At 29.8% G+C, this 115,343-nt stretch carries 101 protein-coding genes and 1 tRNA gene (1 of these 102 only partly in view); 79 read left to right on the forward strand and 23 right to left on the reverse strand.

What is annotated here, in order from left to right; all coding sequences use genetic code 11:
- Positions 1–106: 106 nt before the first annotated feature.
- The 11 genes from DAD81_RS17550 (at position 107) to DAD81_RS17600 (ending at position 12,912) form a co-directional block, all read left to right on the forward strand.
- Positions 107–1,444, forward strand: a complete 1,338-nt coding sequence (locus DAD81_RS17550) for an OsmC family protein (RefSeq protein ID WP_111709616.1) — start codon at positions 107–109, stop codon at positions 1,442–1,444.
- A 285-nt stretch (positions 1,445–1,729) separates the two neighbouring features.
- Positions 1,730–4,087, forward strand: a complete 2,358-nt coding sequence (locus tag DAD81_RS17555; RefSeq protein ID WP_111709617.1) for a TonB-dependent receptor — start codon at positions 1,730–1,732, stop codon at positions 4,085–4,087.
- A gap of 5 nt (positions 4,088–4,092) precedes the next feature.
- Positions 4,093–4,914, forward strand: coding sequence for a DUF4249 domain-containing protein (locus tag DAD81_RS17560; protein ID WP_111709618.1), 822 nt, complete (start codon positions 4,093–4,095; stop codon positions 4,912–4,914).
- A 184-nt stretch (positions 4,915–5,098) separates the two neighbouring features.
- On the forward strand, positions 5,099–5,446 hold the full coding sequence (locus tag DAD81_RS17565) for a DUF4405 domain-containing protein (protein WP_111709619.1): 348 nt from the start codon (positions 5,099–5,101) through the stop codon (positions 5,444–5,446).
- Positions 5,447–5,451: 5 nt separating this feature from the next.
- On the forward strand, positions 5,452–6,840 hold the full coding sequence (locus DAD81_RS17570; protein ID WP_111709620.1) for an alkyl/aryl-sulfatase: 1,389 nt from the start codon (positions 5,452–5,454) through the stop codon (positions 6,838–6,840).
- 248 nt (positions 6,841–7,088) lie between these two features.
- Positions 7,089–8,555 (forward strand): reductive dehalogenase, encoded by a 1,467-nt coding sequence (locus DAD81_RS17575; RefSeq protein ID WP_111709742.1) that lies wholly within the window; start codon positions 7,089–7,091, stop codon positions 8,553–8,555.
- Positions 8,556–8,573: 18 nt separating this feature from the next.
- Complete coding sequence (locus tag DAD81_RS17580; protein ID WP_111709621.1) at positions 8,574–8,885, forward strand: dehalogenase; 312 nt, start codon at positions 8,574–8,576, stop codon at positions 8,883–8,885.
- 43 nt (positions 8,886–8,928) lie between these two features.
- Positions 8,929–10,113, forward strand: coding sequence for an FMN-binding protein (locus tag DAD81_RS17585; protein ID WP_111709622.1), 1,185 nt, complete (start codon positions 8,929–8,931; stop codon positions 10,111–10,113).
- 157 nt (positions 10,114–10,270) lie between these two features.
- Positions 10,271–11,182, forward strand: a complete 912-nt coding sequence (locus DAD81_RS17590) for a SphA family protein (RefSeq protein ID WP_111709623.1) — start codon at positions 10,271–10,273, stop codon at positions 11,180–11,182.
- Between the two features lie 247 nt (positions 11,183–11,429).
- Positions 11,430–11,503, forward strand: a tRNA-Asp gene (locus DAD81_RS17595).
- A gap of 230 nt (positions 11,504–11,733) precedes the next feature.
- The gene (locus DAD81_RS17600) at positions 11,734–12,912 is read left to right on the forward strand and encodes a T9SS type A sorting domain-containing protein (protein ID WP_111709743.1); all 1,179 of its coding nucleotides are present in this window, start codon (positions 11,734–11,736) and stop codon (positions 12,910–12,912) included.
- Between the two features lie 46 nt (positions 12,913–12,958).
- On the opposite strand, the gene DAD81_RS17605 is transcribed toward DAD81_RS17600, so the two are convergent.
- Complete coding sequence (locus DAD81_RS17605; RefSeq protein ID WP_111709624.1) at positions 12,959–13,984, reverse strand: LacI family DNA-binding transcriptional regulator; 1,026 nt, start codon at positions 13,982–13,984, stop codon at positions 12,959–12,961.
- Between the two features lie 170 nt (positions 13,985–14,154).
- Here DAD81_RS17605 and DAD81_RS17610 point away from each other — a divergent pair, with 170 nt between their 5' ends.
- The 5 genes from DAD81_RS17610 to DAD81_RS17630 all read left to right on the forward strand — a co-directional run bounded on the left by DAD81_RS17610 (position 14,155) and on the right by DAD81_RS17630 (position 21,910).
- On the forward strand, positions 14,155–16,743 hold the full coding sequence (locus DAD81_RS17610) for a TonB-dependent receptor (RefSeq protein ID WP_111709625.1): 2,589 nt from the start codon (positions 14,155–14,157) through the stop codon (positions 16,741–16,743).
- 96 nt (positions 16,744–16,839) lie between these two features.
- Positions 16,840–18,150 (forward strand): amylo-alpha-1,6-glucosidase, encoded by a 1,311-nt coding sequence (locus tag DAD81_RS17615; RefSeq protein ID WP_111709626.1) that lies wholly within the window; start codon positions 16,840–16,842, stop codon positions 18,148–18,150.
- Between the two features lie 23 nt (positions 18,151–18,173).
- Entirely contained in the window at positions 18,174–19,793 is a 1,620-nt protein-coding gene (locus DAD81_RS17620; protein WP_111709627.1) for a sodium:solute symporter family transporter, read from the forward strand.
- 15 nt (positions 19,794–19,808) lie between these two features.
- Positions 19,809–20,933: a glycerate kinase gene (locus DAD81_RS17625; RefSeq protein ID WP_111709628.1), complete on the forward strand. Its 1,125-nt coding sequence runs from the start codon at positions 19,809–19,811 to the stop codon at positions 20,931–20,933.
- Between the two features lie 2 nt (positions 20,934–20,935).
- Positions 20,936–21,910, forward strand: coding sequence for a type I phosphomannose isomerase catalytic subunit (locus DAD81_RS17630; protein ID WP_111709629.1), 975 nt, complete (start codon positions 20,936–20,938; stop codon positions 21,908–21,910).
- A 111-nt stretch (positions 21,911–22,021) separates the two neighbouring features.
- On the opposite strand, the gene DAD81_RS20760 is transcribed toward DAD81_RS17630, so the two are convergent.
- Positions 22,022–22,171: a hypothetical protein gene (locus DAD81_RS20760; protein WP_157961177.1), complete on the reverse strand. Its 150-nt coding sequence runs from the start codon at positions 22,169–22,171 to the stop codon at positions 22,022–22,024.
- 325 nt (positions 22,172–22,496) lie between these two features.
- Here DAD81_RS20760 and rfbA point away from each other — a divergent pair, with 325 nt between their 5' ends.
- From rfbA to DAD81_RS17805, 35 genes are all read left to right on the forward strand, one after another.
- A complete protein-coding gene (gene rfbA / locus DAD81_RS17635) occupies positions 22,497–23,375 on the forward strand; it encodes a glucose-1-phosphate thymidylyltransferase RfbA (RefSeq protein WP_111709630.1) in 879 nt (292 codons plus the stop codon).
- A 1-nt stretch (position 23,376) separates the two neighbouring features.
- Positions 23,377–23,943, forward strand: coding sequence for a dTDP-4-dehydrorhamnose 3,5-epimerase (rfbC, locus tag DAD81_RS17640; protein WP_111709631.1), 567 nt, complete (start codon positions 23,377–23,379; stop codon positions 23,941–23,943).
- A complete protein-coding gene (gene rfbD / locus DAD81_RS17645) occupies positions 23,943–24,806 on the forward strand; it encodes a dTDP-4-dehydrorhamnose reductase (protein WP_245949345.1) in 864 nt (287 codons plus the stop codon). The genes rfbC and rfbD overlap by 1 nt, the downstream gene beginning before the upstream one ends.
- On the forward strand, positions 24,803–25,813 hold the full coding sequence (gene rfbB, locus DAD81_RS17650; RefSeq protein ID WP_111709633.1) for a dTDP-glucose 4,6-dehydratase: 1,011 nt from the start codon (positions 24,803–24,805) through the stop codon (positions 25,811–25,813). The genes rfbD and rfbB overlap by 4 nt, the downstream gene beginning before the upstream one ends.
- Before the next feature lie 46 nt (positions 25,814–25,859).
- The gene (locus DAD81_RS17655) at positions 25,860–26,846 is read left to right on the forward strand and encodes an SDR family oxidoreductase (RefSeq protein WP_111709634.1); all 987 of its coding nucleotides are present in this window, start codon (positions 25,860–25,862) and stop codon (positions 26,844–26,846) included.
- Between the two features lie 7 nt (positions 26,847–26,853).
- Positions 26,854–28,140, forward strand: coding sequence for a nucleotide sugar dehydrogenase (locus DAD81_RS17660; protein ID WP_111709744.1), 1,287 nt, complete (start codon positions 26,854–26,856; stop codon positions 28,138–28,140).
- A 287-nt stretch (positions 28,141–28,427) separates the two neighbouring features.
- Positions 28,428–29,759, forward strand: a complete 1,332-nt coding sequence (locus DAD81_RS17665; protein ID WP_111709635.1) for a UDP-glucose dehydrogenase family protein — start codon at positions 28,428–28,430, stop codon at positions 29,757–29,759.
- Between the two features lie 1,024 nt (positions 29,760–30,783).
- Positions 30,784–31,752: a Gfo/Idh/MocA family protein gene (locus DAD81_RS17670; RefSeq protein ID WP_111709636.1), complete on the forward strand. Its 969-nt coding sequence runs from the start codon at positions 30,784–30,786 to the stop codon at positions 31,750–31,752.
- A 489-nt stretch (positions 31,753–32,241) separates the two neighbouring features.
- Positions 32,242–32,535, forward strand: a complete 294-nt coding sequence (locus tag DAD81_RS20765; RefSeq protein WP_157961178.1) for a hypothetical protein — start codon at positions 32,242–32,244, stop codon at positions 32,533–32,535.
- A gap of 269 nt (positions 32,536–32,804) precedes the next feature.
- Positions 32,805–34,247, forward strand: a complete 1,443-nt coding sequence (locus tag DAD81_RS17680) for a lipopolysaccharide biosynthesis protein (RefSeq protein ID WP_111709638.1) — start codon at positions 32,805–32,807, stop codon at positions 34,245–34,247.
- Positions 34,244–35,314, forward strand: a complete 1,071-nt coding sequence (locus tag DAD81_RS17685) for a DegT/DnrJ/EryC1/StrS family aminotransferase (protein WP_111709639.1) — start codon at positions 34,244–34,246, stop codon at positions 35,312–35,314. The genes DAD81_RS17680 and DAD81_RS17685 overlap by 4 nt, the downstream gene beginning before the upstream one ends.
- Before the next feature lies 1 nt (position 35,315).
- On the forward strand, positions 35,316–36,026 hold the full coding sequence (locus tag DAD81_RS17690) for a WbqC family protein (RefSeq protein WP_111709640.1): 711 nt from the start codon (positions 35,316–35,318) through the stop codon (positions 36,024–36,026).
- Positions 36,023–36,976 (forward strand): hypothetical protein, encoded by a 954-nt coding sequence (locus tag DAD81_RS17695; RefSeq protein WP_111709641.1) that lies wholly within the window; start codon positions 36,023–36,025, stop codon positions 36,974–36,976. The genes DAD81_RS17690 and DAD81_RS17695 overlap by 4 nt, the downstream gene beginning before the upstream one ends.
- The gene (locus tag DAD81_RS17700; protein WP_111709642.1) at positions 36,966–37,526 is read left to right on the forward strand and encodes a GNAT family N-acetyltransferase; all 561 of its coding nucleotides are present in this window, start codon (positions 36,966–36,968) and stop codon (positions 37,524–37,526) included. The genes DAD81_RS17695 and DAD81_RS17700 overlap by 11 nt, the downstream gene beginning before the upstream one ends.
- A gap of 9 nt (positions 37,527–37,535) precedes the next feature.
- Complete coding sequence (locus DAD81_RS17705; RefSeq protein WP_111709643.1) at positions 37,536–38,405, forward strand: glycosyltransferase family 2 protein; 870 nt, start codon at positions 37,536–37,538, stop codon at positions 38,403–38,405.
- A gap of 13 nt (positions 38,406–38,418) precedes the next feature.
- Positions 38,419–39,408: a glycosyltransferase family 2 protein gene (locus DAD81_RS17710; protein ID WP_111709644.1), complete on the forward strand. Its 990-nt coding sequence runs from the start codon at positions 38,419–38,421 to the stop codon at positions 39,406–39,408.
- Positions 39,398–40,234, forward strand: a complete 837-nt coding sequence (locus DAD81_RS17715; protein ID WP_111709645.1) for a polysaccharide pyruvyl transferase family protein — start codon at positions 39,398–39,400, stop codon at positions 40,232–40,234. Before DAD81_RS17710 ends, DAD81_RS17715 begins: the two co-directional genes overlap by 11 nt.
- Positions 40,235–40,241: 7 nt before the next feature.
- Complete coding sequence (locus DAD81_RS17720) at positions 40,242–41,345, forward strand: polysaccharide pyruvyl transferase family protein (protein WP_111709646.1); 1,104 nt, start codon at positions 40,242–40,244, stop codon at positions 41,343–41,345.
- A 3-nt stretch (positions 41,346–41,348) separates the two neighbouring features.
- Complete coding sequence (locus DAD81_RS17725; RefSeq protein ID WP_111709647.1) at positions 41,349–42,500, forward strand: glycosyltransferase; 1,152 nt, start codon at positions 41,349–41,351, stop codon at positions 42,498–42,500.
- A gap of 6 nt (positions 42,501–42,506) precedes the next feature.
- Positions 42,507–43,613, forward strand: a complete 1,107-nt coding sequence (locus tag DAD81_RS17730) for a glycosyltransferase family 4 protein (RefSeq protein WP_111709648.1) — start codon at positions 42,507–42,509, stop codon at positions 43,611–43,613.
- 1 nt (position 43,614) lies between these two features.
- On the forward strand, positions 43,615–44,721 hold the full coding sequence (locus DAD81_RS17735; protein ID WP_111709649.1) for a glycosyltransferase family 4 protein: 1,107 nt from the start codon (positions 43,615–43,617) through the stop codon (positions 44,719–44,721).
- 5 nt (positions 44,722–44,726) lie between these two features.
- The gene (locus tag DAD81_RS17740) at positions 44,727–45,812 is read left to right on the forward strand and encodes an EpsG family protein (protein WP_111709650.1); all 1,086 of its coding nucleotides are present in this window, start codon (positions 44,727–44,729) and stop codon (positions 45,810–45,812) included.
- Between the two features lie 4 nt (positions 45,813–45,816).
- Positions 45,817–46,692: a glycosyltransferase family 2 protein gene (locus DAD81_RS17745; RefSeq protein ID WP_111709651.1), complete on the forward strand. Its 876-nt coding sequence runs from the start codon at positions 45,817–45,819 to the stop codon at positions 46,690–46,692.
- 17 nt (positions 46,693–46,709) lie between these two features.
- Positions 46,710–48,653, forward strand: a complete 1,944-nt coding sequence (gene asnB / locus DAD81_RS17750; RefSeq protein WP_111709652.1) for an asparagine synthase (glutamine-hydrolyzing) — start codon at positions 46,710–46,712, stop codon at positions 48,651–48,653.
- A 16-nt stretch (positions 48,654–48,669) separates the two neighbouring features.
- Positions 48,670–49,764, forward strand: a complete 1,095-nt coding sequence (locus DAD81_RS17755) for a glycosyltransferase (protein ID WP_111709653.1) — start codon at positions 48,670–48,672, stop codon at positions 49,762–49,764.
- Positions 49,765–49,801: 37 nt separating this feature from the next.
- Complete coding sequence (locus tag DAD81_RS17760) at positions 49,802–51,046, forward strand: oligosaccharide flippase family protein (protein ID WP_157961179.1); 1,245 nt, start codon at positions 49,802–49,804, stop codon at positions 51,044–51,046.
- Positions 51,043–52,200: a hypothetical protein gene (locus DAD81_RS17765; protein WP_111709655.1), complete on the forward strand. Its 1,158-nt coding sequence runs from the start codon at positions 51,043–51,045 to the stop codon at positions 52,198–52,200. The genes DAD81_RS17760 and DAD81_RS17765 overlap by 4 nt, the downstream gene beginning before the upstream one ends.
- Positions 52,181–53,344, forward strand: a complete 1,164-nt coding sequence (locus tag DAD81_RS17770; protein ID WP_111709656.1) for a glycosyltransferase family 4 protein — start codon at positions 52,181–52,183, stop codon at positions 53,342–53,344. Before DAD81_RS17765 ends, DAD81_RS17770 begins: the two co-directional genes overlap by 20 nt.
- A 717-nt stretch (positions 53,345–54,061) precedes the next feature.
- Entirely contained in the window at positions 54,062–54,361 is a 300-nt protein-coding gene (locus DAD81_RS17775; protein WP_111709657.1) for a GIY-YIG nuclease family protein, read from the forward strand.
- A gap of 1,848 nt (positions 54,362–56,209) precedes the next feature.
- On the forward strand, positions 56,210–56,815 hold the full coding sequence (locus tag DAD81_RS17780) for a sugar transferase (RefSeq protein ID WP_111709658.1): 606 nt from the start codon (positions 56,210–56,212) through the stop codon (positions 56,813–56,815).
- A 2-nt stretch (positions 56,816–56,817) separates the two neighbouring features.
- On the forward strand, positions 56,818–57,414 hold the full coding sequence (locus DAD81_RS17785) for an acetyltransferase (RefSeq protein ID WP_111709659.1): 597 nt from the start codon (positions 56,818–56,820) through the stop codon (positions 57,412–57,414).
- 375 nt (positions 57,415–57,789) lie between these two features.
- Positions 57,790–58,902: a DegT/DnrJ/EryC1/StrS family aminotransferase gene (locus DAD81_RS17790; RefSeq protein ID WP_111709660.1), complete on the forward strand. Its 1,113-nt coding sequence runs from the start codon at positions 57,790–57,792 to the stop codon at positions 58,900–58,902.
- A gap of 2 nt (positions 58,903–58,904) precedes the next feature.
- On the forward strand, positions 58,905–60,791 hold the full coding sequence (locus DAD81_RS17795; RefSeq protein WP_111709661.1) for a polysaccharide biosynthesis protein: 1,887 nt from the start codon (positions 58,905–58,907) through the stop codon (positions 60,789–60,791).
- Positions 60,792–60,828: 37 nt separating this feature from the next.
- Positions 60,829–61,584, forward strand: a complete 756-nt coding sequence (locus tag DAD81_RS17800; RefSeq protein ID WP_111709662.1) for a polysaccharide biosynthesis/export family protein — start codon at positions 60,829–60,831, stop codon at positions 61,582–61,584.
- Positions 61,585–61,587: 3 nt separating this feature from the next.
- The gene (locus tag DAD81_RS17805) at positions 61,588–63,933 is read left to right on the forward strand and encodes a GumC family protein (RefSeq protein WP_111709663.1); all 2,346 of its coding nucleotides are present in this window, start codon (positions 61,588–61,590) and stop codon (positions 63,931–63,933) included.
- A gap of 247 nt (positions 63,934–64,180) precedes the next feature.
- Here the strand turns inward: DAD81_RS17805 and DAD81_RS17810 are convergent, their stop codons facing one another.
- Both DAD81_RS17810 and DAD81_RS17815 read right to left on the reverse strand, forming a co-directional pair.
- Positions 64,181–64,921 (reverse strand): tyrosine-protein phosphatase, encoded by a 741-nt coding sequence (locus DAD81_RS17810; RefSeq protein ID WP_111709664.1) that lies wholly within the window; start codon positions 64,919–64,921, stop codon positions 64,181–64,183.
- Between the two features lie 4 nt (positions 64,922–64,925).
- Complete coding sequence (locus DAD81_RS17815; protein ID WP_111709665.1) at positions 64,926–66,293, reverse strand: capsule assembly Wzi family protein; 1,368 nt, start codon at positions 66,291–66,293, stop codon at positions 64,926–64,928.
- 391 nt (positions 66,294–66,684) lie between these two features.
- On the opposite strand from DAD81_RS17815, the gene DAD81_RS17820 reads away from it, so the two are divergent.
- The 5 genes from DAD81_RS17820 to DAD81_RS17840 all read left to right on the forward strand — a co-directional run bounded on the left by DAD81_RS17820 (position 66,685) and on the right by DAD81_RS17840 (position 71,731).
- Positions 66,685–67,503: a prephenate dehydratase gene (locus DAD81_RS17820; protein ID WP_111709666.1), complete on the forward strand. Its 819-nt coding sequence runs from the start codon at positions 66,685–66,687 to the stop codon at positions 67,501–67,503.
- Positions 67,503–68,657: a pyridoxal phosphate-dependent aminotransferase gene (locus DAD81_RS17825; protein ID WP_111709667.1), complete on the forward strand. Its 1,155-nt coding sequence runs from the start codon at positions 67,503–67,505 to the stop codon at positions 68,655–68,657. Before DAD81_RS17820 ends, DAD81_RS17825 begins: the two co-directional genes overlap by 1 nt.
- Positions 68,658–68,661: 4 nt before the next feature.
- A complete protein-coding gene (locus DAD81_RS17830) occupies positions 68,662–69,519 on the forward strand; it encodes a prephenate dehydrogenase (RefSeq protein WP_111709668.1) in 858 nt (285 codons plus the stop codon).
- Between the two features lie 17 nt (positions 69,520–69,536).
- Positions 69,537–70,613 (forward strand): bifunctional 3-deoxy-7-phosphoheptulonate synthase/chorismate mutase type II, encoded by a 1,077-nt coding sequence (locus tag DAD81_RS17835; RefSeq protein WP_111709669.1) that lies wholly within the window; start codon positions 69,537–69,539, stop codon positions 70,611–70,613.
- 140 nt (positions 70,614–70,753) lie between these two features.
- The gene (locus DAD81_RS17840) at positions 70,754–71,731 is read left to right on the forward strand and encodes a polyprenyl synthetase family protein (protein WP_111709670.1); all 978 of its coding nucleotides are present in this window, start codon (positions 70,754–70,756) and stop codon (positions 71,729–71,731) included.
- Between the two features lie 4 nt (positions 71,732–71,735).
- Here DAD81_RS17840 and DAD81_RS17845 read toward each other — a convergent pair whose 3' ends face one another.
- On the reverse strand, positions 71,736–72,926 hold the full coding sequence (locus DAD81_RS17845; RefSeq protein ID WP_111709671.1) for a carboxypeptidase-like regulatory domain-containing protein: 1,191 nt from the start codon (positions 72,924–72,926) through the stop codon (positions 71,736–71,738).
- 58 nt (positions 72,927–72,984) lie between these two features.
- The gene (locus DAD81_RS17850; RefSeq protein WP_111709672.1) at positions 72,985–74,499 is read right to left on the reverse strand and encodes a GH3 auxin-responsive promoter family protein; all 1,515 of its coding nucleotides are present in this window, start codon (positions 74,497–74,499) and stop codon (positions 72,985–72,987) included.
- Between the two features lie 45 nt (positions 74,500–74,544).
- Here DAD81_RS17850 and DAD81_RS17855 point away from each other — a divergent pair, with 45 nt between their 5' ends.
- Entirely contained in the window at positions 74,545–75,342 is a 798-nt protein-coding gene (locus DAD81_RS17855) for a DUF2797 domain-containing protein (protein WP_111709673.1), read from the forward strand.
- Between the two features lie 8 nt (positions 75,343–75,350).
- Here DAD81_RS17855 and DAD81_RS17860 read toward each other — a convergent pair whose 3' ends face one another.
- From DAD81_RS17860 to DAD81_RS17870, 3 genes are all read right to left on the reverse strand, one after another.
- The gene (locus DAD81_RS17860) at positions 75,351–75,707 is read right to left on the reverse strand and encodes a DUF6970 domain-containing protein (protein ID WP_111709674.1); all 357 of its coding nucleotides are present in this window, start codon (positions 75,705–75,707) and stop codon (positions 75,351–75,353) included.
- A gap of 153 nt (positions 75,708–75,860) precedes the next feature.
- Positions 75,861–78,446, reverse strand: coding sequence for an AsmA-like C-terminal region-containing protein (locus tag DAD81_RS17865; RefSeq protein WP_111709675.1), 2,586 nt, complete (start codon positions 78,444–78,446; stop codon positions 75,861–75,863).
- Positions 78,447–78,522: 76 nt separating this feature from the next.
- Positions 78,523–79,212 (reverse strand): queuosine precursor transporter, encoded by a 690-nt coding sequence (locus DAD81_RS17870; RefSeq protein ID WP_111709676.1) that lies wholly within the window; start codon positions 79,210–79,212, stop codon positions 78,523–78,525.
- Positions 79,213–79,287: 75 nt separating this feature from the next.
- Here DAD81_RS17870 and fabD point away from each other — a divergent pair, with 75 nt between their 5' ends.
- Complete coding sequence (fabD, locus tag DAD81_RS17875; protein ID WP_111709677.1) at positions 79,288–80,172, forward strand: ACP S-malonyltransferase; 885 nt, start codon at positions 79,288–79,290, stop codon at positions 80,170–80,172.
- A 46-nt stretch (positions 80,173–80,218) separates the two neighbouring features.
- Here the strand turns inward: fabD and DAD81_RS17880 are convergent, their stop codons facing one another.
- The 7 genes from DAD81_RS17880 to DAD81_RS17910 all read right to left on the reverse strand — a co-directional run bounded on the left by DAD81_RS17880 (position 80,219) and on the right by DAD81_RS17910 (position 87,440).
- Positions 80,219–80,791, reverse strand: coding sequence for a hypothetical protein (locus DAD81_RS17880; protein ID WP_111709678.1), 573 nt, complete (start codon positions 80,789–80,791; stop codon positions 80,219–80,221).
- 154 nt (positions 80,792–80,945) lie between these two features.
- Positions 80,946–81,953 (reverse strand): UDP-glucose 4-epimerase GalE, encoded by a 1,008-nt coding sequence (gene galE / locus DAD81_RS17885; protein ID WP_111709679.1) that lies wholly within the window; start codon positions 81,951–81,953, stop codon positions 80,946–80,948.
- Positions 81,954–81,955: 2 nt separating this feature from the next.
- A complete protein-coding gene (locus DAD81_RS17890; RefSeq protein WP_111709680.1) occupies positions 81,956–83,086 on the reverse strand; it encodes a DegT/DnrJ/EryC1/StrS family aminotransferase in 1,131 nt (376 codons plus the stop codon).
- Between the two features lie 86 nt (positions 83,087–83,172).
- The gene (gene cysM / locus DAD81_RS17895; RefSeq protein WP_111709681.1) at positions 83,173–84,060 is read right to left on the reverse strand and encodes a cysteine synthase CysM; all 888 of its coding nucleotides are present in this window, start codon (positions 84,058–84,060) and stop codon (positions 83,173–83,175) included.
- Positions 84,050–84,844, reverse strand: a complete 795-nt coding sequence (locus tag DAD81_RS17900) for a serine O-acetyltransferase (protein ID WP_111709682.1) — start codon at positions 84,842–84,844, stop codon at positions 84,050–84,052. Before DAD81_RS17900 ends, cysM begins: the two co-directional genes overlap by 11 nt.
- A gap of 109 nt (positions 84,845–84,953) precedes the next feature.
- Entirely contained in the window at positions 84,954–86,069 is a 1,116-nt protein-coding gene (gene leuB, locus DAD81_RS17905; protein ID WP_111709683.1) for a 3-isopropylmalate dehydrogenase, read from the reverse strand.
- A gap of 195 nt (positions 86,070–86,264) precedes the next feature.
- A complete protein-coding gene (locus tag DAD81_RS17910) occupies positions 86,265–87,440 on the reverse strand; it encodes a 2-isopropylmalate synthase (protein ID WP_111709684.1) in 1,176 nt (391 codons plus the stop codon).
- Positions 87,441–87,590: 150 nt separating this feature from the next.
- On the opposite strand from DAD81_RS17910, the gene DAD81_RS17915 reads away from it, so the two are divergent.
- From DAD81_RS17915 to argH, 17 genes are all read left to right on the forward strand, one after another.
- Positions 87,591–89,135: a hypothetical protein gene (locus DAD81_RS17915; protein ID WP_111709685.1), complete on the forward strand. Its 1,545-nt coding sequence runs from the start codon at positions 87,591–87,593 to the stop codon at positions 89,133–89,135.
- A 530-nt stretch (positions 89,136–89,665) separates the two neighbouring features.
- On the forward strand, positions 89,666–91,348 hold the full coding sequence (gene ilvD, locus DAD81_RS17920) for a dihydroxy-acid dehydratase (protein ID WP_111709686.1): 1,683 nt from the start codon (positions 89,666–89,668) through the stop codon (positions 91,346–91,348).
- Positions 91,349–91,351: 3 nt separating this feature from the next.
- A complete protein-coding gene (gene ilvB, locus DAD81_RS17925) occupies positions 91,352–93,085 on the forward strand; it encodes a biosynthetic-type acetolactate synthase large subunit (protein ID WP_111709687.1) in 1,734 nt (577 codons plus the stop codon).
- A gap of 2 nt (positions 93,086–93,087) precedes the next feature.
- On the forward strand, positions 93,088–93,609 hold the full coding sequence (gene ilvN, locus DAD81_RS17930; RefSeq protein WP_111709688.1) for an acetolactate synthase small subunit: 522 nt from the start codon (positions 93,088–93,090) through the stop codon (positions 93,607–93,609).
- A gap of 21 nt (positions 93,610–93,630) precedes the next feature.
- On the forward strand, positions 93,631–95,103 hold the full coding sequence (gene ilvC / locus DAD81_RS17935) for a ketol-acid reductoisomerase (protein ID WP_111709689.1): 1,473 nt from the start codon (positions 93,631–93,633) through the stop codon (positions 95,101–95,103).
- A gap of 11 nt (positions 95,104–95,114) precedes the next feature.
- The gene (ilvA, locus tag DAD81_RS17940) at positions 95,115–96,377 is read left to right on the forward strand and encodes a threonine ammonia-lyase IlvA (RefSeq protein WP_111709690.1); all 1,263 of its coding nucleotides are present in this window, start codon (positions 95,115–95,117) and stop codon (positions 96,375–96,377) included.
- A 236-nt stretch (positions 96,378–96,613) separates the two neighbouring features.
- The gene (locus DAD81_RS17945; protein WP_111709691.1) at positions 96,614–97,231 is read left to right on the forward strand and encodes a GNAT family N-acetyltransferase; all 618 of its coding nucleotides are present in this window, start codon (positions 96,614–96,616) and stop codon (positions 97,229–97,231) included.
- A gap of 4 nt (positions 97,232–97,235) precedes the next feature.
- Positions 97,236–98,417 (forward strand): argininosuccinate synthase, encoded by a 1,182-nt coding sequence (gene argG / locus DAD81_RS17950; RefSeq protein WP_111709692.1) that lies wholly within the window; start codon positions 97,236–97,238, stop codon positions 98,415–98,417.
- Positions 98,418–98,419: 2 nt separating this feature from the next.
- Positions 98,420–99,397, forward strand: a complete 978-nt coding sequence (gene argC, locus DAD81_RS17955) for an N-acetyl-gamma-glutamyl-phosphate reductase (protein WP_111709693.1) — start codon at positions 98,420–98,422, stop codon at positions 99,395–99,397.
- A 21-nt stretch (positions 99,398–99,418) separates the two neighbouring features.
- Positions 99,419–100,213 carry a pyrroline-5-carboxylate reductase gene (gene proC / locus DAD81_RS17960; protein WP_111709694.1) on the forward strand — a complete coding sequence of 265 codons (795 nt, stop codon included), beginning with the start codon at positions 99,419–99,421 and terminating at the stop codon, positions 100,211–100,213.
- Between the two features lie 9 nt (positions 100,214–100,222).
- Entirely contained in the window at positions 100,223–101,347 is a 1,125-nt protein-coding gene (locus DAD81_RS17965; RefSeq protein WP_111709695.1) for an aspartate aminotransferase family protein, read from the forward strand.
- The gene (locus DAD81_RS17970) at positions 101,347–102,543 is read left to right on the forward strand and encodes a glutamate-5-semialdehyde dehydrogenase (RefSeq protein WP_111709696.1); all 1,197 of its coding nucleotides are present in this window, start codon (positions 101,347–101,349) and stop codon (positions 102,541–102,543) included. Before DAD81_RS17965 ends, DAD81_RS17970 begins: the two co-directional genes overlap by 1 nt.
- A complete protein-coding gene (gene proB / locus DAD81_RS17975; protein WP_111709745.1) occupies positions 102,527–103,306 on the forward strand; it encodes a glutamate 5-kinase in 780 nt (259 codons plus the stop codon). The genes DAD81_RS17970 and proB overlap by 17 nt, the downstream gene beginning before the upstream one ends.
- Position 103,307: 1 nt before the next feature.
- On the forward strand, positions 103,308–104,255 hold the full coding sequence (locus tag DAD81_RS17980; protein WP_111709697.1) for an N-acetylornithine carbamoyltransferase: 948 nt from the start codon (positions 103,308–103,310) through the stop codon (positions 104,253–104,255).
- 118 nt (positions 104,256–104,373) lie between these two features.
- Complete coding sequence (gene argB / locus DAD81_RS17985) at positions 104,374–105,156, forward strand: acetylglutamate kinase (protein ID WP_111709698.1); 783 nt, start codon at positions 104,374–104,376, stop codon at positions 105,154–105,156.
- A gap of 5 nt (positions 105,157–105,161) precedes the next feature.
- A complete protein-coding gene (locus DAD81_RS17990; RefSeq protein ID WP_111709699.1) occupies positions 105,162–106,220 on the forward strand; it encodes a M20 family metallo-hydrolase in 1,059 nt (352 codons plus the stop codon).
- Between the two features lie 90 nt (positions 106,221–106,310).
- Complete coding sequence (argH, locus tag DAD81_RS17995; protein ID WP_111709700.1) at positions 106,311–107,588, forward strand: argininosuccinate lyase; 1,278 nt, start codon at positions 106,311–106,313, stop codon at positions 107,586–107,588.
- Between the two features lie 84 nt (positions 107,589–107,672).
- Here argH and DAD81_RS18000 read toward each other — a convergent pair whose 3' ends face one another.
- The 7 genes from DAD81_RS18000 to DAD81_RS18030 form a co-directional block, all read right to left on the reverse strand.
- Positions 107,673–109,127 carry a DUF3570 domain-containing protein gene (locus tag DAD81_RS18000; RefSeq protein WP_111709701.1) on the reverse strand — a complete coding sequence of 485 codons (1,455 nt, stop codon included), beginning with the start codon at positions 109,125–109,127 and terminating at the stop codon, positions 107,673–107,675.
- Between the two features lie 13 nt (positions 109,128–109,140).
- Entirely contained in the window at positions 109,141–109,353 is a 213-nt protein-coding gene (locus DAD81_RS18005) for a DUF4266 domain-containing protein (protein WP_111709702.1), read from the reverse strand.
- Between the two features lie 2 nt (positions 109,354–109,355).
- Positions 109,356–110,330, reverse strand: coding sequence for an FAD:protein FMN transferase (locus DAD81_RS18010; RefSeq protein ID WP_111709703.1), 975 nt, complete (start codon positions 110,328–110,330; stop codon positions 109,356–109,358).
- A 4-nt stretch (positions 110,331–110,334) separates the two neighbouring features.
- Positions 110,335–110,766 carry a thioredoxin family protein gene (locus tag DAD81_RS18015; RefSeq protein WP_111709704.1) on the reverse strand — a complete coding sequence of 144 codons (432 nt, stop codon included), beginning with the start codon at positions 110,764–110,766 and terminating at the stop codon, positions 110,335–110,337.
- Between the two features lie 98 nt (positions 110,767–110,864).
- The gene (locus tag DAD81_RS18020) at positions 110,865–111,551 is read right to left on the reverse strand and encodes an RluA family pseudouridine synthase (protein ID WP_111709705.1); all 687 of its coding nucleotides are present in this window, start codon (positions 111,549–111,551) and stop codon (positions 110,865–110,867) included.
- Between the two features lies 1 nt (position 111,552).
- Positions 111,553–112,164 (reverse strand): ribosome biogenesis GTP-binding protein YihA/YsxC, encoded by a 612-nt coding sequence (yihA, locus tag DAD81_RS18025; RefSeq protein WP_111709706.1) that lies wholly within the window; start codon positions 112,162–112,164, stop codon positions 111,553–111,555.
- A 3-nt stretch (positions 112,165–112,167) separates the two neighbouring features.
- On the reverse strand, positions 112,168–112,932 hold the full coding sequence (locus DAD81_RS18030) for an alpha/beta fold hydrolase (RefSeq protein WP_111709707.1): 765 nt from the start codon (positions 112,930–112,932) through the stop codon (positions 112,168–112,170).
- A 210-nt stretch (positions 112,933–113,142) separates the two neighbouring features.
- Here DAD81_RS18030 and DAD81_RS18035 point away from each other — a divergent pair, with 210 nt between their 5' ends.
- The 4 genes from DAD81_RS18035 to DAD81_RS18050 all read left to right on the forward strand — a co-directional run.
- Complete coding sequence (locus tag DAD81_RS18035) at positions 113,143–113,619, forward strand: division/cell wall cluster transcriptional repressor MraZ (RefSeq protein ID WP_111709708.1); 477 nt, start codon at positions 113,143–113,145, stop codon at positions 113,617–113,619.
- Positions 113,606–114,502, forward strand: coding sequence for a 16S rRNA (cytosine(1402)-N(4))-methyltransferase RsmH (gene rsmH / locus DAD81_RS18040; protein ID WP_111709709.1), 897 nt, complete (start codon positions 113,606–113,608; stop codon positions 114,500–114,502). The genes DAD81_RS18035 and rsmH overlap by 14 nt, the downstream gene beginning before the upstream one ends.
- Entirely contained in the window at positions 114,502–114,828 is a 327-nt protein-coding gene (locus tag DAD81_RS18045) for an FtsL-like putative cell division protein (RefSeq protein WP_111709710.1), read from the forward strand. Before rsmH ends, DAD81_RS18045 begins: the two co-directional genes overlap by 1 nt.
- A 75-nt stretch (positions 114,829–114,903) precedes the next feature.
- Positions 114,904–115,343 carry the 5' portion of a penicillin-binding protein gene (locus DAD81_RS18050; protein ID WP_394340173.1) on the forward strand. 1,483 nt of this gene lie beyond the right edge of the window, so 440 of the gene's 1,923 nt are visible here — the first part of the coding sequence; the start codon lies at positions 114,904–114,906; the stop codon falls past the right edge of the window.

Consider the following 115,343-nt stretch of genomic DNA (forward strand, 5'->3'; position numbering starts at 1 on the left):
TTTATAGTACAATATTAAACTTTTGAAAAGCAGCATGCTTTCAGTAATTAGTGCCTTATCAGGCATTTATAAAATAAATAATTTTGTGAATTAAATTAATTAAAAAATGAAAACAAAAATAAGTAAGATTATTGCAGCCGTTATTGTTATTATAGCCCTTGTTATTGGTGTATTTTGGTTTTCTATGCCTAGCGAGCAACGAAATATGGTATATTTTATGATGAAAAAAGGAAAAAGTTATGAAAATTATAAAGATTACCAGGTTATTGATCGTAATAATGAAGCCCTAGCTCCAACATCTTTTAAACCTAGTGTTGCCGATACAATTGGGGGACATAATAATAGAAATATTGTGGCAATTACAGAAATGGTGAAAAATGAAAATTCAAAGATGCTAAAAAAAGGAATGGTCCAAGCTACAGGTATAGATAACTATACTGGATGGCATCTAATTGCAGATGAAGGAGCTGATGAGGGAGCAAATCCTTTTGGACCTTCACCACTTAGTTATTATACTTCTGGTTTAGCAGCAAATTTACATACGGAGATTCTTAGGGCGGCTGAACTTAAAGGAGTTAAGCTAGAAAATGTAAAAGTAGAAGTGTTAAATAAATTTCGTTGGAATGAGATGATGTCTCCTGAAGGGGCTGGATTTTTAGATTTAACAACTACAAATATAATTATAGAAAGCAATGTGTCTAAAGAGGTTATTCAAGAAATAAAAGAGTTGGCTCTTAATTCATGGACTGCAGGAGAAGCGTTGAGAAATGAAACAGTAATTGAACCGTCTCTAGTAGTAAATGGAGAAAATTGGGAGAATTACCGAGCTACACCGGGGAGAACCCTTTCTGAAGAATCTATTATTGATAACTTTAAATTAAGCTCTATAACTGATGTGCCAAAAAAACCAGCGTATCTAAAACCAGTTGTTAAAGAGGAAGTTACTCCAAGTTTTGAATCCATGGCAAATTTGGAGTTTGAAATATTTGCTATTTCTGAGTCTGTTGAAAATAGTGATAGACCCTATTTGAATAAAATTACGCTTTCAACTCCTACACCAGAAACTTGGGAAATATATGCAGATGAATTTATGGGAGATAATGATCGTCCTATAGCACCTACTTCTTTGGAATATTTTACCGCTGGAACAGCTTTATGCTTAACTTCACAAACAACATTAGTTAGCGCTATGATGGATTTAGAATTTACTGATTACCGTATTGAGAACCAGATTGATTATAGACAAGAAGCTGTAAATTCTTCTGAAATGCATAGCTATGCAGATATTGTTCATTCATACATTTTAATTGAATCAAATGAAACTCAAGAAAGATTAGAAGCCTTCTATAATAAATCTTTATCATTGTGTTTTGCAGGTGAAGGACTTAAAAATGCAACGGAAATGAAAACCCAATGCTATTTAAATGGAAAGATTATAAAATAATATTTTTAAAAATTAATAAACAATAAATTGATAGTTAAAAGAGTTAAGTCCACTAAAAGAAGGGTACGAAAGTAAAATAGCTATTTGTAATGAGTTAATTACTTATTGTTTAGTATTTAAGAGTTGATGTTTTAATTTCATCAACTCTATTTTTTTCAAAGGAGATTCTAAAAAAAAACTTAAAAAATCAATTAATAGAAAGGATAACACTACTCTTAATTCAATTTCAATAAAAAAACGATAAAAAAAATGATAAGGAAGTACTTAAAAGTATTTAAAGTTAAAATGTTACTATTACTAGTTTTTAGTTCATTCACAATGTTTGGACAACAAAAGCAAACTGTTAGTGGTGTTGTGAAAGACGCTTTAAATGGTGAAACTTTAATTGGAGCAACAGTTTATTTTAAAAACACCAATATTGCTAGTGTTACAAATGAATATGGGTTTTATTCTCTAACTGCAAAAGAAGGAAATTATACGTTAGTTGTAGCGTATCTAGGATTTGTAAATATTGAAAAACAGATTGATTTAAAAGAAAATAAAAAAATAAATTTTGAATTAGAAGAAAGCGCTTCACAACTAGAAGAGGTTGAAATTTCCGCAAGTGAATCTAAAAAGGTGAATTTAAGAACACCTCAAATGAGTGTTTCTAAATTGTCATCTAAAATAATAAAACAAATTCCAGCAGTTATGGGAGAAGTAGATATTATTAAATCAATTCAATTATTACCAGGTGTTACTAATTCAGGCGAAGGTGCTTCAGGGTTTAATGTTCGTGGAGGTGCTGAAGATCAAAATTTAATTTTATTAGATGAGGCCGTTATTTATAATTCATCCCATTTATTTGGTTTTTTCTCAGTATTTAATAATGATGCTGTAAAAGATATAAAATTATATAAGGGAGGAATTCCTTCTCAATTTGGAGGTAGAGTATCGTCAGTATTAGATATTAGACAAAAAGATGGAAACAGTAAAAATTTAAGTTTTACTGGAGGAATTGGCGCTATTTCAAGTAGGTTAACTGTTGAAGGTCCAACCTTTAAAGATAAAGGGTCTTTTATTGTTGCTGGTCGTTCTTCTTATGTGAATTTATTTTTAAAATTAGCAGATAATAACAATAGTGCTGGTTTTTATGATTTAAATTTTAAAACTAATTATAAAATAAATGATAATAATAAGTTGTATTTATCTGGTTATTACGGACAAGATAATTTTAATATAGAGGAGGCTTTTTCAAACTCTTATGGGAATTTAATTACAAATTTAAGATGGAGTCATATTTTTAATGATAAACTGTTTTCAAACCTTTCTCTTATCTATAGCCGATATAATTATAATATGGAATTGGATTTTAGAGGTTTAGAATGGGAGTCTGATATTAATAATTACAATTTAAAATACGATTTCAGTTATTATAAAAGTGAAAACTTAAAATTTAAGTTTGGAACAAGCTTAATATATTATCAATTTAATCCTGGTTTATTAAGTCCTTTAAATGAAGATTCAGGAATAAACAGGCTAAATTTAGATGATAAGTTTGCTTATGAAAGTGGTATTTACGCTAGTTTAGAACATAAAATAAGTGACAAATTAACTACAATGTATGGAGTGCGTTATAGTAACTTTAATAGAGTAGGTAATCAAGTAATTAGCAATTACCTAAATAATGCACCTGTTGTTTATAACTCTAAATTAGGAATATATGAAAGTGCAGAAGCTGTAAGTGAAACTGAATATTCAAGTGGTGAAAGCATTGCCTCATACGGTAATTTTGAACCTAGAGCAGCAATTTCATATAAATTAACGGATGATTCTTCGGTAAAAGCAAGTTACAATCGAATGGCTCAATATTTACATTTAATTTCTAATACAACATCAGCTACACCTCTTGATATTTGGACACCTAGTGGTGAATATATAAAACCTCAATTAGCAGATCAATACGCTGTTGGATACTTTAGAAATTTTAATAATGATAAATATTCTCTTGAAGCTGAAGCCTATTACAAAACTGTTGATAATAGAGTAGATTATATTGATGGAGCAGATTTAATTGCTCAGAATAATATAGAAACTGAAATTTTAATAGGAGAATCTAGATCTTATGGATTAGAGTTATTGCTAAGAAAAAATACAGGAAAGTTTACCGGTTGGTTAGCATATACACTTTCTAAGGCCGAACAAAAAACAGATGGAGGTTCAATTGGTGGTTTAGGTATTAATAATGGAAAATGGTATAATTCAGCATATGATAGAACACACGATATTTCGTTTACAGGAAATTATAAACTAAATAATAAATGGAGTTTTGGTACAAATTTTGTTTTTCAAACTGGTAGACCAGTAACATATCCAAACGGTCAATTTCAATATAATGGATTATCAATTCCAACATATTCTGAAAGAAATGCTGATAGATTGCCAGCTTATCATCGTTTAGATGTATCTGCAACCTTAATTCCTAAAAAAAATAAAAACAGAAAGTGGCAAGGAGAATGGGTATTTAGTATCTATAATGTTTATAACAGAAGTAATGCAGCATCCATTACATTTGGGCAAAATACAGATACAGGAGCTAATGAGGCAACACGTACTTCAATCTTTGGAATTATTCCAGCAGTTACTTACAATTTTAAATTTTAGAAATTATGAAAAACATATATATAAAGCTTGTTATTAGTTGTTTAACATTGTTAATTGTTTCGTGTACCGAAACTGTAGATGTTGATGTGCCAAATGGAGGTGAACGTTTAGTTGTTGAAGCTTCAATTTTATGGGAAAAAGGTACAACCGGACAAAACCAAGAGATTAAATTATCAAAATCTACTGAATATTTTGCAGATGAATTAGATATTCCTGTTGAAGGTGCGTTAGTGAGTATAACTAATAATGATTCTAATGAAATTTTTGAATTTCAATATGAAGGAAATGGAACGTATAGCACAACTAATTTTAATCCAATAATTGGGGATTCATATACTTTAGAAATTAATTATGAAGGAGAGCGCTATTTAGCAACTGACACATTTGCTTCAGGTATAGAAATTTCATCAATAACACAAAGTATAGAAAGTAGGTTTGGTAGTGATGAAATAAATATAAAAGTGAATTATTTAGACCCTCAGTCAACTGAAAATTATTATTTGGCAGAATTTATTCCATCTCATAAACCATTAATTTCTTTAGATTCATCAGATGATGAATTTTATAATGGAAATATTTTCTTTTTAGAATACGAAGATGAAGATTTAGAGCCAGGCGTTAATGTACAAGTTAAACTACACGGAATTTCAGAGGATTATTACAATTATATTGAAATTTTAATAAGTCAGTTAGGTGAAAAAGGTCCTTTTCAAACAACTCCTGTTTCTTTAAAAGGAAACTGTGTAAATGTAAATAATACTGAAGAAGAAGTTTTAGGTTATTTCAGGTTAAATGAGGTTGATGTAAAAGATGTTACCGTTGAATAAAGGGAATACAATTTTTTTATTAATCATTATTTTGGATGTTATTCGTTGAAATATTTACGAGTTGAATCATTGAAAAGTACCATGTTTCCGTTTACTTGTCTCTTACATGCTATAATTAAAACATATAATTTTGATTTATTAATAGTTAAAACTATAAAGTATACGCTGTAATTCAAAAATAATTATGTTTAGAAAAATAGTATCAATATCGCTTCTTGTATCGTTAATGGCATTGGCTTCATCAGGAATAATGATGATAGTCTTAAACAGTCTCGAATTTCAATTGCAAATGCATCCAGTGCATAAAATCTTTGGAATTTTAATGACTATTTCGGGATGTTTTCACGTGTATTTCAACTTTAAACCCATTAAAAAATATTTAAGTCTTCGAAAAGTATTAGTATTTGGAATAGGTATGGTATTAATAATGTCATTTTTATATGTTGTTGGAATAAACAAACCTTTAGATAAGCAAAAAATTCAAGAAATTGAGGTGTTAATGTCTCAACTTGAAGGAGGAAATCAAAAATAAAAATTATGAATACTTTTAATCATCTTATTAAACAAATAAATTTCAGAATAATAGTTGTTTTAATTGTAACAATTTTGGTAACAGCTTGTAATAATAAGCTTAAAAACAAGGTTGAACAAGAACATCCCAACATTACTCAATTAAAAAAGAATTCAGCAGAATTTACTCCTGAGATTATTAAAATGAATGCAAACGTGTATGTTGCTGTTGGATATGATGGCTCAAATGCAGCAATGTTAATTGGAAAAGATGGAGTAATAATTATAGATGCTCTTAGAGCTCTGGGAGCTGCAGAAAAAGTAGCTTCAGAATTTAAAAAAATCTCAAATAAACCTGTAAAAGCACTTATATACACACACGGTCATTTAGATCATACCGGAGGAACTTCAGCATTTGTTGGAACTGAAAAGAATGTAAAAATAATTGCCAGGGAAGGTTTTAAAAAAGAATTACAAGAACATTCTCCAGTCCAAAATATTTTAGAAAAACGTAATGGACGCCAATTTGGAAGAAATTTACCCAAAGAAGATATTATTAACAGAGGTGTTGCTGCTGGTTCAACATCAAAAGACAGAGTGAATAAAGGTTATATAAAGCCCAATACCTTTTTTAAAGATTCATTGTTTGTAAATATTGCTGGTGTTTCTTTAGAAATTTACAAGGCTAATGGAGAAACAAACGATGCACTATTTGTGTGGTGTCCTAAAGAAAAAGTATTGTTTTCAGGTGATAATTATTACAAGGCATTTCCAAATTTATATGCCATAAGAGGTTCTAAATACAGAGATGTGAAATCTTGGGGAGAAGTAATTAAAAAAATGAGTACGTTTCCTGTGGAATATTTAGTGCCAGGACATACACGTCCAATTTCAGGAAGAGCTTTAGTAAACAATAACTTAAAAAATTATTCAGCAGCTATTTTAAGTGTTTATAATCAAACTATTGACTGTATGAATAAGGGGTATTCACTTCAACAAACGGTTGATAATGTAAAGTTATCTAAGGAATTGGCAAGTCAGTCCAATTTACAAGAATTTTACGGTTCAGTTCAGTGGGGAGTTCGTTCTATTTACCTTCATTATGTTGGTTGGTTTGATGGGAATCCAACAAATTTATATCCACTTTCTTCAAAAGAAGAAGCTGATAATATGATTGAGTTAGCTGGTGGTGAGAAAAAGATATTTAAAAATATACTGAAGGCAGAGAAAGAAGGAAACTACCAATTTGGATTGCAGTTAACAGATTATTTATTAAATGTAAACTATAAAAAGGATGAGGTTTCTAAAATGAAAATAAAATTATTAAGAAAGTTAGCTTCACAGCAAATAAATGCTCCGGCAAGAAATTATTATTTGTCTTATGCTTATGAGTTGGAAGAAAATATAAAACAATAAAGATTTTATGAAAGGATTAAAAAGTTTAGGAAAAGGAAGATAAATTTTAATATTTTCATTAAAGAAGAACTGCTTTAAGTTCTATTTAATTATTGTCAAAAAAAACCAAATAGTAAAGCTGTTTGGTTTTTTTTATTTAGCAACTAAAACGTTTTCGTTGAAAAGTACCATAAAATCCGTATTCTGTCTCTTACTGCTTGTTATTTAAGGTTTTAAATTTGTTTAAATGAATTTAAAAAGAGTTTAATATGGGAAAGTCAAATAAAAAATATCATTCAACAGTAGGTCGAAGAGATTTCATGAAAAAGTTAGGTGTAGGAGCTGGAGCTTTTGGATTGGGAGCGGCTGGATTTACAGGGTTTGCAGGAACAGGATTTGGTGCTGATGGATTTAATGATCTTGATGAAATGATGTCATCTCCTTTAGCAGAGCGAAAATTACCCTTCTGGGTTAAAGAGGTTGATGAACCTACCGTAAAAATAGATTGGGATAATATGGAAATATTCCATGGGCCTGAGAATACATTGTTTAATCCTGCTTCTTGGGAAAACCCAAAAGATTATTTTGATATCTACAATAAAAATATTGCATCTACTAAGAAAAATGTTCAAGATAATGTTCCTGGGCTTTCGTTAAAAGATAGAGCTTTAGCAGATGCAAATTGTTGGGGTTGGGGAGGCCGTTCGGGTGCTGATTTAGCACCACCATGGTCAGGTGCTGATGTTAAGGCAAATCCGAAATGGGAACACCCTACTATGTTTTATACTCCTGAAGATTATGGTGTAGAAAAACATCAAGGTACTCCTGAAGAAAATTCCAAAATGTTACGATCAGCTGGAAGGATTATGGGAGCATCAGACATGGGTTTTGTAAAGCTAGATGAAAAAACAAAAAAATTATTGTGGGGTAAAATCACATTTGAAGACGTAGAGAAAGGCTATGCTGAGCCAGAAAATAACAAATTTGTTTTACCAAATAAAGAATTGTGGGCAGTATGTTCTGTAATACCACAGTCGTTATGGATGCAGCAATACTCAGAGCGTATGAGCTGGGCTTCCAGTAATACAATGAGTTATTCTAGAGCTAATATATACGGAAATAGATTGAGTGTGTTTTTAAGAGGTTTAGGATATCAAGCCTATGGAGGAGATACAGAGTCTATAGGGCGTTCGGTAGGTTTTGGAGTGATGGCTGGATTGGGAGAATACGGTAGAGCAGGTATTTTGGTTAGTCCAAAATATGGAACTGATATTAGAACTGTATTAATAACCATTACAGACTTGCCTTTGGCAGTCACAAAACCAATAGACGCAGGAATTACTAAATTTTGTGAAACCTGTAAAAAATGTGGAGAAATGTGTCCTTCTGGCGCAATTAGTATGGAAGAAAAGCCATTTTGGGGTGGTGGAGCCGCATATCAAGCGAAAGGAATAAAAGGATGGTATATGGATGCTAAAAAGTGTTATACCTATATGTTGGGAGGCGAACCAGATTGTAGTCGTTGTCAAACCGTTTGTCCATTTACAAAATTTGATGAAGCTGTAATACATGACCTTATTAAATTATCAATAGGAACTACGCCAATGTTAAATTCAGCAATTAGAAAAATGGATGATGTATTTGGCTATGGTGAACAACCTGATCTAAGTAAAACACCCTGGGATCTTGATCCTATGGATATTCCTTTGTATGGTCTAGATAAATCTCGTTCGTAAATCTTAAATATATATATTATGAAATTAATTAGTTGGGTTTGGTTTTGGTATGTTTTAGTTGGTTTTTTAATGGGTGGTGGAGCTGTAATAATTTGGAACATTTTAAAAAAAGTTAAATTAAAATTAGTTTGGTACGAATGGATTTTAATGATTTTATCCACTGTGGTCTTTTTATTAATGAGCCAAACTTTTATTGCTTCTTTTTATGAATTTGAGCCTAAGGCAGCGTGGTTTTCACTAATTTTTATGGGAATACCTATACTCTTAATGGCTGTTGTATTATTCCGTTCCTTAAAAAAGAGATATATAAAAAATAGCGAAATTAATTAGGTACTGTATAATTTATTAGTAATCAATATTATAAAGCTATAAAATGTTGAAAAACAACATAAATAAAAATAGAATTGAAACTAGGTTGGCTATTATTTCTATTGTTATAATAATAGCCGCTTGGTTTATTGGAAGGCAATTTGAAGATGCTGATATTGTTTCTACTATTAAGGTAAAAATGCCAGAAATTTCCAAATTAGAGGAAATTGAAAAGGCCTCCTATAAAATTTACAATTCAAAAAATGAAGAAACAGGTTATCTTTCTATTGAATCTTCAATGGGGTATGGAGGTCCGTTAAAAATGGCTGTTGCGGTTGACGAAAAAGGAAAAATATTCGATTTAGCTGTAGTCAGTTCAAAAGAAACTCCTTCATATTTAAAAAAAGTTTTAAGCGCAGATTTTCTGGATAATATTATTGGCAAATCTTATAATGAAGAATATTCAATAGGGAATAAAGTGGATGCTATTTCAAGTGCTACTTATTCATCAAGAGCTATTTTAGAAGCTTCAAAAAAAGGAAATAGATTTATTGCTGCAAATGTTTTGGGTTTTAATTTACCAAAAGAAATTGCGCCGTCATTACAATTTGGTGCAGTAGAAATAATACTGATATTACTTTTTGCAGTAGGGTATTTTGCTCATAAAAAAACATTTAAGTATACAAAAATAGCAAGATGGGGAACAATGTTGGTTGGTTTATTTGTAATTGGTTTTTATTATAATCAGCCTTTTACACTTTCTATGTTTAACCAATTACTCTTGGGATATTTTCCTCCAATACATTCCCATTTATATTGGTATTTATTATTGGGAGGCGTTTTTCTTGTTTTTACGGTTGAAAATAAGAATCCATATTGTTCTTGGTTTTGTCCTTTTGGAGGAGCGCAAGAATGTTTGGGCTTAGTTGGAGGAGCAAAACACATACCTATTGGGAAATATAAGAATCTTCTTAAATGGACCTTAAGAATTTTAGTGTTATTGGCCATTGTTGTTGCATTATTATTAAGAAATCCTGGTGTAACTAGTTATGAAATATTTGGAACACTTTTTAAGCTAACAGGAAGCAATTTACAATTTGGAATATTAGGAATAGTATTGGTTTCCTCAATATTTATAAAAAGGCCATGGTGTAATTATTTATGTCCTTTAGGTCCTGTGACAGAACATTTTACTTATGTAAGAAAATTGATAATAAACAAATGGAAAAGCAAAAAAGAAAACGCTTAACAGAAACTATTGTAGTTGCTATTGTAGTTATATGTTTGGGTTTAATCATACTTCAATTAAAAAGTAATATACATAATGAGTTGAATGCTCTTTTAAATGATATTTCAACTAACCAGTTTACATAAAAATAATTAACCAATTAAATAGATAATTTATTATGAAACAGAAATTAAAATTGTCGTTCTTTAGTTTGTTGTTGCTTGTAATTGCCTCAACAAAAATGTATAGTCAGGAAACAGGACATTATACTCCGGGGGTTCAAGGAATAAAAGTTGGAACGCTTCCTCCTCCAGGATTTTATTACATAATGCATAATGTTTACTATTCAGCAGATACTTATTATGATGGAAATGGAAATAAAGCGGATATAAATTTTGATGTAAGTGTTTTTGCAAATGTTCACCGTTTTTTATATGTATGGGAAAATGTAATTTTTGGCGCTAACTATGGTGTTCACGTACTTATACCAACAACTTATACCGATATTAGTATTGGAGCGTTTGGTGTTAATGATAATAAATATGGAATTGGAGATATTGTAATTGAACCATTTTTATTGTCTTGGAATAAGTCAAAATATGATATATCTGTAGCATTGGCTGCTATAGCTCCAGTTGGAAGTTATGATATTAATGAAGCTGCATCTCCAGGAAAAAGTTTTTGGTCTGGAATGCTAACATTTGGAGGGACCTATTATTTTGATGCTAATAAATCTTGGACAGCTTCAATTTTAAATAGATATGAAGTACACGGTGAGAAAAAAGATTTTGACGTAACACCTGGTGATGATTTTACTTTTGAATGGGGAATAGGTAAAACTATTGTTTCTAAACAAATTTGGAATGTTGGGGCTTCTGGATATGCACATTGGCAATTATCTGATGATGAAGGAAGTTATGTTTCGTATGATCCAAGTGTTCACGATGAAATTTTTGCAGTTGGCCCAGAAGTAACTTGTTATTTTCCGAAAGCAAAATTAAATCTTGAATTTAGAACACAGTTCGAGTTTGGTGCTATTGATAGATCTCAAGGAACAAAAATGTGTTTATCTTTATTTAAAAATTTCTAATTAAGATGCTTTTATAAAACTAAATTTATGTGAATAGTTTGTAAAGTATAAAAAAGGTTGGCTCTAAGTATTTCCTTGCTGATTTTACAAGTTCTATTTAAGTTAACACTATAGATGCTTCATCATCTTCAGCAATTAAGGTCTTCAAAATATATGTTTTTTTTTATTTTAAATTTATTTTAAAAAAAAATAGATTTATCGTTTGGTATTTAATTAAAAGTGTATATTTGCATCCGCTAAGAGCAACGGTCTGGTAGTTCAGCTGGTTAGAATACCTGCCTGTCACGCAGGGGGTCGCGGGTTCGAGTCCCGTCCAGACCGCAAAAAGCATCTCATTTGAGATGCTTTTTTTGTTTATATTCTTTATTTTTAGCACTTTAAAAGTGCTATTACTTTTTTAATTGCCAAAAATTAGTATATTTAGACATAAATAAGCACTATGTTAAGAGTGTTTATTCTTAAAATTATTCCCCTCGCAAGCCCCATTTTTTTTTAAAAATTCAAAAAGAATATTAATATATATTGTGTTAAAACATATTTTAGAATTAAAAATGGATATAATCTTAAAATTTTTGTTTAGATATTTAACCTATTGGGTTATTTATAGCTTAGGTATTTTAAATGTATTTAGTCAAATAAATAATGTAACAGAAGAACTTCAATTGCATAGTGATTTAAGTGAATCTTCAGGGCTCATTTATTTTAATAATAAGTTAATTACCCATAATGATTCAGGAGGAGCAATCACATTGTTTGAAATTAATGTAGGGTCAGGTGAAGTAGAACGTACTGTTACTATTACTAATGCAACTAACGTTGACTGGGAAGATATTACTCAAGATGACACTCATATTTATATTGGAGATATTGGAAATAATAGCGGAACAAGAACCGATTTAAAAATATATAAGATACTTAAATCTGATTATCTTAGTTCAGTAGCTGTAACGGCTGAAATTATTGAATTTAGTTATAGTGATCAATTAACTTTTGCTTCTAATTCCCGAGATACAGAATGGGATGCTGAAGCATTAGTGTCTTTAAACGCTACGGACTTAATATTGTTTACTAAAAATTGGGTTGATGGAACAACAAAAGCATATACCATATCAAAAAATGCAGGAACATATGTTGTTTCACCAGAAGTAACTATTTTAAATAGTGGTGGCTTAATTACTGGAGCTACTTTTAATAATTTAACAAATAAACTTTTTTTAATAGGTTATACATGGGTAATTCCTTTTAATGTGTTACAGCCTTTTGTGAGGATCATTAATAATTTTGTTGGGAATGATGTTTTTTCAGGAGATGTAATATCAATATCATTAGTATCTGAATTAGGTGTTGAACAAACTGAAAGTATTGCATTTATTAGCGAAAACGAGTACTACGTAACTTCGGAGTCATTTAGTTTTCCTTTTATAGGTTCAGATTATGGAAAGCTTATTTCTTTTGAAACTGATGATGTGGTTTTAGGGGTTAATGATTATATAACGGATAACCATTTTCGTGTATACCCAAACCCGGTTTCTGGTAAATTATTAGTTGAAAATAATAAAGATGAGAGAGCTATTCATTCTTTAGAATTATTTGATGTAAATTCAAGATTAATCCATAAAAATAGTAATATGGAACATATTGATATGGCTAATTTAATTGAAGGTATTTACTTTTTAAAGATCGTTTTAGAGAATGATAATTTTAGTATCAAAAAAATTATAAAAAACTAGTTTCACTTTTATTGTAATTTGATTAGAATCAATTTTAGAAAAAGAGTTAAATAATTTTAAAAGAAGAATCTCTAACAATTAAATTTGTTTTAACAATTATAGTTTTAGGTTCAAGCTGCGTAGTTGAATTCATTTCTTGAATTAAATATTGTACAGCAACTTCGCCAATTTTATTTCCTGGTTGGTCTACTGTTGTTAATTTAGGTTCAATAATAATAGAACTTCTAGAATTACTAAAACCTACCACTGCAATTTCTTGTGGAATTTTAATTTTATGTTTTTTTAAGGTTTTTATTGCGCCTATTGCAGCACTGTCTGTTATAGCAAAAATTGCATCAGGTTTATTTTGCATACTTAAAAGTTGATTGGTCAATCGTTTTCCATTTTGCATAGAAATATTTTCAGAACTCAAAATAATACTTTCGTCAGTTTCAATATTGTTAGATCTTAATGCTCTTAAATACCCTCGATACCTCATTTGGGAGTTATAAGAATCTTCGGATTCTTTAATAATAGCTATTCTTTTTTTTCCGGTTTGAATTAAATGTTCAACAGCGTAAAAAGCAGCTTCTTCATCATCTATCATTACTTGAGTACAAGGAACTTTTAGGGAAACTTTATCAAATAAAATAAGAGGGATATGGTTTAATGTTTTTAAAATTTCATCTACTTTTAATGTGGTTCGTGCTAAAGAAAGAAGAATTCCATCAACACCAAACTGAATCATTGTTTGGAGCATTTCTCCTTGTTTTTTTTCGTTGTTAACCGATTCAGAAACAATTACTTTGTACCCTTGTAGTTCTGCTTCTCTCATAATTCCTTTTAATAAGGTAGATGTAAAATAATGAGCAATGTCAGGCACAACTACACCTATTATGTTTGATTTATGGGCTCGAAACCCTTTTGCGAAAAGATTAGGTACATAATTTAGGTTTTTAGCCAATGAGGTAACTTTTTCTTTAGTTTTTAAGCTAATATCTGGATGATCATTTAAAGCTCTTGAAACTGTTGATATTGAAAGGTTTAATTCAGATGCGATTTCCTTTAATGTTGTTATATTTTTCTTTGTCATAATGCTATTTTGGTTCAACCTTTTGTAAATTAACACTATTATAGTAAGAGTGCAAACGTTTCCGCAAACGTTTGCATAAGTTTTTTGCTAATATTTTGTTAAAATTACCTTATTTGTGTTCTAAATTCACATCATATTAAAACCAAATATTAAACTAAAATATCAATCTTATGAAGAATTTTCTAACCATTTGTTTATGTCTTATAGGGTCATATGCAATTTCTCAATCAACTATTTCAGGTAAGGTTATAGATGAATTTAACAATCCAATTCCGGGCGTAAATGTTGTAGTAGCAGGAACTGATGTAGGAGCTACAACAGATTTTGATGGGCATTTTGAAATTAATACTCAATTATCGGGTATGCATGAATTAAAAGTGCTATTTATTGGTTTTGCTACACAAACTAAAAAAGTTGATTTATCAAAGAATGTAGCTATAAATTTTACCTTAGTTGAAAGTGTTCAAAGTTTAGATGCAGTTGTTTTAACCGGAACGTCTACAAAACGTTCTCAAAAAGAAACACCATTATCTATTACTTCTTTTGGGGCTAAAGAATTATCCAAAACAAATTCAAGTAGTCAGGCAGATGTATTAAGAAGTGTTCCTGGTATTACTGCTGAAGGTGGTGGAGGGGAAGTAGCTTCTAACATTTTTGTAAGAGGTTTACCTTCTGGAGGACAATATCAATTTAATCCATTGCAAATAGATGGAATGCCTGTATTAAGCACTTTTGGTTTAAACTCCTCGGCGCATGATGTTTATTTTAGAAATGACATTGGTATAAAAAGTTTAGAGTTTGTTCGTGGAGGTTCTTCAATTTTATATGGTGTAGGATCTGTTGCCGGTATTATTAACTATACAAGTGTTACAGGTAGCGATACTCCTAAAAATGTTATAAGAACAGAAATTGCTTCAAATTCAAGATATAAAGCAGATTTCCTTACAAGTGGTCCGTTAGGAGGAGAAGATTCGAATACGTATTATGCGCTTTCTGGTTTTTACAGATATGATGAAGGACCTTTAAAAACTGGATTGGCAACTGAAGGTTTTCAATTAAGAGGTAATATTAAACACGTTACGGATAAAGGTTCTGTTACATTCTCTGGTCAATTTATAGATGACAATGTACAGTTCTTTTTGCCATATCCTTTAGAAGGAGGTACTCGTAATCGCCCTACAGGAAACGATGGAGAAGAAATATTTACATTACAAACTGCAGCGGCTTCAGATATATCATATGCAACTCCAGATGGTATTTATAGTTCTCCAATAGAAGATGGTGTTGTTACAAAAGGTGGTTATTTTTTAACCAACTTTAAACATAACTTTTCCGATGATTTAAAATTAGATGCTAAATTAAGATATTCAAGATATAAGCATCAATTTAATTTATTTTTAGATGGAAGTGGAGTTGGAGGAGCCAAAGTAGTTGAAACACAAGCAGAGTATTTAGCTGCAAGAGGTTTATCTAGTGGGAATTTTACGATGTTAAACGGACAGCCTTTACCTGCAAATGCAAAATTATTTGAAAATAGAATTTTAGATAGAAACAGACCATTAACAGAATTAATGGCAGATTTTAAAATAACAAAAACTGCAGGTGAACATAATATTACGTTAGGTTCTTTTATGTCAAGATCTAAAGCAGGAGATTTTAATGTTATTACAAATTATTTAGGAGAATATAATGATAGACCGGAGTTAGTAAATCTTTCAGGATATACTGTAAATGGCGTTACTAACAGAGGGACTTCATATACAAATAGAAATATTAATAGTAACAAAATAGCTATTTTTATTGCCGATGAAATAAAACTTGACAGATGGAATTTAGACTTTGGTATTCGTTATGAAAGAGCATCTGGAGATATTGAAAATGAAGGTTCAGATACTTATACTGTTGATGATACTGGTATTGCAAATTTAGACAATGTTAAATGGGGAAATGGAACTTGGACACGTGGACACGTTTCTGCTGATGATTTTGCAGTAGCATTGGCTGGTCTTTATAAAGTTAACGATAATTTAAGTGCTTATGGAAACTTTTCAAGAGGGTATTTCTTCCCAGAACTTAGAGGAACTAAATTCGATTCTTTTGGAAATCCAAATAGTTACGATACTGAAAAAATAATTCAAGGAGAGTTAGGTGTTAAGTATGGTAAAGATAAATTTTCAGGTACAGCAGCGCTTTATGCAGTAAGTTTAAAAGATCGTAGATCTGTGAGTTTTGTTAATAGTGGATCTGGTGGAGTTACTGAAGAGGTAGATACACAAGACACTAAAACTATTGGACTTGAAACAACTTGGAAATATAGAATTTCTGATGAATTTAACTTTAATGGATCTTTTACTTTTCAAGACCATGAAATAAGTAAATCGGAAAGTAACCCAGAATTTGAAGGTAATGAATTAAGAAGACAGCCTAACGTTGTATCGTCTTTTGGTTTAGACTATGACAACCAACTATTTGATGGTAGTTTAGTTTATAATTATACTGGTAAAAAATTCTCTAACGATTCTAACTCAATAGAATTGGATGCAATTGGTATCGCAAATTTAAATTTTGGATATACGTTTCCTGTAGGAGAAGGTGATGAAACAGTACGTTTAGGAATGCAAGTATTTAATTTATTTAATGATGAGGGAATAACAGAAGGTTCTCCAAGACTTAACAATAGTCAAACTGAAGAAGACTTTTTTGTAGGAAGACCAGTATTGCCTACAAGAGTATTTTTAAACGCTACATTTAACTTCTAAAAAAATAACCCCCTTTTATTTAAGTAAGAATGCATTAATGTTTATTAATGTTAGTGCATTCTTTATAAAAAAAAATTCCAATAAAACCTTTTGAAAATGAATAAGAACTTAATAAATGATGCGAAAATTGTTTTAAACAATAATTTTCAAGACAAAGGATATTCAATACCATGTAAAGGATTGTATCCATTTCAATGGAAATGGGATTCAGGATTTATAGCTATTGGTTTTGCTCATTATGATATGGATAAAGCCAAAAAAGAAATTGAAACGTTGTTAGATGCACAATGGGAAAATGGATTTATTCCTCATATTGTATTTCACGTAGAAAGTGATACGTATTTTCCAGGGCCAGATTATCATCAATCAGAACTGCATCCGTTGTCTAATAAAAAACACCCTTCAACAGGAATGACACAACCTCCTGTTACTGGTTTTACTATAGAAAAGATATATGAAATAGCAAAGGATAAAACCGATGGTTTGGAATTTGTGAAAAGAAACATAGATAAAGTTTTTGAAAATCACCGTTATTTTTATGAAAACAGAGATCCTCAAAATGAAGGATTGGTGTATATTTATCATAATTGGGAATCAGGAACGGATAATTCTCCAATATGGGATGATATTTGGAAAACTATGAATCCGCCAACATATAATATAAAAAGAAAAGATACGCAATTAGTAGATCCATCTCAACGTCCGTCAAATAGAGAATACGATCATTATTTACATATTATTGAAATTGCGAAAAAACATAATTATTCAGATGAAAAAATAGCTGAATTATCACCGTTTTTAGTTCAAGACCCCTTATTTAATGCAATGTTAATTAAATCTAATAACGCATTAATTAATTTATATAAATTAATAGGAAATAATGAAGCTAAAATTAAACAACTTGAAAAGTGGCAAGAAAAAAGTATAAAATCATTTAATGATAAATTGTATGATGAAGAGTTAGGAGCTTACATTCATTACGATTTAAGAAATGAGAAGCCTTTACGTTTTGTGAGTTCATCTTCTTTTTCTCCTTTGTTTGCTGGGATTCCTAGTAAAGAAAGAGCTAAAAGATTAGTAACTACTATGATGGATAAGTTTGGAGGTGAGGACTTGTATTTATGTGCTTCATTTGATCCAGAAAGTGAACGCTTCAACCCGAAAAAATATTGGAGAGGCCCAGTTTGGATTAATTTAAATTGGATATTGTATTACGGTTTAAAAGATTATGGTTACAATGAAATTGCTGAACGCGTAAAATCTGATAGTATTGAGTTGATTGAAAAATCGGGTTTTTACGAATATTTTGATGCTAGAAAATCAATTTATAAAACAGATAAAGGCGGTTATGGCGGTGGAAATTTCTCATGGAGCGCAGCCTTACTTATTGATTTAATAAATAATTAATTTTAACACTTAAAACTAATAGTATGAATTGGTTAGATTATTTAATAGTTATTGTTTACTCAATTGGATTTTTAGGATTGGGATACTTTTTTAAAGAAAATAAAAATGCTAAAGATTACTTTTTAGGAGGGCAAGATATGGGGTGGTTCCCATTGAGTCTTTCAACAATAGCAACACAGTTATCTGCTATTAGTTTTATTTCTGCACCAGCTTTTGTTGGTTTGGCTCAAAACGGAGGAATGAAATGGTTAACTTTTGAATTTGCCGTTCCTTTAGCAATGATTGGGATTATGTTAATTATTATTCCGCCATTGTATAGAGCAAATATTGTTAGTATTTATGAATATGTTGAAAAACGTTTTTCAACTTCAACAAGAATAATTTTAAGTATTGTTTTTCAAATAAGCAGATCATTAGCAACAGGTGTAATGGTGTATACTATTGCAATGATATTACAAGCGGTTCTGAATATTAGCTTTCATTGGACAATTTTAATAATTAGTGTAATTACCCTAATTTACTCCTATCAAGGAGGGATGAAAGCCGTGGTTTGGGGAGATGCCATACAAATGATTATTTTATTTTTTGGTTTAGTAATTTGTATGGTTTATGGTTGGAATATGTTACAAGATAATCCTGAGTTTACAGGTTTTGCACAAGAAAGACTAACTGTTATAGAATTTGATAATTTTGGATTAGATGGTGGTGAATTTGGATTTTGGCCAATGGTTTTAGGTGGGTTGTTTTTATACCTATCTTACTATGGTACAGATCAAACACAAGCACAACGTTTAATGTCTGCCAAAAATGAAGGAACAATAAAAAAATTATTATTGGCAAATGGATTGTTGCGGTTTCCGGTAGTGTTAGTATATTCTGTAATGGGATTAATAATTGGTGCTTTAGTAACTTTAACTCCAGATTTTTTAAATGATATTACAGAAATGACTAAAACTCATTATCCGGCTCAATACGCAATAGATGGAATTAAGCCAGATTTAATGATCCCTGTATTTATTACTAAATATTTACCTCACGGTTTAATTGGTATTTTAATAGTTGGAATTTTATCAGCGGCAATGTCGTCTTTAAGTTCAACAATAAATTCTTTAGGGGCTGTTACGGTTGAAGACATTTTTAACCGAGGAGCCAAAAAACTTAGTGTAACTAATTATATGAAATATTCAAAAATTTCAGTTATATTTTGGGGTGTTGTTTGTATAACCGCTGCTTATTTATTTGGAGGAAGTAAAGGAACAGTAATAGAATTAATTAATATTATTTCCTCTCAATTTTATGGGCCTATATTAGCAACATTTGTATTAGCTATTCTTGTGAAAAGAGTAAATCATGTGGGTATGAACGCAGGTATTATAGGTGGTGTTTTAATTAATGTGTTAATAAAAATTAATTATGATAATATTTTTTGGATTTGGTTTAACCTAACAGGTTTTATAATTACAACAGTAATTGCATTGGTTGTAAGTGAAATATTTAAAGCAAAAACTAAAGATCGTTTAATTATTGATTTTTCAATTAAAAGAGAAGATGTATTGTCTAAGGAAGTGTTTATTTTAACTGGGTTTTTTATAGTAATATTGGTATTCAGTTATTTCTTGCCTTCGTTACTTCAAAAAGTATAATTTAAATTGTGAAAAATGAAAATAGTAATTGCTCCGGATAAATTTAAAGGTTCCCTATCAGCTTTGGAAGTTTGTAAAGCTATTGAAAATGGTATTAAAACTTTTGATGCTACAATAGAAACAGCAAAACATCCACTTGCAGATGGAGGTGAAGGAACATTAGATATTTTACAAAATTATTTCGAATTAAAACAAGTTACTACTTTAGTAAAAGATCCTTTGTTTAGAGAAATTGAGGCTACTTATATGGTTTCTGGAGAAACAGCTTTTATTGAAATGGCGAATGCTTCTGGACTTCAATTATTAAAAAAAGAAGAGCAAAATTGTTATCATACTTCAACTTACGGAACGGGAGAACTTATTTTAAATGCCATAGGAAAAGGAGCCAAAGAGGTAATTTTATTTATTGGAGGAAGTGCAACTAATGATGCCGGAATAGGTATGGCCGCTGCTTTGGGTTATAAGTTTTTTAATACAGATAATAATCCAATCCATCCAATTGGAAGTGAGCTAATTAATATTTCTACTATTGATGATAGTGATGTGAAAATAGACTTTAAAAAGGTTAAATTTACTGTTGTTTGTGATGTTAAAAATTTGTTGTTTGGACCACAAGGAGCTGCATATATGTATGGAGAACAAAAAGGAGCCTCGTATGAGGAAATTTATAAGTTAGATTTGGGCTTAATGAATTTTAGTGCTAAAGTTCATGAATGTTTAATCAGGTCTATTGAGAGCTTAGAAGGTGGTGGAGCAGCTGGTGGGTTAGGAGCTGGAGCAGTTAGCTTTTTAAATGCAAAAATGCAATCTGGGATTGACTTTGTGTTAGAGAAAACCAATTTTCAAGAGACATTGAACAATGCAGATTTAATTATTACCGGAGAAGGATGTGCGGATAAGCAAACTTTGGAAGGGAAAGTGATAAAAGGAATAAGTGATGTTTCAAAAGAGAGAGGTATTCCATTTGCTATTATAGCCGGTGTTGTAAAAGATAAGGAAATAATAAAAGATTCATTAAATCCGATTTCAATAAATTCAATTATGGAATTAAATGTTACTTTTGAAGAAGCGATGGGTAATGCTTCTTTATATGTTACTGAAATTGCAAATACTATTATAAATCAAATATTAGAACAATAATTATGAAATTATACCCATTAAAGTTTTTACCACAATTTAATTATCGTATTTGGGGAGGTGACAAATTAAAAACTGTACTAAATAAAAAATACACTGAAGATTCTATTGGAGAATCTTGGGAGATTTCAGATGTTAAAGGAAATGAGACACTTGTTGAAAATGGAGCCTTTAAAGGACAAACTTTAAAACAATTAATTAAAACCTATAAAGGTGATTTTTTAGGTAAAACTGTATATGAAAGGTTTGAAAATGATTTTCCTTTATTGATAAAATTTATTGATGCTAAAACTCCTTTATCTATTCAAGTTCACCCCAATAATGAAGTTTCAAAAATCCGTCATAATTCATTTGGTAAAAATGAAATGTGGTATGTAATGGATGCCGATAAAGAAGCTGAATTAATTGTAGGATTTGAGAAAGAAATAACTAAAGACACCTACGAATCACACATAGAAAACAACACCATATTAGAAGTTTTACATCATGAAGAAGTTTCAGAAGGTGATACGTTTTATATACCTACGGGTAGGGTACATGCTATTGGAGCCGGAGTTTTGTTAGCTGAGATACAACAAACATCGGATATTACGTATCGAATGTATGATTACAACAGAGTTGATTCTAAAACAGGAAAAAAGAGAGAGCTTCATGTGGATTTAGCTGCTGATGTAATTGATTTTAGTGTTCAAGATAACTATAAAACTTCATATGCTAAGGAGTTGAATGTTTCAAATACTTTGGTGCATACGCCTTATTTTAAATCTAACTTTATAAGATTTGAAAGTATGTTAACTAAAGATTATTCAAATATTGATTCATTTGTAATTTATGTATGTGTTAAAGGAGCTATTAAAATACAATGTAATGATGAAATTTATTCTTTAAGCAAAGGAGAGTCTATTTTGTTTCCAGCATCAGTTAATTTATTAAAAATAATAGCAGAACTTCAAACAGATGTATTAGAGGTATATATGTAAAATATAAGTGTTGGGCAAGCAAAAAGCATCTCTTAAGGATGCTGTTTTGCAGTCTAACTCAAACAATAAACGTGAATGAAAATTCACTTATATATTTTAATAGTGATGTTTTTAGCTTGTGTAATTTTGTAAAAATTCTTCAAACGACATTGGTGATAATTTTTTTAAACGGTAATGATTTAAATACGTTTGGTAATTGTTGTAAGCTGTTTGATTTACACCCTCTTTGGTGAAGGAGATTACCGGAGATAGTGAATTCATAGAGGAATAATTTATGGGGTTAATAATGCTATTTATTTTTATCAAATCAGATAAAAAATATATTTATGGCTTGAAATTACTAAAAAAAATAAAAACAAACAAATAAAATGCTATTTATGTAGTTAAATACGTGTATTATATTGTTTTACGCACGGTTTATTTGGTTTATTAGTGTTTTTTTGCTCAAATTTGGTAAACAGTTTCTTATTTCATTTTTTAATTAAACCTTCATCTTTTTTGTGATTTTATTAAGTTCATAGTTTATTAGTTGGATGGTTAATCAATATTAAATAACTATTTTTGCTAAAACCTAGAATACGAAGATATGAAAGGAATTATTTTAGCAGGAGGGTCAGGTACACGTTTACACCCTATTACAAAAGGAACTTCTAAGCAATTGTTAGCTATTTATGATAAGCCAATGATTTATTATCCATTATCAATTTTAATGCTGGCTGGAATTAAGGAAATTTTAATAATATCTACACCTCAAGATTTACCAAATTTTGAAAAACTTTTAGGTGATGGAAGATCTTTAGGAATGAAATTTTCTTATAAAGAGCAACCTACACCAGATGGTTTGGCGCAAGCTTTTATTCTAGGAGAAGAATTTATAGGAGATGATGATGTTTGTTTAGTTTTAGGTGATAATATTTTTTATGGCTCTGGAATTGAAAAACGCTTAAATGAAGCTGTAAGAGATGTTAAAGAGGAGAAAAAAGCAGTTGTTTTTGGTTATTACGTTCAGGATCCTGAAAGGTATGGTGTTGCAGAGTTGGATAAAAATAGGAATGTATTAAGTATAGAGGAAAAACCAGAAAATCCAAAAAGTAATTATGCTGTTGTAGGGTTATATTTTTATCCTAATAATGTAATTAAAATTGCTAAAAGTATTAAACCAAGTAAACGTGGAGAATTAGAGGTTACAGCCGTAAATCAAACTTATTTATCTAATAATAATTTAAAAATGGAGTTATTAGGTAGAGGTTTCGCTTGGCTAGATACTGGCACAGAAGATTCTTTGTTGGAAGCATCCAATTTTATACAAACTATTGAAAAAAGACAAGGGTTAAAAATTGCATGTATTGAAGAGGTTGCCTTTGAGATGAAGTTTATAAATAAAAGTCAGTTATTAGAATTGGCAACAGTTTATAAAAATAATAATTATGGTAACTATATATTAAGAATAGCAAATTCAAAATAAATTGAAATTAATTAGAACAGAAATACCGGATGTAATACTTTGTAAACCAAATGTTCATAGTGATGACCGTGGTTATTTTTACGAAGTTTTTAAAAAAGAAGTAATAGAAAGTTTTATCGGAGAAACTATAAATTTTTGTCAGGATAACGAAGCCAAATCTTCAAGTAATGTATTAAGAGGATTGCATTATCAATTGCCTCCTTATGCACAATGTAAATTAGTGAGAGTTATAAAAGGAAAGGTATTGGATGTAGTTGTAGATATTAGAAAAGGTTCGAAAACATTTGGGAAAAAAATAGCAGTAGAACTAAGTGAAGAGAATAAATACCAATTGTTTGTGCCTAAGGGTTTTGCACATGGGTATGTTACTCTAGCTGAAGGAACTATTTTTGGCTATAAAGTAGATAACTATTATAATAAAGATTCTGAAAGAGGCATTTTGTTTAGTGACCCTGAATTAAATATAGATTGGCAATTACCAATTGAAACATTAACAATTTCAGAAAAAGATAAGTTGCAACCTCTATTTAAGGATGCTGATGTTTTTGAGCCAAATTTTATAAAATAATGCATATTTTAATTACAGGTTCTAAAGGTCAATTAGGGTCTTCTATAAAGGAACTATCTAAAGAGTTTAATAATTTTAAGTATTTTTTTACAGATAAAGATCCACTAGATATTTCCAATCTTCAATTAGTGGAAAAATTTGTTAATGATAATAGAATTGATGTAATTATTAACTGTGCAGGGTATACTAATGTAGATGGTGCAGAGAATGCATTTAAGTTGGCCAATAAAATTAATCATAAAGCGGTTAAGAATCTTGGACTAATTTCAAAAAAGAATAAAATTAAACTGATTCATATTTCAACGGATTATGTGTTTAAAGGAAATTCGGAAATACCGTATTTAGAGACGGATGTAACTATGCCTAAGAATAATTATGGAGTCTCTAAATTAAAAGGTGAAAAAGCGCTTCTTGAACTAAACCCAAAAAATTGTGTTATTATAAGAACCTCTTGGATGTATTCTTTATATGGCGAAAATTTCATGAAGACAATGTTGAGCTTGTTTAAAGAAAATGAATCAATAAATGTAGTTTCAGACCAAATAGGATCACCAACAAACGCTTTAGATTTAGGACGCGTTATATTAGGTATAATTCCCAAAATTGATAATAAAGATGTTGAGGTGTATCATTATTCAAATAAAGGAATGTGTAGTTGGTATCAATTTTCAAAAGAAATTTTAAAAAACACCAATGAGACATGTATTATAAATCCAGTATCATCAAAAATGTATAAATCAAAGGCTAAAAGACCAAAATTTAGTATATTAGATACTCGAAAAATAGAAGATACATTTAGTATTCAAATTCCTAAATGGGAAGTATCATTAAGCAAATGTTTAAAAAAAATAAATAGTATATGAATTCAATATTAGTAACTGGTGGAGCTGGTTTTGTAGGCTCAAATTTTGTTAAATATTTAATTGATAAACATCCATCATATAAAATAGTAGTTGTTGATTCTTTAACTTATGCAGGTGATGAAGGTAATTTAGATTCGGTTAAAAATTCTAAGAACTACACTTTTGTAAAAGGAAATATCTGTGACCGTGATTTAATGGAGCGTGTTTTTCAACATTATATAGTGCAAGGTGTAATACATTTAGCTGCCGAATCTCATGTAGATAATTCTATAAGTGGGCCTGATGTTTTTATAGAAACAAATGTAAAAGGTACTTTTACATTGTTAGATGTTGCCTACAAATATTGGATGGAAAAACCTTTTGTGATTAAAAATGGTTTTGAAAAAGCACGATTTTTACATGTTTCAACAGATGAAGTTTATGGAACTTTAGGAGAAACAGGTTTGTTTACAGAAAGTACTCCGTATGCTCCAAATTCACCATACAGCGCTTCAAAAGCAAGTAGTGATTTAATAGTTAGAAGTTATTTTCATACCTATGGATTAAATGTAGTTATCACAAATTGTTCAAATAACTATGGGCCAAATCAACATGATGAGAAGCTAATTCCAACGGTAATTAGAAAAGCACTTTCAGGAGAAGCCATTCCTATTTATGGAGATGGTAAAAACATTAGAGATTGGTTGTATGTTTTAGATCATTGCACCGGAATTGAAGCAGTATACGATAGTGGTAATGCAGGTGAGGTTTATAATATTGGAGGAAGAAATGAACGTGATAATAATTATATAGCAACAAAAATTTGTGAAATTTTAGATGAACTTGTACCTAAAGATACTAGTTATAAAGATCAAATAACATATGTTGAAGATAGAGCAGGTCATGATTATAGATATGCCATTGATGCTAGTAAAATTGAAAAAAAATTAGGTTGGAAAGCCAATGAGAATTTTGAAACAGGAATTTTAAAAACTGTTGAGTTTTATGTAAATAAATATAAAAAGTAATATTATATATAAACTGTTGATGTGTATAATTTGAAAAAGATTTAAAATGGAAAATGGATATATAAAAAACAGCAAAATATTGGTTACTGGTGGAGCCGGTTTTATAGGTTCAAATTTATGTGAAGCTTTATTAGAGTTAGATAATGAGGTTGTTTGTTTAGATAATTTTTCAACAGGAAAAAGAGATAATATTGAGCATTTGTTTAAAAACCCTAATTTTCAACTATTAGAAGGTGATATTAGAAACCTTAATAATTGTAAAAATGCATGCGATGGAGTAGATTTTGTATTTCATGAAGCAGCGTTGGGATCAGTGCCACGGTCTATTAAAGATCCTATTACTACAAATGATGTTAATATTTCTGGTTTTTTAAATATGTTAATTGCAGCAAGAGATGCAAGAGTTAAAAGATTTGTATATGCAGCGAGTTCTTCAACATACGGAGACTCAAAAGAACTTCCAAAAGTAGAAGATACAATAGGAAAACCCTTATCACCATATGCCATTACTAAATATGTAAATGAATTATATGCTGATGTTTTTCACAGAACTTATGGTTTAAATACGGTTGGTTTACGTTATTTTAATGTATTCGGCAGAAAGCAAGATCCAAACGGAGCTTATGCGGCGGTAATTCCAAAATTTGTAAAGCAATTTATGAATCATGAATCGCCTATTATTAATGGTAACGGAGAGTTTTCAAGAGATTTTACATATATAGATAATGTTATTCAAATGAATTTGTTAGCTATTAGTTCAACAAACAAAGAAGCATTAAACCAAGTATATAATGTAGCTTACGGTGAACGAACAACATTAAATGATTTAGTTTTAAATTTAAGAAAAAAATTAACCGATTTTGATGAAAAGATAGCCGATGTTAAAATTGAACATGGTCCAAATAGGGTGGGTGATATACCTCATTCATTGGCGTCTATAGAAAAAGCAAAAAAATTATTAGGTTACAATCCACAATTTTCAATTGAAAAAGGGTTGGGAGAAGCAGTTAAATGGTACTGGGAAAATTTATAGAATTAAAATGCAGGAAGATATAAAAATAGCAATAATTGGTTTAGGATATGTAGGTTTGCCATTAGCGCGTTTATTTGCTACAAAATACAATGTTATTGGGTTTGATATTAATAAAGAAAGAGTTTCTCAACTTAAAAAAGGAAACGATGTAACTCTTGAAGTAGAAAATGAAGTTTTGCAAGCCGTTTTAAAAACGGAAGTGGATACTGATGAAAAAGGTTTGTATTGCACCACTTCAATAGAAGATATAAGAGATTGTAATTATTATATAGTAACCGTTCCAACACCAGTAGATAGCAATAATAAGCCAGATTTAACACCGTTGGTAAAATCTAGTGAAACCGTTGGTGCTGTATTAAATCAGAATGATATTGTGATTTACGAATCAACAGTATACCCTGGTGCTACAGAAGAAGTATGTATTCCTATTTTAGAAAAAATTTCTGAATTAACCTTTAATAAAGATTTTTTTGCAGGATATTCTCCAGAACGTATCAATCCAGGAGATAAAGAACATACGGTTGAAAAAATACTAAAAGTTACTGCTGGTTCAACACCTGAAATTGGAGAGAAAGTAAATAAATTATATGCTTCTGTAATTATTGCAGGAACTCACTTAGCACCTTCAATTAAAGTTGCTGAGGCAGCTAAGGTAATTGAGAATTCTCAAAGAGATATTAATATTGCTTTTGTAAATGAGTTGGCAAAAATATTTAATTTATTAAATATTGATACCAGTGCTGTTTTAGAAGCAGCTGGAACAAAATGGAACTTTTTACCGTTTAAACCTGGTCTTGTTGGTGGCCATTGTATTGGTGTTGATCCTTATTATTTAGCTCAAAAGGCGCAAGAAGTTGGGTACCATCCTGAAATTATTTTGGCAGGAAGAAGAATGAATGACAGCATGGGTAATTATGTAGCTTCTGAAGTTGTAAAACTATTGGTGCAGCAAGATATTCATGTAAAAAATGCACGAATATTGGTTCTTGGAATTACTTTTAAAGAAAACTGCCCTGATGTTAGAAATACCAAAGTAGTAGATGTTATCGAAAATTTGGAACAGTTTGGAACCAAGGTAACTGTATATGATCCTTGGGCTGATATTTCTGAAGTAAAAAAGGAATATAATATTGAAACACTTAAAAACATGCCTCAAAATAAATTTGATGGAATTGTTTTGGCAGTATCTCATAAAGAATTTTTGAATATCGATTTCAATAAGTTTTTAAATCCAAATGGAATTATTTATGATGTTAAAGGCTTTTTGAATTGTAAAGTTCAGGGGAAACTTTAATTTATAGTATGCGTTTTCTCAATTTTTTATGAATCACCTATTTATTTTTTTACCTAGGTTTTTTTAAAAGTTAAGGTTTTATTCACTCATTTTAAGAGAGGTAAAAGTATATTTCGGTAGTTGATAATTTACAGTTACAATAGTTTTAAATAGACCGAAATAACCCTTAAAAAAGACGAAGTTATAGCATTTAATCAAAATTATCTTTATTAATTTTGAGATCAAATTTTTCGCTTATAAAAAATGCAGAATTATAGTGTTAGAATTATTTATTTAGAATTGAAAATATGAGAATAGTAGTTATAGGAACAGGTTATGTAGGATTAGTATCAGGAACTTGTTTTTCTGAAATGGGGAATAAAGTAACTTGTGTTGATATAGTTTCAGAGAAAATAGAGAATTTAAAAAAAGGAAAACTTCCAATTTTTGAACCAGGATTAGAAAGCATGGTGTTAAAAAATATGGAGCGAGGTACTTTACAATTTACAACTAATTTAAAAGAAGCTATTATAACCGCAGAAATCGTTTTTATTGCAGTGGGAACACCTATGGGAGATGATGGTTCTGCAGATTTACAATATGTGTTAGAAGTAGCACGTAATATTGGTTCTTTAATGGAGCACAAGTTAATTATTGTAGACAAATCAACTGTGCCAGTAGGTACTGCAGATAAAGTAAAAGCTACTATTCAGCAAGAACTTGATAAAAGAAAGGTGAAAATAGATTTTGAAATTGTATCGAACCCTGAATTTTTAAAGGAAGGAGTTGCCATTCACGATTTTATGAAACCAGACAGGGTTGTAATAGGAGTTGAAGATGATGAAGCATTGGAAAAAATGAAACAGTTGTATGCGCCGTTTTGTATGTCACATGAGCGATTTATTGCAATGGATGTACGTTCAGCCGAAATGACTAAATATGCAGCAAATGCTATGTTAGCTACTAAAATTTCATTTATGAATGAAATTGCAAATATTTGTGAAAAAGTTGGAGCAGATGCCAATCAGGTGCGTATAGGAATAGGGTCAGATAAAAGAATTGGTTATGGATTTATTTATCCTGGTTGTGGATATGGAGGTTCTTGTTTTCCTAAAGATGTAAAAGCCTTAAAAAAAATTGCAGAAGACCATAATTACAATGCTAAATTAATTAGTTCAGTAGAGCAAGTGAATGATGCTCAAAAGTTGGTAATTGCTGAAAAAGTTGTTCGTAAATTCGGTGAAGATTTGTCAGGTAAAACATTTGCAATTTGGGGACTTTCGTTTAAACCAGGTACTGATGATATGCGTGAAGCGCCTTCAATATATATTATAAATGAATTGGTGAGAAGAGGTGCTAAAATTCAAGCATATGATCCAAAGGCAATGGAAGAAGCGCAATTATTTTATTTAAAAGACACTCCTAATGTTAGTTATGTAAATTCTAAATATGAAACTTTAAAAAATTCGGATGCTTTATTATTATTAACCGAATGGAAAGAGTTTCGCTCGCCAGATTTTGATGAAATTAAGTTGCAATTAAATGCACCAATAATATTTGATGGTCGTAATCAGTATAATATTTTTAATTTAGAAGAAAAAGGATTTGAATATTATCAGATAGGGAAAGCAATGAGTTAGTGTATGTGTTTTGCAAGGAACCAAAGCAACGTCATTACGAGGAGCTCAGCAACAAAGCAATCAGATCTTTAAGTTGAAATTTAATAGCACTACGTCATTGCGAGGAGCTCAGCAACGAAGCAATCAGATCTTTATAAGTTGAAATTTAATAGCACTACGCCATTACGAGGAGCTCAGCAACGAAGCAATCTCATCATTTTAAGTTGAAATTTAATAGCACTACGTCATTGCGAGGAGCTCAGCAACGAAGCAATCTGATCTTTTAAGTTGAAATTTAACATCATAACGTCATTACGAGGAGCTCAGCAACGAAGCAATCTCATCATTTTAAGTTGAAATTTAATAGCACTAAGTCATTGCGAGGAGTTCAGCAACGAAGCAATCTGATCTTTTAAGTTGAAATTTAATAGCACTACGTCATTGCGAGGAGCTTAGCAACGAAGCAATCTCATCATTTTAAGTTGAATTTTAATAGCACTAAGTCATTGCGAGGAGCTTAGCAACGAAGCAATCTCATCATTTTAAGTTGAATTTTAATAGCACTAAGTCATTGCGAGGAGCTTAGCAACGAAGCAATCTGATCTTTTAAGTTGAAATTTAATAGCACTAAGTCATTGCGAGGAGCTTAGCAACGAAGCAATCTGATGATTTTAAGTTGAAATTTAATAGCACTACGTCATTGCGAGGAGCTCAGCAGCGAAGCAATCTCATCATTTTAAGTTGAAATTTAATAGCACTACGTCATTGCGAGGAGCTCAGCAACGAAGCAATCTCATGAACAATACTTTATAAGCAAATCATTGTGTTATTGTTACACTGAACTTATCAAAGGGAGTGTGTTTTTGTTAAAATTGTACTGCAGAACTAAATTCCGCATATTGTTTTTTATTTAAAATTAACGTATTCGTGAATTTTCAAATGTAGCATATCGTCTTTTAAAATAAAATTGTAATTATTTATAAAAGAACGCTACATTATTTATAAATTTGAAATTCAAAAAATTAGTTAAAAGAGTTAATACTATATGAAAAATTTCGCATTAATAGGAGCAAGTGGATATATAGCTCCACGTCATATGAAAGCAATAAAAGAAACCAATAATAATTTGGTAGCTGCTTTAGATAAATTTGATAGTGTTGGAATAATTGATAGTTTTTTTCCAGGTGCTGATTTTTTTACTGAATTTGAACGTTTTGATCGTCATATTTCAAAACTAGTTCATGATAAAAAAACAACTTTAGATTATGTAAGTATTTGTACTCCAAACTATTTACATGATGCTCATATACGTTTTGCGTTAAGACAAGGAGCAGATGCAATTTGCGAAAAACCATTGGTGTTAAATCCTTGGAATATTGATGCTTTAGCAAAGATAGAAAAAGAAACAGGCAATAAAATTCATAATATTTTACAGTTAAGAGTACATCCTAGTATTATAGCATTAAAAGAAAAAATTGCAAACGGACCAAAAGATAAAGTTTATGATGTTGATTTAACATACTTAACATCTCGTGGTCATTGGTATTATACCTCTTGGAAAGGAGATGTATCAAAATCAGGAGGAATTGCAAGTAATATAGGCGTTCATTTTTTTGATATGCTTTCTTGGATTTTTGGAGATTTAAAACAAAACGTAGTACATGTAAATACACACGATAGATCTGCAGGTTATTTAGAATTTGAAAAAGCAAGAGTTCGTTGGTTTTTATCAATAAATTATGATGTACTTCCAGAAGAAATAAAAGCAAAAGGTCAGCGAACGTACAGATCTATTACTATTGAAGGAGAAGAATTAGAATTTAGTGGAGGTTTTACAGACCTGCACACAGTTTCTTATCAAGAAATTTTAAAAGGAAATGGTTATGGAATAGAAGCTCCACGACAAGCAATTGAGATAGTACACAATATTCGTCATGCCGCTCCAATTGGAGCAAAAGGAGAGTATCATCCATTTGTAAAAAAACCATTGGCAAAGCATCCGTTTGAAAAATAAATAATACGTCATTGCGAGCAGCCAATGCTAGGAAGCAATCTACATTTTACAATTCATTTTTTATTTACCGTCATCGCTAGGAAGAGTTTGCAATGCAATAAAAACACATCTGCGGCAATCTCATGAACACACCACGTCATTGCGAGGAAGAGTTTGCAATGAAATAAAAACACATCCGTGGCAATCTCATGAACACACCACGTCATTGCGAGGAAGTGTTTGCAATGCAATGAAAACACATCTGCGGCAATCTCATGAAAAGAAAAGTAAGCTCTTCACTACCTCCCCAACTGTAAACATTTTATACCCTGTCATTGCGAGGAAGTGTTTGCAATGAAATAAAAACACATCCGTGGCAATCTCATGAACACACCACGTCATTGCGAGGAAGAGTTTGCAATGCAATAAAAACACATCCGTGGCAATCTCATGAAAAGAAAATTAAACTCTTCTCAACCTCTTCAACTGTAAACATTTTATAACCCGTCATTGCGAAGAAGTGTTTACAATGCAATAAAAACACATCCGTGGCAATCTCATGAACACACCACGTCATTGCGAGGAAGTGTTTGCAATGAAATAAAAACACATCCGTGGCAATCTCATGAACATACCACGTCATTGCGAGGAAGAGTTTGCAATGAAATGAAAACACATCCGTGGCAATCTCATGAAAAGAAAATTAAACTCTTCTCAACCTCTTCAACTGTAAACATTTTATATCCTGTCATTGCGAGGAAGTGTTTGCAATGCAATGAAAACACACCTGCGGCAATCTCATGAAAAGAAAAGAAAATTACGGTATTTATGAATCTTCAATAGCAATATCTTGCAATTTTAAGTTTATACACTGTTTTTAATGCTTTTTTAAGCAGGAATTACCATAATATAATAGGGTTATTTATTAAAAATACTAATACCGTTTTTAAATACATTATTAAATAGTAATATTGCAATAATTAAACAAATAAACATTAACGCAAGATTAAAATTATATCTTTGTTAATAGTTTTTTAACCCCATAATTTCCAGAGTTAATAAAAGATTAAATCTTGAGCGAATTAAAGAAAAAAGCATTATCTGGAGTATTTTGGACTGCCATACAACAATTTGGTAATAAAGGAATAGGTTTCTTTATTTCAATATTATTAGCACGTTTACTACTTCCAGAAGAGTTTGGACTTATTGCCATGATTGGAATTTTTATGGGCTTGGGTTCAATTTTAATGAATGCAGGGCTTGGCTCTTCACTTATAAGAACCGACAACCCAACACAGGAAGATTATTCTACAGTATTCTTTTTTAATTTAATAGGCAGTATTGTAATGTATGTAATACTATTTGCAACCGCACCTTTTATAGCCGATTTTTATGATCAAGAAATTTTAACCTCAATAACAAGATGGTATGGCGTTATTTTTATAATCAATGCTTTTTCAATGGTTCAAAGTACTCGCTTAACCAAGCTTATGGATTTTAAAACTCAAATGAAAATTTCCATTCCTTCAACAGTTATAGGTGGTTTATCAGGAGTTATTTTTGCTTATTTGGGTTATGGTGTTTGGAGCTTGGTTTATATGGCTATTATACAATCTGCCGTAAGTACATTGCAATTATGGTTTTATACAAAATGGAAACCATCATGGAGTTTTAACAAAGAAAAATTTAACTATCATTTTAACTATGGTTATAAACTCACTTTATCTGGAATATTAGATGTGATTTTTTTAAATGTTTATACTATTATTATTGGTAAATTTTTTGCCCCTGCACAAGTTGGTTTTTATAATAGAGCAGACAGTTTAAAACAATTTCCTGTTACTAATATTTCTACTATTTTAAATAAAGTTACTTTTCCTTTATTTGCTGAAATTAAAAATGATGATGTACGCTTAAAAAGTGTCTATAAAAAAATTATGCAATTGGTAATTTTTCTTGTTGCACCTCTATTATTAATAATGGTGGTATTAGCAGAGCCGTTGTTTCGGTTTTTATTTACTGAAAAATGGTTACCTGCCGTACCTTATTTTCAAATACTGTGTTGGAATGGTATTTTGTTCCCAATCCACGCCTATAATTTAAATGTATTAAAAGTGAAAGGTAGGAGTGACTTGTTTTTAAAATTAGAAATTGTTAAAAAAATAATGATTGTATTAGTGGTTGCTGTTTCCTTTCATTTTGGTATTTATGGCTTGTTGTATGGGGCTGTTTTTACTTCAGTTGTTGGTTTTTTTATCAATACGCATTATTCAGGAAAGTTTATTAACTATACAGCATGGGAACAAACCAAAGATCTAGTACCTATTATTTTTATGGCTTTTATAGCAAGTGTTTTCGTCTATTTTGAAGACCATTTTTTAAAGGACAAAATAAACTATGATGCTCTCCGTTTGGTAATTGGGGGTTTGTTAGGCGCAGGAATATACTTGTTTTTAGCAGTAGTATTTAAAATAAATTCTTTAACAGAATTAAAAAATATAATTAAAAGGAAATGATAAACGTTACCAAAACATTTTTACCGCCTATTGAAGAATACCAACAACAATTGAGCCGTATATGGAAAAATGAATGGATAACAAACCGTGGAGAATTGTTACTTGAATTAGAAGAACAACTAAAACATTACCTAAATGTTTCTTCTGTTGTTTGTATGAATAACGGTACCATACCATTACAAATTGCCTTAAAGCTTTTTGGAAATAATGGAGAAATAATAACCACACCATTTAGTTATGTAGCTTCAACTTCAACAATTGTTTGGGAAAATTGTACTCCAGTTTTTGTAGATATTCATCCAGAGTATTTAACAATTGATGAAACAATGATAGAAGCTGCCATAACTTCAAAAACAACCGCTATTTTAGCTACGCATGTGTTTGGTAATCCTTGTAATGTTGAGGTAATTGAAGCCATAGCTACCAAACACAATTTAAAAGTAATTTACGATGCCGCCCATTGTTTTGGTGTAACTTTTAATGGGAACTCACTTTTTAATTATGGAGATATAAGTACTTGTAGTTTTCACGCAACAAAAGTATTTCATACTGGTGAAGGTGGTGCGTTATTTTGTAATAATAAAAATTATGAATTACAAAGTTTTTACAGTCATAATTTTGGGCATAAATCTGCAACAGAATTTTATGGTGTAGGTGTTAACGGAAAGCTTTCCGAAATGCAAGCAGCCATGGGCTTAACGGTATTACCGTATATGCCTAAAATATTGGAAGGAAGAAAAAATGTGGTAGATTATTATAATAAAAATTTAGATTTTTCTAAATTAAATAAAATGAGCTTAAGAGCTGGTACAGCATGGAATTATAGTTACTATCCTGTTATTTTTAAAAACGAAGCAACCTTATTAAAGGTTCAAAAAGCTTTAAATGCAGTTCAAATATACCCTCGTAGATATTTTTATCCATCGTTAAATACCTTAAATTATGTTGGTAAACAAAAAATGCCAGTTTCTGAAAGTATTGCTGAATGTATTTTGTGTTTGCCATTATATTGCAATTTGAATACGGAGGATATAGAAAATATTATATCAATTATTAATAAATACTAGTATGAAAATTGCTATTATGCAGCCTTATTTGTTTCCTTATATAGGATATTTTCAGCTAATTAATGCTGTTGATAAGTTTATAATCTACGATGATGTAAATTTTATTAAACAAGGTTGGATAAATAGAAATCAAGTTTTGGTGCAAGGTTCTAAACAATTGTTTACGGTACCATTACAAAAACAAAGTTCTTTTTTAAAAATTAATGAAACTTTTATAAATGAGAAGCAGTTTGAGAAATGGAAAATTAAATTTTTAAAAACAGTAGAACAATCCTACAAAAAAGCCACCTTCTATGAGCAAGCAAATCAGTTAATTAATAATATTTTATCAAATGTGAATGACAAAGTTACTATTTCAAAAATAGCAGTAAAAAGTCTTGTAGAGATCAGTAACTTTTTAGAGTTAAAAACAGAGTTTGTTTTAACTTCATCTTTGTATAATAATGTTACCTTAAAAGGTAAAGACAGAATTATAGATATTTGTAAAAAAGAACAAGCTAAAAAGTATATTAATCCAATTGGTGGAGTTGATTTATATAATAAAGAAGATTTTTATAAAGAAAATATTCAATTGAATTTTTTGAAATCAAACAGTATAGAATATAAACAGTTTAATGATGAATTTGTACCATGGTTGTCTATAATTGATGTAATAATGTTTAATTCAAAGGAAGAGGTAAAAGAAATGTTGAATAATTATACTTTAATATGAAAGCTATTGGAGGTTATTTTGAATTGGAACTCAATAAAGGAGAAGAGTATCATAAAAAAGCTATCAGCCTAAATACTGGGCGTAATGCTTTAGAATATATTTTATTGGCTAATGGGTATAAAAAAATTTATTTACCATTTTTTACTTGTGATGTTTTGTTAGAGCCAATACAAAAACTTAAAATTGAAGTAGTATTTTATAATATAAATGAGCTTTTAGAGCCCGTTTTTGATTTTAATAGCATTAAACATAATGAAGCTTTTTTATATACTAATTATTTTGGTTTGAAGGATAGCTACATAAATGTTTTAGCTAAAAGTTGCAAGAATTTAATAATTGATAACGCACAATCTTTTTATTCCAAACCAATAAAAGGTGTGGATACGTTTTATTCACCAAGAAAATTTTTTGGTGTACCTGATGGTGCTTATTTATATAGCAATAAAAATTTAGATATTGATTTAGAGAAAGACGTTTCATACAATAGATTTGAGCATTTATTAAGAAGGATTGATACGAGTGCAGAAGATGGCTATTCCTATTTTAAAGAGAATGATGAAAAGCTATCAAAGCAACCAATTAAAAAAATGGCGAAGCTTACACAACTTATTTTATCCAATATTGATTATAGAAGTTGTGCAAATAAACGACGACAAAATTTTAACTATTTACATGATATTTTAAATAAAACTAATTTGTTAGAAGTAGTTGTACAAGGGGAGAGTGTTCCTATGGTTTACCCATATTGGTGTGAAGATATTGGATTAAGAGAACGGTTAATTAATAATAAAGTATACACAGCAACTTATTGGCCAAATATTTTAGAATGGTGTACTAAGGATGATTTAGAATTTAAACTAGCCAGTGATATAGTATATTTGCCTATAGATCAAAGGCAAACAGAAAAGGAATTGGTTGAAATTATAAAGATTATAAAAAATGAATATTGAAGGTAAATTAGTAACGCTTAAAGCAATTGAACAGGAAGATTTAGCATTATTAAATAAATGGGGTAACGAACCTGAAATACAATATTGGCTAGGAGGTTGGCATTTTCCAACAAGTATGGGTGATATTCAAAAATGGCAATCTAATTTATCTGTAATGTCTTTAAATCAACGGTTTGCGATACATACAGATGAGTTAGGACTAATTGGTACTGCTAATTTAGTAGAAATTGACTGGAAAAATAAAAATGCATTTCATGGAATGCTTTTAGGTGATAAAGAAATAAGAGGTAAGGGTTATGCAGTAGATACTGTAATGGCAATAATGAAATATGCTTTTGAAGAATTAGGTTTACAAAGGTTGAATGGAGATATGATTGAATACAATATTGCTTCTTTAAAAATGTATATTGGTAAGTGTGGCTGGAAAGAAGAAGGGATACAACGTAATTTTTATTTTAGAAAAAATAAATTTTGGGATAAAATTATAGTGGGCATAACTAGAGATGATTATTTTGAATTAATTGGGCAGAATAACTACTGGATTAAGTAGAGTAATAATATGAATGATAAGTTATTAGTTAGTATATGTTGTATTACATATAATCATGAAAAATTCATTAAACAATGTTTAGATGGTTTTTTAATGCAGCAAACTAATTTTGAGTTTGAAATATTAATACATGACGATGCTTCTACAGATGGAACAGTAGCTATTATTAGTGAATATGAAAATAAATACCCAAACATTATAAAACCAATTTACCAAAAAGAAAATCAATTTTCACAAGGTATTAATCCAGATTTTACATATAATTACCCAAGAGCCAAAGGCAAATACATAGCTATTTGCGAAGGTGACGATTATTGGACAGATCCTTTAAAATTACAAAAACAAGTAGATTTTTTGGAGGCTAACACAAGTGTTGTTATTTGTGGTACGCAAGTAAAAAAGCTTACAAAAGATAAAGTTTTAAAAAATAAGAGTTATAAAAATTTTAAAGGGAAAAATAAGCTGTTTTTTTCTAGAAAAGATGTTTTAAAACACAATCCTTTTGATACTTGTTCGGTAGTATTTAAAAATATAAAAATACCTAAAAATTTATTTAAAAATTATAATGCTTCAGATTGGGTATTATACTTGTTTTTATTAAAGAAAGGAAAAGGTTGTATTTTAAATATATGTACAGCTGTTTATAATTACCATGGCAACGGTATTGCTTCTTCTTTAACGCATACTACCTATTTGCAAAAAAGGTTAAAGGATATTTTGATATTTGTAACAGACAATAAAAAGGATAAAAAAATAATAAAAAAAACTGGACTTTTTATTATTTGGAATTATGTGAAACAAGCAATTCGGTTTAAAAAAGAATTTATAATGGCATTGCATTATAATAGAAAATTAATAATTGAGTTTGTATTAAATTAAAATATTATAATCTATGAATACCCCAATGGTAAGTGTTGTTTGTTTTGTATATAATCACGAAAAATATATTAAAGATGCATTGGACGGTTTTATAATGCAAAAAACATCATTTCCTATAGAAGTGATTGTGCATGATGATGCTTCTACAGATAGTTCTGCTTTAATAATTAAGGATTATGAAGAAAAATATCCAGAAATAATAAAACCAATTTATCAAAAAATAAATCAATATTCAATTGAAAAAGGAATTGTATCTGAAATTTGTTTTAACAAAGCTAAAGGCAAATACATTGCTATGTGCGAAGGCGATGACTATTGGACAGACCCGCTAAAATTGCAAAAACAAGTGAATGCATTAGAAGTAAATCCGGATATTGATATATGTTCACATGCTTCCATAATTTTTAATGATGATAAAAAAGAAAATGTAGGTATTGTAGGTAATAATGGGAAAAAAGAAAGAGTGATACCAACTAAAGAAGTAATTTTGAAATTTGGATATGTGTGTCCTATGCAGTCAATTATTATTAGAAACAATAGAATTGACGAGTTTAAAACATTGTCTTTAAGTGCATATGGAGGTCATGGAATTATGCAAGTACTTTGGTCACATCCAAATGGTGTTTTGTATTTACCTGATATAATGGGTGTTTACAGGTCTAATTCAGAGAATTCAGTAACAAAAAATGTATTAACAAATAAGAAGTATTATTTCAAAGTATTAAAAAAACAAATTGAAAAATTAAAAGAATTAGATGCACATTTTAATTTTATTTATGCTAAAGAATTCTTTGTTAAAATAACAGAGGTTAATCAAAAAATATTGAGTTCAAGAATATTAAGTGAATATGATAAATTAAATTTTATTAGAGATAATAAATTAAAGATGAGTCTAATACAAACACTAAATTTATTATTTAAAGGGTGGATTTCAAAAATTAAATATAATCTTTTAAAAATTGGTATTGTAAAAAGTATAAGAAACAGAAATAATGTTTATTAAAAAAGGATATATAAATTTAAGAGGTTATTTAAAAAATTTTAAAATTCTCATTTTAAATTTTTCGGAAAAATCACATAAAGCTTTTTGGTTTGAAGATGCCAATAATTTTGGAGATGTAATTACACCAAAATTATTGAAATGGTTAGGAGCTGAAAGTGTTGTTAAAATAGATACGGCATATTATCCTTTTGAAAATTATTTAACAATAGGGTCAATTTTATCATTATCAAATAAAAAATCTATTGTTTGGGGGTCAGGATTTATAAGCGCAAATAATGTTTTTAAACATGGGAGTCCTAAAAAAATATTAGCAGTAAGAGGTCCTTTAACAAGAAATAGAGTTTTAGAATTAGGAGTTGATTGTCCTGAGGTTTATGGAGATCCAGCTTTGTTATTACCTAGGTTTTATAAATCAAAAGGTATTAAAAAAAGATATAAACTAGGAATTATACCTCATTATAATGATAAAAATAATAAATGGTTGCAAGATAAATTTTTGGATAATGTTTTAATTATTGATGTTCAAAATAAAAATATATTTGAATTTATAGACCAAATTAATAGTTGTGAAAAAATAGCTTCAAGTTCTTTACACGGTATTATAGTTGCGGATGCCTATGGAATTCCATCTTTATGGCTAGAGTTTTCAGAATTAATGGGTAAAAACTTTAAATTTATAGATTATTTCCAGTCTGTAGGTAGGTTAGATAAAATGCCAATAAAAATGGATGAAACTATTTCAATTGAATTTATTTTAAGTCGTTTTTATTCTTACAAAATTAATATAGACTTAGATAAGCTTTTTGAAAGTTGTCCTATAAAATAAAAATATCATGAAAATTAAAACTATTACTTGTCATGAAGTTTATAATTATGGAGCTAGTTTACAAGAGTATGCCTTGCTAAAATACCTTGAAGAATTAGGGCATAAAGCGCAGGCAATACATTATAAACCATTTTATTTAAGTAATCATTTTAATTTACTGTCCGTTTCCCCAAAATACAATTCATTTCCTGTTAAGTACATTTATTTATTAGTAAAATTACCAGGAAGGTTAAAAGCTTTAAAGAGAAAGAAGGCATTCGATAAATTTTCGAAAAAATATATAAAAACTGGAGAGCACTTATATAAAAACAATCAAGAGTTAAAAAATAACTTACCTATTGCAGATGCGTATATTTGTGGAAGTGATCAGATTTGGAATTCTTTTTTCCAAAATGGGAAAGATTCTGCTTTTTATTTAGATTTTGTGCCAGATGATAAACTTAAAATATCTTATGCAGCAAGTTTTGCTATTGATAGTATTGCGGATAAGCTAAAACCATTTGTAAAAGAAAAAGTTAAAAGAATAAACCATATTTCAGTAAGAGAGACGTCTGGTATAACTATTTTAAATGAATTAGGAATTGAAAATGTAGCACAAGTATTAGATCCAGTATTTTTATTGTCAGCTACCTATTGGAAATCTACTTTTGTAAAACCGATAAAAGACAATTATATTTTTGTTTATGATTTTGATAGTAATCATTCTATAAAAAAAATTGCTAAAAAAATAGCTGCGGAAAATAATTTAAGAATAGTAACGGTTAATAAAAACATTAAATACGCTCAAGATAATTATTGGTTAAAAGGACCCGAGTTTTTTTTATCATTAATTGCAAATGCGCAGTTTGTAATTTCAAATTCTTTTCATGCGGTTGCTTTTTCTTTAATTTTTGAAAAACAATTTTTGGTAGTAAATAGAAAAGAAAAAATTAATACTAGAATGAGGGATTTACTAGCTTTAGTAAATTTATCACATCTTATTGTTGATGAAACTGAACTTAATGGAAATAGTTATGGTATTAATACAATAAAATCATATAAAGAGATTAGTAGTAAATTAGAAAATTTAGTTTCTAAATCGAAACTTTTTTTAGAAAAGGCATTAAATTAAAGTATGAAAAAAGTTGTTTTTATAATAGAATCTTTACAATGCGGAGGAGCTGAAAAAAGTTTAATTACCTTATTAAATTTGCTAGATTATTCAGTATTTCAAGTGGATTTAATTTTATTTAATTCTGGTGGTGAATTTGAGAAGTTTGTTCCAAAAGAAGTTACAATTATAAATAAACCACTTTTTAAGAATGTAAATGTTTTTAATAAATTTTATAAAAAAATAGAATTTTGGATTTTAAGAAAATTCACTAAAAATAAGCATACTGCACAAAATTTTTGGAATGCATATCAGCACTTAATAAATACACATGCAGTTTACTACGATGTTGCAATTGCGTATAATCAGGGTTTTGCAACCTATTATTTGGCAACTAAAATGTCAGCATCTAAAAAAATTGCTTGGGTAAATACTGATTATCAAAAAGCGGGTTATAATGCAGCAATTGATTTTCAATTTTACAAAAAGCTAAATACTATTGTTGCAGTATCTGAAGAATGTAAACAATCTTTAAAAGCTGCATTTAATAACTATAATTTAAATGCTACTATTGAGGTAATTCCTGATATTTTAGATACTACTACTATTAAAGAAAAAGCAGGTAGCAAAATTGAAAATTTAAATTTTGATACTAATTTAATAAATATTGTTACTGTTGGAAGGCTGGCAGAGGTAAAAGGGTACCAATTAGCTATCAATGCTTGTAAAATTTTAGTGGAAAGAGGATTTTCAATAAAATGGTATGTTATTGGTGAAGGTTCAGAAAGAGAAAAATTAGAAAAGCATATTAAAAATAGTAATTTAGAAAACGTATTTAATTTAATTGGCTATAAAGAAAATCCATATCCATATATTAATACTTGTGATATTTATGTGCAAACTTCTTTATTTGAAGGTTTAGGTTTAACACTAATTGAAGCAAGTATTTTAAATAAACCAATTGTAAGTACAAATTTTCCAACAGCATTTTCAATTTTAGAGCCTAATAAAACAGGCTTAATTGCAGCAATGGATGCAGTTTCAATTGCAGATGCCATACAAACAATAATTGAAAATGATGATTTAAAAAATAAATTAATAGAGAATTTAAAAAAGCAAAAAAATACTAGAAAAGAAGAGTCCATAAGTTTAGTAAATAAATTATTGTTAAGTTAATTATATATGAAACTTCTCTACATTACAAATGCAATTAATGGTTCTGGAGGTTTGGAACGTGTATTGGCTGTAAAAGCAAGTTATTTAGTGGATAAGTTTGGCTACGAAGTTCATATTTTAACCTTAAATGATGGTGATAAAAAACCATTTTATAATTTTAGCAGTGCATTAAAATTTCATGACATAAAAGTTGGAGGCAACCCAATTAATTATTTTTTAAGCTATAGAAAAGGAATTAAACAGGTTTTAAAAAATATAAAACCAGCTATTATTTCGGTTTGTGATGATGGTTTAAAAGGGCTGTTGTTTCCAATTATTTTTGGAAAGAAAATACCTGTTATTTATGAGCGACATGCTTCTTTAGATTTTAATTTTATTTCAGAAACAAACAAATCAGCAAATCAAAAGTTAAAAAATTATTGTGTACAATTGGTAATGGTTTGGGGAGCAAAAAAGTTTAATGCTTTTGTAATTCTTACCAATGGGAATAAAAAAGATTGGAATAAAGTTAATTGTACAGTAATTCCAAATCCTGCTCCATTTCAAGAATTTGATCAAGATTTTAAAAAACCTAAAAAAAATCTGGTTTTAGCAGTCGGAACCCAAAGTTTTAATAAAGGTTTTGATAGGTTAATTTCCATTTGGGGAATGATTGTAAAAAAACACCCTGATTGGAGGTTGGAAATTTATGGGAAGCAAAATAAAAAACTTAATTTGCAACAAATAATAAAGAAACAGGGTTTAAGTAATAGCTTAATCTTAAATGACCCAATTAAAAATATAGCAGATAAATACGCTGAAGCATCTATATTTGTACTACCATCAAGATCAGAAGGCTTTGGTATGGTTTTAATAGAAGCAATGAGTTTTGGAGTTCCCTGTGTGGCATTTGATTGCCCACATGGACCGGCAGATATAATAAAAAATAATGAGGATGGTTATGTAGTTGATAATGGAAATATAGAAGAATTTGCAGAAAAGTTAGCTGATATCATAGAAAATCAAGAAAAAAGAGAGCAAATGAGTGAGGAGGCAAAAATAAATGTAAAACGTTATGCCCCAGAAAAAATAATCCCAATTTGGGATACCTTATTTAAAAGCTTAATAAAGTAGCATGAAAATAGTTTATAGTACAGATCAAGTATATCTTCATGGAGGTATTGAAAAGGTATTGGCTCAAAAGTTAAACTATTTGGTTCAGATTCCAGATTATGAAGTTCATTTAATTACAACTGAGCAAAAAGGTAAAGCGTTTTGTTATACAATTTCAGATAAAGTAATTCACCATGATTTGGATATTAATTATGTAAGGACAAAAAGTTATTTTAATCCAACTAACCTTAACAAAGTTCCGAAACATCTGAAAAGATTAAAAAACAAGTTAAGTGAAATTAATCCGGATGTGTTAATTGTTTGTAATTATGCTTTTGATTTTTATTTTATTCCTTTTATAAGTGGTAACATAAAAACAATAAAAGAGTTTCATGCTTCTAGGTATTATTATGTAAAGCACTTGCCAAAAGCTAGTTTTTTAAAAAAAATAATGCACACAATTAATACTACTATTGAAAAAAAATACACACATGTAGTTGTATTAAATCCTGATGAGCAAAAATATTATAAATCTAATAATGTAGTGGTAATTCCCAATGCCATTAAATTGGAAGTTAAAGGAAATAATGTAAAACGAAACCATACTATTATTGCAGCAGGTAGAATTGCTGAAGTAAAACAATTTGATCATTTAATAAAAACTTGGGGTTTAATTGTGGACAGGTTTCCAGATTGGGAAGTTTATATTTATGGAGAAGGAAATAAGTTATTATTGGATACATTAAATAATTTAATTAAAGAATTATCCGTTTCAAACATACAATTTAAAGGAGCTACCAGTAAACTAGAAGAAAAAATGCAAGAAGCATCTATTTACGCACTAACCTCTGAAACGGAATGTTTTCCTATGGTGTTGTTGGAATCTTTATCTTGTGGTTTGCCTATTGTTTCGTATGATTGTCCACATGGCCCAAGAAATATTATAACAAATGGGGAGGATGGTATTTTAGTGAAACACAATAAAATAGAAGCTTTTTCGGTTGAGATAGCTACCTTAATTGAAAATCCAGAGAAAAGAAAATTAATGAGGCAAGCTGCATTAAAAAATATAGAGCGTTTTAACGAAAATAAAGTGATGGAAAAATGGTTAAACCTTTTTAAAGAATAAATTCAATGATTTTTAATTCCATTATACCATTACCTTTTTATACACCACTATTTTATAATGCGTTATTAATAATAATAGTAGTAGCATTTATAAAACTACAAACCAATGGTTATGTTATTTATAATAATAAAAAAAAGGAAATAGCCTCATTAATTTTATTAATTGTGGTATTATTTTATATGGGCTTACGTCCCATAAGTTTCGTGTTTGGAGATATGGGGATTTACGCAAAATACTTTAAGGAGTTTGCAAATGGGGCTGAAATAACAAACAATAAAGATTATTTATGGCGCTTATTTATGAAGTTTTGTAGTGGTATTATGTCTGCTCAAATCTTTTTTTTACTATGTGCCATATTGTATATTGTACCATTATACAGTGCTGTTAAAAAATGGTTTGGAGCAGATAGGTATTTTATCTTTTTAATGCTAATAGCTTCTTTTTCTTTTTGGCCTTATGGAACAAACGGAATACGTAATGGGATTGCAACGTCATTTATTATTTATGGGTTAGCTTCCAAAAATAATTTGGTTAAATATGGGCTATTTCTAATAGCTTATTTTATTCATGGGAGTGTAATTATGCCAATTGCAGCCTACATTTTAACGCTTTTTTATAAAAATCCACGCCATTATTTAATCGGTTGGTTATTTGCAATACCATTATCCTTGGTTTTGGGTGGTTTTTGGGAAAATTTATTTGCCTCAGTTGGTTTTGGAGGTGAACGCTTAAAATATTTAGGAGATGCAATAGATAAATCGCAATTTTCAAGAACTGGTTTTAGATGGGATTTCTTATTATATAGTGCAGCTGCTGTTTATGCTGGGTATTATTTTATTATTAAAAGAAATTTTAATGATAAAGTATATATACAGTTATTTAATATTTACCTTACAGCCAATGCTTTTTGGATTTTGGTAATACGTTCAAGTTTTTCAAATAGGTTTGCGTATTTATCTTGGTTTTTAATGGCTGTAATTATTTTTTACCCATTTTTTAAACAACAGTTTTTTATAAAGCAGCAAAAAGTATTGGCATATACCGTATTGTTGTATTATGGATTTACGTATTTTATGTTTATTATACTATAATTAAATGAAAAAAATAACAGTATTTACTCCAACATATAACCGAGCTTTCTGTTTAGGGCAATTATATGATAGTTTATTAAGGCAAGCAACCAGAGATTTTTGTTGGCTTATTATAGATGATGGCTCTACAGACACTACTAAAGAACTTGTAGCGTCTTGGATTGCTCAAAATGAAATTGAAATAACATATATATATCAAAGTAATTTAGGAATGCATGGAGCTTATAATACTGCTTATGCTACTATTAATACAGAATTAAATGTTTGTATAGATTCTGATGATTATTTAACAGATAACGCAATTGAAAAAATTGTAGGATTTTGGGAGTTATATGGAAATGATAAATATGCTGGTATTGTAGGTTTAGATGTTTTAAATGATGGGGCAATACTAGGAAAAAGAATGCCGGTAGGTTTAAAAAATGCTTCACTGGAAGATTTATATTATAAATACCATATAACCGGAGATAAGAAATTGGTATTTAGAACAGAAATTGTAAAAAAATATCCTAAGTATCCTATTTTTGAAGGTGAAAGTTTTGTGCCTTTAGGATCGTTATATTTGCAAATTGATAAAGAGTATACGTTACTTTGTTTAAATGAAGCTTTATGTGTGGTGGAATATTTAGAAGATGGTTCAACTAGAAATATATTTAGGCAATATATGAAGCATCCTAAAGGTTTTAGATATTCAAGGGTTATTGAATTAAAGTATTCTAAGTATTTTAAAGTTAGGTTTAAAGCATTGATTCATTACATCTCAAGTAGTATTATAATTAAAGAATATAATTTTTTTAAGAATAATAATTTTTTATTAACAATGCTCGCACTTCCATTCGGGGTTTTATTAAATTATTATATAAGGTATCGTAACCGATAAAATTAACGAAAAGTTTTATGTGTGGAATAGTAGGTTTTTTAGCAAATGGAACACTTAATTATAAAAGTATACTTAGTTCCATGGTAACTGAAATTAAACATCGTGGTCCTGATAGTAAAGGGATTTGGTTTAATAATAGTTGCAATATTGGATTAGGCCATGCAAGATTATCTATTATAGATTTAACGGAGAATGGAAGCCAGCCAATGCATTCAGATTCTGAAAGGTATACCATTATTTTTAATGGGGAAATTTATAATCATTTAGCAATTAGAAAAGAATTAGAACTTAATACAAGCATTAGCTGGAAAGGAACATCAGACACTGAGACTTTATTAAAAGCAATTGAAATTTGGGGGTTAGATAAAACTATTGAAAATTGTATTGGTATGTTTGCCTTTGCACTTTGGGATGCTACTGAAGAGAATTTAACACTCGTTAGGGATAGAATGGGTGAGAAACCTATATATTATGGCTGGGTAAATGGAAATTTTGTTTTTGCATCGGAACTTAAACCTATTCAATCATTCCCGCTTTTTAATAATGCTATTAATAGAAATGCTTTAGCGCTGTTTTTAAAACATTGTGCAATTCCTGAACCCTATTCAATTTATGAAAATATTTTTAAGCTTGAAGCTGGCTTTACATTAACTATTAATGCAAAAACTAAGAAAATAAATAAAAGCCAATATTGGTCAATTGAAGATTTGGCTAATAGCAACAATCAACCATCATTTAAAGGCTCAAGTAAACAGGCTGTTGAAAACTTAGAAGAGTTGCTTTTAAATGCAATAAGTCTTCAAATGCAAGCAGACGTGCCGTTAGGAGCTTTTTTGTCTGGTGGTGTAGATTCAAGTGTAGTTGTAGCATTAATGCAAAAGCAATCTGATAAAAAAGTAAATACTTTTTCAATTGGTTTTAATCAAAAGGAGTATAATGAAGCTGAACATGCAAAGAAAGTGGCAAACCATATAGGTACAGACCATCATGAAGCTTATATTACAAGTAAAGAAGTATTAGATATTGTACCTTTATTACCTAAAATTTATACAGAACCTTTTTCTGAAGCATCTCAAATCCCTACTTATTTAGTGTCAAAAATGGCTAAAAATAAAGTTACTGTTAGTTTGTCTGGTGATGGTGGAGATGAATTGTTTTGCGGATATAGCAGGTATCAATTAGCAAGTAAATCTTGGAATAGTTCATCTAAAATTCCTTATTTTCTTAGACAGGGTATGTTTAAAGGAATAACAAACTTACCAATAGGTTTTTTAGAGTTATTGGTAAAACCATTAAAAGGTAAAGTTGATAAGAATGCTAAAGAAATAAATTTTGTAGATAAAATTTTAAAAGCTGCGCCTTTATTAAATATCAATAATAGAAACGAGTTTTATCAAAAAGGTTTTATGACTCATAATTTAAATGCAACCGATTGGGTTTTAGGAAGTGAAGCGTCTGAAACTTTATTTCAAAAGAACAATTTAAAATTAGATTCTTTTTTTGCTGAAATGATGGCGGTAGATTTAATGACGTATTTACCTAATAATAATTTAACCAAAGTAGATAGAGCGGGAATGTCAAATTCATTAGAAACAAGGGTGCCTTTGCTAGATCATAGAATTGTAGAATTTGCAATGTCTTTACCAATAGAGTATAAATTACGTAATGGAATAGATAAATGGGTGCTGAGAGAAGTATTATATAAATATGTGCCAAAACAATTAATAGAACGTCCAAAAATGGGGTTTGGAGTACCGTTAGGAGAATGGTTAAGAGGGCCTCTAAAAGAATGGTGTGAAAACTTATTAGATGAAAAACGATTAAAAGAAGAGGGTTTTTTTAACGCCCAAATTATTCGTTCAAAATGGAAGGAACATTTGTCTAGAAAAAGAAATTGGGAGGTACAATTGTGGGATGTAATAGTTTTTCAAGACTGGTTGGATAATCAGAAGGATAATTAATTAAAATTTAATTAAGATGAAGATTTTACGTGTTATAAACTCACTTCATATTGGTGGTGCAGAAAGATCAATTGTAGGGAATGTTCCCTTACATATTAAGAATGGTTATGCTACCGATGTGCTTTTATTAAATGGGGAAGACACGTTTTTTTTAAAAGAATTAAAAGAACAAAATGTACCTGTTATTTCTTTAGGTAAAAGTAATATGTTATTCAATCCCTTTTTTATTTTAAAAATTAGCCGAATAATTAATAATTATGATATTGTACATGCACATTTATTTCCTTCATTTTACATAGTAGCATTTGCTAAAATATTTAGAAATTCTAAAACTAAATTAGTTTTTACAGAACATAGTACAAGCAATAATAGAAGAGGAAAATTCATTTTTAAATGGATTGAAAGGTTTATATATAATCAATATGATAAAATAATAGCAATAACTCCTGAGGCAAATATCAATCTTAAACAGCACTTAAGGGGCAATGAAAATATAACAGTTATATACAATGGTGTAGATTTGGTCAAAATTCGAAATGAAAAGAATCAAAATAGGGAATCTTTTAATTTAAATGTTAAGCTTAAAGATAAAACAATAATTACTCAAATAGCAAGCTTTAGAAGTCAAAAAGACCAAGATACATTAATTAGATCTTTAGCTTTATTACCAGAAAATTTTCATGTTTTATTTGTGGGAGATGGTGCAAGAATGTCAATTTGTAAAGAATTAACTGAAAAATTGGGTGTTGCGGATCAAGTTAGTTTTTTAGGCCTACAAAACAATGTGGGCGCTATTTTAAATAAATCTAGTATTGTTGTAATGTCAAGTAATTATGAAGGGTTTGGGAGAGCTGCTATTGAAGGTATGGCAGCAGGGAAGCCTGTAATAGCATCAAATGTTCCAGGGCTATCTAAAATTGTTGAAGGTGCAGGGTTATTATTTGAGCCAAGAGATGAGAAAATGTTGTCTAATTTGATTTTAAAACTTTCAAATGATAGTAATTTTTATAATCAAACAGTTAAAAAATGTTTAAACAGAGCAGAAGAGTTTGATATTAGTAAAATGGTTAAAGAGTACGAAGATGTTTATGATAATCTATTTAATTCATAAATAAACAGAAACAATTTTAATATATAATTTAAAACCATTGAATAACAAAAAAATATACCATTTCATAGAAAACACCCTTTCATTGTTTTCCGTTAAAGCAATTGATTTGGTAATAGCTATTTTTTTAATACCCTATTTAATATTAAAAGTAGGGATTGAAAACTATGGGGTATATGCTTTTGCTATAGCATTAGTGTTCTTTTTTATGAACATTTCTAATTATGGGTTTAATTTAGTTGCGGTTAGAGAGTTGGCAAAACCTGAAGATAAAAGAAGTTATAATAGTGTTTTTAATGAAGTTTTTTCAGTAAAATTATTCATAATTGTATTTTTATTACTGCTTCTGGTAATACTAAATTTTATAGTACCTAGTTTTAGATCACATAGTTTATTATACGTGTTCGCGTCTTTTTTATTATTAAGTGATTTGTTTTCTTTACGTTGGTTTTTTATTGGTGTTGAAAAAATGAAGTTTTTGCCTATAATAAGTTTGGTAGCTACGCTTATTTATGCACTACTTGTAATTTTATTTATAAATGAACCAAAAGATTATATTTATATTATTTTATTTGAGGCTATAGGATTATTAGTTGCCGGAGGGATAAGTTTTTTTTATGTGATACAAGAGTATGAGTTATCAATTAAAATACTTTCGTTTAAAAAAGTAAGTGCTTATTTATATAATAATTTTAGTTCATTTATTAACTTATTTGTGCCGTCTGTACTTTCTAATTTAGCTGTTTTATTAGTAGGTATGTTTAGTATTCCAATACACGTAAGTTATATGCAATTAGGGGTGAAGTTTTCTAATGCTTTTTCAACAGTGAATTCAATTGTTACAAAAGTTTTTTATCCAATTGTAAATAGAGATTCTAAGGTGCGGAAAATATCTGTTAGAACCTTATTAATAATGGGAGTGTTGTTTTCAGTTGTTATGTTTTTTAGTGCAGATTTGTTGGTGAAACCTTGGTTGAAATTAGACAATGAAGAATCTATTAATCAAGTAACTTTTATTATTAAAATAATGAGTCCCACACCTTTGTTAATGTCAATAATTTCAGCATACGGAGTAAATGGTTTATTAGTGCTTGGTAAGGATAAATTATTTGGGTTTATAACAATAAGTTCGGTATTAGTTGGTTTGTTAATTGGAGCATTAGGGTTTATAAATTACGGTTATTTAGGAGCTGCAATTTTCTTAATAGCAGCAAGATTTGTATATGCATTATTGTCGTTTTGGTTATTTACTAAAAAAACTGCGCATTCAACTTTAAAAAAATGATAGTATTTCTAAATAGCATTCTTGTATTTGTTCTCATTTATTATGTGCAAAAAAACGTACAAGAACTTTGGTGTAATGCAGTTTCAAAAAATGAAAAAGTTTTTTATATAGTTTTTACATTGGTTCATTTTGCAATGTCATTGGCTTTTGTGTTGCTACTAGATACCTTGCCTAATAATGATCCTGAAAAGTACTATAATGCAGCTGTTGCAGCTGATAATTGGTGGGAGCTTTTTTCAGTTGGTGGATTTGTGGTTTCTTTTTTAATATATCCTTTGGTAAAGTTAAAAATAACTATAGAAGTGCTGTTCTTGCTCTTTGCTACTATTAGTTTTAAAGGGTTTTTAGAATATTTTAAATTAATATCTCTTGAAAAGATAGTTAAAAAGAAGCTTTTATTAGGGGTGTTCTTTTTAATTCCGTCCATTCATTTTTGGACAGGGTTTTTAGGTAAGGAGGCATTACTTTTTTTATTGATGGTTTTTATATTGAAAAAAGTAAAGCACCAATTTTTTGATTGGGTTTTAGTTGTTTGTTTTGCGCTTGTTTTTATAATTAGACCGCACGTTTTTTTTATGTTGTTGTTAGGGCTATTAGTGTCTATTCTTTTTGATACAAATTTTTCAAAAAAAATAAAATTAAAAATAGTACTAATCGTTTCGTGTATAACTCTAGTTTTGATTCCAGTAGCTTTTAAATATTTTTTAAAAATAGATACGGTTAATTTAGCAGCAATTCAAGAGTTTTTTTATGGTTTAGCTGAACATGGAGAAGCTAATGGAAATTCTAAAATTGATATATTAGACACTTCCATAATTTCCCGGATATTTTATCTACTTTTTATGCCATTACCATTTTTGTATAGTATAAAAAACAGTTTTCAATTGGTGACTTCAATTGAAAATTTATACTATGTTGTAATTTGCGGACTAATAATAAAAAAACTGATTAAAAATAAATTTAAAATAAGTGTACTTTCGTTTGATCATAAGTTTGCCCTACTATCAAGTATTTTCTTAATTGTGTTGTTTGGATCTTATTTGTACAATTTAGGATTGGGAAATAGAATGAGAATTATGTTTTTTCCTTACATTTTTTATTTTTTAATAACTTATAAAAAAACGAGAGCCTTAAATGAAAAAGAAATTAATTAGAATAACAACAGTACCAATTTCTTTAGAAAAACTATTGGAGGGGCAATTGGGTTTTATGAAATCCTATTTTCAGGTTATTGCAGTTTCTTCAGAGAAGGAACGCTTAAACACCTTTGGGGAAGAACAAAATATACCAGTGTTTCATTTAGAAATGACACGTAAAATAACTCCAATTAAAGATCTAATTTCTTTGTTGAAATTATATAAATATTTAAAAAAGGAAAAACCTTTTATAGTGCATACGCATACTCCAAAAGCAGGAATTGTTGGTATGTTGGCTGCTAAAATGGCAAATGTTCCAAACAGGTTACATACGGTGGCTGGCTTGCCTTTGTTAGAATCAATTGGTATAAAAAGAAAAGTACTTAATTTTGTTGAGAAATTAACCTATTCTTGTGCTACCAAGGTGTATCCCAATTCAATGGGCTTAAAAGAAATTATTATTAAAAATAATTTTGCAAAACCATTAAAATTGAAAGTACTTGCAAATGGAAGTTCAAATGGAATTGATACTGAATTTTTTAATCCGCAATTGTTTTCAGTCGAAAAAAATGAAGCTTTAAAACAAGAATTAGGAATACAAAAAAACGATTTTGTATTTATTTTTGTTGGGCGAATTGTTGGTGATAAAGGTATTAACGAATTAGTGGCAGCGTTTGAGGAATTACAAAACTCTGCACTGCAAACTCAAAAATTTAAACTCTTATTAGTAGGTCCTTTTGAGCAAGACTTAGACCCATTAAAAAAAGAAACTATACATAGTATAAAAAATAACCCAAGTATAATTTCAGTGGGATATCAGCAAGATGTACGTCCATATTTTGCTATTTCAGATGTATTGGTTTTTCCCAGTTACCGAGAAGGTTTTCCTAATGTGGTTATGCAGGCAGGAGCAATGGGATTGCCAAGTATTGTTACCAATATAAATGGCTGTAATGAAATTGTAGTTGAAGGTAAAAATGGCTGGGTTATTCCTGTGAAAAATACAGAAGCAATTTTAAGTGCAATGCGGCATTGTTTAATAAATACTACAGCTTTTATAAAAGCAAAATCAAATGCTAGAATAATGATTGAAACGAGATACGAACAACAATTGGTTTGGGAAGCTATTTTAGAAGAGTATAAGGTTTTGGGGATGAATTAAGTAAACGTCATTGCGAGATTTGAATACGTCATTACGAGGGCGGCACAACCGAAGTAATCTCATGAACATTACATATAAGTTTGTTTTAAGTTTTAATTCAACAGATTGCGACACTCCATTGCATTTCATTCGCAATGACGGTTTCATAGTAACACGTCATTACGAGGGCGGTACAACCGAAGTAATCTCATAAACATTACTTATAATTTTATTTTTAGTTCCAAATCAACAGATTGCTTCACTCCATTACATTCATTCGCAATGACGGTTAAATCGTACAACGTCATTACGAGTGCGGTACAACCGAAGTAATCTCATGAATATTGGTTGTAATTTTGTTTTAGTTCCAAATCAACAGATTGCTTCACTTCATTGCATTCCGTTCGCAAAGACGGTTTCATAGCCTAACGTCATTGCGAAGGAGAGTTTGCAATGCAATGGAAAACACAACTGCGGCAATCTCATGAATAATGGTTACAATTTTGTTTTAGTTCCAAATCAACAGATTGCTTCACTTCATTGCATTCCGTTCGCAAAGACGGTTTCATAGCCTAACGTCATTGCGAAGGAGAGTTTGCAATGCAATGGAAAACACGACTACGGTAATCTCATGAATAATGGTTACAATTTTATTTTTAGTTCCAAATCAACAGATTGCTTCATTCCACTGCGTTGTATTCGCAATGACGGTTTATAAAAAAATAGTACATTTAAAATATGAAAAAAAGCTATGTGTATTTTATGACCAATAAAAACAATACAGTTATTTATACTGGTGTTACAAGTAATTTATTAAAAAGAACTTATCAGCATAAAAATAAAGTATACAAAGGGTTTACATCTAGATTTAATGTTGATAAATTAGTTTATTATGAAGAGTTTGAGGATATAGGACTTGCGATATCCAGAGAGAAACAATTAAAAGCAGGAAATAGAAAGCGAAAAGAACAATTAATTTTAGGAATGAATCCTAATTGGATTGATTTAGCTGAAGGTTGGTTGTTTAATGAGCATTGATACAACGTAATTGCGAAGGAGAGTTTGCAATGCAATGGAAAACACAACTGCGGCAATCTCATGAACATTACTTATAAGTTTATTTTTAGTTTCAAATCAACAGATTGCTTCACTCCATTGCATTTCGTTCGCAATGACGGTTTCATAGTAACACGTCATTACGAGGGCGGTACAACCGAAGTAATCTCATGAACATTACATATAAGTTTATTTTTAGTTTCAATTCAACAGATTGCGTCACTCCATTGCATTTCGTTCGCAATGACGGTTTCATAGTAACACGTCATTACGAGGGCGGTACAACCGAAGTAATCTCATGAACATTACTTATAAGTTTATTTTTAGTTTCAATTCAACAGATTGCTTCACTTCATTGCATTTCGTTCGCAATGACGGTTTCATAGTAACACGTCATTACGAGGGCGGTACAACCGAAGTAATCTCATGAACATTATTTATAAGTTTATTTTTAGTTTCAATTCAACAGATTGCTTCACTTCATTGCATTCCGTTCGCAATGACGGTTTCATAGTAACACGTTATTGCGAGGGTGGTACAACCGAAGTAATCTCATGAATATTACTTGTAAGTTTATTTTTAGTTTCAATTCAACAGATTGCTTCACTTCATTGCATTTCGTTCGCAATGACGGTTAAATCGTACAACGTCATTACGAGGGCGGTACAACCGAAGTAATCTCATAAACATTACTTATAAGTTTGTTTTTAGTTTCAAATCAACAGATTGCATCACTTCATTGCATTCCGTTCGCAATGACGGTTTCATAGTAACACATCATTGCGAGGGTGTGTTTGCAATGCAATGGAAAACACAACTGCGGCAATCTCATGAATGAAATTTACGAGTTTGTTTTAGTTCCAAATCAACAGATTGCTTCACTTCATTGCATTTCGTTCGCAAAGACGGTTTCATAGTAACACGTCATTACGAGGGCGGTACAACCGAAGTAATCTCATGAACATTACATATAAGTTTATTTTTAGTTTCAATTCAACAGATTGCGTCACTCCATTGCATTTCGTTCGCAATGACGGTTTCATAGTAACACGTCATTACGAGGGCGGTACAACCGAAGTAATCTCATGAACATTACTTATAAGTTTATTTTTAGTTTCAATTCAACAGATTGCTTCACTTCATTGCATTTCGTTCGCAATGACGGTTTCATAGTAACACGTCATTACGAGGGCGGTACAACCGAAGTAATCTCATGAACATTATTTATAAGTTTATTTTTAGTTTCAATTCAACAGATTGCTTCACTTCATTGCATTCCGTTCGCAATGACGGTTTCATAGTAACACGTTATTGCGAGGGTGGTACAACCGAAGTAATCTCATGAATATTACTTGTAAGTTTATTTTTAGTTTCAATTCAACAGATTGCTTCACTTCATTGCATTTCGTTCGCAATGACGGTTAAATCGTACAACGTCATTACGAGGGCGGTACAACCGAAGTAATCTCATAAACATTACTTATAAGTTTGTTTTTAGTTTCAAATCAACAGATTGCATCACTTCATTGCATTCCGTTCGCAATGACGGTTTCATAGTAACACATCATTGCGAGGGTGTGTTTGCAATGCAATGGAAAACACAACTGCGGCAATCTCATGAATGAAATTTACGAGTTTGTTTTAGTTCCAAATCAACAGATTGCTTCACTTCATTGCATTTCGTTCGCAAAGACGGTTTCATAGTAACACGTCATTACGAGGGCAGTACAACCGAAGTAATCTCATGTGTAGGATCTTAAGTTAATCTTAAGAATATTATTTTATTTTCTTCATACAATTTAAAACTATTAAATTTACATCAAAAAGAAGATGTACAGTAATTATATTAAAAGATTTTTAGATCTAGTACTTTCCATTATCGGATTGTTTGTACTCTTGCCAATTATGGTGCTTGTTATGTTGTTGTTAGCAATTGTTAATAACGGAAAGCCTTTTTTCTTTCAAGTAAGACCAGGGTTAAATGGAAAATTGTTTAAAATTATTAAGTTTAAAACAATGAATAATAAAAGGGATGCTCAGGGTAATTTATTAGATGACAAAATAAGACTTACTAAAATTGGACAGTTTGTTAGAAAAACCTCGTTAGATGAGATTCCGCAATTAATAAATATATTAAAAGGAGATATGAGTTTAATAGGTCCTAGACCATTACTTCCAGAATACTTACCTTTATACAATACTGAACAAAAAAAAAGGCATTTAGTGAAGCCAGGGATAACTGGCTGGGCACAGGTGAATGGTAGAAATGCAATTAGCTGGAAACAAAAATTTGAATTTGATGTTTGGTATGTTGAGCATTTAAATTTTAAAACAGACATGCAAATTATATTAAAAACAATTAAAAAAGTTTTAAATTCAGAAGGTGTTAACGCGAGTGCAACAACAATAATGGAACCGTTTAAAGGAAATAACTAGGTATGTATTTATATGGAGCAAGTGGTCATTGTAAGGTAATTATTGATAGTATACAAGCAACCACAAATAAAAAAATAGAAGGAGTTTTTGATGATAATTTAGAATTGAAAGAAATTCTAAATATTCCAGTTTACAACTATAAGAAATTTCATACATATGCTATAAAAGAACTTTTTATAAGTGTAGGGGATAATAAAACAAGAAAGTTGATAGTAAAATCAATTACTGCAACTTATGTTTCAGTGTTTCATCCTAAGGCAGCAATATCTAAGTTTGCAAGTATTGCAGAAGGAACTTGTGTAATGGCAAATGCAGTTATAAATGCATCTTCAATTATTGGTAAACATTGTATTATTAATTCAGGTGCTATTGTTGAACATGATTGTGAATTAGAAGATTATGTGCACATATCTCCAAATGCTTCTTTAGCGGGAAATGTTAAAATAGGAGAAGGAACTCACATTGGAATTGGAGCACAAGTAATACAAGGGATAACTATTGGTAAATGGGTAACTATTGGTGCTGGAGCAGTTGTTATTAGAGATGTGCCTGATAATATAATGGTAGTTGGTAACCCAGCTAAAGAAATAAGAAAATAGAAGTTTTAATTTATTTGCATCTTAAGCGTGTCCATCACTCTAGAAAATTCAGTTACCTTTTATCGTTAGTCCAAGCAAGTCCGTTAATCTTTAAGGTGTGCATATTAACTTCAATAAATCTGTCATTTCTTGAACTTGATTTTGGGTCTTATAAGTAAATTAAACATTTTGTTAATTATTAAAATCTAGTTTTTATAATTACCGATGTTGAAAATGAAAAATCATACAAACAACAATAAAAAGATACTGAATCTAGCACAGCATTATGAGCCGCTAAGCTACTTAAATCAAAAATTTTCAAAATCAAAAATTTTAATTATCTCCGAAACAAAATAAATTAGTCTAATTTTGCGTTCTTAATGCAATAAAACCCTCATGAATAAAAAAATATGGTTATCCTCACCCCATATGGGAGGAGGTGAACTAAAATATGTAAACGAAGCATTTGATACCAATTGGATAGCTCCTTTGGGGCCAAATGTAAATGAATTTGAAATAGGTTTAGAGCATTATTTAGGAGACAAGGTTTATGCAGCAGCATTAAGTTCTGGTACGGCTGCTATACATTTGGCCTTAGTGTTATTGGGTATTTCAAAAGGAGATGAGGTATTGTGCCAAAGTTTTACGTTTTCAGCATCTGCAAATCCTATAATATACCAAGGAGCAACCCCCATTTTTATTGATAGCGAATTAGAAACATGGAATTTATGTCCTGAGCAATTAGAAATTGCAATATTGGATAGATTAAAACACGGTAAAAAGCCAAAAGCTATTATAGCCGTGCATTTATATGGAATGCCATATAAAGTAACGAAAATTCAAGAGTTGGCTCAAAAATATGATATTCCTATAATTGAAGATAGCGCAGAAGCCTTGGGAAGTTCTGTAAATGGCCAAAAATGTGGTTCTTTTGGAACGTATTCAATTCTTTCATTTAATGGAAATAAAATTATTACCACTTCAGGAGGAGGAGCATTAATAACTAAGAATATAATAGATAAACAAAAAGCAGTGTTTTTAGCAACACAGGCTAGAGATAATGCACCGCATTATGAACATTCTTCTATTGGTTATAATTACAGAATGTCTAACGTTATTGCCGGAATTGGGAGAGGACAATTAGAGGTTTTGGATGAAAGAGTTACGGCAAGAAGAAATAATTATAATTTTTATAAATTGAATGTAAAAAATAAAAATTTATTGTTTTTGAAAGAACCGGCAGGTTACTTTTCTAATAGGTGGTTAAGTTGTATCTTAACTCCTTCTTTTGAAATTAGAGAAGAGATTAGATTATCTTTAGAAAAAGAAAATATAGAATCAAGACCCTTGTGGAAACCAATGCATTTACAACCAATATTTAAGAATTGCCTAAGTTTTAATAATGGTAATTCTGAGAAATTGTTTCAAGTTGGGTTGTGCTTACCAAGTGGATCTAATCTTACTTCTAATGAATTGAGCAAAATTGTTGAGATTTTAAATAGTTTTTAAAAATGATAAATAGAGTATTTAAAGACTTATTAAAAAGAAATACACCAAGATGGTTTGTTTTATTAATTGATGTATATATTGTTTTTAATACGTTTATACTTTCCTATTTAATAAGGTTTAATTTCAGCTTTAATTTTGATACTTCAAAGTTATTTGTACAAGTGCCAATTGTAATTGTAGTATCTATTTTATCTTTTTTATTAATAGGCTCTTATAAGGGAATTATTAGGCATACTGGTGTAAGGGATTCAATTAATGTTTTTTTAGCAAGTTTGTTAATTTTTGGGATGTTAATAGGCACAGTCTCTTTAAATTTTAAGTTTAATTTTATACCTGAATTTACGATTCCTAAATCAATTATTGCAATACATTTTTTATTAAATGTGGTGGTGTTAATTGTAATTAGGTTTATATATAAAGAATTGTATATTCTGTTATTTTCAGGTCTTAAGAGTGATAAGCGTGTACTTATTTTTGGAGCCGGAGAAGCAGGAGTATTGGTGCATTCTGTAATTAAAGAAGATATTGCAAGTAAAACAAATATAGTTGGTTTTATAGATGATGATAAAAGAAAATGGAAGAGTAAATTAGATGGTCTTCCTGTAATGGGGTTGGCGAGTATAGATGAAGATTTTATTCTTAAAAAAAATATAGATGAAATTATTTTAGCAATTGAGAATATTAAACCCTCACGGTTGCTTGAAATTGTAGATGAAATCTCTAAATACCCTGTGAATGTAAAGATAGTACCAGCCTTAAAATCTTGGATTGATGGCGATTTACAATTAAAACAAATAAAACCGGTAAAAATAGAAGACTTGTTAGGTAGAAGTCCTATTGATATTAAAAACCCTGTTATGGAACAAGAGTTCTTAAATAAAGTGGTTTTAATTACTGGGGCGGCTGGCTCAATTGGAAGTGAAATTGCACGTCAAGTAACAAATTTTAACTCCAAAAAAATTATTTTAATTGATCAGGCAGAATCAGATTTGTATAATTTACAACAGTTTTTTATAAATAAACAGATAGATAATATTGAGTGTGTGGTAGCTGATATACAGAATAAAGAACGGATGTCTGTATTGTTTAAAAAGTATGCGCCTAATTTAGTTTTTCATGCAGCAGCGTATAAACATGTACCTTTTATGGAGGAAAACCCCTATGAAGCGGTAAGAACCAATGTAATGGGAAGTAAAAATATAGCAAACCTTTCTGTAGAAAATAATGTTGAGAAATTTGTAATGGTATCTACGGATAAAGCCGTAAATCCTACTAATATAATGGGAGCCACCAAGCGAATAGCAGAACAATATATTACTTGTTTGGATGCCACAAGTACTACCAAATTTATTACCACTCGTTTTGGAAATGTTTTGGGATCTAGTGGGTCTGTAATTCCACTTTTTAAACAGCAAATAAAAAATGGAGGTCCCGTAACGGTAACACATAAAGATATTACGCGTTATTTTATGACTATTCCAGAAGCATGTCAATTAGTACTAGAAGCTGGATGTATGGGCCAAGGAGGAGAAATATTTGTGTTTGATATGGGGAAATCAATAAAGATATTTGATTTGGCTTTAAATATGATTCGACTTTCAGGATTAAAATATCCATATGATATTGATATTAAGATAACAGGATTGCGTCCTGGTGAAAAAATTTATGAAGAATTATTAGCAACTTCAGAAAACACTAAAGAAACCCATCATAAAAAAATTATGATTGCTAATGTTACTTCATTAGATGCTAAGGTTGTTAAATCTGAAATAGAAGCCTTATGTTTGCTAAATAATGTAGATGATATGGAACCTACTATATTAGAAATGAAGAAAATTGTACCTGAATTTATTTCAAACAATTCAAAATATGAGGCGCTAGATGCCTAATCAAATTTAGAATAAATATATTTACAAAAAATAGTAAATGAAAAATAACAAACTTCAATTAATTTTTGTGCTACTATGTTTATTAGTTGCGACTTCTTCTTGTGTCTCTAAAAAGAAAATGATTTATTTTCAGAATGATGAAGTAATAACTAATGAATTACTTAAAAATTATGCTCCTAAAATTCAAAGTGATGATATTCTTAATATAACTGTGAATGGGTTTGATCCTGAAACGGCAAAACCATTTAATTTGTATCAAGGTGGAGATCAAGCAAGTTCAACAAAATCGATTACATATTTGGTAGATATTGAAGGTGATATTACATTTCCTATATTAGGGAAAATACCAGTTGCAGGTTTAACAACTAATGAGTTGAAAAACTGGTTTATAAAAGAATTGGAGTTGTATATGAAAAAACCAATTGTAAATATTCGTTTAGAAAATTTTAGGGTATCAATTTTAGGGGAAGTAAAATCCCCTGGATCATTTAAATTAGAAAATGAGAAAGTTTCAATCCCAGAAGCTATTGCTATGGCTGGAGATATATCTATTCAGGGAAAAAGAAAAAATATTCTTTTAATTAGAAAAAATGGTGAGAAAATAGAAAGTATTCGTTTGGATCTTACAGATAAATCTATTTTTAAATCACCATACTATTATTTAGCACAAAATGATATTGTATATGTAGAGCCTAATAAGGCAAAAGTTAATTCTTCAGCAATTGGAACTACATCTTCATTAATATCAATAGCAACGGCATTGTTGTCTTTAGTACTTATTTTAACACGTTAAGTTATGCCAGAAAACCAAGAGTTGAAACCAATAAATTTTAATGAAGGCACTATTAATATTCGTGAAGAAATTGAAAAATACTTATACCATTGGAAATGGTTTGTTTTAAGTCTGGTTGTTGCTTATTTTGCTGTAAAAACGTATTTGAGATATACTCCAAATCAATATGCTGCAACAACTACAATTTTAATTGGTGATAAAGAGAATAATGAGCTTTCTGCATTTAAAGAGTTGGGATTGGTAGGAAGTTCAAACAAATCTTTAGAAAATGAAATAGAATTATTAAAATCGAGAAGTTTATTTGAGCGAGTTGTAAAAGATTTAAATTTAAACCTTCAATTTTATAAAAAAGGAAGAGTTTATGATTCTGAAATGTTCAATCAAAGTGCTCCTATTAAAATAAATTTTTTATTTGGAAATGAAAAACTGTATAATTTATGGGCTACATTTTCAATAATAACAAAGTCTAAAACAAGTTTTGTTTTTGTAAATGGTTTAGAAAGTAAGGAATATGATTATGGCCAAAAAATAACTTCAAGTTTTGGAGATTTAACAATTACGCCTTTAAGTGTTGATAGATTGCAGCCTGGAGAAGAAATTATTGTAAAAGTAAGTCCGGTTATTGTAATTGCTAATAATTATAAAAATAGAGTTCAAATTCAAGTAGTTAATAATTCAAGTGTATTAAAATTATCGCTAAACGACTATGTAACATCTAAAGCTCAAGCAATTTTAGATTATTTGGTGTTTCAATACAATAAAGATGTTGTAGAAGATAAAAATTTAATTTCTAAAAATACCAATGAATTTATAAACGAGCGAATTGATGCAATTAATAAGGACTTGAAAATTGTTGAGGCCGGTGCTGAAGCATATAAAACCACTAATAAATTAACTAATATAAGTTCTGAAGCAGACATTGCTTTACAATCTAAAACAGCGCTTGAGGATAAGATTATAGAATTAAACTCTCAATTAAAGTTGGTTGATTATGTAGAAGATTATATCAACAACACTTCAAAAGAATTTATTCCTGTTAATTTGGGGTTAACAGAAAAATCAATAGATGAAAGCACTCAAAAATATAATGAATTAGTACAAGAACGAAATCGTATTTTTAAAAATTCGAGTAGTTTAAATCCTGTAGTTATAAATTTAGAGGAGCAAATAGCAACATTTAAAGAAAATATAAAGCAAAATCTGGGAAGTCTTAAATCTTCAATAACAATGTCTTTAAGTGAATTAAGACAACAAGAATTTAGAATGGCCTCAAAAATTGCTACTGTACCTAGAATTGAACGCGAATTTAGAGATATTGAGCGTCAGCAACAAATTATTGAAGCCTTGTATTTGTATTTGTTACAGAAACGTGAAGAGAATTCAATTTCTATGGCAGTTACAATTCCAAATGCTAAAATAATAGACAAAGCCTATGGAAGTAATGTTCCAGTAGCTCCTAATCGCAGAATGTATTTAATGGGTGCAATTGCATTAGGATTTATAGTTCCTTTCGCAGTTTTATTTATAGTTTTCTTATTAGATAATAAAGTGCATACAAGAAAAGATGTTGAAGCTGTTTTAAATGTGCCAATTTTAGGTGATATTCCAAAATCAAAAACAGAAACAAAAGTTGTTATTTCTGAGAATGACCGAGATAGTAAGGCAGAGTCTTTTAGATTGTTACGTACAAATGTTAATTTTATGCTTTCAAGTGTAAAAGAAAATGCGAAAACAATTTTTATTACTTCTACTATTGGTGGAGAGGGAAAAACGTTTATTGCCATTAATTTAGCGTCAGTATTAGCATTAACTGATAAAAAGGTATTGTTGGTAGGAGGTGATATTAGAAAGCCAAAAATCGCGACTTATTTAAATTTTAAATCTACAAAAAAAGGACTTTCTCATTTTCTTATGGATACTTCTATTAGGCCTAAAGATGTAATTCAGCGAGTTGATGGTACAAATTTTGACGTTTTGGAATCTGGAATAGTAGCACCTAATCCTTCAGAATTATTAATGAATGGTAGGTTTGAAGAGATTTTAACTTATGGAAATAAAAATTACGATTATGTATTGGTAGATACTGCTCCAATTAGTGTGGTAACTGATACCTTGTTGTTTAGTCATCATGCAGATTTATTTGTTTATGTGGTGCGTGCAAATTATTTAGATAAAAGGTTATTAGATATTCCAAGTAAATTACATGAAGAAAAAAGGTTGCCAAACATGGCAATTCTTATTAATGATACAGATTTAGAGCGTGGTTATGGATACGGTTATGGTTACGGATATGGATATACGCAAGAGGTGAAATCTAATAAATGGTGGCGTAAGTTGTTGCCGTTTTAGAATTTAATTAACTTTTTTTTAGCTCATTAAAAGGTATCCTCAACAAGAGTAGTCTTATTTTTAGAGTTGAATGTTTTTTTGTTAAGTGTCTGAAAATAAAAACTTTAACTTGATTAATCCTATTAAATTGGAAATCTTAGAATCTTATTTTGTAAGTATCTGTGATGAGGCTTTATAATGTTTAGTTACAAATTCCTTATAAAATAAAAATTGGATAAGTTACCTCATTCAACATAACATTATATAATTATTTTAGTATTGAATTATTTTCAATAATTGGAGAAATCAGTTTTAACAATTTTTTATTATTAATGGATTCTAAAAATTTTAAATGTCGTTCTGAATGAGTATCTGTTCCTACAAAATTAATTAAACCATCTTTTAGTAATTTAATTGCAACCTTTTTAATATCGGGGCCGTAATAATTAGATAGCGATAATAGGTTTAGTTGAAATAAGCAACCAGCTTCTTTTAATTTTAAATATTCATTATAGTTGTTGTGATAAAAAACGTAACGTTCTGGATGTGCTAAAATAGGAGTGTAACCTTTAATTTGAATTTTAAACAGTAGATCTTTTAGGTTAATTGGAGGGTTTAAATAAGACATTTCAATCAAAAGATAATTATCTTTAATTGTAAGTAATTTTTCAGTATCTAATAAGTGTTCAAAATTAGAATCTAGCATATATTCTGCCGCAGCTCTAATTTTTATGTCAGCCAAATTATGTGTTTTTAAGTAATCCTTCAATTGAAATAACTTGTTTTGTATTATCTCAGGATTATTATTCCAAACTCCATCCATTATATGTGGTGTTGTTACAAAATTATTGACACCAAAACTATGAAGTGTTTTTATAAGTGACACTGAGTCTTCAAAACTTTTTGCACCATCATCAATATTTGGAAGTAAATGAGAATGAATATCAATAAAATCATTTGAAAACAATGATGTGATTGAGACGTTATTTTTTTTGAATAAGGAAAACATATACTTAAAATTTACCGGTTTTTGATAGTTTAAGGAATCCTCCCAAATTATTAGGTAAGAAGTCTCCAAGATCGCCTGTTGCTCCAAAAGAAATATCAAATGGAAAATTATTCTTTTTGTAATTTAATTCTAAATAAGGAGAAAATTGGTTTTTATTTATTGGAGTATTAAAACTTCCAGCATATTTAGTGTAAGTTAAATTTGCTTTGTATTCAATATCTGGATGCACATATCCTTTAAAACCAAAATTAAAGGAAGTGAATCTATTTTGAGCTATTCCAAGAGTTACATCATCAATAGAAGTTTTTGGAACAAAAAATGGGGATCCAATTGTATTTCCAAAATATGTCCATCCACTTTTATAAATAGAATTATTAAAATAATTGTCAATTAAGCCATGTAGAGAGGTTGATTTACCCTGATGTTTGGTGTATTGGAACTCTGTTATAATATGTGTAATAATACTTTTGGGCTTTTTTAAGTCAAAAAACAGGCCGTATAAAGCATCGGGGTAGTTGGATAATTCTCTACCTGAAGCATCTTCAAAAGGATGTGACAAATAAAAACTCCAATTTAAATTCGTTCCTTGGTGGTCTAATTGAATCTGGTAATTTCCAATATGGTTACCTAATGCATTAATTTGCTCTCCAGAGTTGGAGAGTTCACCACCTGCACTACCTGATATAACTTTAAGATAGTCACTAAAACTAGAAGGTTGTTTTCCATACTCTTCGGAGGTTCCTCCCCATTGAACATAATGATCTAATCCTGTTGTTAAAGTAAAGGTATTACTTAGTTTAGATTTAAAATACAAGCTTTTATGATGAAGATGTGCATTGTCTACTGCTCGTTTATCGTTTAAAATATATTCCGCATAATTAACTTTAGCGCTTAACCAATTTTTGGCGAATGGTAGTTTAAAATAGTTTTTTGTTTTAATGTTAATCCCTGGAATTGCTCTCGCATTAATAGATTTAATAATATTTCCATTTGAAACGGATAAGCCTTCAAAAAGAATTTCATCGTTTTTGCTTCCAATATCCATTTGAATATTTTTAAAAAGAAGACTTCCATAAAGTTCATTTATAAGTATATCATTCTTGTCTGCAATATAACCAGTAACTGAAGCTTTGTAAGAAAACTTAAATAAGTCATTTGAATCTTTAAAATCTGAAAAAATTGCGGTGTTTAATAAAACATTGTTATTGTTTGGTACGGCACCAAATTTATTTGCTCTTAAGAAAAAAGGAAGTGTTTCTTTTGCAGATACATTAGAACTTAATTCAACTAAATAATTTTGAGATTGCATTTGAGAGATTACAAACAATATAAAAATTGAATTAGTTAAACCTTTAATGAATGTTTTCTTCATAGTAAACTGTATAAAAAAGCAAAGTTAATTAAAATTAAAGTAGAATTTTAGAACAATCTGTTTGATTACAACGAGTTGTTCAAATGTATATTGTTTAAAAAATAATGATTTAAATTGTGTTTTTCATTAAAAAAAATCGCATATAGCTATTATTTTTTAATTTTTGTATTGAGGGTGAATGTTTTTTATAAAAATGATTGATGTTTTAAATATTATGTATAAATTTGGGCTCATATTTAACGAATTATGATAACAAATAACACTTGGAATAGCTTCTATTTTTACTTTTATTTTAACAATAAGAGATGAGGCTTTGTATGTGTTAGTTAAAAATATAAATTATAAAGTCTCGAAATTATTTCGAGATTTTTTTTTGATAATTACTGAATAAATGAAAGTAGCAATACAAGGAATAAAAGGATCATTCCACCACATAGTGGCTGAGGAATATTTCGGTAAAAATATAGATTTACTTGAGTGTTTATCTTTTACTGAAATGCCTGCATTATTAGAAGATAATAAAGCAGATGTATTGATTATGGCTATTGAAAATTCAATTGCAGGTGCAATACTACCAAATTACGCACTTATTGATGACCATAAATTAACAATATGCGGAGAATTTCATTTGTCAATTCATCATAATTTAATGGCGCTTAATGGGCAGTCTATTGAAGATATTAAAGAAGTATATTCACATCCTATGGCACTATTACAGTGTCATAAATTTTTTAAAGACTATCCACACATTAAATTAATTGAAGATGAAGATACTGCATCTGTAGCAAAAAGAATTCAAGATAATAAATTAATGGGTGTTGGAGCTATAGCAAGTAATTTGGCTGCTGAAACCTATAAATTGGATATTTTAGCATCAGACATTCAAACAATTAAAGAAAATGCTACTCGTTTTTTTATTTTAACAAATAACCAAGATAAAAGTAGTGTTTCAGCTAATAAAGCTTCAATTAAATTTATTACAAGTCATGATACTGGAAGTTTGGCAGAAATTTTAACCATGTTAGCAAAGCACGGTTTAAATTTATCTAAAATTCAATCAATGCCGGTGATAGATACTCTTTGGAAATATTCATTTTTTGCAGATGTTGTTTTTACAAGTTATGCAGACTATTTTGATGCTCTTGAAGAGATTAGAGAGAAGGTAGAAGCACTGGAAATATTAGGAGAATACAATAAAGGAAAAAGATAATGATACAAAAAGCTGACAGATTAGGAAGTGTTAAAGAATACTACTTTTCAAAAAAATTAAGAGAAGTAGCAGCTTTAAGAAGTGAAGGGAAACCAATTATAAATATAGCTATTGGGAGTCCAGATTTACAACCACCATTAAGCGTTGTTAACGCATTGCAAAGCGCGGTTGAATTACCAAATGCACATCAATATCAAAGTTATCAAGGTATTCCAGAATTAAGAGAAGGAATGTGTAATTTTTATAAAGAAAAATACAATGTTTCTTTAGATATGAATACTGAAGTGCTTCCTTTAATGGGATCTAAAGAAGGTATCATGCATATTTCTATGGCTTTTTTAAATAAAGGAGATAAGGTGTTAATTCCTAATCCAGGATATCCAACATATGCATCTGTAACTAATTTAGTGCAAGCTGAAGCTATTAATTACGATTTAAATGAGGCGGGAAATTGGCTGCCAGATTTTGATGCATTAGAAAAAGAAGATTTAAAGAATACGAAAATAATGTGGGTAAATTACCCTCATATGCCAACTGGTGCCGTGGCAAGTAAAGAAGATTTTAAGAAATTAATTGCGTTTGCAAAAAAACATGAGATACTTATTGTAAATGACAATCCGTATAGTTTTATTTTACATAAAAATCCGTTAAGTATTTTAGAAGTTGAAGGAGGAAAAGAAGTTGCTATAGAGTTAAATTCTTTAAGTAAAACCTTTAATATGGCAGGTTGGCGTGTAGGAATGGTTGTTGGTGATGCAGAAATTATTAAAACGATTTTACAAGTAAAAAGTAATATGGATTCTGGAATGTTTTTAGGAATTCAAAAAGGGGCTGTTGAAGCATTTAAACTTGGGGATGACTGGTTTAAAGGTCAAAATGAAATTTATACATCAAGAAGAGCAATAGTTTGGAAAATATTTGATGCCTTAAATTGTACTTATGATAAAAACATAGGAGGATTATTTGTTTGGGGGAAATTACCGAAAGGAGTGAAGTCTGAAGAAATAACGGATGAGTTATTATATAATAAAAATGTATTTATAACACCAGGTACTATTTTTGGTTCAAACGGAGAAGGTTATATTAGGGCATCTTTATGTGTTGAAGAAAATGTTTTAAATGAAGTATTAAATAGATTAACAACTAAAAATTAATACAATGGAAAAGTTAGTTGTATTAGGATTAGGGTTAATTGGAGGTTCTTTAGCTTTAGATTTAAAAAAAAGAGGTCAATTTAAAGTTTTTGGATTTGATAAAAATCCAGAGCATATAAAGAAATCACTTGAGTTAGGTGTAATTGATGAAGAAATTTCATTTTCAGAAATTGCAGATGCAGATGTTATTATTGTGTCTGTTCCTGTAAATGTGGTAGGGAAATTAGTTTCCAAAGTTTTAGATATTGTATCTGCAACTACCTTGGTTTTTGATGTTGGATCGGTAAAAAATGAAATTTGTAAAGAAATTGCAAACCATCCAAATAGAAAGAATTTTGTGGCAGCACATCCTTTGGCTGGTACAGAATTTTCGGGTCCTGAAGCTGCAATATTAAATTTATTTGATGAAAAAGTAAATATTATTTGTGAAGCAGATAAAGCAGATTGGAGAATTTTAGATAGAGCAATTAGCTTGTTTAAAATGTTGAATATGCACATTAAAATGATGAATCCTGTAGAGCACGATAGGCACATAGCTTATGTTTCACATTTATCGCATGTAAGTTCATTTATGTTAGGGAAAACAGTGTTAGAGATTGAAAAAAATGAACAAGCAATTTTTGATATGGCAAGTACGGGTTTTGCTTCAACAGTTCGTTTGGCAAAAAGTTCAGCAAATACTTGGACACCTATTTTCTTAGAAAATAAAGAGAATGTGATTAAATCATTAGATGAGTATATAAAAAACTTAAATGAATTTAAAGAATTGATTGAAAATAATGATGCTGAAGCGTTGAACGAATCAATGAACAGCACCAATTATATAAAAAGTATATTAAACGGAATAAAAGAAAGCAACTAAATAAGATTTAAATTAAGATGGAAATTACTAAAGAAAACAGAAAGTGGTTAGATGGAATGGGATTAGATCATCCTATTGTAATTGCAGGACCTTGTAGTGCAGAGACAGAAGAACAAGTTTTAAAAACAGCACATTTATTAAAAGATACAGATACAAATGTGTTTAGAGCTGGTATTTGGAAACCTAGAACAAGACCAGGAGGTTTTGAAGGTGTTGGAGGAATCGGTTTACCTTGGTTACAAAGAGTTCGTGAAGAAACTGGAATGAAAATTACTACTGAAGTTGGAAATGCAAACCACGTAGAGTTGGCTTTAAAAGCAGATGTAGATATTTTATGGATTGGAGCAAGAACAACTGTAAATCCTTTTGCAGTTCAAGAAATTGCTGATGCTTTAAAAGGTGTTGATAAACCAGTGTTAGTGAAAAACCCAGTAAATCCAGATTTAGCTTTATGGTTAGGTGGTGTTGAACGTTTTCAAGCAAATGGTATTTCTCAATTAGGAGTTATTCACCGTGGATTCTCAGCATACAATACAGGTCATTACAGAAATAAACCGAAATGGCATATAGCAATTGAATTGAAAAAAGAATTTCCAGATTTACCTTTAATTTTAGATCCATCTCATATTTGTGGTCGTAGAGATACTATTTTAGATGTTTCACAAACTGCATTGGATTTAAACTTTGATGGATTTATGATTGAAACTCATATTGATCCAGATAATGCTTGGAGTGATGCTGCACAACAAATTACACCTGCAAGATTGGATGAAATTACTAAAGAATTAAAAATTCGTCAAAAAAGTAGTTCTAAAGAAAGTTTCCAAAATAAATTAAATTTATACCGTAAAGAATTAGATTTAATTGATGGAAATATTGTTGATATTTTAAGCGATAGAATGGTAATTGCAGAAAATATTGGCAAATTAAAAAATAAAGAAAATGTGGCTATTTTACAAAGTGGTCGTTGGTCTGATATTTTAGCGGCAATGGTTGAAACTGGAGTTAGCAAAGGCTTAAGTAAAGAATTTGTTGAAGAAGTATTTAAAGCTATTCACGTTGAATCTATTAACATTCAGCACAGAGTAAAATAGTTCTAATTAAAGAATATATATAGAACCTTGGTTTTAATAAAGATTTATGTTGGATCTAAATTAAAATCAAGGTTTTTTTATAGAATAAATCTGGTATTATTGTAATATCATTTAAAATAATCTGTTATTTTTGTTAACCAATGAAGCCAATAGAACAAATTAAACAACCCATTCTTGATGAAATGGAGCTCTTTGAATCTAAATTCAGAGAAGCAATGGTTACTAAGGTTCCTTTATTAAATAGAATTACGCATTATATTGTAAGACGAAAAGGAAAACAAATGCGACCAATGTTTGTTTTTTTGGTTGCAAAAATGGTTTCTAACGGTAATTTTGATGAACGTACTTATAGAGGAGCTTCAATAATAGAATTGATTCATACAGCTACTTTAGTGCATGATGATGTTGTTGATGATAGTAATAGAAGAAGAGGTTTTTTCTCTGTAAATGCTTTATGGAAAAATAAAATAGCCGTTCTAGTAGGTGATTTTCTACTTTCAAAAGGATTATTACTTTCAATTGATAATGAAGATTTTGATATTTTAAAATTGATTTCTGTTGCGGTTCGTGAAATGAGCGAAGGAGAATTATTACAAATTGAAAAGGCTAGAAAACTTGATATTACTGAAGATGTATATTTTGAAATAATTCGTCAGAAAACAGCAACTTTAATTGCGGCTTGTTGTGGTATTGGTGCCGCTTCAGTAGGAAGTGAACCCGAAGAAATTGAAAAAATGCGTCTTTTTGGAGAGTTGATTGGTATTGCTTTTCAAATTAAAGATGATTTGTTTGATTATACCAATGCTAAAATTGGAAAACCTACAGGTATTGATATTAAAGAGCAAAAAATGACCTTGCCTCTTATTTATACACTTAATAATTGTACTTCAAAAGATAAAAAGTGGCTAATAAATTCAGTTAAAAATCATAATAAGGATAAGAAAAGAGTAAAAGAAGTTATTGCTTTTGTAAAAGAAAACGGAGGTATTGAATATACTATTTCAAAAATGAAAGAATATCAAACAAAAGCATTAGATATTTTAAAATCTTACCCAGAGTCAACCTATAAAGAGTCTTTACTAATTATGGTTAATTATGTTATTGAAAGAAAAATCTAAGGATTTAGTTTTTCTTATTCACTAATTTAAACTGCGTTTCTAAAGGCACTCCGTAAAGACCTTCAATCTCAGATTTTATTTTCTTATAAAATTTTGTGTCTGGTGGTAAACTTAAATTATTCCAAAACTCTGGATTGTAAGGTAAATCTAAAAGCCCCATATCAAGGTCTATTCCGTAATCTCTAATTCTTCTTTTGTCCTTCTCGGTGTGCACAGAATATACAGAACCTTCTACTTTGTAAGAAGTTCTATTTGCAATTGTATTTCGATATTCACTTGGGACTTTTTCGTTTTGAAGTACCCATTCATGTTTAAAATAGTTTAAAACTAATTTTCCACTTTTGTGATTTTTATATAAATATAAAGTGCGGCCTCTTTCTATTTTGTATATTTTATGGGTGTCAATTCCAATATAAAAAGTAATTTTTTCCCATTTAATTTTAGGGTTTTGTCCTGTTACAATTAGAACGTCTTCACCTTCATATGAAGAGTTTCCTGTTCTTTTCCAATTAAATTTTTTTAAATTTCGTCTATGCTGGGAATCGACAGGTCTTAGTGGATTTAATTGTACCATGTAATTTATCCAGTGAGTCCAATCCTTACTTTTCCAAACTCTATAATCGGCTGATTTTCTTGCCTGAGTAACCTGCAGTCTTCCTAAACCGTATGCTGGTCCTCTATCTAAATATTTTAAGTAGTTTTCTACAAAAAATTTTGATGTACCGCCCTCAGTTGTAGCTCTACGGAGTAGTATTTCTAATACGTGAGTACTACTTAATGTGTTCTCTTTTACTTTCTTTAGAGCGTTTAATACATAGGTTTTAGCACTTAAAAGTTGCACTTCGTCCATCATTATCGCACTTTCTTCTAGGATAATCTTTTTATCCTTTAGGTTCATGAATTTTTCTACTTGAATTCTTGTTGATTTAAATCCTAGTGATGATATGGTTAGAGTGTCTTTCAATTCACTATTTGAAACTTGCAGTGAAAACTCACCATCTTCAGTACTAGATGTTCCTCTACTTTTAGAAACAATACTTACAGATGCATAAGGAATTGTAATTTGAGATTTATCAATAATAGTACCTTTAAGTTCTATTTTTTTAGTTTGTGCAGTTAATTGAAATAAGGAAACAAATATTCCTAATAAAGAACTAATAATGTAATACTTGTAATTAATAGATTTTTGTTTCATTCAGAAAAATATTTTTCTAAATATAATAATTATTTCTAACTGACTAGGTTTCTATTTGTTATTTGTTTAAGCATATCAATTCCTCAATATGTTTTCTAGAATTTGAAAGTCTAGGAACTTTATGTTGTCCTCCTAATTTTCCTTGTAATCTCAGCCAGTCGTAAAACAATCCTTCTTTGGCTATATTTATTTTAGGCATTTTTAAAGCCATATTGTTATAGCGTTTTGCCTCATAATCTGAATTAATAGATTTTAGCGCATTATCCAATAATTCTGTGAAATAATTTATATTGTTAGGCTGTTTATCAAACTCAATCATCCATTCGTGTCCACCGCTTTTATTCGCATCCATAAAAATTGGTGCAGCTGTATATTCCAGTATTTCGGCATCTGTTTTTAAACAGGCTTGTTTTAAAGCTTCTTCAGCATTTTCAATAATTAATTCTTCTCCAAAAACATTTATAAAATGCTTTGTTCTCCCTGTTATTTTTATTCTGTAAGGATCTAATGATGTAAACTTAACGGTATCACCAATTAAATACCTCCATAAACCACCATTGGTTGTAATAACTAGCGCATAATTAATATCTAATTCTACTTCTTGTAGAGAAATGGTTTCTGAATTTTCGCCATCATATATATCCATTGGAATAAATTCATAAAAAATACCATAATCAAGCATTAAGAGCATTTCAGTTGAATTATTTATATCTTGAATAGCAAAAAATCCTTCTGAAGCATTGTAAGTTTCGTAATATTTAAAGTCTTGTTTAGGAATTAATTTTTTAAAATGTTCACGGTATGGGTTAAAATTTACACCACCATGAAAATAAACTTCCAAGTTAGGCCAAACTTCTAAAATGTTTTCTTTTCCGGTTTCTTCTAATACTTTATTTAATAAAACTAACATCCAACTTGGTACACCAACTAAACTTGTAATGTCTTCATTAATAGTTTCTTCAACAATAGCTTGTATTTTGGTTTCCCATTCACCCATTAAAGCTGTTTCTTGTTTTGGAGCACTGCTAAAATCCGCCCAAAAAGGCATGTTTTCAATAATTATAGCAGATAAATCACCAAAATAAGTGTCATTATCTTCATAAACAGCGCTGCTTCCTCCTAAACGTAATCCTTTTCCGGTGAATAGTTGCGCTTCTTCATTATTATCTAAATAAAGACACAACATATCTTTTCCTGCTTTAAAATGACAATCTTCTAATGCTTCATCACTAACAGGTATAAATTTACTTTTGGCATTTGTAGTTCCACTAGATTTTGCAAACCATTTTATTTGAGTAGGCCAAAACACATTTTGCTCGCCCTTTCTGGTGCGTTCAATTAAAGGTTCAATAGATTCATATTGTTGAATAGGAACATTTTTAGTAAAATCTTCATAGGTTTCAATATTTTTAAATTGATAATTTTTACCAATTTCAGTGTTTTTTGCTTTGTATAATAATTTAAACAATAATTCATTTTGAACATCAATAGGGTATTTTAAAAATAACTCTATCTGATGTTTTCTTTTTTTTAGAAACCAGGAAATAATTGAATTAACTATTTGAAAGGGCATATTATATTAAGTATATTTAGCGAGTTAAATTTAATAAAAATCTTTATGAAATATCAAACAGTTTTAAAAAAAATGAAAACTGAATTAAATGAAAAAGTTCAGTATTACTTAGATGTAGATAATGATTTTTTAAATTTGAATCAGTTGTTAGATAGAGAGTTAGAAATTAGCTTTGAAGGATATCAATGTTTATGCTGCGGAAAAGAGAAAAAAATATTTCGTCAAGGAAACTGTTATGACTGTTTTTATGAGAATGCTGCGGTAGGAGATTGGATTATGAAACCTGAATTAAGTAAAGCACATTTAGGCATTGAAGACCGTAATTTGGAATATGAAAAACAAGTACAATTAAAACCACATATTGTTTATTTGGCCTTGTCTAGCAATGTGAAAGTTGGTGTTACACGTAAAACTCAAGTTCCAACACGTTGGATTGATCAAGGTGCTAGTAAAGCAATTGAAATAGTTGAGGTGCCAAACCGCTATTTAGCGGGAATAACAGAAGTTGCCTTAAAAGAGTATGTTGCCGATAAAACTAGTTGGCAAAAAATGTTGAAGAATAACCTTGTTGATGCTGATTTAATAGAAGAAAGAGAAAAGTTAAAAGCCTATATTCCAGAAGAAGCGCAAGATTATTTTTTAGCAAACAATAGTAAAGTTACAGAAATAAATTATCCTGTTTTAAGTTATCCTGTAAAGATTAAAACGTTGAATCTTGAAAAAACACCTTTTTATTCCGGTAAATTAAAAGGAATTAAAGGTCAGTATTTGTTGTTTGAAGATAATACAGCTTTTAATGTAAGAAATAGTGAAGGGTATAAGGTGATAATAACCTTAAAATAAAATAAGTGTTATTTTCTATCGTCTTGCCAAACTAATGTTTTTACAATATTACTTGTAAATACAGGGCAATTTCCGTCACCTTTACCAGTAAAACCGCCATCGGGAGAACAAAGAACTTTGCAATTTTTATTATATAAATAATTGTATTGGTCACAACAATCTGATGTAATATGAAAATAGGTGGCGCCGTTATCTACCCATTTCCATACCTCAGTTGGAGGATTGGTAACATTATTATTCATAATTGTTTCAATTTTATTTTCAATACAAGCTGGAATTTCTTCCTCTGAAACAGTCTTGTCGCAGCTTTTAGAAATAAATGAAATAACAATTATTAGAAATAAATATTTTATTATTCTTTTCATTTGGGGGTATTAATATAAATGTTTCTTTTTATTGATGACTAAGGTCATTTACTTTATGTTTCATTTACACTAGTATATCAACTAAACTATTATATTGTTACCTAGTATTAATTAGTATTCAAAAAATATGCCAAAATTATTTAACTGCTTGTTTTATTGTTTTTTAACGGTATCCTTCTTTTTTAATAAGCTTTTTAAAATGGTATTTGTTGAATTTTTTATAACATCTTTAGAACTCGTTTTTGTTGAGTCATTTTCTTTTTTATTACCGTTTAAAATTTTAGTAATTTCACTAGTACCTTTATCTATTAATTTATTTTTTTGTTGATCAACTAATTGTTTTGTTAGGGTTGTAGCAGCTTGTTTTAAATTAGTTGTTACGCTTGGTTGTGTAAAAGAACCTAAAATGTTTGCGGTAATTGGAATGCTTATGTTGTCTTTTTCTTGTTCACTTAAATTTGCGATAAGGCTTGAAACTTCTGCTCCTAAGTATTTTGCAGGCACATTAAGGGTGATATTATAATCCATTGTTTTATCAAAACCGTGTGAACCACTAATTTGAATAGGAATGTTTTTGTAATTTACGTTAAATGGTTTTATAGATACTTTACCATTTTCAAAAGATATAGAGGTTTTTATTTTTTCTAAATCAATATCATTTAAGTTTATAAAGTCTAAATTACTCCCTAATAAAGAAAGCGCTTTAGAGTTTTTAAAAGTGTTTTTTGAAGTTAATAATTCAGACAATGCATTTCCGCTTATGGTAGCTAAATTTGGTGTTAAATCATCATTTAAATTACCGGAAAATTTTAAATCTGAATTTAATTTACCATTCAGTATTTTAGCAATTGGAGCCAGCGCATTAAATAGTTCTAATTGAGTAAAAGATTGTGCAATATCAAAATTTTTAATATCCATATTAAATGCAAACGTTGGTGTTTTTGTTTTGGTTGAAACGTTTCCATTCATAATAATATTTCCATTAAATATATCTGATGATAAATTTTTTAAATCTGCTTTTTCATCTTTAATTACTAATATACCTTTTACATTTTTTAGCGTTAAATTATCGTAAATTACATTGCTGGCGGTTGCATTAATAGTGCAATCTAAGAAAGAAGGTATTTTTAATTGCTCTTTATTTGTATTTTGTGGTGTTTTTTCATTGGTTTCAGCATCCATAAAATCATTCAAATTAAAAGTATTTGAATTTAAATTGAAATCTCCTTTTATATCTTCATTGTTTAATACAAAACCGATTAAATTTTCAATGGTTCCGTTCATTTTTAAATCGGATTTACCAGTTTTAGCTTCAAAATTATTTAGTTGAACACTTTTGGTGTTGAAAGTTACTTTAGCATCTGAAATTTCAATGGGATTTGCCATTTCATTTCCTTCATATTTAAAATTCACCAAGGAAATATGGCCTGAGTTTTTTGTGTTTTCGTATTGCTTTTTCTCAATTGAATTCATATCAAAATCAGTTTCAAAATCTGCTTTTACAATTCCCTGTAAATCCTTAATAGTTTCCATAGGGTAAGCTTTACTGATTTTAGCCAAGTTAATAATACCTTTTGCTTTTGCTTTAATTTTTGGATTGTTAATTATATTGCTAATAAAGGCGCTAGAGGTAAACGTGTCTTCATCAATTTTAAATGCTAAATTTTGGATATCAACCTTGGTGTCGTTTGTAATTCCAGTTGTGTTTAAAATTGTAGATTTAATTTGAATGTTTTCAATTGTTTTAGATAAATTAGGATATTTAAAACTAGCATTATTTGATGCAATATTAATGTTAAAGTTAGGAATGTATTTATCATCTATAATTCCTTTTAACGTTCCGTTAAGTGAAAATTTACCACTTGTTTTTACATTACTAATATCTTTTGAATATTTTTCAGGAATTAAAGCTAAAAAGTTTTTGAAGTCTGATGAAGGTGTTTTAAAACTAAGATCTATTTCTTTATTGTTATCATTTAATTTAACAAAACCATCAAAAATTAATGGAAGTTGGTTTATTAAAGCTTCATTTTCTAAGAATGTAAATTTTTGCTGATTTAAATCCATTGCTATATTGGCATTTAATTGGATTGAATTATTTTTTAAATAACTTGTGTCTTCATAATCAAAAGAAACATTAGAACTTGTTTCTGTTTTTAGTTCTGAAATGGCTTTAGAAAAATTACCGCTACCTTTATGGTTGAAATTTTCAAGTTTTAAAGCTATTTCTGAAGATACATCAGTATAATAAATGTTACTATTTTCAATAGAATATCCGTCTAGCTTTAACTTAATTCCACTATTTTCTGTACTATTTTCTGAAGTTGAAGTGGCACTTTCTTTCGTAATATTATAATTCGCCTCACCTTTTTTATTAATTAAAATATTAAATGCAGCTTCTTCAATAGTAATAAAGCTTACATTTATCTCTTCAGAAGTGGATTTAAATAAACTAGAAATTGGAAATTTAAGAGAAAGAGCTTTTACGTTTGCCAAAGTATCTCCTTCAAAAGGTTTTTTTGTAGTAATTAAGAAGTTGTTTAAACTAACTTTAGCATTTGGAAAACTAGAAATTAAGCTAATATCCACATTGTTAAAATCTATTTTTGCATTTACATTATTGTTAGCAGTTTCTTTAATTAGCTCAACAATTTTGTCTTCAAAAAAATAAGGAATAGCTATTAATATTCCTAAAATAACAATTAGAATACCAATAATAATTTTTGCAGCTTTTTTCATAATTCAAACAGTTTTATCTTGTTCAAATAAAACGAAAAAAAATGAAGATTAGTGAAAATAATATGCTAAAATTTTATTAATGAAATTCAATTTCTTCACCTTCTTTTAATTTAAACCGTTGTTTAAATAAATAAACAATAAAGTAAAGGATAGGAGTGTCTAAAAGTGCAATTATTATTTTAAAAACAAAACCACTTATTACAAGTGTGTTAAATAAACTCCATGGTAAAACTTTAAAACTACAAAGTAATGTAACCACGGTTAAAGTATCAATCAATTGAGAAGAAAAAGTAGAGAAATTGTTACGGAGCCATAAATGTTTACCGTTGGTTTTTCGTTTCCAAAAATGGAATATACGAATGTCAATAAATTGGGCGAATAAATAAGCAAGCATTGATGCTAACACAGCAATAGGAGATAAGCCAAATACTTTAGTAAAGGTATCATTATCTACGGGAGAGGCTTCTATTGCAGGTGTGTAATTACCTACTAAAATAATTAACATAGAGAAGAATGAAGCGAAAATACCAGCAATTACAACTTGGTTTGCTCTTTTCTTTCCGTAAATTTCTGAAATAATATCAGTAATTAAAAAAGTTATGGGATATGGTAAAATACCAACTGAAAGCTCAAATCTAAACCAACCAAAAGGATTCCAAAAGAAGAATTTTTGAAAAATTAAATTTGAAGCAACTAATGCCGCAACAAACATAGATGTTAAAATAAGGTATATTGTAAAGGCTTCAGATTTAAGTTTGTGAGTCATTAGCAGTAAGTTGTTACGAATATAGCAAATATTTTGTATTTTTGCATTTTGAAATTTAAACCGAAAAATTATATTATGAAGGCATATATTTTCCCTGGTCAGGGAGCACAATTTACTGGGATGGGAATGGATTTATACGAAAACTATCCTTTAGCTAAAGAACTTTTTGAACAAGCAAATGAAATTTTAGGTTTTGCTATAACTGATATAATGTTTAAGGGTACGGCAGATCAATTAAAACAAACAAAGGTAACTCAACCAGCTATATTTTTACATTCTGTAATTTTGGCAAAAGTATTGGGTGATGATTTTAAACCAGAAATGGTTGCGGGGCATTCTTTGGGGGAACTTTCTGCGTTAGTAGCAAATGGAGTTTTAACTTTTGAAGACGGACTTAAATTGGTTTCAAAAAGAGCCTTAGCTATGCAAAAAGCTTGTGAAGCACAAGAATCTACTATGGCAGCAGTTTTAGGATTGGATGATGCTGTTGTTGAAGAAGTTTGCGCAAGTATAGATGGTGTAGTAGTTGCTGCAAATTATAACTGTCCAGGTCAATTAGTTATTTCTGGAGAAATTGAAGCAATTGACAAAGCCTGTGCGGCACTTACTGAAAAAGGAGCAAGACGTGCTTTAAAATTACCTGTTGGTGGAGCATTTCATTCTCCATTAATGGCACCTGCCAGAGAAGAATTAGCAGCTGCAATTAAAGCTACTGTATTTAGTGAGCCTACTTGTCCTGTTTATCAAAATGTAGTTGCAAAAGCAGTTATAAGTCCTGATGAGATTAAAGAAAATTTAATAGCACAATTAACAGCGCCAGTGCGTTGGACACAATGTATTCAAGCAATGATTGCTGATGGTGGTACTGAATTTATTGAAGTTGGTCCTGGTAAAGTTTTACAAGGATTAATGCGTAAAATAGATAGAAGTGTTACTGCAAGTGGAGCAAGTCTCAGTTAAGAATAAAAATAAAAAAAAGCCGCTATTAGCGGCTTTTTTTATTTCATTAATTATCAGTTAAAGTATAAGTAATAGTTAATATATCTGATTGATCTGAATTTAATTTTGAGTAATATTCTTTATCATTACTTTTTGTTAAATAATAAAGTACTCTATGTCCTTTGTCTGGTCCATTTCCAGTATAAGCACTTCCAATTCCTGTAATTAAATTAGTAACTTCGGAATCAGTTAACTTTAAAAGAGATGTTGGTGATTTTCCCATTTGTCCTTCACCTTTTCGAACATCTCTCCAAGCATAAATATTTAATTGTAATCCATCTGCAACTTTTCCATCAGTGATTTGAACACCTACGTTTCTAGAAGTACTTGATGAATTTACAATTGAAGAGTAATTTATCCACATATCATAATTAATATTTGAAATGTTTATAGCGCTACCTGCTTCAGTTGGTGCTTTTATATCAAATTTTAAATTTTTATCTTTTGAAGATTCTAAATCTAATAAAGCAACCTCTGGAATAGTAATGGATACACTGTGAGAGTATTTATTAGAGTTTTGAGAGTGTATTTTTATAATAGTTGTAAAAAAAATGATTAGTATTAATATTTTTGAATTCATAATTTTCGAGGTTTAATTATACTCCAAAAGTATATTTGTTTGTGGAGGATACGTCGAAAATTAAGATGGAAAAGGTTTAACTATCGATAAACGGTAAATAGCTATCGATAAATTGGGGTAAAAAAAAAGCCTCTGAATTTCAGAGGCTTTTTTTTTATAAAGTTTCCTGCCATTTCCATGCAGAAAGTAATGCGTCATCTAAAGTTAATTCAGTTTGCCAACCTAATTCTTCTTTAGCATAATTAGTGTCAGCATAAGCAGCAGTAATATCTCCAGCTCTTTTATCTACTAATTTATAGTTTACTTTTTTACCTGTAACTTTTTCAAAAGATTTAATTACTTCTAGTACAGAGTTTCCTTTTCCTGTACCTAAATTAAATACCTCATACTGTGCTTTGTTGTTATTTTCAATTAGCCTTTTTAAAGCAACAATATGTGCTTTGGCTAAATCTACTACGTGAATGTAATCACGTACAGCAGTTCCATCAACAGTATCATAATCACTACCAAATACAGAAAGCTCTTTACGTATTCCAGCTGCAGTTTGCACAACAAAAGGAATTAGGTTTTGAGGAACACCAATTGGTAATTCTCCAATTTTAGAAGAAGCGTGCGCCCCAATTGGATTGAAGTAACGTAGTGCTATTGCTTTTAAATCTGATATTTTAGTAGTGTCTTTAATAATTTCTTCACCAATTTGCTTTGTGTTTCCATAAGGAGATTCAGCAGGTTTTATTGGTGCGTTTTCAGTAATTGGTAACTCATCAGCTTGTCCATAAACTGTACAAGAAGAACTAAAAATGAAATTATTTAAATTGTTAGCTTTTAATTCTTGTAAAATATAAATTAAACTTCCAAGGTTGTTTTCATAATATTCTAATGGCATTTGTACGCTTTCACCAACTGCTTTTGAGGCTGCAAAATGAATCATACCATCTATTTTATTAGTAGCGAAAAAATTTTTAACAGCTGCTTTTTCTCTTAAATCTATATTGAAATAAGTGGGTTTTGTACCTGTAATAGATGTGATTTTATCAAGCACTTCAATACTTGAATTTGATAAATTATCAATTATTAAAACTTCAAAACCTTCGTTTTGTAATTCTACTACTGTGTGAGATCCAATAAATCCTAACCCTCCTGTTACTAATATTTTTTCCATAATTATTTATTTATAAAATCATTTACTGTTTTTGTTATAAACTCTAATTGCTCCTTGTCTAATTCTGTGTGCATTGGTAATGAAATAACAGTATTTTTTAATTCATTTGTCGCTACAAAATCAGCTTCATTATAACGTTCATCAGCATATGCTTTTTGGCTGTGTAATGGAACTGGATAATAAATTGCATTTGGAATTCCATTATCTAATAAATGTTGGTGTAATTCATCACGTTTTCCATTCAATATTTGCAAAGTATATTGGTGAAAAACATGGGTTGTATAATCACTAACTGCAGGAGTTACAATATTTTTGTTTGAAGAAAATGCGTTTGTGTAAAATGCAGCTGATTTTTGACGAGCTTCACAATATCCGTTTAATAATGGTAATTTAACTCTTAAAATAGCAGCTTGTATACTGTCTAATCTAGAATTTACACCAACTACATCATGGTAATAACGTTTATACATACCGTGGTTTACCATTCCTCTAATAATGTGAGCTAAATCGTCATCATTAGTAAAAATTGCACCACCATCACCATAACAACCTAAGTTTTTTGAAGGGAAAAAAGAAGTTGTCCCAACATGTCCAATAGTTCCAGCTTTCTTACTAGATCCATCTTTAAAAGTGTAGCTAGATCCAATTGCTTGAGCTGTATCTTCAATAACAAATAGGTTATGTTCTTTTGCAATTTCTAAAACGGCTTCCATATTAGCACATTGTCCGTATAAGTGAACTGGTACAATAGCTTTAGTTTTTGGAGTAATTGCTTTTTTAATTGCATCAATATTTATATTGAAAGAGTCTTTTTCAACATCAACTAAAACAGGTGTTAAGTTTAATAAACCTATTACTTCAACTGTTGCGGCAAATGTGAAATCTGCGGTTATTACTTCGTCTCCAGGTTTTAAACCTAATCCCATTATTGCAATTTGCAAAGCGTCTGTACCATTGGCACAAGGAATTACATTTTTAACACCTAAATATTCTTCTAATTCTTTTTGAAAAGCGTGGACTTCAGGTCCGTTTATATATGCTGTAGATTTTAAAACTTCTAAGACTTTTTCGTCTATTTGTTTTTCTATTTTAGTGTATTGACCCTTTAGGTCAACCATTTGTATTTTATTCATTATAAGAAAGTTTCTATTCTAACGAACAAAAATACAATAAATGAGCATGTTATACAATTAATAAATGTTATAAAAGCTATAACGTTTTATTCGAATAAATCAGACGATAAATACCTATCACCTCTATCACAAATAATGGCTACAATAACTCCTTTTTCTAAAGTTTCAGCTAATTTAACTGCAGTTGCCACAGAACCACCGCTACTCATTCCTGCAAATATTCCTTCTTCATTTGCAAGTCTTTTTGTCATTTTACGAGCTTCTTGTTCACTAACCTCCATAACAACATCAACTTTTTTAGGGTTAAATATCTTAGGTAAAAACTCTGGAGACCATTTTCTTATTCCAGGTATTTTTGAATTATCTGTTGGTTGAGCTCCAACTATTTGAATATTTTTATTTTGTTCTTTTAAATAAGTTGAAGTTCCCATTATTGTTCCGGTTGTACCCATAGCAGAAACAAAATGAGTTATTTCACCATCTGTGTCTTTCCAAATTTCAGGGCCGGTTGTTTTATAATGTGCTTTCCAATTATCATCATTTGCAAATTGGTTTAGCATTATATATCCTTTTTCCTCAACCATTTTTTCGGCATAAGCTCTAGCGCCTTCAATTCCAATAGTACTAGAAGTTAAAGTTACTTTTGCTCCATAAGCTTGCATTGTTTGTACCCTTTCTTTAGTTGAGTTTTCAGGCATTACTAATTCAATTTGAATTCCAAATAATTGAGAAATCATAGCCAATGCAATTCCTGTATTTCCACTAGTTGCTTCAATTAAATAAGCATCCTTTTTTATAGTACCTCTTTCTAATGCAGATGAAATCATGTTATAGGCTGCTCGGTCTTTAACGCTTCCTCCTGGGTTGTTACCTTCTAACTTTAGAAATAATGAAACATTTTTATTCTTTATTAAATGCTGTGCTTTAACTAGTGGTGTATTTCCTATAAAATCAATCAATGTATTACTTTTCATTTCTTTTTTGTTTTACCCTAGTATCTGGTCTGTGATAAACTAAAGTGTTTTTTGGTATAGATTCTGTGATCCAAACGTTACCACCAATTGTGCTGTTTTCTCCAATAATGGTATCGCCTCCTAAAATGGTAGCATTAGCATAAATAGTTACATTACTTTCTACGGTAGGATGTCTTTTGGTGCCTTTCATATTTTTTTCTACTTGTAAAGCTCCTAAAGTAACACCTTGATAAATTTTTACATGATCCTTAATAATGCAGGTTTCACCTATAACAGTACCAGTTGCATGGTCAATAAAAAATGATTTTCCAATGGTTGCTCCAGGGTGAATGTCTGTTCCTGTTTTACTATGTGCGTATTCACTCATTAATCTAGGAATCAATGGAGTATCTAAAATAAATAATTCGTGACTAAAACGATATATTGCAATTGCGTAGAAACCAGGATATGCAAGATAAACTTCTTCAATGTTGTTTGAAGCAGGATCTCCGCTCACCAATTCAAGCGCATCTAAATTTAAGTTATCAAATATTTCAGGAAGTGTATTTAAAAATTTATTCCAAATATCATCACAAGAAGTTCTTACGGAGCAAGCTAATTTATAAATCTCTTTAAAATCCGTCTCTAATTGTTCTATATTTTGCTCAATGCAAGAATTAGAATCAAATAAAGTATAAAACAAATTATTAGTAAAAGCTTCAGTTTTAGTTTTTAAACTGAAGTTTAATTGCGGCTTGTTTTTGCTCGAAATTATTCTATTGATGATACTTTGTTTAGCTGTCATAATTATTGGTTACTAATGAATATTAATTACCCATTGTATTTTAATATAACTTTAAAATTACAATGTATAGTAAAAATGCAATATGAAACTCTCTTTTATAAACTATAAATTAAATAATAGTTGATTGGCCTAAATCAATGTTATCTTTATTGTAAAATGTATTTTCATCATCTAAAATAAAGTCGCTAATAAAAGTTCCTACATTTGTTGTTGAAAAATGATTTGTTGAATTTAAATCAGGTGTTGTGATATTTAACTCAATAGATTTTTCTACAGCAGCTCTAATAGATTCAGCTTCTTCAAACAATTCAAAATGTTCTAACAATAATGCTGCAGATAAAATAGCAGCAAGAGGGTTTGCAATATTTTTTCCTTTTGCTCTTGGAAAAGATCCGTGAATTGGTTCAAATAGAGCGGTATGTTTACCAACAGATGCAGATGCTAATAAACCGATAGATCCAGAAATTACACTTGCTTCATCAGATAATATATCACCAATCATATTTTCTGTTAAAATAACATCAAATTGCGTTGGTTTTAAAATTAACTGTTTGGCAGCATTTTCAGCATATAAAAAGTTTAACTCAACGCTAGGATGCTTCTTTCCTATTTCTATTACTCGATTTCTCCATAGTTTAGAAGTTTCTAAAACATTGGATTTATCCACAAGAGTTAATTTTTTTCTTCTAATTTTTGCGGCGTTAAATGCTAAATGAGTAATTCTATCAATTTCTTCAACTGAATAAGAACATGTATCATAGGCTGTTAAGCCGTCTTCGCTTAATTTTTTTTCTCCAAAATAAATTCCACCAGTCAATTCTCTAAATATAACTATGTCAACACCATTCACAACTTCCTCTTTTAGATTAGATTTATGAATTAAAGAGTCGTAAGTAATAACAGGTCTAATGTTAGCGTACAAACCTAGTTTAAGTCTTAATTGGAGTAAACCTTGTTCAGGTCTAATTTTAATATTTGGATTATTATCATATTTAGGATCACCAATAGCACCAAATAAAATGGCATCAGCTTTTGAACAAATTTTTAAAGTTTCTTCAGGTAGCGGATCTCCTGTTTCATCAATAGCGGCTGCACCTACAAGAGCTTTTGTATATTTAAAAGTGTGTTGGTGTTTTTCAGCTATAGCGTCTAATACTTTTACAGCTTGTTGAGTTACTTCTGGTCCAATTCCATCGCCTGGAAGTAAAGCGATATTTAATTTCATACATGTTTAATTGAATGATTGTCGAACCTTTAAAGTTGTCAAATCAAATTTTAATATTTATTATATACAAATTAAGCCTTTTCTTTTGAAAAGGCTTAATAATAACTATTAAAATTAATAAATTTAACTTAGTATTTTAAAATTAATAACAATTTTCACATAAAACTATTGTTAATTGATTTTAAAATGAGTGGTTTAGATATGTATTTTTGTTTTTAAAATATGGTTTAAATCCATTAAATGGTGAATGTCTTCATCATTTACTTGTTTATGATGATCTGCAAATTTTAAAAATTGAGGATATAAATCATCCAATTGAATTTTTGTTAAATCAAATCCAATATTTTTTGCTCTATATGCTAAAGCAGCTCTACCACTTCTTGCAGTTAAAACAATAGAAGATTCAGTAACTCCAACATCTGCTGGATCCATTATTTCATATGTTTCACGGTTTTTTATAACACCATCTTGATGTATTCCCGAACTATGTGCAAAAGCATTTTCGCCAACAACAGCTTTGTTTGGTTGCACTAACATTCCCATACTTTCTTGTACAAGTTTACTTGTATCGTACAATAATTTTGTATTTACACCAGTGTCTAAATTTAAGTAAGGGTGTTGTTTTAAGATCATTACAACCTCTTCTAAAGCCGTATTTCCTGCACGCTCTCCAATACCGTTAATAGTACATTCTATTTGACGTGCTCCATTTTGAATACCAGCAATAGCATTTGCAGTTGCCAAACCTAAATCATTATGACAGTGACAAGAAATAATCACATTGTCAATTCCTTTTACATTTTCTTTTAAGTATTTTATTTTTGCACCGTATTCATCAGGTAAACAATATCCTGTAGTATCAGGGATATTTACAACAGTGGCACCGGCTTTAATAACAGCTTCTATAACTCTAGCTAAATACTCATTGCTTGTTCTACCAGCATCTTCAGCATAAAACTCTACATCTTCAACAAAAGTTTTTGAAAATTTAACAGCACCTATAGCACGTTCAATTATTTTTTCTTCAGTTGAATTAAATTTAAATTTAATATGAGATTCAGAAGTTCCTATTCCAGTATGTATTCTTGGTCTCTTAGCGTATTTTAATGCTTGTGCAGCTACTTCAATATCTTTTTGGTTTGCTCTGGTTAACCCACAAACCGTTGCAGTTTTTACTAGTTTTGAAATTCTTTCTACAGAATTAAAATCACCGGGACTTGAAATTGGAAATCCAGCTTCAATAACATCAACACCTAAAATATCAAGACGCTCAGCAATGACTAATTTTTGTTCAGTATTTAACTTACAACCAGGGACTTGTTCTCCATCTCTTAAGGTTGTATCAAAAATTTGGACTCTATTTTTACTCATTTTTGATTTTTTTTTATCACATTTGAATTTCAAAAATAGAGTTATAGGTTTTCTAAAATTAGGGGTTTTTAATAAAATTTACTATATTCAAATGGGTAATATACCTATTAAAGAGTTGAAAATCAATAAAATAAAAATAAATTAGTTACAATGGCTATTGAGCAAAAAGATGCACTTTTTACATTAGTAAAGTCACTTTCAAAATCTGAAAAACGACAATTTAAACTGTATGTTGGTAGATTAGGGGGAAATTCTGAAGCTAATTTTATATCGTTATTTAATTTATTGGATAAAGTAAATGTTTATAATGATGGTTTAATATTAAAAAAAACCAATATTAAAAAACAGCAAATATCTAATACCAAAGCACATTTATATAAGCAAATTTTGGTGAGTTTAAGGATGAATCCTGTGCATCAAAATGTAAGTTCGCAAATAAGAGAGCAGTTTGATTTTGCAACTGTTTTGTATAACAAAGGTTTGTATAAGCAAAGTTTAAAAATTTTAGATAAAGCAAAAGAGTTGGCGCTTAGTAATGGTGAAAATAATTTAGCTTATGAAATAGTTGAGTTTGAAAAAATTATAGAATCACAATATATTACAAGAAGTATGAGTAATAGAGCAGATGAACTTGCTGAACAAGCAAAGGAGTTAAGCTTAAAAAATGTGAGAATTAGTAAGCTTTCAAACTTATCACTTCAATTATATAGTTTGCTTTTAAAAGCTGGTTATGTGAAAGATAACAAAGATTCTACATTATTAACAGAGTATTTTGAAAGTAGAATGCCGAAATTTGATTTGATGAAAATGGGTTTTAAGGAGAAGCTTTTTTTATACAAAGCTTATTTATGGCATAGCTTTATTAAACAAGATTTTGTTTCGGTATATAAATATTCTCATAAATGGGTTGATTTGTTTGAAGAGAATCCAGAAATGAAAAAACAACATCCTGTTTTTTATTTAAAAGGAGTCAATTATTTGGCAGAATCTCTATATTTAAATAGTCATAGAACAAAGTTTAAGGCAATACTTGAATCGTTAGATTTTGATATTAAAAACAATAATATAGTTTTAAATCAAAACACTAGTACGTTGGCCTTTATTTATTACAATCAAAATAAATTGAACTTGTTTTTTTTAGAAGGGCAGTTTACAAAAGGACTAGATTTTGTTCAAAATTTATTAATTGAACTTAAAAAGTTTGAAGGGCAAATTGATGCGCATCACATTATGGTTTTTTACTATAAAATTGGTTGTATGTATTTTGGAGCTGGTAAAAACGAAGAGTGTATTTTTTATCTTCAAAAAATTATAAATAATAAAGATTTAAAAATGAGAGAAGACTTATTGTGTTTTTCTCGAGTTTTAAATTTGGTAACACATTACGAAGCTGGTATAGATTATAATATTGAAAAGCTTATTGTTTCAACATATAAATTTTTGTTGAAAATGGATGATTTACATGAGGTGCAGCGTAAAATGATCGCTTTTCTTAAAAACTTAAGTGATATATATCCTCAAGATTTACGTAAAGAATTTATTAAGCTTCATAAAGAATTAAGTAAATATAAAGAGCATCCTTTTGAAAAAAGAGCTTTCTTGTATTTAGATATTTTATCTTGGTTAGAAAGTAAAATTGAAAATAAATCAGTTGAGTCTATTATTCAAGAAAAGGCAAAAAAACTTTTAAAATAAAATTTAAACAAAACTTTGCTTTTAAAAAAATAAGTTACATATTTGTTTTTCAATTATGAAGAAAGTCAATATCAATATCTTTTCTGTAAATGTCTCTGTGATTATTTCGCAAGTAGGTTAGGACTGTTATTGTAATTACATATAAATTATAAAGCCTTCCTAAATTTTAGTAAGGCTTTTTTATTATAAAAAAATGAAATTAATAAAAATACAAATCGTCATTTTAATTCAAGTCGTTATTGTCTTAATAACGTGATGAAGGTTTGTATATATAATCAAATAAAAAAACCTACATCTAAAAAAATGATGTAGGTTTTTTTATTGCATAATCATTGTAAAAAATAACAACTTAAAAATCTTAAAATCAATATATTATGAATAATTAGAAGAGACTGAATATTGTAAAAAAAGTAAAAAAAAAAGTAATAAAACAAATATCTAATTTAAATTTGTTCCTTATTAAAAAATAGTAAATATAAATTGAATTAATTTGCGAATTATTCAGTGAAATTGAAAAAACATTAAAATAAATGCAATTAAACAAATATAGTAAAAGAGTAACACAAGATCCAACGCAACCTGCAGCTCAAGCAATGTTGTATGGAGTAGGTTTATCTGATGATGATATGAAAAAACCTCAAGTTGGTATTGCAAGTACTGGTTATGATGGTAACCCTTGTAATATGCACCTTAATGGCTTAGCTGGATTTATTCAAGATGAAGTAAATAAAAATGACTTAGTTGGATTAAAGTTTAATACAATTGGAGTTAGTGATGGTATTTCAATGGGGACTTCAGGGATGAATTATTCTTTACCTTCTCGTGATGTTATTGCAGACTCTATTGAAATAGTAATGAATGCACAAAGTTATGATGGTTTAGTTACCGTTGTAGGTTGTGATAAAAATATGCCAGGAGCAATTATGGCAATGCTACGTTTAAATCGTCCATCATTAATGGTGTACGGAGGAACAATTGCTTCGGGAAAACACAATGGTAAAAAATTAAATATTGTTTCTGCTTTTGAAGCCTTAGGTCAGAAAATATCTGGAGCTATAGATGAAGAAGAATATAGACAAATTATTAAAAAAGCAATTCCAGGAGCAGGAGCTTGTGGAGGTATGTATACAGCAAATACAATGGCATCATCAATTGAAGCTATGGGATTTGCATTACCATATAATTCATCAATTCCAGCTGAAAATCCTCATAAAGAATCTGAAAGTGAGCGAATTGCCGCAGCTATCAAAAATTTACTGGAGTTGGATTTGAAACCTTTAGATATAATTACAAAAAAATCTCTTGAAAATGCAATTACATTAGTAAATGCTTTAGGAGGTTCTACAAATGCAGTACTACATTATTTAGCAATTGCACACGCAGCAGGTATTGAATTTACTTTAGATGATTTTCAACGTGTAAGTGATAAAACACCTTTAATAGCAGATTTAAAACCAAGTGGAGAATATTTAATGGAAGATGTTCACGGAGTTGGAGGTACACCTGCAATTATGAAATATTTATTAGATGAAGGTTTTTTACATGGAGATTGTATGACAATTACAGGTAAAACATTGGCTGAGAATTTAGCAGATGTAAAAGCTATTAAGTTTGAAGATGGTCAGGATGTTATTCATCCAACAGATAAAGCATTAAAATCTTCTGGAAATCTTCAAATTTTATTCGGAAATCTTGCTACAGCAGGTTCCGTAGCTAAAATTAGTGGTAAAGAAGGAAATTTATTTGAAGGGAAAGCAGTAGTTTTTAATAGTGAAGACGAAGCAAATGCAGGAATTGGTGCAGGAAAAGTTTCAAGAGGAGATGTAGTAGTTATAAGATATGTAGGCCCAAAAGGAGGTCCGGGAATGCCAGAAATGCTAAAGCCAACTTCTATGATAATGGGAGCAGGTTTAGGGAAATCAGTAGCGTTAATTACTGATGGACGTTTCTCTGGTGGAACTCACGGATTTGTTGTAGGACATATTACTCCAGAAGCACAATCTGGAGGAACAATTGGTTTGATAGAAGATGGTGATATTATTAAAATTGATGCCTCAAATAATTCTATTAATGTTCTTGTTTCTGAAGAAATATTAGCAGAAAGAAAGACAAAGTGGGTTGAACCAGCTCCAAAACATACAAAAGGAATATTATATAAATATGCTAAAACAGTTTCTTCTGCTTCAGAAGGATGTGTTACAGATAAATTTTAATATATGAAAACATTAAACAAGGAAGCGAAACAGAAGGAGACAGCAAAAACTGTTAAAATTTCAGGTGCAGAGGCAGTTCTAAATTGCCTTTTAGCGGAAGGTGCTGATTTGGCTTTTGGATATCCGGGAGGAGCCATTATGCCAGTTTATGATGAAATATATAAATATCGTGAAAAATTTCACCATGTTTTAACACGTCATGAACAAGGAGCAATACACGCAGCGCAAGGCTTTGCACGTGTTACTGGAAAACCAGGAATTGTATTTGCAACCTCAGGACCTGGAGCAACAAATTTAGTTACTGGTATTGCTGATGCCCAAATAGATTCTACACCTTTAGTGTGTATTACAGGTCAAGTAGCATCTCATTTATTAGGGTCGGATGCTTTTCAGGAAACCGATATAATTGGTATTTCAACACCTGTAACCAAATGGAATTATCAAGTTACAAAAGCTTCAGAAATCCCTGAAGTTATTGCTAAAGCATTTTACATTGCAAAATCTGGAAGACCAGGACCCGTTTTAATTGATATTACTAAAGATGCTCAATTTGGAGAGTTGGATTTTTCATATAAAAAATGTGAAAAAATAAGAAGTTATAGAGCAATTCCTAAGTTTGATACTAAAAAAGTAAAAGAAGCAGCTACATTAATAAATAGCGCAAAAAAACCATTTATTGTTTGGGGACAAGGAGTTATAATTGGTGAAGCAGAACAAGAGTTTAAAAACTTTATAGAAAAAACAAATATTCCTTCAGCTTGTACAGGTCTTGGCCTTTCAGCTTTAGATACAGCACACCCTTTAAATGTTGGTATGGTTGGTATGCATGGTAATTATGCACCAAATGTATTAACCAATTCTTGTGATGTTTTAATTGCTATTGGTATGCGTTTTGATGACCGTGTTACTGGAAATTTAGAAACATACGCAAAGCAAGCAAAAGTTATTCATTTAGAAATTGACCCTTCTGAAATTGATAAAAATGTAAAAACAGATATTGCTGTTTTGGGTTCAGTAAAGGAAACTTTAGTGGATATAATGCAATATGTTAATAAAGGAGATCATAGTGAATGGATGAAAGAATTTGATAAATTATATCAAATTGAAAAAGAAACTGTAATTGACGATCAATTAAATCCTATCAAGCAAGGCTTAACAATGGGTGAGGTTTTAAGTGGTATTAATAAAGAAACAAAAGGAGATGCTGTAATAGTTACCGATGTTGGGCAGCATCAAATGTTTGCTTGGCGTTATGCTAACTTTACAAAAACAAGAAGTAATGTTACTTCTGGTGGATTGGGAACTATGGGATTTGCATTGCCAGCAGCAATTGGTGCAAAACTGGGAGTTCCAAATCGTGAAGTAATTGCTATTATTGGAGATGGAGGTTATCAAATGACTTGTAATGAATTGGGGACAATATTACAAACAAGAGCAGCTGTTAAAATTGTAGTATTAAATAATGGTTATTTAGGAATGGTACGTCAATGGCAAGAACTGTTTTTTGATAAACGCTATGCCTCAACAGAAATGGTGAGTCCAGATTTTGTTAAATTAGCAGAATCTTATGATATTGAAGCTCAAAGAGTTTCGAGTCGAGGAAATTTGGCTCAAGCAATAAAAACAATGGTGCAATCAAAAGAATCCTATTTTCTTGAAGTAGTTATTGAAAAAGAAGACAATGTTTTTCCAATGATACCAACAGGAGCAAGTGTTTCAGATATAAGATTAAGTTAATTATGGAAGAAATTATAAATTTTACATTTTCAGTATATACTGAAAATAACGTAGGAATATTAAACCGTCTTTCTGCAATATTTTTAAAACGACATATTAATATTGAGAGTATGTCTGTTTCAAAATCAGAAATTGAAAACGTTCACAGATTTACATTTGTAGTGAATATACCTGAAGTACTAGCTAGAAAAGTTGCAGGGCAATTAGAAAAGCAAATTGAAGTAATACGAGCTTTTTATCACACACAAGATGAAATTATTTACAATGAAACAGCTTTGTTTAAAATTTCATCAGAACATTTATACGATGAGAAACTTCAGAAAAAATTTAAATTTAGAAGAGCTCATATACTTACAATAACTGAAAATTATTTTGTTATTGAAGCTTCAGGAACAAAAGAAAATATAGATAAAATGTATAGGAAATTAAAACCTTATGGTTTGTTGCAATTTGTTCGTTCAGGACGTATAGCAATTACAAGACCTAAAATGGCAATTTCAGAATTATTACAAGAATTTAATTAAAAGAATAAAAGAATAAAAAAAATGGCAAATTATTTTAACACACTTTCATTAAGAGATAAATTAGATCAATTAGGAAAATGTAGATTTATGGATTCTTCGGAATTTGGAGAAGGTGTAGAAGCTTTAAAAGGAAAAAAAATTGTAATTATTGGTTGTGGAGCTCAAGGGTTAAATCAAGGTTTAAATATGAGAGATTCAGGTTTAGATGTTTCTTATACATTAAGACCTGCTGCAATTGCTGAAAAAAGACAATCGTTTTTAAATGCTTCAGAGAACAATTTTAAAGTAGGAACTTATGAAGAAATGATTCCTTCTGCAGATTTACTAATTAATTTAACTCCAGATAAGCAACACTCAAATGTTGTTAATGCAGTTATGCCTTTAATGAAAAAAGGAGCAACATTATCGTATTCTCACGGATTCAATATTGTTGAAGAAGGAATGCAAGTACGTAAAGATATAACAGTGATTATGGTAGCTCCAAAATCACCTGGTTCTGAAGTAAGAGAAGAATATAAAAGAGGTTTTGGTGTTCCAACATTAATAGCGGTACATCCAGAAAATGATCCTGAAGGAAAGGGTTGGGCACAAGCAAAAGCTTATGCAGTTGGTACTGGAGGTCACACAGCGGGTGTGTTAGAATCTTCATTTGTAGCTGAGGTAAAATCAGATTTAATGGGTGAACAAACTATACTTTGTGGTTTGTTACAAACAGGATCTATTTTATGTTTCGACAAAATGATTGATGAAGGTGTAGAAGCAGGTTATGCTTCTAAATTAATTCAATATGGTTGGGAAACTATTACAGAAGCTTTAAAATATGGAGGTATTACTAATATGATGGATAGACTTTCTAATCCAGCAAAAATAGCAGCATTTAAAGTTTCAGAAGAATTAAAAGAAATTATGCGTCCATTATTTCAAAAACATATGGATGATATTATGGAAGGTGAATTCTCAAAAACAATGATGGAGGATTGGGCTAATGATGATGTTAATTTATTAACTTGGAGAGCTGCAACAGGCGAAACTGCATTTGAAAAAACTCCTGCAGGAGATGTTGAAATTTCTGAACAAGAATATTTTGATAATGGTGCATTAATGGTAGCCATGGTAAAAGCAGGTGTTGAATTGGCTTTTGAAGCAATGACAGATTCTGGTATTATTGATGAATCTGCTTATTATGAATCTTTACACGAAACTCCATTAATCGCAAACACAATTGCAAGAAGAAAATTATACGAAATGAATAGTGTAATTTCTGATACAGCTGAATACGGTTGTTATTTATTTGATCACGCTTGTAAACCTTTAATTGCAGATTATGTTAAAAATGCGCCAAGTAATTTAGTTGGTCGCCCATTTAATGATGGTACTACAGGAGTTGATAATAAAGAGTTAATTGAAGTAAATGCAGTTATTAGAAATCACCCAGTTGAAGAAATAGGGGAGTATTTAAGAGAATCTATGACGGCAATGAAGAAAATTATTTAAAAAATTAAATTTTGAGTGAATCTACTAAAAAAAGTATTTCATTAGAAAAAATTTATAAAGCTCAACAGAGCATTAAAGGAGTTGTGCAAGCAACTCCTTTAATGTTTATGAAAAATTTTTCTGAGGAATACGGAGCAAATATTTATTTTAAAAGAGAAGATCTTCAAGTTGTCCGTTCCTATAAAATTAGAGGAGCCTATAATAAAATTCAAGGTTTATCATCTAAGGAATTAGAAAATGGAATTGTTTGTGCAAGTGCAGGAAATCACGCACAAGGAGTTGCTTTTGCTTGTAAGAAATTAGAAGTGAATGGAACTATTTTTATGCCTGTAACTACGCCTCATCAAAAAATTGATCAGGTAAGAATGTTTGGTGGTGAGTTTGTTGATGTACAGCTTATTGGTGATAGTTATGATGATAGCCAAGCAGCTGCTAAGGAATTTTGTGATGCTAACAATAGTACGTTTGTGCATCCGTTTGATGATTTAGATGTTATTGCCGGTCAAGGAACAATTGGTTTGGAAATATTGAATGATATTGATACTCAAATTGATTACTTATTTATGCCTGTTGGAGGAGGAGGTTTAGCTTCTGGAGTGGGAAGTGTTTTTAAAGCTTTAAGTCCAGAAACAAAACTTATTGGGGTAGAGCCTAAAGGAGCGCCTTCTTTAACAACTTCATTAAAAAACGGAATAAATACAACCTTAACTGAAATTGAAAAGTTTGTTGATGGTGCTGCTGTTAAAAGAATGGGAGAAATTACTTTTGAGTTTTGTAAAGAGTTGTTAAACAATACAGATACCGTTTGTGAAGGACAAATTTGCACAACAATATTAAAAGTATATAATGAAAATGCTTTGGTGGTTGAACCTGCCGGCGCATTGTCTATTGCTGTTTTAGAACAGTATAAAGAGCAAATTAAAGGAAAGACAGTTGTATGTGTTGTAAGTGGAGGTAATAATGATATTACCCGAATGGAAGAAATGAAAGAAAGAGCTTTACTTTTTAAAGGTTTAAAGCATTATTTTATTATTAGATTTCCGCAAAGAGCTGGGGCTTTAAAAGAATTTGTAGTTGATGTTTTAGGTGCAAACGACGATATAACCTATTTTGAATATACAAAAAAGAATAATAGAGATAATGGACCTGCAGTAGTTGGGATTCAACTTGAATCTAAAGAAGATTTTGAACCTTTAGTGGCAAGAATGAAAGAAAAGGGGTTTTTGGGAGATTATTTAAATGATAATCCTGAATTATTTCAATTTTTAATTTAAAATTTGTTAATTATTTAGGGTCTTTATATGAATGTTGTTAAATATTAAACAAAACGGATAATGTATTAGAAAAAATGCGTATTATTGTACTAATGAAAATTAATAAGTTACATACTACAAATGTACGCCGCTTCGTGCGCCGCCCCTTGCGGGCTTAATTTTTATTGAAAACGATGAGTTCGTTTTCGCTTCTCAAAAACATAAATATATTAATTTTATAATTCAAAAAGTGAACAATGAAAGTTGTTATTGCTAATATATCGCATATAAAATATGCAGAAATAATTTGTGACACTATAAAGGAGTCTGCAAAGGTAAGAGGTACAGGTATTGCTGAAAGAACACCTGAATATGTCTCGAAAAAAATTAGTACAGGTGATGCCATTATTGCTCTTGAAAATGATAAATTTGCTGGGTTTTGTTATATAGAAACTTGGGATAATAAGTCATTTGTAGTTAATTCGGGATTAATTGTACATCCTGATTTTAGAAATCAAGGTTTGGCAAAAAAAATTAAAACTAAAATTTTAGAATATTCCAAAGAAAAATATCCAGAAGCTAAAATATTTGGTATTACTACAGGTTTGGCAGTTTTAAAAATTAATTATGAGTTAGGGTATCAACCAGTAACTTTTTCAGAATTAACTACTGATGAAGCTTTTTGGAATGGATGTAAAACTTGTAAAAACTACGATGTTTTATTGAGGACAGAGAAAAAAATGTGTTTATGTACAGGAATGTTATATGACCCAAAACATGTAAAACTTGTAAAAGAGCATAAATACAATTCAAAAACATTGAACAGATTAAAAAGAATAAAACAAGCATTATTTCTAAAGAAGAAAACTAAATAATATCATGGAAAAAGTTGTAGTTGCATATAGCGGAGGTTTAGACACATCTTATTGTGTAAAATATTTACAAAACGAATTAAATTTAGAAGTTCACAGTGTATTAGTAAATACAGGTGGGTTTTCAGAAGAAGAGTTAAAAGTAGTAGAAGCTAAGGCTTATGATATGGGTGTGAAAACACACACAAATCATAATATATTAGATATTTATTACGAAAAGGCTATTAAATTTATGGTTTATGGAAATGTATTGAAAAATAATACATATCCATTATCTGTAAGCGCTGAACGTGTTTTTCAAGCTATTGAAGTTGTTGAGTATGCTAAAAAAATTAATGCAAAATATATAGCTCATGGAAGTACAGGAGCTGGAAATGATCAAGTTCGTTTCGATATGATTTTCCAAACATTAGCTCCAGAAATTGAGATTATTACACCAATTAGAGATTTAAAATTATCAAGACACGAAGAAATTGAATACTTAAAAAAACACGGAGTAGACTACCCTTGGTCTCAAGCTAAATACTCAATTAATAAAGGAATTTGGGGAACAAGTGTAGGTGGTGTTGAAACTTTAACATCTCACCAATCTTTACCAGAATCAGCTTACCCAAGTCAATTAGAAAAAACGGAACCAACAGATATTAAATTGCATTTTAAAAAAGGTGAATTAGTTGGTTTAAATGATGAATTTGACACGCCAGTTAAAACAATTTTAAAAGTTGAAGAAATTGCTTCAAAATATGCAATTGGTAGAGATATTCACGTTGGGGATACTATTGTTGGTATTAAAGGTAGAGTTGGTTTTGAAGCTGCTGCAGCTACAGTTATTATTAAAGCGCATCATTTGTTAGAAAAACATGTGCTTTCTAAATGGCAACAAAACTTAAAAGAAGGTATTGGTAGTACATATGGAACATTATTGCATGATGGTCAGTACTTTGAACCTGCAATGAGAGATCTTGAAGCGTTTTTAACTAATTCTCAAAAAACAGTAACTGGTGAAGTTTATTTAACTCTAAAACCTTATCACTTTAGTTTAAATGGAATTGAATCTAAACATGATTTAATGAAATCTAAATTTGGTGAATATGGAGAAACTAATAAAGCGTGGACTGCAGAAGATGCAAAAGGATTTATTAAAATTTTGGGGACGGCAAATAAAATTTATCATAGCGTAAACTCGTAATTATGATAAAAGTAGGAATAGTTGGAGGAGCTGGTTACACAGCAGGAGAGTTAATTAGATTATTAGTGAATCACTCACAAGCAGAATTAGATTTTGTTTATAGCACTTCAAATGCTGGTAATTATATTTATCAAGTTCATCAAGACTTATTAGGTTCTATAGATTTAAAATTTTCAGATACGATCAATAAAAATGTTGATGTCTTATTTTTATGTTTAGGACATGGGAATTCAACTGCATTTTTAGAGAATAATTCATTTTCGGATTCAACAAAAATTATTGATTTAAGTAATGATTTTAGGTTGAATGCGGATGATGTTTTTCAAGGAAGAAAATTTGTGTATGGATTGCCAGAAACTCAAAAAAGTGAAATTAAAAAGGCAACTAATATTGCAAATCCAGGTTGTTTTGCAACCGCAATTCAAATGGCTTTATTGCCATTAGCAAATGCTTTAAAAATAAATGATACGGTTCATATAAACGCAACCACAGGATCTACAGGAGCAGGAGTTTCACCAATGGCAACAACACATTTTAGTTGGAGAGATAATAATTTTTCAGTGTATAAAGCATTTACACATCAACATTTAGGTGAAATAGGAGAAAGTATTGCAGGGCTTCAAAAAGATTTCAATCAAGAATTATTATTTATTCCAAATAGAGGAAATTTTAGTAGAGGAATATTTGCTTCAATTTATTTAAAATATGAAGATAGCATTGAAGAAGCTGTTAAATTATTTGAAAACTTTTATAAAGATGCAGCATTTACACATGTTTCAAAAACTCCAATTCATTTAAAACAAGTTGTAAATACAAATAATTGTTTTTTACATATTGAAAAACATGGAAATCAATTGTTAATAACCTCAGTTATAGATAATTTATTAAAAGGAGCTTCGGGTCAGGCAGTTCAAAATATGAATTTAATGTTTGGCTTTAATGAAACAGAAGGATTAAAATTAAAAGCGAATTCATTTTAGAATTCAACAAAAAACAAACCAATGAAAATAGCGATTTTAGGAACAGGAAATTTAGGGTACTCAATAGCAATTGGAATTTTAAGTCAAGAGAATTTTAAATTTAAAAATTTATATTTAACTAAAAGAGAAACCTCTTCAATAGATTCTTTAGCAAAATTACCAAACGTTAAAATTTCAACTGATAATAAAAAAGCTGTTCGCTTTTCTGATGTTATAATAATAGCCGTTCAACCAAAGCAATTACAAGGAGTTTTGGAAGAAATTAAAGATTATATAAATCCAAAAAGACATACTGTTATTTCTGTAGTTACAGGAAGGGAAATTAGTGAGATTGAAAGTGTTTTAGGTACTGATATTGCTATTGTAAGGAGTATGCCAAATACAGCTATTTCTGTTGGGCAGTCTATGACTTGTATGAGTGGAAATAAAAAAGGTGCTGAAAATATAGAATATGCTAAAATGATTTTTAATTCTTTGGGTAAAACTATGTGTATTGAAGAGCGTTTAATGCAAGCAGCAACTGTTATTTGTGCAAGTGGAATTGCCTTTTGGATGCGTTTAATTAGAGCGACTACGCAAGGTGCTGTTCAGTTGGGTTTTGATGCTGAAGAAGCACAAGAACTTTCTATGCAAACGGCTTTAGGTGCTGCTAGTTTATTGATAAAATCTAGAAACCATCCGGAAGAAGAAATTGATAAGGTAACAACGCCTAGTGGTTGTACTATTCAAGGTTTAAATGAAATGGAACATCAAGGATTAAGTTCTTCTTTAATAAAAGGGTTGATGGCTTCATTTGATAAAATTAATCAAATTTAAATTTTAATTATGGAATTATTTGATGTTTATCCATTGTATGATGTTACTCCTGTAAAAGCAGAAGGAACTTATGTATGGGATGTTAAAGGAACAAAATATTTAGATTTATATGGTGGTCACGGTGTTATTTCTGTAGGTCATACACACCCCAAATATGTGGCAGCTATTTCAAATCAATTAAGCAATTTAGGATTTTATTCTAATTCAATTCAAAATCCTTTACAAAAGGAATTGGCTAAAAAATTAGGAAAACTTTCGGGTTGTGAGAATTATAACTTGTTTTTATGTAATTCAGGAGCAGAAGCAAATGAAAATGCCTTAAAATTGGCTTCATTTAAAACAGGAAAAAGTAGAGTTATTTCTTTTAAAAACTCTTTTCACGGAAGAACTTCTGCAGCTGTTGCAGCAACAGATAATAAAAATATAAATGCACCTATAAATCTTCAACAAGAAGTAACATTTTTACCTTTAAATAATATTGAGTTGGTAATTCACGAACTTGGGAAAGGAGATGTTGCAGCTGTTATTATTGAAGGAATTCAAGGTGTTGGAGGATTGGATGAGGGTACTAGCGAGTTTTTTCAAGAAGTTGAAAAAATATGTAAAGAACTAGATGTATTTTTAATTTTAGATGAAATTCAGTCAGGTTATGGTAGAAGTGGAAAGTTTTTCGCTTTTCAATATCATAACATTCACCCAGATATTATTACAACAGCAAAAGGTATGGCCAATGGTTTTCCAATTGGTGGTGTGTTAATTTTAGATAAGCACAAAGCTAAATACGGAATGTTAGGGACTACTTTTGGTGGAAATCATTTGGCGTGTGCCGCTGCAATTTCAGTATTAAATATTATTGAAGAAGAGCAATTAATTAAAAATGTGAATGCTGTTTCGGCATATTTTTTAGAACAAATTAAATCTATTTCTCAAGTTCAAAAAGTAAAGGGGAAAGGTTTAATGTTGGGTGTTGAATTTGATTTTGAAGTTGGGGAATTAAGAAAGAAATTAATCTTTGATAAACAAATTTTTACTGGTGGCTCAATGAATAAAAAGTTGTTAAGAATTTTACCTCCGTTAACAATGAAAAAAGCGCAAGTAGATATTTTTATCAATGCATTAAAAGAAATTTTATAATGAATAAGTTATTAACTACTCAACAAAAAAACAATGTTTTGAGCACAATGGCTCAATTGATTGATCAGGAGCAAGCATTAATTGTTGCCGCTAATACTATAGATGTAGAAAGTTACAATGGAGATGATTTAGCAATGGAAAAACGATTAAAAGTTGACGATGCTAAAATAGCTGGAATGATTTTGTCATTAAATCAACTAGTTGCTGATTCTGAACCTATTGGAAAGGAGCTGTATAATTTTACGCATGAAAACGGGATGAATATGATAAATAAAACCGCTCCGTTTGGTACTGTTTTAATTATTTATGAATCGAGACCAGATGTTACTGTGGAGGCTGCCGGGATTGCTTTTAAATCTGGAAATAAAATTTTATTAAAAGGAGGTAAAGAATCTTTAAATTCAAATTTAAAAATTGTTGAATTATGGCATAAAGCCTTAACAAAACACAATATTTCTACAGATTGGGTTGAGTATTTAAATTACGATCGGGTAAAAACACAAGCATTTTTAGAAAATCCAACCCAACAATTAGATTTAATTGTACCGCGCGGAGGAGAGCGTTTGATTGAGTTTGTTAAGAAAAATGCCAAATGTCCAGTAATTGTTAGCGGTAGAGGAAATAACTTTGTGTATGTAGATTCTGAAGCTGATTTAGATGTTGCGTTGAATATTATTAATAATGGAAAAACGTCCAATATATCTGTATGTAACGCCGTAGATAAAGTATTGATTAATTCAAAATTGGAGAATAAAGATCAATTCATAAAAACATTGGTAGATAAACTATTGGAATCTAATGTTGAGATATTAGGTGATGCTGTATTATCAACATATGATAATGTTTCTGAATATGATAATGAATCAATTTGGTATAAAGAGTTTTTAGATTATAAAATTGTTATTGGAAGTGTTAATTCAACTGAAGAGGCAATTGCTAAATCTAACAAATATAGTGGTGGACATTCAGCAGTAATTATTACAAAAAATGATGAAACTGCGGAAATTTTTATGGAAAATACAGATTGTGCAGCGGTTTATCAAAATGCATCTTCTAGATTTACAGATGGAGGTCAGTTTGGTTTAGGTGGAGAACTAGCAATTAGTACAGATAAATTACACCATAGAGGCCCAATGGGATTACACCATTTGGTAACTAATAAATGGTATGTTAAAGGAAATGGGCAAATCAGATAAAAAAAGAATTTTATTAAAAATTGGTTCTAATGTTTTAACAAAAGAAACCAATCAAATTTCAAGAGGAAAACTTGAAGATATTGCGCGTCAGATAGCGCAATTAAAAGATAAATACGAATTTGTTATTGTAAGTTCAGGAGCAATTGCTGTTGCAAAACAATTTGTTGAACTTGAAAGTAATGGTAAGCTAATAAACGTAAAGCAAGCTTTAGCATCTATAGGTCAACCACATTTAATGCGTATTTTTCACGAGAATTTTTGGGAACTAGGTTTATTTACCTCCCAATGTTTATTGTCGTATTCAGATTTTAAAAAAGAGAAATCTAGAGATAATATTAAAAATACCATTAATGTATTGGTTGAAAATAATTATATCCCAATTATTAATGAAAATGATACGGTAGCAACTGATGAAATAAAATTTGGTGATAATGATAAATTATCTGCATTAACAGCTTCGTTATTAAAAGTAGATTTACTTATTATTGCTACAAATACCAATGGTATTTATACAAAAGCTTCTATTGAAGCTGATAAGTTTGAAACGATAAAAGAAACATCTGAAATTGAGACATTAAAAAGTCAAATTAATGAAGATTCAATTTCAAAACATGGAACTGGCGGTATGGCAACAAAAATTGCTGCTGCTGAAATTGCTCAGAAAGCAACTATTGAAACTTGGATTGTAAATGGGTTGAAAGATAATTTTATTGTGAATGCAATAAATAATGAATCGGAGTTTACCAAAATAATTACAAAATAGAATGAAAAATTACTTAAACATTAACGATTTAGATTCTTTGCAAGAAACAATTTCAGAAGCTATTGAGTTAAAAAAACAACCGCTAAAATTTGAAGAACTTGGAAAAGGAAAAACAATTTGTTTATTGTTTTTTAATAATAGTTTACGTACTCGTTTAAGTACACAAAAGGCAGCTCAAAATTTAGGGATGAATCCTATTGTAATGAATTTTGGTGCTGAAGGTTGGCAATTAGAGTATGAAGATGGTGTTGTAATGAATAAAAATAAATCTGAACACGTTAAGGAAGCAGCTCAAGTAATTGCTCAATATTGCGATATTGTAGCAATAAGAGCATTTGCAAGTTTAACAGATAAAGAAAAAGATTTAGCTGAAATTGTTCTAAATAATTTTAAAAAATATGCAGGTATTCCTGTAGTGAATATGGAAAGTGCTGTAGGGCATCCTATGCAAGCTTTGGCTGATGCAATTACTATGGAAGAATACAAAGTAGCCCATAAACCAAAGGTTGTTTTAAGTTGGGCGCCACATCCAAAAGCACTTCCACATGCCGTTGCAAATTCATTTGTTGAAATGATGCAATTACAAGATGCAGATTTTGTGATTACACATCCTAAAGGTTATGAGTTGGATCCAACTATTACAAAAAATTCAAATATTGAATATGATCAAAAGAAAGCATTTGAAAATGCAGATTTTGTGTATGTAAAAAATTGGAGTTCATTTAAAGATTATGGTCAGGTTGTTAAAAGCGATTCAGATTGGATGATTACGGGCGATAAAATGGACGTAACGAACAAAGGTAAATTTATGCATTGTTTACCTGTTAGGCGAAATGTTGTTGTTGCTGATGAAGTAATAGACTCTGAAAATTCAATAGTAATTGAACAAGCAAATAACAGAACATATTCAGCTCAAATAGTATTAAAAAAAATATTAGAGGATTTATAGTTTAAAAACTATAAAAAGTTGTTAACCTGAACTTGATTTTAGGCTCTCATAGTAATTAAAGAAACGTGTGATGAGGTTCTGAATCAAATTCAGAATGACGTTTAAAAATTTAAAATAAATGAGTAAACAAACACTAAAAGTTGTAAAAATAGGAGGGAATGTTATTAATAATGAAGAAGCGTTATTTTCATTTTTAAAAGATTTTTCTGAATTAGAAGGGCCAAAAATATTGGTGCATGGTGGAGGGAGAAAAGCAACTGAAGTATCTTCTGCAATGGGTTTAAAACCTCAAATGATAAATGGTAGAAGAGTAACTGATGCAGCTACTGTTGAAGTGGTAACAATGGTTTATGCAGGTTTGTTAAATAAAAAAGTAACAGCGAAATTGCAAAGTTTAGGCTGTAATGCTATGGGTTTATCTGGCGCTGATGCAAATTGTGTTTTGGCTCATAAACGTATAGTAAAAGATATAGATTACGGTTTTGCAGGTGATGTAGACGCTATTAATTCTGAGATTATAGATGTATTGTTAAAAAATAATGTAACGCCAGTTTTTTGCGCAATTACACACGATAAAAAAGGACAATTATTAAATACAAATGCAGATACAATTGCATCTGAAGTTACTATTGGAATGAGTAAATTGTATATGACAGAATTAAATTTTGTTTTTGAATTGAAAGGTGTTTTGGAAAGTATTGACGATAAAAATTCTGTTATTACTGAAATTAATTCAAAAAAATATGAACAATTACTAAAGCAAGGAATTATTGCTGATGGAATGATTCCTAAACTTCATAATTGTTTCAATTCATTAGAAAAAGGAGTGAGTAAGGTGAAGATTGGTGATGTCTCATTAATGAAAAAATCAACTAAATTATACACAACATTAAGTTTGTAAAAAAAATGATAGAACAACTTACAAAAGAAGCAATTGAATTGCTTAAAAAGTTAATTTCAACGCAATCTTTTTCTGGAGAAGAAAATGAAACAGCGTTATTAATTACGCAATTTCTTTCGTATCATGATATTCCGTTTAAAACTGATAAACACAACGTTTGGGCAAAAAACAAACATTTTGATGCATCAAAAAAAACAATCTTGTTAAACTCTCATCATGATACAGTGAAACCAAACAAAGGTTATACACGAGATCCATTAAAAGCAGAGGTTATTGATGGTAAATTATATGGTTTGGGGAGTAATGATGCCGGAGGTTGTTTGGTTTCATTATTAGCAACATTCACCTATTTTTATAATAGAGAAGATTTAAAATACAATTTTGTAATTGTTGCTTCTGCTGAAGAAGAAAATTCTGGTCCAAACGGTTTAAATTCAATGTTAAAAATTATTCCTAAAATTGATTTTGCAATTGTAGGAGAGCCAACTTTAATGAATTTAGCTATTGCAGAAAAAGGGTTAATGGTTATGAATTGCGAAGCAAAAGGAACTGCAGGTCACGCAGCTCACGGAGTAGGAGATAATTCAATTTACAACGCAATGGAAGATATTAACTGGTTTCAAACATTTGAATTTCCAAAGGTTTCAGAAACTTTAGGAAAGGTTAAAATGACCGTTACACAAATTGAAGCAGGTAGCCAGCACAATGTTATACCTGCAAGTTGTAAATATGTGGTAGATGTTCGTGTTACAGATGCGTATTCAAATCAAGAAGTATTTGATATTATTTCTGCAAATGTAAAATCAGAAGTTTGTCCAAGATCTTTGCGTTTAAATTCATCTTCAATACCTAAAAATCACGAAATTGTACAAGCTGGAATTAAATTGGGAAGAGAAACGTATGGTTCTCCAACACTTTCAGATCAAGCGGTTTTAAGTTGTCCTTCATTAAAATTAGGACCTGGGCAAAGTTTACGTTCGCATACAGCAAATGAGTTTATTTTTGTAAACGAAATAAAAGAAGGAGTAGATTTATATATTAAAATTTTAGAAGAAATTGTATAAACATGTTCACTTAACGTAGTTTAAGGGATATTAAATAATATATTGTGGTTTTAATAAAAATTAACCATTATATTTTAAAAACAACACAAAATGAAACTTTGGGATAAAGGATTTTCAACAGATAAAAAAATAGATATTTTTACAGTTGGTAATGATAGAGAGTTAGATTTAATTTTAGCAAAATATGATGTTATTGGGAATTTAGCACACGCTAAAATGTTGCATAAAATTGGTTTATTAACTTCTGATGAAATTAATAGTTTAGAGGTTGAGTTAAATGCAATTTTAAAAACAATTGAAGCAGGGGAATTTACAATTGAAGATACTTTTGAAGATGTACATTCTAAAGTGGAGTATATGCTAACTGAAAAGTTAGGAGATACTGGTAAAAAAATTCATACAGCACGTTCAAGAAATGACCAAGTTTTAGTTGATGTGCATTTGTATTTAAAAGATGCTTTAATTGAAATAAATGATGGAGTTGATGAATTGTTTGATTTGTTGATAAAGTTAGCAGAACAATATAAAGATGTGTTATTACCTGGTTATACGCATTTACAAGTTGCTATGCCATCTTCTTTTGGAATGTGGTTTTCTGCGTATGCCGAAACGTTAATTGATGATATTTATTTCTTAAAAGCTGCTTACAAAGTAGCAGATCAAAATCCGTTAGGTTCAGCTGCAGGATATGGTAGTTCTTTTCCAATTGATAGAGATGAAACAACAAAATTATTAAATTTTGAAACGTTGAAGTTTAATTCAGTTGCGGCTCAAATGGGACGTGGAAAATTAGAAAAATCAGTTTCTTTTGGTTTAAGTTCTGTTGCAGCTACTTTGGCAAAAATGAGTATGGATATTTGTTTGTATATGAGTCAGAATTTTAGTTTTATTTCTTTTCCAGATGAATTAACAACGGGTTCTAGTATTATGCCTCATAAAAAAAATCCAGATGTTTTTGAGTTAATTCGTGGTAAATGTAATAAGTTACAAGCGTTACCAATGGAATTTACAATGATTTCAAATAATTTACCAAGTGGTTATCATAGAGATTTACAGTTGTTAAAAGAAGGTTTAATTCCTTCATTTTCAACGTTAAAATCTTGTTTGGAAATGCTGACGTATTCTTTAAAAAACATTCAAGTAAAAGAGAATATTGTTGATGATGAAAAGTACTTGTATTTATTTAGTGTTGAGGAAGTTAATAAGTTAGTTCAAAACGGAACTCCGTTTAGAGATGCTTATAAAATTGTAGGAAAAAATATTAATGAAGGTAATTTTAATCCTGATAAAACGGTAAATCACACACATAAAGGAAGTGTTGGTAATTTATGTTTGGATGAAATTGTAGCCAAGAAAAATAGGGCATAAACAAAAAAAGAGCCTAATTTAATTAGGCTCTTTTTTTTATTCGTCATTCTGAACTTGTTTCAGGTTCGCGTATTTTTAGCATTCTTAATCCATTACAAACTTAAATCCTAAAGAAACAATACTAGAGCTTAATCCTGTATTTCTTTCGTAATTACTATATTTTAAATCAACACTTTTTAAACCCAGTTTCCAAATTCTACGTTTTGTAAAAATATCAGTATAAGAAATTCCTAAACTATATTGGTTTGAATTAAATTCAGATAAATCGTAATCTGAAGTATAAAATTCATTCGTAGAAACTAATTCTTCATAAGGCGCAAAATAATCTGCTGCGGTTTGATTGTAATATCTATATGAAGGATAAATAGTAAACTTGTTACTTAGTTTAATGGGTACTTCAAGACTAGCTGTATGAGATGAAATTCCCCAATCATCATAATAATAACGGTAATATGTTCTTAAAGAAACTACTTCATTTATATAATAATTAAAACGTGCTCCAATAGGTATTTTAAAACGAGTATCAGGCAAACGTTCAATATCATCAGCTAATTGAAAAACATCTGTATTCTCCTTTGAAGTGTACTTAGAAATGCTTGAAGCATTGCCTATATAATAATTATCTCTGTCTGAAAAATAAACACGTTGCATAGGGTTTGCTAACCAACCATCTTGTTGAATAATATCTGCAAAAATTGAAAATTGAGCTTTTTCACTAATAATTTGAGAAAAACTTAATGATAAAGAATACGTGTTTCTAGATTCATCTTCAATAAGTGTATTGTTTAAAGGGCTCCATACGTTTGAGCCGTTTTTATCAACTAAATCTCCATCTTGGTCTAATATGTCAATACCACTAAAAAAGCCGTTATTTAAGTTCTGATTAGCTTCTAAATATGAATCTATTTCGGTTGGAAAAACTGGTTGCCAAGAATCGAAGTAGACATTTGCTTTCACTCCAATTTCGGTGTTTTTTTCGTTAAATAGCTTTGTTAAACTACCTCCAAATCCAAAAGATGTATAATCATATTCTTTAGAAACACTTAAGTTTCCGTCTAAAATTGTATTTCTATCATCAGAAGAATGACTGTAATTAGCAGTTAAATTAACCCAAGCATCAGATTGTGAAGCTCCAGAAGATTCTACCCAAGGGCTTCCTCCACTTCCTGAACTATTATTATCATCATCGTGATCATCGTCATCATGTCCGTTATTATTTGAAGCTCCTGAAGCATCAAAAGGATCTAAATTACTTGAAGACGCTGAACTATATGCCGAAATTGTTGCATCAATAGTTAAAACATCGTCATCATTTAAAGGAATAGAAACGGTTAAAGTACTTGCAATGTCTGTTAATTCTTCAGTTCCAATACCACCTGTTACGGCAGCATTATCACCATCTTGAGAATAGTAACTAGAAATAAAATCAACTTCGGTGTTTTCTAAAACCCTTTTTTTATAAGTTTTCTCTGCAGTTTTTTCTTGTGAATAAGATGCTATTGAGAAAAGTGTAATTAAAATTAGTGTTATTTTTTTCATTATAAATATTTTTTTAATTACAGCCGCAGCCTCCACCAGATTTTCCTCCGTTCGCACCAGAAGCTGCTTCACGATATACTTGTGCACTTGTTTCAAACTTCTCAATTTTCCTTGAAGATAGCACCATATCAGGGTCATTAATATATACTTTTTCGTATTCTTTAACAGCAACGCAAGATGTTAAAGAACCAATGGCTAGCGCCATTAAACTCAGTTTTTTAATCATTTTTAATTTATATTTATGTTGTTTGAAGTGTGAATATTTCCTTTACTATCAATAATAATACAATCAATTCCTTTTAATTGATTAATTCTGTTTAATCCAACTTCGGTTCCCATAACAAAAATAGAAGTTGCCAATGCGTCTGCCAATTCAGCTTTTGGAGCAAAAACGGATACACTTATAATATCTGTAGCTGGATAACCGGTTCTTGGATCAATAATATGTGTGTATCTAATATTGTTAAACGTTACATATTTCTCGTAATTACCAGATGTAACAACCGCTTTGTTGCTAATTGGTAAAGTAGCAAATGCAATGTTTTTATTCATTGGGTTGGTAATTGCAATCATCCAATCTTTTCCATTTGGCTGCTTTCCCCAAGTATTCATATCGCCAGATGCATTTATAATTCCAGCTTTTACACCTTTTGAAATTAATAATTGTTTGGCTTTGTCAGCGGCATAACCTTTTCCTATGGCGCCAAAACCGATTTTCATTCCTTTTAATTCTAAAAAAACTGTTTGTTTTTCTTTATTAAGAATAATATGTTGAAATCCAACTTTTGATACCGACGCTTTAATTTCTTCTTCGGAAGGCATTGTTTTCATACTTCCATCAAACCTCCAAATTTTATCCATAGAAGCATAGCTAATATCAAAGGCACCATCGGTTAATTTTGAAATTGCTAACGCACGTTCAATTAATTGAAATAACTCCTTATCCACTTTTACAGGTTTAATTCCTGCGTTACTAATTATTTTTGAAGTTTGAGAATTTGGATCCCAAGAAGATATTAATTTTTCAATTCGTGAAATTTCATCTACAGCAATATTAATATAGTTTGAAGCGTTAACCGAATCTTTTGCAGATACAGTAATATCAAACCTGCTCCCCATAAGTTTAAAGGTTTTTTTATGAAGCTGTTGTCCATAAATTATAGAAGTGCAAAATAGAATTGCTACTATTAAATATGTTTTCATTTTACTAGAATGAAGAAAGAAGAGATATATATTCTTTAGGACTCATTTTTTTATAACCAGTATTGCCCAAAACATTGCCACTTTTATCTAAAACTGCAACAAAAGGAAAATAACCTCTAGTGTTGTATTTTTCCATTAATTGTTGGTTGCTTTTCTTTTCTTCTTCTGAAAGTTTGTTTTTCTTTTTTCTAGGGAAATCTGCCTTTAGCATCACAAAATTTTTGTCTGCATAATTTTTAAATTCTTGAGTACTCCAAATTTCTTTGTCTAACTTTATACAAGGAGCACACCAATCGGATCCTTGAAAAACTAATACTATTTTTTTATTTTCTTTTGAAGCTAGTTCTTTTGCTATATTAAAATTTGTATTCCAGTTTTGAGAAAAACCAGCGAATGTGATTAGCAATAATGCTAAACTTAAAAATGTTTTTTTCATTTGTATGTGTCTGTTATTTAATTAATTAAGGGTGTTTCTGTCTTAATTTAATATAAGTTCGTTTTATTTAACGAAGAATAAGTCGTAAAAGTATCTTGTTAATTACAAGCTTTCCAGATAACTTCATTTGGAGTTGGAGCAGTAATATTAATTTCTTCTTTAGTTACAGGGTGAATAAAGTTTATTTTACGAGCGTGTAAATGAATACTCGCATCTTTATTACTTCTGTTAAAACCATATTTTAAATCACCTTTAATAGGAGAACCAATTGCTGATAATTGACAACGTATTTGATGATGTCTCCCAGTTTCTAAATCAACTTCTAAAAGGTGGTAATTATCTAAAGATTTAATTGTTTTATAATGAAGTATTGCTTTTTTACTTCCTTCAATTTCAGAAGAATAAGAAGTGGATTTGTTGTTCTTAGGATTTTTTCTTAAATACCCAATAAGTGTATCTTCAGTTTTTAATGGTTTGTTTTTTACAACAGCCCAATAGGTTTTATTTACAGTTTTATCACGCAACATTTTATTGAAGCGTTCTAAAGCTTTTGAAGTTTTTGCAAATACAATTATTCCTGTAGTTGGTCTGTCTAATCGGTGTACAACACCTAAAAAAACATTACCAGGTTTATCGTATTTTTCTTTAATATATTCTTTAACAATGTCACTTAATGGTTTGTCTCCGGTTTTATCGCCTTGTACAATATCTCCAGATTTTTTATTGACAATTATTAAATGGTTGTCTTCAAATAAAACTTCTAAATTTTGTTTGGTTGAAGCCATTTTAAAGATTTTTATCCAATCCGTTGTTTATTTCTTCAATGTAATTAAGTAATTCTTCTTTTCCGTTTGATGAAGTTGCTGAAGTAATAAAATAAGGAGGCATTTCTTGCCAAATAGTGCTTGTCATTTTTTTAACATAGCTTTCAATATTTCTATTTAATTCAGAAAGTTTAAGTTTATCAGATTTTGTAAAAACAATACTAAAAGGGATTTCACTTTCACCTAAAAACTCCATAAATTCTAAGTCTACTTTTTGCGGCTCATGACGGCAATCAATTAACACAAAAGAACATATAAGTTGCTCTCGTTGAAGGAAGTAGTTTTTTATAAAACTTTGGAAGGTTCTTTTTACACTTTTAGAAACTTTTGCATATCCATAACCAGGTAAATCAACTAAAAACCAATTATTGTTAATTTTAAAGTGATTAATAAGTTGTGTTTTTCCAGGTCTTCCTGAAGTTTTAGCTAACTTATTTTGTCCTGTTAGCATGTTTATAAGTGATGATTTACCAACGTTAGACCTTCCAATAAATGCATATTCAGGAAGTCTTTCCTTTGGGCATTTTGAAACGTCAGAATTGCTAATTACAAAACTGGCTGTATTTATCTTCATTTTTTAAATATTTCGCTCTTTTAGCCAATTTTCAAGAATTTTATTGAATTCTTCGGGATGTTCCATCATTGGTACATGTCCACATTTGTCAATCCAATATAATTTTGCGTCTGGTAAAAGTTTTTCAAAGTCAACAGCTACTTCTGGTGGAGTCACTGAATCGTTTTTTCCCCAAATAATACATGCTGGAGTATTCATGTCTGCCAAATCTTTTGCCATATTATGTCTTATAGCGCTTTTAGCTATGGCTAAAGTTCTTATAGTTTTATGCCTATTATTTACAGTGCTAAATACTTCATCAACCATTTCTTTTGAAGCTACCGACGGATCATAAAAAACATCTTGTGTTTTATTTTCAATATATTCATAATTGCTACGTTTTGGGAACGTATCTCCCATAGATTTTTCATACAAACCAGAACTTCCGGCTAGTACTAATCCTGCAACGTTTTTTAAGTTTTGTTTTGTAAAATACAACGCTATATGGCCACCTAAAGAGTTTCCAAGAAGAATTGCTTTCTCAATTTTTTTAAACTCCATAAATTCCTTTAAAAACTTAGCTAAATTTTTAACATTCGTTTTTAAAAGCGGTAATGTATAAATTGGTAATTCAGGCATTAATACTTTGTATCCATTTTTTGAAAAATGGTCAAAAACACTTTCAAAATTACTTAGAGTTCCCATTAGGCCATGAAGTACAATTATTGGTTGTCCTTCACCAGCTTCAACGTAACTGAATTTCCCTTCTTTTTTAAGATTGCTACTCATTAATTCTCAGATTTAAAGCTTACTGCAAAGGTAGCTTTTTTTTCTAAAATATGGCTTTTTTATCAAGGAGAGGATTTAATTATTTAAAAACCTGAATTTCAAAAAAATAGCTTTGGAATGGTATGATGTGGTAAAAGTTATCAACAAAGTGGGTAAAAGTGGAAAAAAGTGGGAAAAAATTTATATTTTTGAATTCAGACATAATCTATCGTGATAAACTTAACAGGGACATATGAAGGTAAGGCAGATGCTAAGGGTAGGCTGCTGCTAGCAGCTGCTTTAAAGAAGCAACTGGCTCCTGTTTTGCAAGATGGTTTTGTGCTGAAACGTTCCGTATTTCAGCAGTGTTTGGAGTTGTATCCGATGGCTGAATGGAATATTCTGATGGCAAAAGTAAACAAGTTGAATAGATTTGTTAAGAAGAATAATGATTTTATCAGAAGGTTTACAGCAGGTGTAAAGGTTGTTGAATTAGATGCTTCAGGTAGGTTATTAATACCTAAAGATTTACAAGGGTTTGCAGAAATTACAAAAAATGTTGTTTTGGCTTCTAGTGTAAATATAATTGAGGTTTGGGATAAAGAAAAGTATGAGAATGTAATTAATGATTTAACCGTTGATTTTGCCGATTTAGCTGAAGATGTAATGGGAAATGAAACAGAAATAGATATAGATGGACTATCATAATCCGGTATTGTTGAAAGAAAGTGTAGATGGTTTAAATATTAAACCTGACGGCGTATATGTGGATGTTACGTTTGGAGGCGGAGGTCACTCGCGAGAAATATTAAGTAGGCTTGGAGAGAAGGGTAAATTATTTGCTTTTGATCAAGATGAAGATGCGCAACGAAATAAGATAGATGATTTGAGGTTTACGTTAATTCCGCAAAATTTCAGATTTATAAAAAGATACTTGAGGTTTTATGGAATTAAAAAAGTTGATGGTGTTTTAGCTGATTTAGGAGTCTCTTCTCATCAATTTGATGAGGCTGAAAGAGGTTTTTCTACGCGTTTTGATGCTGATTTAGATATGAGAATGAATCAGGCGGGTGAATTATCTGCTTATGAAGTTATTAATAAATATGATGAAGCGCAGATTAGTAGTGTGTTGTTTCAATATGGTGAATTAAGAAATTCTAGAGCAATTGCAAGTAAAATTGTAGAGGCCCGTTCTGAAAAGAAAATTAAAACGAGCTTTCAATTAAAAGAAGTTTTAAGTGAGTTTGTTCCGAAAGCGGTTGAGCATAAAATTTTAGCTCAAATATTTCAGGCTATTCGAATTGAGGTGAATCAGGAGATTGAAGTGTTAAAAGAGTTTTTGCAACAAATTCCAGAACTGCTACTTGATAATGGAAGGTTAAGTGTTATTTCATATCACTCCTTAGAAGATAGGCTTGTGAAAAGGTTTATAAGAAATGGTTTGTTTGAAGGGGAGCCTGAAAAAGATATGTTTGGTAATGTAGATGTGCCAATGAAGAAGGTTGAGAAATTAATAGTTCCTAATTCGTCTGAAATTAAAATAAATAATAGAGCGCGAAGTGCTAAATTAAGAATAGCAACAATAGTTTAATGTCTGTAAAATCTAGTATATATAATTTTTTAAAGGGAGAGTTTCTAATAAGTAAAGATTCTTTTAAGAATTGGAAATTTATATTATTCATTGTTGGTTTAATGTTAATGATGATTGCAAGTTCACATAGCTCAGATAAAAAGGTTATGGAAATTGCAAGGTTAAATAAAGATTTAAAAGAGTTGAGGGCTGAATTTTTAGATACACGGTCCATATCTATGGAAATGAGGTTGGAATCAACAATAAGGAAAAAGGTGTTAGAATCAGGTATTAAGCCAAGTGAGAAACCACCGCAAGTAATAAGGGTAGTAACAGGAAAAAAATAAAAGAAATTGGGAGTAACAAAAAAAGGCATATTAAATAAGTTGTACGTAGTATTTGCGTTCATTCTGCTTTTTTTGGTGGCAATAGTTGTAAGGTTGTCTGAAATTCAATTTTCTGAAGGTGATAAGTATAGAGAGCTTTCAGAAAAATTGACACTTAGAAATGATACAATTTATGCTAATAGAGGAAGTGTTTTTGCTTCTGACGGTAGTTTGTTAGCTACCTCTATGTCTCAATATGAAATAAGAATGGATGCTTATACTGTAAATGGTGAGGTGTTTGAGAAAAATATTAGAGCATTATCAGCGAGTTTGGCTAAAATGTTAGGGAATTCAACAACTTACTGGGAACGAAAAATAAGGAAAGCAAGAAATTCTAAAAATAGATACTTATTTATTGCTCGAAAACTAGGTTATACAGATTTTGTAAAAATTAAAAGTTTTCCAATTTTTAATTTAGGAATGTATAAAGGGGGTTTTATAGCTGAGCAATCAACAGTAAGAGCGCATCCTTTAGG

This window comes from Lutibacter citreus, from assembly GCF_003260195.1.
Taxonomy (GTDB): domain Bacteria; phylum Bacteroidota; class Bacteroidia; order Flavobacteriales; family Flavobacteriaceae; genus Lutibacter; species Lutibacter citreus.

What these genes read in the sequence shown, in the direction of transcription:
- DAD81_RS17550 (WP_111709616.1), top strand. Translation starts at nt 107, where the DNA reads ATGAAAACAAAAATAAGTAAGATTATTGCAGCCGTTATTGTTATTATA.
- DAD81_RS17555 (WP_111709617.1), top strand. Translation starts at nt 1,730, where the DNA reads ATGTTACTATTACTAGTTTTTAGTTCATTCACAATGTTTGGACAACAA.
- DAD81_RS17560 (WP_111709618.1), top strand. Translation starts at nt 4,093, where the DNA reads ATGAAAAACATATATATAAAGCTTGTTATTAGTTGTTTAACATTGTTA.
- DAD81_RS17565 (WP_111709619.1), top strand. Translation starts at nt 5,099, where the DNA reads ATGTTTAGAAAAATAGTATCAATATCGCTTCTTGTATCGTTAATGGCA.
- DAD81_RS17570 (WP_111709620.1), top strand. Translation starts at nt 5,452, where the DNA reads ATGAATACTTTTAATCATCTTATTAAACAAATAAATTTCAGAATAATA.
- DAD81_RS17575 (WP_111709742.1), top strand. Translation starts at nt 7,089, where the DNA reads ATGGGAAAGTCAAATAAAAAATATCATTCAACAGTAGGTCGAAGAGAT.
- DAD81_RS17580 (WP_111709621.1), top strand. Translation starts at nt 8,574, where the DNA reads ATGAAATTAATTAGTTGGGTTTGGTTTTGGTATGTTTTAGTTGGTTTT.
- DAD81_RS17585 (WP_111709622.1), top strand. Translation starts at nt 8,929, where the DNA reads ATGTTGAAAAACAACATAAATAAAAATAGAATTGAAACTAGGTTGGCT.
- DAD81_RS17590 (WP_111709623.1), top strand. Translation starts at nt 10,271, where the DNA reads ATGAAACAGAAATTAAAATTGTCGTTCTTTAGTTTGTTGTTGCTTGTA.
- DAD81_RS17600 (WP_111709743.1), top strand. Translation starts at nt 11,734, where the DNA reads ATGGATATAATCTTAAAATTTTTGTTTAGATATTTAACCTATTGGGTT.
- DAD81_RS17605 (WP_111709624.1), bottom strand. Translation starts at nt 13,984, where the DNA reads ATGACAAAGAAAAATATAACAACATTAAAGGAAATCGCATCTGAATTA.
- DAD81_RS17610 (WP_111709625.1), top strand. Translation starts at nt 14,155, where the DNA reads ATGAAGAATTTTCTAACCATTTGTTTATGTCTTATAGGGTCATATGCA.
- DAD81_RS17615 (WP_111709626.1), top strand. Translation starts at nt 16,840, where the DNA reads ATGAATAAGAACTTAATAAATGATGCGAAAATTGTTTTAAACAATAAT.
- DAD81_RS17620 (WP_111709627.1), top strand. Translation starts at nt 18,174, where the DNA reads ATGAATTGGTTAGATTATTTAATAGTTATTGTTTACTCAATTGGATTT.
- DAD81_RS17625 (WP_111709628.1), top strand. Translation starts at nt 19,809, where the DNA reads ATGAAAATAGTAATTGCTCCGGATAAATTTAAAGGTTCCCTATCAGCT.
- DAD81_RS17630 (WP_111709629.1), top strand. Translation starts at nt 20,936, where the DNA reads ATGAAATTATACCCATTAAAGTTTTTACCACAATTTAATTATCGTATT.
- DAD81_RS20760 (WP_157961177.1), bottom strand. Translation starts at nt 22,171, where the DNA reads ATGAATTCACTATCTCCGGTAATCTCCTTCACCAAAGAGGGTGTAAAT.
- rfbA (WP_111709630.1), top strand. Translation starts at nt 22,497, where the DNA reads ATGAAAGGAATTATTTTAGCAGGAGGGTCAGGTACACGTTTACACCCT.
- rfbD (WP_245949345.1), top strand. Translation starts at nt 23,943, where the DNA reads ATGCATATTTTAATTACAGGTTCTAAAGGTCAATTAGGGTCTTCTATA.
- rfbB (WP_111709633.1), top strand. Translation starts at nt 24,803, where the DNA reads ATGAATTCAATATTAGTAACTGGTGGAGCTGGTTTTGTAGGCTCAAAT.
- DAD81_RS17655 (WP_111709634.1), top strand. Translation starts at nt 25,860, where the DNA reads ATGGAAAATGGATATATAAAAAACAGCAAAATATTGGTTACTGGTGGA.
- DAD81_RS17660 (WP_111709744.1), top strand. Translation starts at nt 26,854, where the DNA reads ATGCAGGAAGATATAAAAATAGCAATAATTGGTTTAGGATATGTAGGT.
- DAD81_RS17665 (WP_111709635.1), top strand. Translation starts at nt 28,428, where the DNA reads ATGAGAATAGTAGTTATAGGAACAGGTTATGTAGGATTAGTATCAGGA.
- DAD81_RS17670 (WP_111709636.1), top strand. Translation starts at nt 30,784, where the DNA reads ATGAAAAATTTCGCATTAATAGGAGCAAGTGGATATATAGCTCCACGT.
- DAD81_RS17685 (WP_111709639.1), top strand. Translation starts at nt 34,244, where the DNA reads ATGATAAACGTTACCAAAACATTTTTACCGCCTATTGAAGAATACCAA.
- DAD81_RS17690 (WP_111709640.1), top strand. Translation starts at nt 35,316, where the DNA reads ATGAAAATTGCTATTATGCAGCCTTATTTGTTTCCTTATATAGGATAT.
- DAD81_RS17695 (WP_111709641.1), top strand. Translation starts at nt 36,023, where the DNA reads ATGAAAGCTATTGGAGGTTATTTTGAATTGGAACTCAATAAAGGAGAA.
- DAD81_RS17700 (WP_111709642.1), top strand. Translation starts at nt 36,966, where the DNA reads ATGAATATTGAAGGTAAATTAGTAACGCTTAAAGCAATTGAACAGGAA.
- DAD81_RS17705 (WP_111709643.1), top strand. Translation starts at nt 37,536, where the DNA reads ATGAATGATAAGTTATTAGTTAGTATATGTTGTATTACATATAATCAT.
- DAD81_RS17710 (WP_111709644.1), top strand. Translation starts at nt 38,419, where the DNA reads ATGAATACCCCAATGGTAAGTGTTGTTTGTTTTGTATATAATCACGAA.
- DAD81_RS17715 (WP_111709645.1), top strand. Translation starts at nt 39,398, where the DNA reads ATGTTTATTAAAAAAGGATATATAAATTTAAGAGGTTATTTAAAAAAT.
- DAD81_RS17720 (WP_111709646.1), top strand. Translation starts at nt 40,242, where the DNA reads ATGAAAATTAAAACTATTACTTGTCATGAAGTTTATAATTATGGAGCT.
- DAD81_RS17725 (WP_111709647.1), top strand. Translation starts at nt 41,349, where the DNA reads ATGAAAAAAGTTGTTTTTATAATAGAATCTTTACAATGCGGAGGAGCT.
- DAD81_RS17730 (WP_111709648.1), top strand. Translation starts at nt 42,507, where the DNA reads ATGAAACTTCTCTACATTACAAATGCAATTAATGGTTCTGGAGGTTTG.
- DAD81_RS17735 (WP_111709649.1), top strand. Translation starts at nt 43,615, where the DNA reads ATGAAAATAGTTTATAGTACAGATCAAGTATATCTTCATGGAGGTATT.
- DAD81_RS17740 (WP_111709650.1), top strand. Translation starts at nt 44,727, where the DNA reads ATGATTTTTAATTCCATTATACCATTACCTTTTTATACACCACTATTT.
- DAD81_RS17745 (WP_111709651.1), top strand. Translation starts at nt 45,817, where the DNA reads ATGAAAAAAATAACAGTATTTACTCCAACATATAACCGAGCTTTCTGT.
- asnB (WP_111709652.1), top strand. Translation starts at nt 46,710, where the DNA reads ATGTGTGGAATAGTAGGTTTTTTAGCAAATGGAACACTTAATTATAAA.
- DAD81_RS17755 (WP_111709653.1), top strand. Translation starts at nt 48,670, where the DNA reads ATGAAGATTTTACGTGTTATAAACTCACTTCATATTGGTGGTGCAGAA.
- DAD81_RS17765 (WP_111709655.1), top strand. Translation starts at nt 51,043, where the DNA reads ATGATAGTATTTCTAAATAGCATTCTTGTATTTGTTCTCATTTATTAT.
- DAD81_RS17770 (WP_111709656.1), top strand. Translation starts at nt 52,181, where the DNA reads ATGAAAAAGAAATTAATTAGAATAACAACAGTACCAATTTCTTTAGAA.
- DAD81_RS17775 (WP_111709657.1), top strand. Translation starts at nt 54,062, where the DNA reads ATGAAAAAAAGCTATGTGTATTTTATGACCAATAAAAACAATACAGTT.
- DAD81_RS17780 (WP_111709658.1), top strand. Translation starts at nt 56,210, where the DNA reads ATGTACAGTAATTATATTAAAAGATTTTTAGATCTAGTACTTTCCATT.
- DAD81_RS17785 (WP_111709659.1), top strand. Translation starts at nt 56,818, where the DNA reads ATGTATTTATATGGAGCAAGTGGTCATTGTAAGGTAATTATTGATAGT.
- DAD81_RS17790 (WP_111709660.1), top strand. Translation starts at nt 57,790, where the DNA reads ATGAATAAAAAAATATGGTTATCCTCACCCCATATGGGAGGAGGTGAA.
- DAD81_RS17795 (WP_111709661.1), top strand. Translation starts at nt 58,905, where the DNA reads ATGATAAATAGAGTATTTAAAGACTTATTAAAAAGAAATACACCAAGA.
- DAD81_RS17800 (WP_111709662.1), top strand. Translation starts at nt 60,829, where the DNA reads ATGAAAAATAACAAACTTCAATTAATTTTTGTGCTACTATGTTTATTA.
- DAD81_RS17805 (WP_111709663.1), top strand. Translation starts at nt 61,588, where the DNA reads ATGCCAGAAAACCAAGAGTTGAAACCAATAAATTTTAATGAAGGCACT.
- DAD81_RS17810 (WP_111709664.1), bottom strand. Translation starts at nt 64,921, where the DNA reads ATGTTTTCCTTATTCAAAAAAAATAACGTCTCAATCACATCATTGTTT.
- DAD81_RS17815 (WP_111709665.1), bottom strand. Translation starts at nt 66,293, where the DNA reads ATGAAGAAAACATTCATTAAAGGTTTAACTAATTCAATTTTTATATTG.
- DAD81_RS17820 (WP_111709666.1), top strand. Translation starts at nt 66,685, where the DNA reads ATGAAAGTAGCAATACAAGGAATAAAAGGATCATTCCACCACATAGTG.
- DAD81_RS17825 (WP_111709667.1), top strand. Translation starts at nt 67,503, where the DNA reads ATGATACAAAAAGCTGACAGATTAGGAAGTGTTAAAGAATACTACTTT.
- DAD81_RS17830 (WP_111709668.1), top strand. Translation starts at nt 68,662, where the DNA reads ATGGAAAAGTTAGTTGTATTAGGATTAGGGTTAATTGGAGGTTCTTTA.
- DAD81_RS17835 (WP_111709669.1), top strand. Translation starts at nt 69,537, where the DNA reads ATGGAAATTACTAAAGAAAACAGAAAGTGGTTAGATGGAATGGGATTA.
- DAD81_RS17840 (WP_111709670.1), top strand. Translation starts at nt 70,754, where the DNA reads ATGAAGCCAATAGAACAAATTAAACAACCCATTCTTGATGAAATGGAG.
- DAD81_RS17845 (WP_111709671.1), bottom strand. Translation starts at nt 72,926, where the DNA reads ATGAAACAAAAATCTATTAATTACAAGTATTACATTATTAGTTCTTTA.
- DAD81_RS17850 (WP_111709672.1), bottom strand. Translation starts at nt 74,499, where the DNA reads ATGCCCTTTCAAATAGTTAATTCAATTATTTCCTGGTTTCTAAAAAAA.
- DAD81_RS17855 (WP_111709673.1), top strand. Translation starts at nt 74,545, where the DNA reads ATGAAATATCAAACAGTTTTAAAAAAAATGAAAACTGAATTAAATGAA.
- DAD81_RS17860 (WP_111709674.1), bottom strand. Translation starts at nt 75,707, where the DNA reads ATGAAAAGAATAATAAAATATTTATTTCTAATAATTGTTATTTCATTT.
- DAD81_RS17865 (WP_111709675.1), bottom strand. Translation starts at nt 78,446, where the DNA reads ATGAAAAAAGCTGCAAAAATTATTATTGGTATTCTAATTGTTATTTTA.
- DAD81_RS17870 (WP_111709676.1), bottom strand. Translation starts at nt 79,212, where the DNA reads ATGACTCACAAACTTAAATCTGAAGCCTTTACAATATACCTTATTTTA.
- fabD (WP_111709677.1), top strand. Translation starts at nt 79,288, where the DNA reads ATGAAGGCATATATTTTCCCTGGTCAGGGAGCACAATTTACTGGGATG.
- DAD81_RS17880 (WP_111709678.1), bottom strand. Translation starts at nt 80,791, where the DNA reads ATGAATTCAAAAATATTAATACTAATCATTTTTTTTACAACTATTATA.
- galE (WP_111709679.1), bottom strand. Translation starts at nt 81,953, where the DNA reads ATGGAAAAAATATTAGTAACAGGAGGGTTAGGATTTATTGGATCTCAC.
- DAD81_RS17890 (WP_111709680.1), bottom strand. Translation starts at nt 83,086, where the DNA reads ATGAATAAAATACAAATGGTTGACCTAAAGGGTCAATACACTAAAATA.
- cysM (WP_111709681.1), bottom strand. Translation starts at nt 84,060, where the DNA reads ATGAAAAGTAATACATTGATTGATTTTATAGGAAATACACCACTAGTT.
- DAD81_RS17900 (WP_111709682.1), bottom strand. Translation starts at nt 84,844, where the DNA reads ATGACAGCTAAACAAAGTATCATCAATAGAATAATTTCGAGCAAAAAC.
- leuB (WP_111709683.1), bottom strand. Translation starts at nt 86,069, where the DNA reads ATGAAATTAAATATCGCTTTACTTCCAGGCGATGGAATTGGACCAGAA.
- DAD81_RS17910 (WP_111709684.1), bottom strand. Translation starts at nt 87,440, where the DNA reads ATGAGTAAAAATAGAGTCCAAATTTTTGATACAACCTTAAGAGATGGA.
- DAD81_RS17915 (WP_111709685.1), top strand. Translation starts at nt 87,591, where the DNA reads ATGGCTATTGAGCAAAAAGATGCACTTTTTACATTAGTAAAGTCACTT.
- ilvD (WP_111709686.1), top strand. Translation starts at nt 89,666, where the DNA reads ATGCAATTAAACAAATATAGTAAAAGAGTAACACAAGATCCAACGCAA.
- ilvB (WP_111709687.1), top strand. Translation starts at nt 91,352, where the DNA reads ATGAAAACATTAAACAAGGAAGCGAAACAGAAGGAGACAGCAAAAACT.
- ilvN (WP_111709688.1), top strand. Translation starts at nt 93,088, where the DNA reads ATGGAAGAAATTATAAATTTTACATTTTCAGTATATACTGAAAATAAC.
- ilvC (WP_111709689.1), top strand. Translation starts at nt 93,631, where the DNA reads ATGGCAAATTATTTTAACACACTTTCATTAAGAGATAAATTAGATCAA.
- DAD81_RS17945 (WP_111709691.1), top strand. Translation starts at nt 96,614, where the DNA reads ATGAAAGTTGTTATTGCTAATATATCGCATATAAAATATGCAGAAATA.
- argG (WP_111709692.1), top strand. Translation starts at nt 97,236, where the DNA reads ATGGAAAAAGTTGTAGTTGCATATAGCGGAGGTTTAGACACATCTTAT.
- argC (WP_111709693.1), top strand. Translation starts at nt 98,420, where the DNA reads ATGATAAAAGTAGGAATAGTTGGAGGAGCTGGTTACACAGCAGGAGAG.
- proC (WP_111709694.1), top strand. Translation starts at nt 99,419, where the DNA reads ATGAAAATAGCGATTTTAGGAACAGGAAATTTAGGGTACTCAATAGCA.
- DAD81_RS17965 (WP_111709695.1), top strand. Translation starts at nt 100,223, where the DNA reads ATGGAATTATTTGATGTTTATCCATTGTATGATGTTACTCCTGTAAAA.
- DAD81_RS17970 (WP_111709696.1), top strand. Translation starts at nt 101,347, where the DNA reads ATGAATAAGTTATTAACTACTCAACAAAAAAACAATGTTTTGAGCACA.
- proB (WP_111709745.1), top strand. Translation starts at nt 102,527, where the DNA reads ATGGGCAAATCAGATAAAAAAAGAATTTTATTAAAAATTGGTTCTAAT.
- DAD81_RS17980 (WP_111709697.1), top strand. Translation starts at nt 103,308, where the DNA reads ATGAAAAATTACTTAAACATTAACGATTTAGATTCTTTGCAAGAAACA.
- argB (WP_111709698.1), top strand. Translation starts at nt 104,374, where the DNA reads ATGAGTAAACAAACACTAAAAGTTGTAAAAATAGGAGGGAATGTTATT.
- DAD81_RS17990 (WP_111709699.1), top strand. Translation starts at nt 105,162, where the DNA reads ATGATAGAACAACTTACAAAAGAAGCAATTGAATTGCTTAAAAAGTTA.
- argH (WP_111709700.1), top strand. Translation starts at nt 106,311, where the DNA reads ATGAAACTTTGGGATAAAGGATTTTCAACAGATAAAAAAATAGATATT.
- DAD81_RS18000 (WP_111709701.1), bottom strand. Translation starts at nt 109,127, where the DNA reads ATGAAAAAAATAACACTAATTTTAATTACACTTTTCTCAATAGCATCT.
- DAD81_RS18005 (WP_111709702.1), bottom strand. Translation starts at nt 109,353, where the DNA reads ATGATTAAAAAACTGAGTTTAATGGCGCTAGCCATTGGTTCTTTAACA.
- DAD81_RS18010 (WP_111709703.1), bottom strand. Translation starts at nt 110,330, where the DNA reads ATGAAAACATATTTAATAGTAGCAATTCTATTTTGCACTTCTATAATT.
- DAD81_RS18015 (WP_111709704.1), bottom strand. Translation starts at nt 110,766, where the DNA reads ATGAAAAAAACATTTTTAAGTTTAGCATTATTGCTAATCACATTCGCT.
- DAD81_RS18020 (WP_111709705.1), bottom strand. Translation starts at nt 111,551, where the DNA reads ATGGCTTCAACCAAACAAAATTTAGAAGTTTTATTTGAAGACAACCAT.
- yihA (WP_111709706.1), bottom strand. Translation starts at nt 112,164, where the DNA reads ATGAAGATAAATACAGCCAGTTTTGTAATTAGCAATTCTGACGTTTCA.
- DAD81_RS18030 (WP_111709707.1), bottom strand. Translation starts at nt 112,932, where the DNA reads ATGAGTAGCAATCTTAAAAAAGAAGGGAAATTCAGTTACGTTGAAGCT.
- rsmH (WP_111709709.1), top strand. Translation starts at nt 113,606, where the DNA reads ATGGACTATCATAATCCGGTATTGTTGAAAGAAAGTGTAGATGGTTTA.
- DAD81_RS18045 (WP_111709710.1), top strand. Translation starts at nt 114,502, where the DNA reads ATGTCTGTAAAATCTAGTATATATAATTTTTTAAAGGGAGAGTTTCTA.